The organism is Pseudomonas sp. G3-39, assembly GCF_054790485.1.
This window is the reverse complement of record NZ_CP186497.1, coordinates 3,157,512-3,269,030: the sequence shown is the minus strand read 5'-3', so window position 1 is coordinate 3,269,030 and position 111,519 is coordinate 3,157,512. Positions and strand designations below refer to the sequence as shown.

Annotated in this window: 108 protein-coding genes, 3 tRNA genes, 3 pseudogenes and 1 riboswitch (1 of these 115 cut by a window edge); of the genes and pseudogenes, 49 read left to right on the top strand and 65 right to left on the bottom strand. The window is 59.4% G+C overall.

Going from position 1 to position 111,519, the window contains the following annotated elements; translation table 11 throughout:
* Positions 1 to 102 precede the first annotated feature (102 nt).
* Positions 103 to 315: riboswitch (cobalamin riboswitch) on the top strand.
* Positions 316 to 413: 98 nt separating this feature from the next.
* From cobW to ACOYXG_RS14435, 6 genes are all read left to right on the top strand, one after another.
* Positions 414 to 1,484: a cobalamin biosynthesis protein CobW gene (gene cobW, locus ACOYXG_RS14460; RefSeq protein ID WP_460352404.1), complete on the top strand. Its 1,071-nt coding sequence runs from the start codon at positions 414 to 416 to the stop codon at positions 1,482 to 1,484.
* A gap of 3 nt (positions 1,485 to 1,487) precedes the next feature.
* Positions 1,488 to 5,336 (top strand): cobaltochelatase subunit CobN, encoded by a 3,849-nt coding sequence (gene cobN / locus ACOYXG_RS14455; RefSeq protein WP_460352402.1) that lies wholly within the window; start codon positions 1,488 to 1,490, stop codon positions 5,334 to 5,336.
* A gap of 164 nt (positions 5,337 to 5,500) precedes the next feature.
* On the top strand, positions 5,501 to 6,499 hold the full coding sequence (locus tag ACOYXG_RS14450; RefSeq protein ID WP_460358464.1) for an ATP-binding protein: 999 nt from the start codon (positions 5,501 to 5,503) through the stop codon (positions 6,497 to 6,499).
* 104 nt (positions 6,500 to 6,603) lie between these two features.
* Positions 6,604 to 7,158 (top strand): vWA domain-containing protein, encoded by a 555-nt coding sequence (locus ACOYXG_RS14445; RefSeq protein WP_460352400.1) that lies wholly within the window; start codon positions 6,604 to 6,606, stop codon positions 7,156 to 7,158.
* 172 nt (positions 7,159 to 7,330) lie between these two features.
* Positions 7,331 to 8,977, top strand: coding sequence for a phospholipase D-like domain-containing protein (locus ACOYXG_RS14440; RefSeq protein ID WP_460352398.1), 1,647 nt, complete (start codon positions 7,331 to 7,333; stop codon positions 8,975 to 8,977).
* 415 nt (positions 8,978 to 9,392) lie between these two features.
* Positions 9,393 to 10,952: a TerC family protein gene (locus tag ACOYXG_RS14435; protein WP_115989670.1), complete on the top strand. Its 1,560-nt coding sequence runs from the start codon at positions 9,393 to 9,395 to the stop codon at positions 10,950 to 10,952.
* Positions 10,953 to 11,118: 166 nt separating this feature from the next.
* Here the strand turns inward: ACOYXG_RS14435 and ACOYXG_RS14430 are convergent, their stop codons facing one another.
* A complete protein-coding gene (locus ACOYXG_RS14430) occupies positions 11,119 to 11,547 on the bottom strand; it encodes a thioredoxin family protein (protein ID WP_027612652.1) in 429 nt (142 codons plus the stop codon).
* A gap of 276 nt (positions 11,548 to 11,823) precedes the next feature.
* Here ACOYXG_RS14430 and ACOYXG_RS14425 point away from each other — a divergent pair, with 276 nt between their 5' ends.
* From ACOYXG_RS14425 to ACOYXG_RS14380, 10 genes and pseudogenes are all read left to right on the top strand, one after another.
* Positions 11,824 to 12,072: a type II toxin-antitoxin system Phd/YefM family antitoxin gene (locus ACOYXG_RS14425; protein WP_003225462.1), complete on the top strand. Its 249-nt coding sequence runs from the start codon at positions 11,824 to 11,826 to the stop codon at positions 12,070 to 12,072.
* Positions 12,062 to 12,342 (top strand): annotated as a pseudogene (locus ACOYXG_RS14420) (type II toxin-antitoxin system RelE family toxin). Before ACOYXG_RS14425 ends, ACOYXG_RS14420 begins: the two are co-directional and overlap by 11 nt.
* 285 nt (positions 12,343 to 12,627) lie before the next feature.
* On the top strand, positions 12,628 to 13,476 hold the full coding sequence (locus ACOYXG_RS14415) for a transporter substrate-binding domain-containing protein (RefSeq protein WP_047294802.1): 849 nt from the start codon (positions 12,628 to 12,630) through the stop codon (positions 13,474 to 13,476).
* A 51-nt stretch (positions 13,477 to 13,527) separates the two neighbouring features.
* A complete protein-coding gene (locus tag ACOYXG_RS14410; protein ID WP_003225455.1) occupies positions 13,528 to 14,190 on the top strand; it encodes an amino acid ABC transporter permease in 663 nt (220 codons plus the stop codon).
* 9 nt (positions 14,191 to 14,199) lie between these two features.
* Positions 14,200 to 14,862 (top strand): amino acid ABC transporter permease, encoded by a 663-nt coding sequence (locus ACOYXG_RS14405; RefSeq protein ID WP_007965124.1) that lies wholly within the window; start codon positions 14,200 to 14,202, stop codon positions 14,860 to 14,862.
* Positions 14,859 to 15,656 (top strand): amino acid ABC transporter ATP-binding protein, encoded by a 798-nt coding sequence (locus ACOYXG_RS14400; RefSeq protein ID WP_007965123.1) that lies wholly within the window; start codon positions 14,859 to 14,861, stop codon positions 15,654 to 15,656. The genes ACOYXG_RS14405 and ACOYXG_RS14400 overlap by 4 nt, the downstream gene beginning before the upstream one ends.
* 29 nt (positions 15,657 to 15,685) lie before the next feature.
* Positions 15,686 to 16,075: a RidA family protein gene (locus ACOYXG_RS14395; protein ID WP_003225452.1), complete on the top strand. Its 390-nt coding sequence runs from the start codon at positions 15,686 to 15,688 to the stop codon at positions 16,073 to 16,075.
* A gap of 146 nt (positions 16,076 to 16,221) precedes the next feature.
* Positions 16,222 to 16,986 (top strand): IclR family transcriptional regulator, encoded by a 765-nt coding sequence (locus tag ACOYXG_RS14390; protein WP_027612656.1) that lies wholly within the window; start codon positions 16,222 to 16,224, stop codon positions 16,984 to 16,986.
* 43 nt (positions 16,987 to 17,029) lie between these two features.
* Complete coding sequence (locus tag ACOYXG_RS14385) at positions 17,030 to 18,244, top strand: amino acid deaminase (RefSeq protein WP_460352392.1); 1,215 nt, start codon at positions 17,030 to 17,032, stop codon at positions 18,242 to 18,244.
* 130 nt (positions 18,245 to 18,374) lie between these two features.
* Positions 18,375 to 19,307 carry a sugar kinase gene (locus ACOYXG_RS14380; protein ID WP_210557287.1) on the top strand — a complete coding sequence of 311 codons (933 nt, stop codon included), beginning with the start codon at positions 18,375 to 18,377 and terminating at the stop codon, positions 19,305 to 19,307.
* Between the two features lie 116 nt (positions 19,308 to 19,423).
* Here ACOYXG_RS14380 and ACOYXG_RS14375 read toward each other — a convergent pair whose 3' ends face one another.
* Positions 19,424 to 19,699: a peptidylprolyl isomerase gene (locus ACOYXG_RS14375; protein WP_003225447.1), complete on the bottom strand. Its 276-nt coding sequence runs from the start codon at positions 19,697 to 19,699 to the stop codon at positions 19,424 to 19,426.
* Between the two features lie 39 nt (positions 19,700 to 19,738).
* Positions 19,739 to 22,288: a PAS domain-containing hybrid sensor histidine kinase/response regulator gene (locus ACOYXG_RS14370; RefSeq protein WP_460352389.1), complete on the bottom strand. Its 2,550-nt coding sequence runs from the start codon at positions 22,286 to 22,288 to the stop codon at positions 19,739 to 19,741.
* Between the two features lie 133 nt (positions 22,289 to 22,421).
* Here ACOYXG_RS14370 and ACOYXG_RS14365 point away from each other — a divergent pair, with 133 nt between their 5' ends.
* The gene (locus ACOYXG_RS14365; RefSeq protein ID WP_460352387.1) at positions 22,422 to 23,534 is read left to right on the top strand and encodes a PilT/PilU family type 4a pilus ATPase; all 1,113 of its coding nucleotides are present in this window, start codon (positions 22,422 to 22,424) and stop codon (positions 23,532 to 23,534) included.
* A 111-nt stretch (positions 23,535 to 23,645) separates the two neighbouring features.
* Here ACOYXG_RS14365 and ACOYXG_RS14360 read toward each other — a convergent pair whose 3' ends face one another.
* From ACOYXG_RS14360 to ACOYXG_RS14315, 10 genes are all read right to left on the bottom strand, one after another.
* Positions 23,646 to 25,601, bottom strand: coding sequence for an acetoacetate--CoA ligase (locus tag ACOYXG_RS14360; protein WP_460352385.1), 1,956 nt, complete (start codon positions 25,599 to 25,601; stop codon positions 23,646 to 23,648).
* Positions 25,602 to 25,740: 139 nt separating this feature from the next.
* Positions 25,741 to 26,514: a 3-hydroxybutyrate dehydrogenase gene (hbdH, locus tag ACOYXG_RS14355; RefSeq protein ID WP_047294787.1), complete on the bottom strand. Its 774-nt coding sequence runs from the start codon at positions 26,512 to 26,514 to the stop codon at positions 25,741 to 25,743.
* 7 nt (positions 26,515 to 26,521) lie between these two features.
* Positions 26,522 to 27,913, bottom strand: a complete 1,392-nt coding sequence (locus tag ACOYXG_RS14350) for a GntP family permease (protein WP_095136155.1) — start codon at positions 27,911 to 27,913, stop codon at positions 26,522 to 26,524.
* A gap of 277 nt (positions 27,914 to 28,190) precedes the next feature.
* The gene (locus ACOYXG_RS14345; protein WP_460352382.1) at positions 28,191 to 29,606 is read right to left on the bottom strand and encodes a sigma-54 interaction domain-containing protein; all 1,416 of its coding nucleotides are present in this window, start codon (positions 29,604 to 29,606) and stop codon (positions 28,191 to 28,193) included.
* Positions 29,607 to 29,746: 140 nt separating this feature from the next.
* Positions 29,747 to 31,321: an ABC transporter ATP-binding protein gene (locus ACOYXG_RS14340; RefSeq protein ID WP_460352380.1), complete on the bottom strand. Its 1,575-nt coding sequence runs from the start codon at positions 31,319 to 31,321 to the stop codon at positions 29,747 to 29,749.
* Positions 31,322 to 31,330: 9 nt separating this feature from the next.
* Positions 31,331 to 32,353: an ABC transporter permease gene (locus ACOYXG_RS14335; RefSeq protein ID WP_027612666.1), complete on the bottom strand. Its 1,023-nt coding sequence runs from the start codon at positions 32,351 to 32,353 to the stop codon at positions 31,331 to 31,333.
* The gene (locus tag ACOYXG_RS14330; RefSeq protein ID WP_027612667.1) at positions 32,353 to 33,414 is read right to left on the bottom strand and encodes a microcin C ABC transporter permease YejB; all 1,062 of its coding nucleotides are present in this window, start codon (positions 33,412 to 33,414) and stop codon (positions 32,353 to 32,355) included. The genes ACOYXG_RS14335 and ACOYXG_RS14330 overlap by 1 nt, the downstream gene beginning before the upstream one ends.
* Positions 33,414 to 35,282, bottom strand: coding sequence for an extracellular solute-binding protein (locus ACOYXG_RS14325; protein ID WP_460352377.1), 1,869 nt, complete (start codon positions 35,280 to 35,282; stop codon positions 33,414 to 33,416). The genes ACOYXG_RS14330 and ACOYXG_RS14325 overlap by 1 nt, the downstream gene beginning before the upstream one ends.
* A 135-nt stretch (positions 35,283 to 35,417) precedes the next feature.
* Positions 35,418 to 35,699 carry a peptidylprolyl isomerase gene (locus tag ACOYXG_RS14320; protein WP_039758565.1) on the bottom strand — a complete coding sequence of 94 codons (282 nt, stop codon included), beginning with the start codon at positions 35,697 to 35,699 and terminating at the stop codon, positions 35,418 to 35,420.
* Positions 35,700 to 35,795: 96 nt separating this feature from the next.
* Positions 35,796 to 36,665: an esterase/lipase family protein gene (locus ACOYXG_RS14315; RefSeq protein ID WP_103366953.1), complete on the bottom strand. Its 870-nt coding sequence runs from the start codon at positions 36,663 to 36,665 to the stop codon at positions 35,796 to 35,798.
* A 337-nt stretch (positions 36,666 to 37,002) separates the two neighbouring features.
* Between ACOYXG_RS14315 and ACOYXG_RS14310 the strand changes: the two genes are divergently transcribed.
* Positions 37,003 to 38,181: a hypothetical protein gene (locus ACOYXG_RS14310; RefSeq protein WP_460352374.1), complete on the top strand. Its 1,179-nt coding sequence runs from the start codon at positions 37,003 to 37,005 to the stop codon at positions 38,179 to 38,181.
* Positions 38,182 to 38,254: 73 nt separating this feature from the next.
* On the opposite strand, the gene ACOYXG_RS14305 is transcribed toward ACOYXG_RS14310, so the two are convergent.
* Positions 38,255 to 39,319 carry a 3-deoxy-7-phosphoheptulonate synthase gene (locus ACOYXG_RS14305; protein ID WP_103366955.1) on the bottom strand — a complete coding sequence of 355 codons (1,065 nt, stop codon included), beginning with the start codon at positions 39,317 to 39,319 and terminating at the stop codon, positions 38,255 to 38,257.
* A 615-nt stretch (positions 39,320 to 39,934) separates the two neighbouring features.
* On the opposite strand from ACOYXG_RS14305, the gene ACOYXG_RS14300 reads away from it, so the two are divergent.
* The 9 genes from ACOYXG_RS14300 (at position 39,935) to ACOYXG_RS14260 (ending at position 45,633) form a co-directional block, all read left to right on the top strand.
* Positions 39,935 to 40,696 carry a carbon-nitrogen hydrolase family protein gene (locus tag ACOYXG_RS14300; protein ID WP_460352372.1) on the top strand — a complete coding sequence of 254 codons (762 nt, stop codon included), beginning with the start codon at positions 39,935 to 39,937 and terminating at the stop codon, positions 40,694 to 40,696.
* Positions 40,693 to 41,136: a GNAT family N-acetyltransferase gene (locus ACOYXG_RS14295; RefSeq protein WP_027612673.1), complete on the top strand. Its 444-nt coding sequence runs from the start codon at positions 40,693 to 40,695 to the stop codon at positions 41,134 to 41,136. The genes ACOYXG_RS14300 and ACOYXG_RS14295 overlap by 4 nt, the downstream gene beginning before the upstream one ends.
* Positions 41,137 to 41,263: 127 nt before the next feature.
* Positions 41,264 to 41,905 (top strand): response regulator transcription factor GacA, encoded by a 642-nt coding sequence (gene gacA / locus ACOYXG_RS14290; protein WP_024012761.1) that lies wholly within the window; start codon positions 41,264 to 41,266, stop codon positions 41,903 to 41,905.
* A 2-nt stretch (positions 41,906 to 41,907) separates the two neighbouring features.
* Complete coding sequence (uvrC, locus tag ACOYXG_RS14285; protein WP_027612674.1) at positions 41,908 to 43,731, top strand: excinuclease ABC subunit UvrC; 1,824 nt, start codon at positions 41,908 to 41,910, stop codon at positions 43,729 to 43,731.
* 32 nt (positions 43,732 to 43,763) lie between these two features.
* Entirely contained in the window at positions 43,764 to 44,324 is a 561-nt protein-coding gene (pgsA, locus tag ACOYXG_RS14280) for a CDP-diacylglycerol--glycerol-3-phosphate 3-phosphatidyltransferase (RefSeq protein WP_003225417.1), read from the top strand.
* Between the two features lie 60 nt (positions 44,325 to 44,384).
* Positions 44,385 to 44,460, top strand: a tRNA-Gly gene (locus tag ACOYXG_RS14275).
* Positions 44,461 to 44,506: 46 nt separating this feature from the next.
* A tRNA-Cys gene (locus ACOYXG_RS14270) sits at positions 44,507 to 44,580 on the top strand.
* A gap of 194 nt (positions 44,581 to 44,774) precedes the next feature.
* Positions 44,775 to 44,861: transfer RNA gene (locus tag ACOYXG_RS14265), tRNA-Leu, on the top strand.
* 331 nt (positions 44,862 to 45,192) lie between these two features.
* A complete protein-coding gene (locus ACOYXG_RS14260; protein WP_460352369.1) occupies positions 45,193 to 45,633 on the top strand; it encodes a hypothetical protein in 441 nt (146 codons plus the stop codon).
* Between the two features lie 153 nt (positions 45,634 to 45,786).
* Here the strand turns inward: ACOYXG_RS14260 and ACOYXG_RS14255 are convergent, their stop codons facing one another.
* The 12 genes from ACOYXG_RS14255 to ACOYXG_RS14200 all read right to left on the bottom strand — a co-directional run bounded on the left by ACOYXG_RS14255 (position 45,787) and on the right by ACOYXG_RS14200 (position 57,107).
* Positions 45,787 to 45,948, bottom strand: coding sequence for a hypothetical protein (locus ACOYXG_RS14255; protein ID WP_166495875.1), 162 nt, complete (start codon positions 45,946 to 45,948; stop codon positions 45,787 to 45,789).
* A 201-nt stretch (positions 45,949 to 46,149) separates the two neighbouring features.
* Complete coding sequence (gene msrA, locus ACOYXG_RS14250; RefSeq protein ID WP_460352367.1) at positions 46,150 to 46,656, bottom strand: peptide-methionine (S)-S-oxide reductase MsrA; 507 nt, start codon at positions 46,654 to 46,656, stop codon at positions 46,150 to 46,152.
* A gap of 207 nt (positions 46,657 to 46,863) precedes the next feature.
* Positions 46,864 to 47,148 carry a hypothetical protein gene (locus tag ACOYXG_RS14245; RefSeq protein WP_047598549.1) on the bottom strand — a complete coding sequence of 95 codons (285 nt, stop codon included), beginning with the start codon at positions 47,146 to 47,148 and terminating at the stop codon, positions 46,864 to 46,866.
* Between the two features lie 107 nt (positions 47,149 to 47,255).
* Positions 47,256 to 47,486, bottom strand: a complete 231-nt coding sequence (locus ACOYXG_RS14240; RefSeq protein WP_007964939.1) for a hypothetical protein — start codon at positions 47,484 to 47,486, stop codon at positions 47,256 to 47,258.
* Positions 47,487 to 47,608: 122 nt separating this feature from the next.
* The gene (locus ACOYXG_RS14235; protein ID WP_115989687.1) at positions 47,609 to 47,839 is read right to left on the bottom strand and encodes a hypothetical protein; all 231 of its coding nucleotides are present in this window, start codon (positions 47,837 to 47,839) and stop codon (positions 47,609 to 47,611) included.
* Positions 47,840 to 47,909: 70 nt separating this feature from the next.
* Entirely contained in the window at positions 47,910 to 49,535 is a 1,626-nt protein-coding gene (locus tag ACOYXG_RS14230) for an ABC-F family ATP-binding cassette domain-containing protein (protein WP_460352364.1), read from the bottom strand.
* A gap of 145 nt (positions 49,536 to 49,680) precedes the next feature.
* Positions 49,681 to 50,709 carry a DNA topoisomerase IB gene (locus ACOYXG_RS14225; protein WP_460352362.1) on the bottom strand — a complete coding sequence of 343 codons (1,029 nt, stop codon included), beginning with the start codon at positions 50,707 to 50,709 and terminating at the stop codon, positions 49,681 to 49,683.
* Between the two features lie 69 nt (positions 50,710 to 50,778).
* A complete protein-coding gene (gene modC / locus ACOYXG_RS14220) occupies positions 50,779 to 51,858 on the bottom strand; it encodes a molybdenum ABC transporter ATP-binding protein (protein WP_097087327.1) in 1,080 nt (359 codons plus the stop codon).
* Positions 51,859 to 51,861: 3 nt separating this feature from the next.
* Entirely contained in the window at positions 51,862 to 52,542 is a 681-nt protein-coding gene (gene modB / locus ACOYXG_RS14215) for a molybdate ABC transporter permease subunit (protein WP_003225407.1), read from the bottom strand.
* Entirely contained in the window at positions 52,543 to 53,310 is a 768-nt protein-coding gene (gene modA / locus ACOYXG_RS14210) for a molybdate ABC transporter substrate-binding protein (protein WP_460352359.1), read from the bottom strand.
* 168 nt (positions 53,311 to 53,478) lie between these two features.
* Positions 53,479 to 54,543 (bottom strand): NAD(P)H-dependent flavin oxidoreductase, encoded by a 1,065-nt coding sequence (locus ACOYXG_RS14205; RefSeq protein ID WP_460352357.1) that lies wholly within the window; start codon positions 54,541 to 54,543, stop codon positions 53,479 to 53,481.
* 101 nt (positions 54,544 to 54,644) lie between these two features.
* Positions 54,645 to 57,107 (bottom strand): autotransporter, encoded by a 2,463-nt coding sequence (locus tag ACOYXG_RS14200; RefSeq protein WP_460352355.1) that lies wholly within the window; start codon positions 57,105 to 57,107, stop codon positions 54,645 to 54,647.
* Positions 57,108 to 57,295: 188 nt separating this feature from the next.
* Here ACOYXG_RS14200 and acuI point away from each other — a divergent pair, with 188 nt between their 5' ends.
* Positions 57,296 to 58,279 (top strand): acrylyl-CoA reductase (NADPH), encoded by a 984-nt coding sequence (gene acuI / locus ACOYXG_RS14195; protein WP_460352353.1) that lies wholly within the window; start codon positions 57,296 to 57,298, stop codon positions 58,277 to 58,279.
* A gap of 61 nt (positions 58,280 to 58,340) precedes the next feature.
* A complete protein-coding gene (locus ACOYXG_RS14190; RefSeq protein WP_103366992.1) occupies positions 58,341 to 58,799 on the top strand; it encodes a GyrI-like domain-containing protein in 459 nt (152 codons plus the stop codon).
* Here ACOYXG_RS14190 and ada read toward each other — a convergent pair.
* The 5 genes from ada to ACOYXG_RS14165 form a co-directional block, all read right to left on the bottom strand.
* Positions 58,796 to 59,863, bottom strand: a complete 1,068-nt coding sequence (ada, locus tag ACOYXG_RS14185) for a bifunctional DNA-binding transcriptional regulator/O6-methylguanine-DNA methyltransferase Ada (protein ID WP_103366993.1) — start codon at positions 59,861 to 59,863, stop codon at positions 58,796 to 58,798. The two genes, ACOYXG_RS14190 and ada, sit on opposite strands and share 4 nt — an antisense overlap.
* An 86-nt stretch (positions 59,864 to 59,949) precedes the next feature.
* The gene (gene alkB, locus ACOYXG_RS14180; RefSeq protein WP_460358461.1) at positions 59,950 to 60,615 is read right to left on the bottom strand and encodes a DNA oxidative demethylase AlkB; all 666 of its coding nucleotides are present in this window, start codon (positions 60,613 to 60,615) and stop codon (positions 59,950 to 59,952) included.
* 5 nt (positions 60,616 to 60,620) lie between these two features.
* On the bottom strand, positions 60,621 to 61,331 hold the full coding sequence (locus tag ACOYXG_RS14175) for a 2OG-Fe(II) oxygenase (protein WP_103366994.1): 711 nt from the start codon (positions 61,329 to 61,331) through the stop codon (positions 60,621 to 60,623).
* Between the two features lie 94 nt (positions 61,332 to 61,425).
* Positions 61,426 to 61,596, bottom strand: coding sequence for a hypothetical protein (locus ACOYXG_RS14170; protein WP_096796544.1), 171 nt, complete (start codon positions 61,594 to 61,596; stop codon positions 61,426 to 61,428).
* 30 nt (positions 61,597 to 61,626) lie between these two features.
* Complete coding sequence (locus tag ACOYXG_RS14165; protein WP_024164475.1) at positions 61,627 to 61,929, bottom strand: DUF1883 domain-containing protein; 303 nt, start codon at positions 61,927 to 61,929, stop codon at positions 61,627 to 61,629.
* Between the two features lie 212 nt (positions 61,930 to 62,141).
* Here ACOYXG_RS14165 and ACOYXG_RS14160 point away from each other — a divergent pair, with 212 nt between their 5' ends.
* Together ACOYXG_RS14160 and ACOYXG_RS14155 are read left to right on the top strand one after the other, a co-directional pair.
* Positions 62,142 to 62,498 carry a hypothetical protein gene (locus tag ACOYXG_RS14160; RefSeq protein WP_460352349.1) on the top strand — a complete coding sequence of 119 codons (357 nt, stop codon included), beginning with the start codon at positions 62,142 to 62,144 and terminating at the stop codon, positions 62,496 to 62,498.
* Positions 62,499 to 62,570: 72 nt separating this feature from the next.
* Complete coding sequence (locus ACOYXG_RS14155; protein WP_027612691.1) at positions 62,571 to 62,801, top strand: hypothetical protein; 231 nt, start codon at positions 62,571 to 62,573, stop codon at positions 62,799 to 62,801.
* Positions 62,802 to 62,804: 3 nt separating this feature from the next.
* On the opposite strand, the gene ACOYXG_RS14150 is transcribed toward ACOYXG_RS14155, so the two are convergent.
* Entirely contained in the window at positions 62,805 to 63,092 is a 288-nt protein-coding gene (locus ACOYXG_RS14150) for a hypothetical protein (RefSeq protein WP_007964655.1), read from the bottom strand.
* A 151-nt stretch (positions 63,093 to 63,243) separates the two neighbouring features.
* On the bottom strand, positions 63,244 to 63,429 hold the full coding sequence (locus tag ACOYXG_RS14145; RefSeq protein WP_007964653.1) for a hypothetical protein: 186 nt from the start codon (positions 63,427 to 63,429) through the stop codon (positions 63,244 to 63,246).
* A gap of 258 nt (positions 63,430 to 63,687) precedes the next feature.
* On the opposite strand from ACOYXG_RS14145, the gene galU reads away from it, so the two are divergent.
* Positions 63,688 to 64,527: a UTP--glucose-1-phosphate uridylyltransferase GalU gene (gene galU / locus ACOYXG_RS14140; protein ID WP_007912230.1), complete on the top strand. Its 840-nt coding sequence runs from the start codon at positions 63,688 to 63,690 to the stop codon at positions 64,525 to 64,527.
* A 341-nt stretch (positions 64,528 to 64,868) separates the two neighbouring features.
* Here the strand turns inward: galU and ACOYXG_RS14135 are convergent, their stop codons facing one another.
* Together ACOYXG_RS14135 and ACOYXG_RS14130 are read right to left on the bottom strand one after the other, a co-directional pair.
* Positions 64,869 to 66,617, bottom strand: coding sequence for a phosphoethanolamine transferase CptA (locus ACOYXG_RS14135; protein WP_285374333.1), 1,749 nt, complete (start codon positions 66,615 to 66,617; stop codon positions 64,869 to 64,871).
* Between the two features lie 199 nt (positions 66,618 to 66,816).
* Positions 66,817 to 66,999: a DUF6026 family protein gene (locus tag ACOYXG_RS14130; protein WP_007964649.1), complete on the bottom strand. Its 183-nt coding sequence runs from the start codon at positions 66,997 to 66,999 to the stop codon at positions 66,817 to 66,819.
* A gap of 274 nt (positions 67,000 to 67,273) precedes the next feature.
* Between ACOYXG_RS14130 and gnd the strand changes: the two genes are divergently transcribed.
* From gnd to ACOYXG_RS14115, 3 genes are read left to right on the top strand one after another with little or no spacing between them, the layout of a single operon-like run.
* Positions 67,274 to 68,254: a phosphogluconate dehydrogenase (NAD(+)-dependent, decarboxylating) gene (gnd, locus tag ACOYXG_RS14125; RefSeq protein WP_460352345.1), complete on the top strand. Its 981-nt coding sequence runs from the start codon at positions 67,274 to 67,276 to the stop codon at positions 68,252 to 68,254.
* The gene (gene zwf, locus ACOYXG_RS14120; RefSeq protein WP_047598529.1) at positions 68,251 to 69,774 is read left to right on the top strand and encodes a glucose-6-phosphate dehydrogenase; all 1,524 of its coding nucleotides are present in this window, start codon (positions 68,251 to 68,253) and stop codon (positions 69,772 to 69,774) included. The genes gnd and zwf overlap by 4 nt, the downstream gene beginning before the upstream one ends.
* Complete coding sequence (locus ACOYXG_RS14115; RefSeq protein ID WP_096796547.1) at positions 69,771 to 70,580, top strand: HAD family hydrolase; 810 nt, start codon at positions 69,771 to 69,773, stop codon at positions 70,578 to 70,580. Before zwf ends, ACOYXG_RS14115 begins: the two co-directional genes overlap by 4 nt.
* A gap of 122 nt (positions 70,581 to 70,702) precedes the next feature.
* On the opposite strand, the gene nhaB is transcribed toward ACOYXG_RS14115, so the two are convergent.
* The 3 genes from nhaB to ACOYXG_RS14100 form a co-directional block, all read right to left on the bottom strand.
* Entirely contained in the window at positions 70,703 to 72,205 is a 1,503-nt protein-coding gene (gene nhaB, locus ACOYXG_RS14110; RefSeq protein WP_460352342.1) for a sodium/proton antiporter NhaB, read from the bottom strand.
* 67 nt (positions 72,206 to 72,272) lie between these two features.
* Positions 72,273 to 73,562: a hypothetical protein gene (locus ACOYXG_RS14105; protein ID WP_460352340.1), complete on the bottom strand. Its 1,290-nt coding sequence runs from the start codon at positions 73,560 to 73,562 to the stop codon at positions 72,273 to 72,275.
* A gap of 278 nt (positions 73,563 to 73,840) precedes the next feature.
* Positions 73,841 to 74,107: a hypothetical protein gene (locus ACOYXG_RS14100; RefSeq protein WP_003225374.1), complete on the bottom strand. Its 267-nt coding sequence runs from the start codon at positions 74,105 to 74,107 to the stop codon at positions 73,841 to 73,843.
* A gap of 346 nt (positions 74,108 to 74,453) precedes the next feature.
* On the opposite strand from ACOYXG_RS14100, the gene ACOYXG_RS14095 reads away from it, so the two are divergent.
* On the top strand, positions 74,454 to 75,779 hold the full coding sequence (locus ACOYXG_RS14095) for a sigma-54 dependent transcriptional regulator (protein WP_027612698.1): 1,326 nt from the start codon (positions 74,454 to 74,456) through the stop codon (positions 75,777 to 75,779).
* 86 nt (positions 75,780 to 75,865) lie between these two features.
* On the opposite strand, the gene ACOYXG_RS14090 is transcribed toward ACOYXG_RS14095, so the two are convergent.
* From ACOYXG_RS14090 to ACOYXG_RS14050, 9 genes are all read right to left on the bottom strand, one after another.
* Positions 75,866 to 77,188: a transporter gene (locus ACOYXG_RS14090; protein ID WP_096796550.1), complete on the bottom strand. Its 1,323-nt coding sequence runs from the start codon at positions 77,186 to 77,188 to the stop codon at positions 75,866 to 75,868.
* Positions 77,189 to 77,233: 45 nt separating this feature from the next.
* Complete coding sequence (locus tag ACOYXG_RS14085) at positions 77,234 to 77,980, bottom strand: hypothetical protein (RefSeq protein WP_027612700.1); 747 nt, start codon at positions 77,978 to 77,980, stop codon at positions 77,234 to 77,236.
* A gap of 44 nt (positions 77,981 to 78,024) precedes the next feature.
* Entirely contained in the window at positions 78,025 to 78,705 is a 681-nt protein-coding gene (locus tag ACOYXG_RS14080; protein ID WP_027612701.1) for a C39 family peptidase, read from the bottom strand.
* Positions 78,706 to 78,768: 63 nt separating this feature from the next.
* Positions 78,769 to 79,770: a hypothetical protein gene (locus ACOYXG_RS14075; RefSeq protein WP_007964628.1), complete on the bottom strand. Its 1,002-nt coding sequence runs from the start codon at positions 79,768 to 79,770 to the stop codon at positions 78,769 to 78,771.
* 73 nt (positions 79,771 to 79,843) lie between these two features.
* On the bottom strand, positions 79,844 to 80,416 hold the full coding sequence (locus ACOYXG_RS14070) for an adhesin (RefSeq protein WP_336836490.1): 573 nt from the start codon (positions 80,414 to 80,416) through the stop codon (positions 79,844 to 79,846).
* 1 nt (position 80,417) lies between these two features.
* The gene (locus tag ACOYXG_RS14065; protein WP_027612703.1) at positions 80,418 to 80,867 is read right to left on the bottom strand and encodes a hypothetical protein; all 450 of its coding nucleotides are present in this window, start codon (positions 80,865 to 80,867) and stop codon (positions 80,418 to 80,420) included.
* Between the two features lie 335 nt (positions 80,868 to 81,202).
* On the bottom strand, positions 81,203 to 81,727 hold the full coding sequence (locus ACOYXG_RS14060; RefSeq protein ID WP_460352335.1) for an AAA family ATPase: 525 nt from the start codon (positions 81,725 to 81,727) through the stop codon (positions 81,203 to 81,205).
* Positions 81,724 to 82,287, bottom strand: coding sequence for a nicotinamide riboside transporter PnuC (gene pnuC, locus ACOYXG_RS14055; protein ID WP_258679683.1), 564 nt, complete (start codon positions 82,285 to 82,287; stop codon positions 81,724 to 81,726). The genes ACOYXG_RS14060 and pnuC overlap by 4 nt, the downstream gene beginning before the upstream one ends.
* A gap of 168 nt (positions 82,288 to 82,455) precedes the next feature.
* Positions 82,456 to 84,090, bottom strand: coding sequence for a methyl-accepting chemotaxis protein (locus tag ACOYXG_RS14050; RefSeq protein ID WP_414889070.1), 1,635 nt, complete (start codon positions 84,088 to 84,090; stop codon positions 82,456 to 82,458).
* A gap of 304 nt (positions 84,091 to 84,394) precedes the next feature.
* Here ACOYXG_RS14050 and ACOYXG_RS14045 point away from each other — a divergent pair, with 304 nt between their 5' ends.
* Together ACOYXG_RS14045 and ACOYXG_RS14040 are read left to right on the top strand one after the other, a co-directional pair.
* Positions 84,395 to 85,225, top strand: coding sequence for an undecaprenyl-diphosphate phosphatase (locus ACOYXG_RS14045; RefSeq protein ID WP_027612707.1), 831 nt, complete (start codon positions 84,395 to 84,397; stop codon positions 85,223 to 85,225).
* Positions 85,222 to 85,650 (top strand): DUF1294 domain-containing protein, encoded by a 429-nt coding sequence (locus ACOYXG_RS14040; protein ID WP_041064418.1) that lies wholly within the window; start codon positions 85,222 to 85,224, stop codon positions 85,648 to 85,650. Before ACOYXG_RS14045 ends, ACOYXG_RS14040 begins: the two co-directional genes overlap by 4 nt.
* Positions 85,651 to 85,765: 115 nt before the next feature.
* On the opposite strand, the gene ACOYXG_RS14035 is transcribed toward ACOYXG_RS14040, so the two are convergent.
* Complete coding sequence (locus tag ACOYXG_RS14035) at positions 85,766 to 86,125, bottom strand: MmcQ/YjbR family DNA-binding protein (protein WP_460352331.1); 360 nt, start codon at positions 86,123 to 86,125, stop codon at positions 85,766 to 85,768.
* A complete protein-coding gene (locus ACOYXG_RS14030) occupies positions 86,122 to 87,030 on the bottom strand; it encodes a LysR substrate-binding domain-containing protein (protein WP_007964611.1) in 909 nt (302 codons plus the stop codon). Before ACOYXG_RS14030 ends, ACOYXG_RS14035 begins: the two co-directional genes overlap by 4 nt.
* A 125-nt stretch (positions 87,031 to 87,155) precedes the next feature.
* On the opposite strand from ACOYXG_RS14030, the gene ACOYXG_RS14025 reads away from it, so the two are divergent.
* Both ACOYXG_RS14025 and ACOYXG_RS14020 read left to right on the top strand, forming a co-directional pair.
* Entirely contained in the window at positions 87,156 to 87,767 is a 612-nt protein-coding gene (locus ACOYXG_RS14025) for an FMN-dependent NADH-azoreductase (protein WP_027612710.1), read from the top strand.
* A 238-nt stretch (positions 87,768 to 88,005) separates the two neighbouring features.
* The gene (locus tag ACOYXG_RS14020; RefSeq protein ID WP_027612711.1) at positions 88,006 to 89,043 is read left to right on the top strand and encodes an alpha/beta hydrolase family protein; all 1,038 of its coding nucleotides are present in this window, start codon (positions 88,006 to 88,008) and stop codon (positions 89,041 to 89,043) included.
* Positions 89,044 to 89,167: 124 nt separating this feature from the next.
* On the opposite strand, the gene ACOYXG_RS14015 is transcribed toward ACOYXG_RS14020, so the two are convergent.
* The 3 genes and pseudogenes from ACOYXG_RS14015 to ACOYXG_RS14005 form a co-directional block, all read right to left on the bottom strand.
* On the bottom strand, positions 89,168 to 90,355 hold the full coding sequence (locus tag ACOYXG_RS14015; protein WP_460352328.1) for an MFS transporter: 1,188 nt from the start codon (positions 90,353 to 90,355) through the stop codon (positions 89,168 to 89,170).
* Between the two features lie 215 nt (positions 90,356 to 90,570).
* Entirely contained in the window at positions 90,571 to 92,157 is a 1,587-nt protein-coding gene (locus ACOYXG_RS14010; protein ID WP_027612713.1) for an ABC-F family ATPase, read from the bottom strand.
* Positions 92,158 to 92,169: 12 nt separating this feature from the next.
* Positions 92,170 to 92,397: pseudogene (locus ACOYXG_RS14005) on the bottom strand (site-specific integrase); the annotation flags it as partial.
* A 156-nt stretch (positions 92,398 to 92,553) separates the two neighbouring features.
* Between ACOYXG_RS14005 and ACOYXG_RS14000 the strand changes: the two are divergent.
* Both ACOYXG_RS14000 and lpxO read left to right on the top strand, forming a co-directional pair.
* Positions 92,554 to 93,021 (top strand): anti-virulence regulator CigR family protein, encoded by a 468-nt coding sequence (locus ACOYXG_RS14000; RefSeq protein WP_460352326.1) that lies wholly within the window; start codon positions 92,554 to 92,556, stop codon positions 93,019 to 93,021.
* Between the two features lie 447 nt (positions 93,022 to 93,468).
* Positions 93,469 to 94,368 (top strand): lipid A hydroxylase LpxO, encoded by a 900-nt coding sequence (gene lpxO, locus ACOYXG_RS13995; protein WP_027612715.1) that lies wholly within the window; start codon positions 93,469 to 93,471, stop codon positions 94,366 to 94,368.
* A 145-nt stretch (positions 94,369 to 94,513) separates the two neighbouring features.
* Here lpxO and ku read toward each other — a convergent pair whose 3' ends face one another.
* On the bottom strand, positions 94,514 to 95,386 hold the full coding sequence (gene ku / locus ACOYXG_RS13990; protein WP_027612716.1) for a non-homologous end joining protein Ku: 873 nt from the start codon (positions 95,384 to 95,386) through the stop codon (positions 94,514 to 94,516).
* Between the two features lie 189 nt (positions 95,387 to 95,575).
* On the opposite strand from ku, the gene ACOYXG_RS13985 reads away from it, so the two are divergent.
* Together ACOYXG_RS13985 and ACOYXG_RS13980 are read left to right on the top strand one after the other, a co-directional pair.
* Positions 95,576 to 95,917, top strand: coding sequence for a hypothetical protein (locus ACOYXG_RS13985; RefSeq protein ID WP_346650300.1), 342 nt, complete (start codon positions 95,576 to 95,578; stop codon positions 95,915 to 95,917).
* 52 nt (positions 95,918 to 95,969) lie between these two features.
* Positions 95,970 to 97,115: a PQQ-dependent sugar dehydrogenase gene (locus ACOYXG_RS13980; RefSeq protein WP_097087366.1), complete on the top strand. Its 1,146-nt coding sequence runs from the start codon at positions 95,970 to 95,972 to the stop codon at positions 97,113 to 97,115.
* Positions 97,116 to 97,259: 144 nt separating this feature from the next.
* On the opposite strand, the gene rimI is transcribed toward ACOYXG_RS13980, so the two are convergent.
* Positions 97,260 to 98,369, bottom strand: coding sequence for a ribosomal protein S18-alanine N-acetyltransferase (rimI, locus tag ACOYXG_RS13975; protein WP_414889075.1), 1,110 nt, complete (start codon positions 98,367 to 98,369; stop codon positions 97,260 to 97,262).
* 92 nt (positions 98,370 to 98,461) lie between these two features.
* On the opposite strand from rimI, the gene ACOYXG_RS13970 reads away from it, so the two are divergent.
* Complete coding sequence (locus ACOYXG_RS13970) at positions 98,462 to 100,036, top strand: RimK family protein (protein ID WP_460352322.1); 1,575 nt, start codon at positions 98,462 to 98,464, stop codon at positions 100,034 to 100,036.
* A gap of 7 nt (positions 100,037 to 100,043) precedes the next feature.
* Positions 100,044 to 100,967, top strand: coding sequence for a magnesium transporter CorA family protein (locus ACOYXG_RS13965; protein WP_047597123.1), 924 nt, complete (start codon positions 100,044 to 100,046; stop codon positions 100,965 to 100,967).
* 145 nt (positions 100,968 to 101,112) lie between these two features.
* Here ACOYXG_RS13965 and ACOYXG_RS13960 read toward each other — a convergent pair whose 3' ends face one another.
* A complete protein-coding gene (locus ACOYXG_RS13960; protein ID WP_414889077.1) occupies positions 101,113 to 101,448 on the bottom strand; it encodes a DUF2834 domain-containing protein in 336 nt (111 codons plus the stop codon).
* Between the two features lie 252 nt (positions 101,449 to 101,700).
* Between ACOYXG_RS13960 and ilvA the strand changes: the two are divergent.
* Positions 101,701 to 102,690: pseudogene (gene ilvA, locus ACOYXG_RS13955) on the top strand (threonine ammonia-lyase, biosynthetic); the annotation flags it as partial.
* Between the two features lie 30 nt (positions 102,691 to 102,720).
* Here the strand turns inward: ilvA and ACOYXG_RS13950 are convergent.
* Positions 102,721 to 103,026, bottom strand: coding sequence for an NIPSNAP family protein (locus ACOYXG_RS13950; RefSeq protein WP_003225174.1), 306 nt, complete (start codon positions 103,024 to 103,026; stop codon positions 102,721 to 102,723).
* Positions 103,027 to 103,047: 21 nt separating this feature from the next.
* A complete protein-coding gene (gene eco / locus ACOYXG_RS13945) occupies positions 103,048 to 103,533 on the bottom strand; it encodes a serine protease inhibitor ecotin (protein ID WP_096796565.1) in 486 nt (161 codons plus the stop codon).
* A 370-nt stretch (positions 103,534 to 103,903) separates the two neighbouring features.
* On the opposite strand from eco, the gene ACOYXG_RS13940 reads away from it, so the two are divergent.
* Positions 103,904 to 104,173 carry a DUF1652 domain-containing protein gene (locus tag ACOYXG_RS13940; RefSeq protein ID WP_047597127.1) on the top strand — a complete coding sequence of 90 codons (270 nt, stop codon included), beginning with the start codon at positions 103,904 to 103,906 and terminating at the stop codon, positions 104,171 to 104,173.
* On the opposite strand, the gene ACOYXG_RS13935 is transcribed toward ACOYXG_RS13940, so the two are convergent.
* Positions 104,170 to 104,568 (bottom strand): hypothetical protein, encoded by a 399-nt coding sequence (locus tag ACOYXG_RS13935; RefSeq protein ID WP_414889078.1) that lies wholly within the window; start codon positions 104,566 to 104,568, stop codon positions 104,170 to 104,172. The genes ACOYXG_RS13940 and ACOYXG_RS13935 overlap by 4 nt on opposite strands.
* Before the next feature lie 90 nt (positions 104,569 to 104,658).
* Positions 104,659 to 104,928, bottom strand: a complete 270-nt coding sequence (locus ACOYXG_RS13930) for a DUF2790 domain-containing protein (RefSeq protein ID WP_460352318.1) — start codon at positions 104,926 to 104,928, stop codon at positions 104,659 to 104,661.
* Between the two features lie 489 nt (positions 104,929 to 105,417).
* Here ACOYXG_RS13930 and ACOYXG_RS13925 point away from each other — a divergent pair, with 489 nt between their 5' ends.
* Positions 105,418 to 105,714 (top strand): hypothetical protein, encoded by a 297-nt coding sequence (locus ACOYXG_RS13925; protein WP_097087376.1) that lies wholly within the window; start codon positions 105,418 to 105,420, stop codon positions 105,712 to 105,714.
* Between the two features lie 97 nt (positions 105,715 to 105,811).
* Here ACOYXG_RS13925 and ACOYXG_RS13920 read toward each other — a convergent pair whose 3' ends face one another.
* From ACOYXG_RS13920 to ACOYXG_RS13895, 6 genes are all read right to left on the bottom strand, one after another.
* Positions 105,812 to 106,825, bottom strand: coding sequence for a tetratricopeptide repeat protein (locus tag ACOYXG_RS13920; RefSeq protein WP_460352316.1), 1,014 nt, complete (start codon positions 106,823 to 106,825; stop codon positions 105,812 to 105,814).
* Complete coding sequence (locus tag ACOYXG_RS13915; RefSeq protein WP_460352314.1) at positions 106,825 to 107,400, bottom strand: hypothetical protein; 576 nt, start codon at positions 107,398 to 107,400, stop codon at positions 106,825 to 106,827. Before ACOYXG_RS13915 ends, ACOYXG_RS13920 begins: the two co-directional genes overlap by 1 nt.
* Positions 107,401 to 107,455: 55 nt before the next feature.
* Positions 107,456 to 107,683, bottom strand: a complete 228-nt coding sequence (locus ACOYXG_RS13910; RefSeq protein WP_460352312.1) for a hypothetical protein — start codon at positions 107,681 to 107,683, stop codon at positions 107,456 to 107,458.
* An 11-nt stretch (positions 107,684 to 107,694) separates the two neighbouring features.
* A complete protein-coding gene (locus ACOYXG_RS13905) occupies positions 107,695 to 107,964 on the bottom strand; it encodes a hypothetical protein (RefSeq protein WP_460352310.1) in 270 nt (89 codons plus the stop codon).
* 248 nt (positions 107,965 to 108,212) lie between these two features.
* The gene (locus tag ACOYXG_RS13900; protein ID WP_027612729.1) at positions 108,213 to 109,187 is read right to left on the bottom strand and encodes a tetratricopeptide repeat protein; all 975 of its coding nucleotides are present in this window, start codon (positions 109,185 to 109,187) and stop codon (positions 108,213 to 108,215) included.
* Positions 109,188 to 109,195: 8 nt separating this feature from the next.
* Positions 109,196 to 111,519: the 3' portion of a hypothetical protein gene (locus tag ACOYXG_RS13895; protein ID WP_460352308.1), read on the bottom strand. Its footprint extends 967 nt past the window's final position; the window shows 2,324 of its 3,291 coding nt (coding positions 968-3,291); the start codon falls outside the window, past its right edge — the gene reads right to left on this strand; the stop codon is at positions 109,196 to 109,198.

The window sequence follows — 111,519 nt, the reverse complement described above, 5'->3', positions numbered from 1 at the left end:
TCTGGCAAAAGTGACCCGCCGCAACGGCGAAACCGTAATCAGCAACCCCCGCAGCAACGGATAAGCCCCCAATCCAACCATTGACCGGTCACCACCCGATGCGTAGCCTTGCGCTTTCGAGGTTCTTCGGCCCACGCCGAAGCTAAGAAGGGAACGCGGTCAAAGCCGCGGCTGCCCCCGCAACTGTGAACGGTGAAGTTCGTTGCCACGCCACTGCCAGCTCAATCCACTGAGCCCGCGGGAAGGCGCAGCGAACGCCGGGCCCAAGGCCCGAACACCGTCAGCCAGGAGACCTGCCTCGTCACAGATTTCTCACTACAACCGGGCGGGGTGATCCGGTGGCGAATTCTTCCGCGCGCACGCTCGCAGCGGATCTCGTCCCGTATGCCCGCCACCTTGCCAAAGGGCATCCGATGAAAACACTGGCCAAACTCCCCGTCACCATCGTCACCGGTTTCCTCGGCTCGGGCAAAACCACCTTGCTGCGACACATGCTCGACAACGCTCAGGGCCGTCGCATCGCGGTGATTGTCAACGAGTTCGGCGAGTTGGGCATCGACGGCGAGATCCTCAAGCAATGCACCATCGGCTGCACCGAAGAAGAAGCCACTGGCCGCGTCTACGAACTGGCCAACGGTTGCCTGTGCTGCACGGTGCAGGAAGAGTTCTTCCCGGTGATGCGTGAACTGGTCGCCCGGCGCGGTGACCTCGATCACATCCTGATCGAGACGTCCGGTCTGGCCCTGCCAAAACCGCTGGTACAAGCCTTCCAGTGGCCGGAAATCCGCAGCGCCTGCACCGTGGACGCGGTGATCACCGTGGTCGACAGCCCGGCCGTGGCCGCTGGCACGTTTGCCGCGTTCCCGGATCAGGTCGATGCCCAGCGCAAACTCGACCCGAACCTCGATCACGAATCGCCGCTGCACGAGCTGTTCGCCGACCAACTGGCCAGCGCCGATCTGGTGATCCTCAACAAGGCCGACCAGACCAGCGCCGAAGATCTGGCTCGCGTTCGCGCCGAGGTCGCTGAAGAACTGCCGCCAGCGGTAAAAATCATCGAAGCCAGCAACGGTCGTCTGCCGCTGGACGTGCTGATCGGCCTCGGTGCCGGATCCGAAGAACATATCGACAGCCGCCACAGCCATCACGATCACCACCACGACGGTGATGACGACCACGATGACCACGATCACGACGCCTTCGATTCAATCTCTATCGAACTGCCGCAAGCCGACGAAAGCCTGCTGCTCGACGCGCTGACGCAACTGGTTGTGCAGCACGGCATTCTGCGCGTGAAGGGCTTCGCGGCGATTCCGAACAAGCCGATGCGCCTGTTGATTCAGGGCGTGGGCACGCGTTTCGACAAGCATTTCGACCGCCAGTGGGTCGCTGACGAAGCGCGCGTCACCCGTTTGGTGCTGATCGGTCAGGCACTCGACGCCGCGCAACTCGAAGCGCAACTGCGCGCCGCGCTCAGCGTTTAAGCCATGCACCTGCTCAGGACCCAGCCCGGCAGTTTCGTGTCGGATGACAACATTGCCGACCTTGGACAAACCCCCGCCGAGCTGGTGATCCTGTGCAGCGGCGATTCCAGCCTGGCGCTGCTCGCCGAAGCCGCGCAGCAATTGCCCGAGGATTACCCGAGCCTGCGCCTGGCCAATCCGATGCAGGTGCAGAATCACGCCTCGGTCGATCTGTATGTCGATGAAGTGCTGCGTCACGCCAAGGTCATTCTGATTTCGCTGCACGGCGGCATCGCTTATTGGCGTTATGGCGTCGAGCGACTGGTGGAGTTGTCTGAGCGCGGGGTGCAGGTGATTCTGGTGCCCGGTGATGATCGTCCCGACCCGGAACTCAGCGACCTGAGCACGGTGCCCGCCGAAGATCGCGACCGCCTCTGGCAGTTCTTGCGTCAGGGTGGCATGGGCAATGCGCTGGACTTCTTCCATTGCCTGGCCAACCGCTGGCTGGCGCGTGACTACGCCTGGGGCGAGCCGCAGGCGTTGCCGCGTACAGCGATTTACCAGCCACAGAAAAACACCGCCGCGCTGAGCGACTGGCAAGCCGAATGGCTGCCCGGTCAACCGGTCGCGGCGGTGTTGTTTTATCGCTCGCATTTGCAAGCGGCGAACACCGCGTTCATCGATGTGTTCTGCCAGCGCTTGCAGGCGGCGGGGCTCAATCCGTTGCCGATCGCCGTCGCCAGCCTGAAAGAACCCGGCTGTCTGAGCGTGGTCGAGGACTGGCTGGATGAGGTTGAGGCGGCGGTGATTCTCAACACCACCGGGTTCGCGCAGTCCAGCCCGGAAGCGCCGCATCTGCGCCCGTTCCGGCGCAATATTCCGGTGATTCAGGCGATCTGCGCCCAGGACAACGAGCCCGGTTGGCGCGACAGCGAGCAGGGCCTGGGGCCAAGGGACCTGGCGATGCACATTGCCTTGCCGGAACTCGACGGGCGCATCATCAGCCGGCCGATCAGCTTCAAGGATCTGGCCTGGCGCAGCGAGCGCAGCCAGTCCGACGTGGTCTGCTACCGGGCGCAACCCGAACGCATGGATTTCGTCGCTGAACTGGCGCGGCGCTGGAGCGATCTGGCGCGGCTGCCGAACGCTGAAAAACGTATTGCGCTGATCCTCGCCAACTACCCGACCCGCGATGGTCGAGTCGGCAATGGCGTCGGTCTGGACACGCCGGCGGCGGCATTGAATATCCTGCGCGCGTTGCAGGCGGAAGGCTTCCCGCTGACGGCGAAGTTGCCGGACAGCGGCACCGAACTGATCCAGCAATTGCTCGGCGGCGTCAGCAACGACCTCGACAGCATCGACCTGCGTCCGTGCCAGCAAAGCCTGGCGATGGACGCCTATCTGGCGATGTTCAATACGTTGCCGGAAGCCAATCGCGCGGCAGTGCTGGAACGCTGGGGCGCGCCGCAAAACGATCCGATGTGCCGTGACGGACGGATGATGATCGCCGGTCTGCGTTTTGGCCTGACCTTCGTCGGCATTCAACCGGCGCGCGGTTATCAGGTCGATTCGAGTGCGGTGTACCACGACCCGGATCTGGTGCCGCCGCACGGCTATCTGGCGTTCTATTTCTGGCTGCGCAACACCTACGGTGCCCACGCGGTGATTCACGTCGGCAAGCACGGCAACCTCGAATGGTTGCCGGGCAAGGGCGTGGGGCTTTCGGAGAATTGCTGGCCGGACGCATTGCTCGGGCCGCTGCCGAACATCTATCCGTTTATCGTCAACGACCCGGGCGAGGGCGCCCAGGCCAAACGGCGCACGCAAGCGGTGATCATCGACCACCTGATGCCGCCGCTGACCCGCGCCGAAACCTACGGCCCGCTGCGCAATCTGGAACTGTTGGCCGACGAATATTACGAGGCGCAACTGCTCGATCCGCGTCGCGCCCGCGAGCTGCAGCGCGACATTCTGCAACTGGTGCGCGAGACGCAGATCGACCGCGAACTGCAACTCGACGCCGGTCTGGACAGCGACGCCGACGCAGCGATCTGGCTGCCGCGTCTGGACACCTATCTGTGTGACCTGAAGGAATCGCAGATCCGCGATGGCCTGCACATCTTTGGCGAATCGCCGACCGGGCGTTTGCGCATCGACACGCTGCTGGCGCTGCTGCGCATTCCGCGTGGCGACGGCAAGGGTGCGCAGTCGAGTCTGCTGCGGGCGTTGGCCAAGGCGTTTGAGCTGGGGTTTGATCCGCTGGATTGCGCACTTGCCGAACCGTGGAACGGCCCGCGCCCGGCGGAGCTGCAAAGCGTCAGCGACGAAACCTGGCGCACCGCCGGTGACACCCGCGAACGCCTCGAACTGTTCGCCACCCAACTGATCTCCCAAGCACTACAAGTCCCCTGTGGGAGCGGGCTTGCTCGCGAAAGCGTCGTGTCAGTCGATATAAATTTATCTGACCCACCGCTTTCGCGAGCAAGCCCGCTCCCACAGGGACCGGAATGGTCTGATGTAACGTCGATCCTGAACAGCCTGCGCGAAGTCGTCGCCCCACGCCTAGACGCCTGCGGCCCCGCCGAAATGCGCGGTCTACTCGACGCCCTGAACGGCCGCTTTGTCCCCGCCGGCCCAAGCGGCGCGCCCAGCCGTGGTCGTCTCGACGTGCTGCCCACCGGGCGCAATTTCTACTCGGTGGACGTGCGTAACCTGCCGACCACCACCGCGTGGCGCATCGGTTTCCAGTCCGCCACGCTGATTCTTGAGCGGCATTTGCAGGATCACGGCGATCACCTGCGCCAGCTCGGTTTATCGGTGTGGGGAACGGCGACCATGCGCACCGGCGGTGACGACATCGCCCAGGCCATGGCGCTGATGGGCGTGCGTCCGGTCTGGGCCACCGGCAGTCAGCGCGTCGATGATTTCGAGATTCTGCCGCTGAGTCTGCTCGATCGGCCACGAGTCGATGTCACGCTGCGGGTCTCGGGCTTCTTCCGCGATGCCTTTGCCAACCTGATTCGCCTGTTCGACGCGGCCGTGCAAGCGGTGGCAGCGCTGGACGAACCGGATGACCTCAATCCGCTGGCCGCGAAGGTGCGCGCTGAACGTGAGGCGCTGCTGCAATCGGGGCTGGATGCCGAAGCGGCGCGACGCCAGGCCGGCTGGCGGATTTTCGGTGCCAAACCCGGAGCCTATGGCGCGGGCGTACAGGGCGCCATCGATGGGCGTCTGTGGCAGAGCCGCGAAGATCTGGCCGAGGTCTACCTGAACTGGGGCGCCTACGCGTACGGCGGGGCGGACGAGGGCACCGCCGCCCGCGAGCAGTTCGTCCAGCGCCTGAGCCAAGTGCAGGCGGTGTTGCAGAATCAGGACAACCGCGAGCACGATTTGCTCGATTCCAACGACTATTACCAGTTTCAGGGCGGCATGCTCGCGGCGGTGGAAACCCTGCGCGGGGAAGCGGCGGCGAGTTATCACGGCGATCACAGCCAGCCGGATCTACCGAAAATCCGCACCCTGAAAGAAGAGCTCAATCGGGTGATCCGCTCGCGGGCAGCCAATCCGAAGTGGATCGACGGGGTCAAACGTCACGGCTATAAAGGTGCGTTTGAACTGGCGGCGACGGTCGATAACCTGTTCGCCTTCGACGCCACCACGCAACTGATCGATGATCATCAGTATGCGTTGCTGGCCGATGCCTATTTGCTCGACCCGACGACGCGGGATTTTGTTCGTGAACACAATCCGCATGCGCTGCGCGACATGACCGAGCGCATGCTCGAAGCGCAGCAGCGCGGGATGTGGCAGGAACCCGGGGCCTATAAAGAAGCCCTGGAAAACCTGCTGCTGGATATAGAAGAAGACACCTGACATACCGCCTCACTCTGTGGGAGCGAGCCTGCTCGCGAAGGCGTCGTGTCAGACAGTATTTTTGTAGCTGGCACACCGCTTTCGCGAGCAGGCTCGCTCCCACAGGGATCAAAGTGGCTCCCAACGATTTTCGACAGATCACCGACCATGACCGAGTATTGATGATGACCGACACCCCGCATTTCCCGCTCTCCGCCGTGGTCGGCGCCGATGACCTGAAACTCGCGCTGTGCCTCACCGCCATCGACCCGAAAATCGGTGGCGTGCTGATCGAAGGCCCGCGCGGCATGGCCAAGTCGACCCTGGCCCGTGGCTTGGCCGATCTGCTCGCCAGCGGTCAATTCGTCACGCTGCCGCTGGGCGCCACCGAAGAGCGTCTGGTCGGCACCCTCGATCTCGACGCCGCGCTGAGTGACGGGCGTGCGCAGTTTTCTCCCGGGGTTTTGGCCAAGGCTGACGGCGGTGTGCTGTACGTCGATGAGGTGAACCTGCTGCCCGATCATCTGGTGGATCTGCTGCTCGATGTGGCAGCCAGTGGCACCAACCTGATCGAGCGCGACGGCATTTCCCATCGGCATTCGGCGCGATTTGTATTGATCGGCACGATGAACCCGGAAGAGGGCGAATTGCGGCCACAGCTGCTTGACCGTTTCGGCCTGAACGTCGCCCTCAGCGGCCACACCGCGCCGACCGAACGCGGGCAGATCATCCGCCGCCGACTGGATTTCGACAGCGATCCACAGGCGTTCTGCGTGCAGTGGGAAGCCCAGCAGCAAGCGCTGCGTGAGCGCTGCGAACAGGCGCGCATCGCCTTGGCGAACATCCCGCTGGATGACGACGCGTTGGCGAGCATCACCCAGCGTTGCTTCGCTGCTGGCGTCGATGGCTTGCGTGCTGATCTGGTCTGGCTGCGTGCGGCCCGTGCGCATGCGGCATGGCGCGGCGCCGAAGCGATTGCCGAGCAGGACATCGACGCCGTGGCGGAATTTGCCCTGCGGCATCGGCGTCGCGAACCTTCTTCGTCGAGTCCGCAACCGCCCGCGCAGAGCCCGGCCAAATCCCAGGCTGAACCAAGCGAAGGGCAAGGGCAGTGGGGCGATATGCCCGCCCCGGCACTGGCCACGGGTGCTCGCCGTGAAGTGCCGAGCTGGCCAAAAAAGTAACCGGCATTCGTCCCCGATCCGACGCGGGGGCGAATGCCAGACCCCGCGCCGGACGCCTCGACCATGGACGCCAGGGCCAGCGCCACGCAGCGCGCAGCGGCCTGGTGAACTGGCCGGGCACGCTGCTCAATGGTCGGCCGCAGACTCGTGAAGATCTGCAGTTCCAGTTGCGTACTCGAACTCCCCATGAGCTGTGGCTGGTGATCGTTGATGCCTCGGCTTCAACGCGTCGGCATCAGGCGCTGAGCGATGCCAAGGGCCTGCTCGCGCAATTGTTCGATGATGCTTATCGGCAGCGCGCGCGACTGGCCTTGCTGACCGCCAGCGGCAGCGCGCCGAAATGGCAGGTGCAGGGGTTGAAGGCGTCGAGTGGCTTGCGCACCTGGCTGGAGGCACTAGGGGCGGGCGGTGGAACGCCGCTAGTGGCAGCTTTGACGCAGGCACAGCAATGGCTGACCCAACGACAAAAGCGCTTCCCGGCCGAGCAGCAGCGCGTGCTGGTGGTGACGGATGGGCGTTTGAAAGCCTTGCCGTCGATACCGCCGCTGGAGTGTCCGGGATTGTTGATCGACATTGAGCGCGGGCCGATCCGCCTGGCACGGGCGCGGGAATTAGCGACGGCGCTGAATGCGGAATATCGGCATATCGATGATGTGTGAAGTCTGAGCGGGCCTCTTCGCCAGCAGGCTGGCTCTCACAAGGAATGTGAACGCTGCTTTACCTGTGGGAGCGGGCTTGCTCGCGAAGAGGTCACCTCGGTTCAAACGGATATCATCCAAACTTGCAGCGCTGCTCTATGCTCCACCCCAGCCCAATCACAAGGAGTGAACCATGCGGGTATTGGTCGCCAATCCTCAGGACGATTTCCGCGTCAAAGCCTACGCCGGCACCAATGGCGTGCTGCTGGCCATGGATCTGGCTGAGCCGCGGCGTAAAGGCTTGCTCGGGTTTGCCATCGAAAAGCAGCAGGGCGACAAACCGTGGTTGTTTCTGTTCAACAGCCTGACGTTTCCCGGCAAGGCACACACGTTCCTCCAGTATCACGCCACGCCCAGCGATAAAGCGCCGCTGCAGAAATTTCGCTGGGCCGATTACGCGGTCAATCCGGGCACGACGATGCACTATCGCGTGCATCTGGCCTACGGCACGGCAGACGCGCCACAACTTGGCGAATCACTGGAGCTGAGCATCACCAGTGACGACGGTCATCCGGCCAACCAGAGCGTGATCTTCAACCGTGCCGTGGCCGCCAGTCAGGCCTTCCAGCGCAAATTTCCCGACCTCGACGCGCAGATCAGCGCCAACAAAAATCTGCCCATCGAAGCCTGGCCCGACGCGGCGCGCCTGTGGCTGGAGAACGGACTGCTGGAGCGATTGCTGGGTTTTATCGAACGTGCGGTGGACGCGCAGTGGGCGCTGGACATTGCGATCTACGAGTATCAGTTGCAGGCGATTGTCGATGCAGTGAACGCTGCGTTCGCCCGTGGGGTTCAGGTGCGCGTGCTGTATCACGCCCAGCCTGATGACCCTGGTACAACCTTCAACGAAGCGAACCTTGCCAGGTTGCCTGAGGCGAACAAACGTGGCCGGGTCACTCACAATATTTTCCACAACAAATTCATCGTCCTCAGCCGTGTCGATGGCGCGGGTCAGCGTCAACCGCAGGCCGTGCTGTGCGGCAGCACCAATTTCACCGCCAATGGTGTTTATCGCCAGGCCAATGTGGTGCATACGCTCGACGATGAGACGATTGCCATGCGGTATTTGCAAACGTTCGAAGAGGTTTGGGCCAATCCCGCCGACGTCGGCGCGACGCGCAACTGGATCACCGAGCACAATCCGATGGACTCCGCGCAGCCGCTGTTCGCCGGGTTCTCGCCACGTCGCGGCGGGGCTGATTTGCGCGAGTTCGTCGAGATCATCGAGGCGGCGAAAAAGGACGTGTTGTTCGTCACCGCGTTCAGCCTGCCGGATGCGATTCTCAACGCGCTGCTCGGCAAACCGCATGACGATATCCTGCGTTACGGTCTGCAAAACACCGCGAGCCGTATAACCGGATTTCACGCCGATCGCTCCGCCGAATTCGCCGCTACGGCATTGCTGAACACCGGTCTGGAAGGTTGGCTCAAGGAAAACATGAAAGGCCAGAAGGGTAACCTGCTGGTGCACACCAAAGCTGTGGTCAGCGATTTCACCAGCGATACCCCGACGATTATCAGCGGCAGCCACAACTTCAGCACCTCGGCCAGTAACGGCAATGACGAGAACTTCCTGATCATTCGTGGCGACACCGATCTGGCTGATCGTTATGGCCTGGAATTGTTGCGGTTTTATGAGCATTACCGCTTTCGCTATTTCGCGAAGAAGCTGGCGCTGAAGCAGGTGAGTCCGTTGGCGGAGGATGACAGCTGGACTTATGATTATTACGTAGAGGGGGATCTGCGGCAGTTGTCGCGCTTGCGTTTTGCCGGACGATGATGTGGTGTGTTTGATGACCCCTTCGCGAGCAAGCCCGCTCCCACATTGGACCTTCTTTGAAGTCAGAACCTGCGTCCGACGAATAGCCCCTGTGGGAGCGGGCTTGCTCGCGAAAGGGCCTGCAGGAAAATCACATTTCCTGTGCTCTTACAGATTTTGAAATGATTTGCCGCTGTAGAAAATGTGCCTTGAGCCTGTACGCTCCAAGGCCATTTTTCATTCAGGATTTGCATGAACACCCTCTTGGAGCCTCCCAGTCGTACCTTCTCCACGCGCCATGGCGCGGTCTTGACGCACTCGCAGCTTCCGGTTTTCCGACACCCGTCTATCGTTGACAACGCGGCTTCAGAGCCTTCGCGTTGCACTTTGCCGTGCCCGGCAGCCTGAATTCACTGAAGAGAGATCGAGACATTTTATGGAATGGTTAGCGGATCCCACGGCCTGGTTAGGCTTGTTGACTCTGATCGTGCTGGAACTGGTGCTGGGTATCGACAACCTGGTGTTCATCGCGATCCTGGCGGACAAACTGCCGCCGCATCAGCGCGACCGTGCGCGAATCATCGGCCTGTCGCTGGCGTTGATCATGCGCCTGGGCCTGTTGGCGAGTATTTCCTGGCTGGTCACTCTTACGCAGCCATTGTTCGAGGTATTCGACAAGAGCTTCTCCGGCCGTGACCTGATCATGCTGTTCGGTGGTGTGTTCCTGTTGTTCAAGGCCACCATGGAGCTGCACGAACGACTCGAAGGCCACGTCGGCCAGCGCTCGACCAACGCCGCTTACGCGCTGTTCTGGCCAATCGTCGCGCAGATCGTGGTGCTTGACGCGGTGTTCTCGCTGGACGCGGTAATCACCGCCGTCGGCATGGTCGATGAACTGGCGGTGATGATGATCGCGGTGATCATTTCCATCGGCCTGATGATCGTCGCCAGCAAGCCGCTGACCCGCTTCGTCAATGCGCACCCGACGGTGATCATGCTGTGTCTGGGCTTCCTGATGATGATCGGTTTCGCCCTGACGGCCGAAGGCCTGGGTTTCCACATCCCGAAAGGCTATCTGTATGCGGCGATTGGTTTCTCGATCCTGATCGAGGTGTTCAACCAGATCGCTCGGGCCCGACGCAAGCGTTCGATGCAAGGCTTGCGCCCCATACGTGAGCGCACGGCCCACGCGGTAATGCGTCTGCTGGGCGGGCGCAAGCTGGAGGCGGAGGAGGTCGGCGAGGAAATTTCCGATCTGCTGGATGACGGCGAAGCCCCGAGTGCGGAGCTGTTCGACCGCCGCGAGCGAGTGATGATCAGTGGCGTGCTGCAACTGGCCGAGCGGCCGATTCGGAACCTGATGACCGTACGTGCGGATGTCGACACCATCGATCTGGCCGACGACGCCGAGACGATTCGCACAAAATTGATGCACTCGTCGTATTCACGTCTGCCGCTGATTCGCCACGGCGCGGTGGATGAACCGTTGGGCTTCGTGCACAAAAAGGAACTGCTCAAGGAATACCTGGCCGGTGCCGAGCCGAACCTGGAGCACCTGGCGCGCAAGACCATCAACCTGCTCGACAGCTATTCGATCCTCAATGCGCTGGAGCAGATGCGCGCGGCGTCGACCCACATCGCCTTCGTGGTCAACGAATTCGGTGACTTCGTCGGTGTGTTGACCATGACCGACATCCTCGAATCGATTGCCGGCGAGTTGCCCGATGCCAGCGAAATCGAAGGTCCGGACGTGATCGAGGGGCAGGGCGGGTTCATCGTCAACGGCGCGTTGAACCTGACGCGTGTTCGCCAGCGCACCGGGTTTGGCGCCGAACCGACCGAGGACTATCAGACCCTGGCCGGACTGGTGATGAGCCTGCTGGATCGCTTGCCGATGATCGGCGATCGGCTGCAGTACGCAGGCTGGCAAATGACCGTCAAAGCCGTTGAGGAACGACGGGTGACGCAGGTGTTGCTGGTGCGCGATTCTGCGTAAGGCAGCAGCCTTGCGCTGACGGTGCCGGCCCCTTCGCGGGCAAGCCCGCTCCCACAGTGCACGCGTCGTACACGAAATGTGTGAACAACGTTGACCCCTGTGGGAGCGGGCTTGCCCGCGAAAGCGATGTGTCAGACGCCGCAACGATTACGGGAAATGCACTGCCTCAAATCACCCGCCGATGCGCACGCGTGATTGTGCAGAGCCTGCTCAATGTGCGGCGCAACCACGGCAGGTCATGTCGTGGTTTCTGCTGCACCACCGGTGCCCTGGTCCTGCCAATATGCCGGGCAAAGTCCGCCGCCAGTGTTTCCTCTGTGCCGATGCCTTTGAGTTTTTTCACCAGCCTGCCGTTCTTGTAGAACAGCACCGTCGGCGTGCCGGTGACCAACGGATGGCGCGGCGACTCTCGGGTGTTAAGCATGTAGATATTGGCGCGATGCCGGTACGGCTCGGCAATCTGACGAAAAATCGGCCCGGCCCATTCGCAGGCGGGGCAGTGTTCATTGGCGAAATACAGGATCACCGGGCGCCAGGTTTTCAGGGCTTTGCGGTAAACCGGGGCCAGATTGGAAATGGTATTGGCAGCGCTCATTGAGAACTCCTTTTCAACGACCTCGAAGGTTCGATGACGTTAAAGAAGGGTGAAGAACAGGTCTACTGTCAGAAATTACAGGTGGCCTGTGGATTCGCGAGATTTTTCCCACTTTTATGAAGGACCGGCCCGACACGAAGCCCGGAAATGTGGAATGTCGGGACGTGATACCTTTTTTCACTCAATAAAAGAGAAGGCGGTAATAAGCGATAGGCGTCGAAGCCGTCTTGGAGTGCTATTTTAAGCACCATTAACAGCACTCCAGGGAGCACCATCATGACTCACGTAGTCCTTTCTAATATCGTTGCGAGTATTTCTGAATTGAAAAGAAACCCCATGGGTACCGTGGCCGCCGGTGGCGGCCAATCTGTTGCAATCCTCAATCGAAATGAGCCAGCGTTTTATTGTGTTCCCGCAAAGGAGTATGAGGCGATGATGAATCGCCTTGAGGATCTGGAACTGATCGCACTGTGCAAGGAGCGAGAAAACGATCCCACCATCAAGGTCTCTATAGATGACCTATGAGTTGGAGTTTTCCGAGAAGGCCTGGAGGGAATGGAAAAAGCTTGATTCAGCACTTCAGATCAGTTCAAGAAAAAGCTCTCTACACGTCTGGTCAATCCTCACGTTCCTGCCGATCGACTCCGAGGGCTGGGAAACGCCTACAAAATCAAGCTTCGCAGTGCTGGATACAGGCTGGTCTATCGCGTAAAGAACGAGGTTTTGGTTGTTACCGTGATTGCGGTAGGGAGAAGAGAGCGGGGAGAGGTCTACGACAAAGCCGCTTGCCGATAGATATGGAGAGCTGGCCCCTTCAATCGCTAACCACATTGCACCGAAGTAGCCCTTCGTGCTCCATCTGGGAACCTGCTACTCGTTATTTGTAGCCTAAGGTAGCGCAGCCCATCAGTACCCGCACCTGACTCCATTTTTCGCATTTCCTGCATCCCGTTGATTCCAAAAACATTTAACCCCTCTACAGATTCCCTGTGATTCCTGTGGCACACTTTCTGCTGTTTATTCCGTAGTAACAAACCTTGTTCCGGTATAGCGGAATAAACATCATCTGGAGTGCTTGCCATGCATCGCCGTCCTTCGTTGTTCAAAGCGTGTGTTTTCGTTCTTGCGGCTTCGTCCGCTGTGATGGGCATGGCCCAGGCAGCCGATAGCAAGCTCGACAGTGTTCTGGCCCGGGGCAAGCTGATTGTCGGCACCGGCAGCACCAATGCGCCGTGGCACTTTCAGGGGGCGGACGGCAAGTTGCAGGGCTTTGATATCGACATCGCCAGGATGGTGGCCAAAGGGCTGTTCAATGACCCGAACAAGGTCGAGTTCGTCGTGCAGTCGTCCGATGCGCGGATTCCCAATCTGCTGACCGACAAGGTCGACATGAGTTGCCAGTTCATCACCGTTACCGCCAGCCGTGCGCAACAAGTGGCGTTCACCCTGCCGTACTACCGCGAAGGTGTCGGCCTGCTGCTGCCAGCCAACAGCAAGTACAAGGAAATCGAGGACCTGCAGGCGGCCGGTGACAGCGTTACTGTGGCCGTGCTGCAAAACGTCTATGCCGAAGAGTTGGTGCATCAGGCGCTGCCCAAGGCCAAAGTCGATCAGTACGACAGTGTCGATCTGATGTATCAGGCGGTGAACTCCGGTCGCGCCGATGCCGCTGCTACCGATCAGTCGTCGGTCAAGTACCTGATGGTGCAGAACCCCGGCCGCTACCGCAGCCCGACCTACGCGTGGAGCCCACAGACCTACGCCTGCGCAGTCAAACGCGGCGATCAGGACTGGCTGAACTTCGTCAACACCACTCTGCATGAAGCCATGACCGGCGTTGAGTTTCCGACTTACGCAGCATCTTTCAAGCAGTGGTTCGGGGTTGACCTGCCGTCGCCGGCGATCGGTTTCCCTGTCGAATTCAAATGATCCCGTGAGAGTGGGGCGCCTGCACGCGCCCCGCTCAAGGTACTGCTGACCATGAACTATCAGTTGAACTTTGCTGCCGTGTGGCGCGATTTCGACACCTTGCTGGCGGGGCTCGGTCTGGGTCTTGAACTGGCGCTGGTGTCGATCGCCATCGGCTGCGTGATCGGCCTGCTGATGGCGTTTGCCTTGCTCTCGAAGCATCGCGCCTTGCGGGTGCTGGCCTCGGTGTACGTCACGGTGGTGCGTAACACGCCGATTCTGGTGTTGATTCTGTTGATCTACTTTGCCTTGCCGAGCCTGGGCATTCGTCTGGACAAGATCCCCTCGTTCATCATCACGCTGTCGCTGTATGCCGGTGCCTATCTGACCGAAGTGTTCCGTGGCGGCTTGCTGAGCATTCCCAAAGGCCAGCGTGAAGCCGGGCTGGCGATCGGTCTCGGTGAGTGGCAGGTCAAGGCCTATGTCACCGTGCCGGTGATGCTGCGCAACGTGTTGCCGGCGCTGTCGAACAACTTCATCTCGCTGTTCAAGGACACTTCGCTGGCCGCCGCGATTGCGGTGCCGGAGCTGACCTATTACGCGCGCAAGATCAACGTCGAGAGCTACCGGGTGATCGAAACCTGGCTGGTGACCACGGCGTTGTATGTCGCGGCCTGTTACCTCATTGCCATGCTGCTGCGTTACCTCGAGCAGCGTCTGGCGATCCGCCGATAGGAGGCTGCGATGTACGAATCTCCCAGTTGGTTGCATGAATTGTGGGTGGCACGCGAGACGTTGCTGCAAGGCTTCCTGACCAGTGTGCAGGTGTCGGCATTGGCGATTCTGTTCGGCACGCTGCTCGGGGTTGTCACCGGTCTGGTGCTGACTTACGGCAAGTTCTGGATGCGCGCGCCGTTCCGCTTTTATGTCGACATTATTCGCGGCACGCCGGTGTTTGTATTGGTGCTGGCCTGCTTCTACATGGCGCCGGCGCTGGGCTGGCAGATCAGCGCGTTTCAGGCCGGTGCGCTGGGCCTGACGCTGTTTTGCGGCTCGCACGTTGCCGAGATTGTGCGCGGTGCCTTGCAGGCATTGCCGCGTGGACAGATGGAAGCGAGCAAGGCGATCGGCCTGACGTTTTATCAGTCTCTCGGTTACGTGCTGTTGCCCCAGGCGTTGCGGCAGATCCTGCCGACCTGGGTCAACTCGTCCACCGAAATCGTCAAGGCCTCGACCTTGCTCTCGGTGATCGGTGTCGCCGAATTGCTGCTCAGCACCCAACAGATCATCGCCCGGACCTTCATGACTCTGGAGTTCTACCTGTTCGCCGGTTTTCTGTTCTTCGTCATCAACTACGGCATCGAATTACTCGGCCGGCATATTGAAAAGCGGGTGGCCCTGCCATGACTCAAGCTCAAGTTTCCAACGTTCAGAACGGTCAGCCGCTGCTGGACATCCGTGGCCTGCACAAGCAGTACGGCGCAGTCGAAGTGCTCAAGGGCGTCGACTTGAGCATGCAGCGCGGCAACGTCGTGACGCTGATCGGCTCCAGCGGTTCGGGTAAGACCACCTTGCTGCGCTGCGTGAACATGCTTGAAGAGTTCCAGGGCGGGCAGATCCTGCTCGACGGCGAGTCCATCGGCTATGACGAGGTCGGCGGTAAACGTGTGCGTCATGCGGAAAAAGTCATCGCCCGCCATCGCGCCATGACCGGCATGGCCTTCCAGCAATTCAACCTGTTTCCGCACCTGACAGCCTTGCAGAACGTCACCCTCGGTCTGCTCAAGGTTAAGAAAATGCACAAGGACCAAGCCGTGGTGCTGGCCGAAAAATGGCTGGAGCGGGTCGGCCTGCTGGAGCGGCGCAATCACTTTCCCGGGCAGTTGTCCGGTGGTCAGCAACAGCGTGTGGCGATTGCCCGGGCGATTGCGATGAACCCCAGCCTGATGCTGTTCGACGAAGTCACCTCGGCCCTCGACCCGGAGCTGGTCGGTGAAGTGCTGAACGTGATCAAGGGCCTGGCTGAAGACGGCATGACCATGTTGCTGGTGACCCACGAGATGCGTTTCGCCTTCGAGGTCTCGGACAAGATCGTGTTCATGAATCAGGGGCGAATCGAAGAGCAGGGGCCGCCCAAGGAACTGTTCGAACGCCCGCAATCGCCGCGTCTGGCTGAGTTTCTCAAGAGCACGCGGTTCTAATTTTTGCTTTGTAATCAGGAGAAGTACCCATGAGCATTACTCGATACGGCACCGGCAGCACCGCCGCTGGCGGTCAGCCACGCCCCTTTGCGCGCGCGGTTGAAGCGGATGGCTGGCTGCACGTGTCCGGCCAGGTGCCGGCGGTGGATGGCGAGATCATCGTTGGTGGTATCGTCGAGCAGACCCACCAGACCATGAAAAACCTGATCGCGATTCTCGAAGAGGCCGGTTATGGCCTGGAAGATGTGGTGCGGGCCGGCGTATGGCTGGACGATCCACGGGATTTCAGCAGTTTCAATAAGGTTTTCGGGGAGTACTTCAAACCTGAACACGCCCCGGCACGGGCCTGTGTGCAGGCGAGCATGATGGTCGATTGCAAGGTCGAGATCGATTGCATCGCGTACAAGAAGAAACCCTGAAATCTGTGCTGACTTCTTCGCGAGCAGGCTCGCTCCCACATTTGAAATGCAATCCCCTGTGGGAGCGAGCCTGCTCGCGAAAGCGGCCTACCAAGCGCCGCAGTAGTCTCGGTAAACTCCCGGCACTTTCATTGGGAACTGAAAACATGACCGAAGACACCATCAAACGCCGGGCCCGTGGTCTGGATCGGGCGTTCGATATCCTCGACTTCCTCAAGGAGATCGGCCAGCCGCTGCGTCCGAACGACATCGCCAACGGTATCGGCAGCCCGAAATCCACGGTCTACGAACTGGTGGCGTCGCTGCTGGAACGACGGATTCTGGAGCCGGTGGGCAAGGACGGTCACGTCTATCTCGGACGTCAGTTGTATTTCCTCGGGCAGGCGCATCTGCGCCATTTTGACCTCAGCCGCGAGGCCGATCACGCCTTGCAGGAAATCGTCAGCCAGACCCGGGAAACTGCGCAAATGTGCCTGCTCAACGGGCGCAAATACACGGTGGCGCTGATGAAGGAGGGCGAGCGGCATTTCCGCATTTCGTCCGACATCGGCGAAAACGCGCCGATCCCGTGGACTGCGTCCGGGCGCTTGCTGCTGGCGCATTTGAGCGACCAGCAGATCATCGACCTGATCGACGAGGACGACTACATCCTGCCCGACGGCGAGCGCCTGCCGCTGGAACGCTTTCTGGCGGAGATCCGCCAGGCCGGCATCGACGGATTCTTCTCGTTCGACAGCGTGGCCGACACCTTCACCCATTGCTTCGCCGCGCCGGTCAAAGACCCCAGCGGCGTGGCCATTTGCACCCTGTGCATCGTCGCCCCACGGGCCGATGCGAAGAACAATTACGACGACTATCGCCGGGTGCTGATCGAGAGCGCCAACAGCCTCGCCCGGCGCATCAACGAATAACCGCGGCTGTTTGCGGCCGCGACTGAATGCGAGGAGTTTGACCATGACGACTGCCATCAATACCGCTGTGGAAAAGGGCGACGCTGCCGTTGGCGCGCACCTTGTGCGCGACGTCAGCCTGCCGGCGCTGGTGTTGCACCGCGAGGCGCTGGAGCACAACATTCGCTGGATGCAGAAGTTCGTCAGCGACAGCGGCGCCGAGCTCGCGCCCCACGGCAAGACCAGCATGACCCCGGCGCTGTTCCAGCGTCAGCTCGACGCCGGCGCGTGGGGCATCACCCTCGCCAGCGCCACCCAGACCCGCGCCGCATACGCCCACGGCGTGCGCCGGGTGTTGATGGCCAACCAACTGGTCGGCACGCCGAACATGGCACTGATTGCCGATCTGCTGGCCGATGCCGATTTCGATTTCTACTGCATGGTCGATCACCCGGACAACGTCGCCGATCTCGGCGCCTACTTCGCCTCGCGCGGAGTGAAGTTGAATGTGATGATCGAGTACGGCGTGGTCGGTGGCCGCTGCGGTTGCCGCAGCGAGCAGGAAGTCATCGCGCTGGCCCAGGCGATCAACGCGCAACCGGCGCTGGCTCTGACCGGCATCGAGGGTTACGAAGGGGTGATCCATGGCGATCACGCGGTTAGCGGCATTCGTGAATTCGCCGCGTCGCTTGTGCGCCTGGCGGTGCAGTTGCAGGACAGCGGCGCGTTTGCCATTGCCAAGCCGATCATCACCGCCTCGGGTTCGGCGTGGTACGACCTGATCGCCGAGTCGTTCGAAGCGCAGAACGCCAGCGGACGCTTCCTCAGCGTGCTGCGCCCGGGCAGTTATGTCGCCCACGATCATGGCATCTACAAGGAAGCGCAGTGTTGCGTGCTGGATCGTCGTAGCGATCTGCACGAAGGATTGCGCCCGGCGCTAGAGGTTTGGGCCCACGTGCAATCGCTGCCGGAGCCGGGTTTTGCGGTGATCGCTCTCGGCAAGCGCGACGTGGCGTTCGATGCCGGACTGCCGGTGCCGTTGTTGCGGTACAAGGCCGGTGTGGTGCCGGCGGTCGGCGATGACGTTGGCGCGTGCAAGGTGACGGCGGTGATGGACCAGCATGCGTTCATGAGCGTGGCGCCGGGGGTTGAGTTGCGGGTGGGCGACATCATTTCCTTCGGCACCTCGCACCCGTGCCTGACGTTCGACAAGTGGCGGGTGGGGTTGCTGGTGGATGAGCAGTTGGCGGTGGTCGAGAGCATGGAGACCTGCTTCTAAGGTTTCAGACCGAGTCGCGCCCATCGCGAGCAGGCTCACTCCTACAGGGGAACGCATTCCAATTGTAGGAGTGAGCCTGCTCGCGATGAGGGCCGCCCAAACACCGATGATTATCCAGAGACACCTCCCAATGACCAGCCTCAGCCCCCTGGGCCCGAACACCCCGCGCATCGCCCTGATCGGCGAGTGCATGATCGAACTCCAGCACCGCGCCGACGGCAGCCTGCAGCAAAGCTTCGGCGGCGATACCTTGAACACCGCGGTGTACCTGTCCCGCGCCCTCGGCGACAAAGCCCAGGTCGATTACGTCACCGCGCTCGGCGACGACAGCTTCAGCGATGCCATGTGCCAGAGTTGGGCCGATGAAGGCATTGGCCTGGATCTCGTGCAGCGTCTGCCCGGTCGCTTGCCCGGCCTGTACTGCATCCAGACCGACGCCAACGGCGAGCGGCGTTTCCTCTACTGGCGCAATGAAGCGGCGGTGCGCGATTGCTTCACCACCCCGGCGGCGGAGCCGATTCTGGCGGCGCTGCCGGACTACGATGTGCTGTATTTCAGCGGCATCACCCTCGCAGTGTTAGGTGCGAAGGGGCGCGAGCGCTTGATCCAGACCCTGATCGAAGCCCGCCAGCGCGATGCGCGGATCGTCTTCGACAACAATTATCGGCCACGCTTGTGGGCGTCACAGGAAGAGGCGCGGGCGGCCTATCGCAGCGTGTTGCCGCATGTCGATCTGGCGTTGTTGACCGTGGATGACGAACAGGCGCTGTTCCATTTTGCCGATTGCGACGCGGTGTTCGAGGCGTACGCGCAGATCGGCACGCCGGAAGTGGTGCTCAAGCGTGGCGCCGAGGCGTGTCTGATTCGCTGCGATGATGAGGCGTTCGAAGTGCCGGCGCAGCAGGTCGAGAAGGTGGTGGATACGACGGCAGCGGGGGATTCGTTCAGTGCGGCGTATCTGGCCAGGCGTTTGCTGGGTGGCAGTCCGGTCGAGGCGGCGCAGGCGGGGCATTGGCTGGCGAGTCGGGTGATTCAGGTGCCGGGGGCGTTGATTCCCAGGTAAGCGGTGGATGGCCGCTTGCTGCGCAATCGGTTCGCGGGCAAGCCCGCTCCCACAGGGGACCGCATTCCAGACTGTGGGAGCGAGCTTGCTCGCGAAGAGGCCCGAAAGCAAAGCACTTAATCGCGGAAAAACACCTGCACCAGGTGATAGCCGAACTTGCTCTTGATCGGCCCATGCACCGTGCGCAGCGGCTTCTTGAAAATCACCGCATCGATCGCGCCGACCATCTGCCCCGGCCGCACTTCACCCAGATCACCGCCGCGTTTGCCGGACGGGCAGGTCGAGTATTTCTTCGCCAGCACATCGAACGCTTCGCCCTTGGCAATGCGTTGCTTGAGTTGTTCGGCCTCTTCGGCGGTTTTCACCAGAATGTGGCGGGCTTGGGCTTTCATCGTGCGATACCTGTAACGGGGTGACGGCGGGGCGCGGGATTATGCCTCAAGTGACGGCGTTTGGTTGATCATCTCGCGGATCTTGTTGGCCAGCACTTCAATCGAAAACGGCTTGGCCACCATGTCCATGCCATCCTCGAGAAAGCCCTGACGCTCGGCGGCTTTCTGCGCGTAACCGGTCATGAACAGCACCTTCAGCCCCGGACGATGCTGGCGGGCGATTTCCGCCAGTTGCCGGCCATTCATCCCCGGTAGACCAACGTCGGTCACCAGCAGATCCACACGCAGCTCCGATTCCAGCAGCGGCAGGGCGGCGCTGGCGTCGGCGGCTTCGTGGGCGAGGTAACCCAGCTCCTTGAGCAGATCGAGCACCAGCATGCGCACCGCCGGGTCATCCTCAACCACCACCACGGTTTCCCCGCAAGTGGCCGTCGGCGCTGCACCGAGGGTTTCCACAACTGGCCGTTCCGGCTCCAGCAGGTTCAGGCGCGGCAAGTACAAGCGCACACAGGTGCCCTGATTCGGCAGACTGTCGAGGCTGACATGCCCGCCCGACTGCTGGGCGAAGCCATAAATCATCGACAGTCCGAGCCCGGTGCCCTGGCCGATCGGTTTGGTGGTGAAGAACGGATCGAACGCCTTGGCGCGCACCGACGGCGTCATGCCGGTGCCGTTGTCGCTGACCGCCAGCATCAGGTAGTCGCCGGCCTTGACCGGTTCGAGGGTGGTGATGTCGTTGCCGTCGAGGTAGACATTAGCGGTTTCGATCAGCAACTCGCCGCCATCGGGCATGGCGTCGCGGGCGTTGATCACCAGGTTGAGCAAAGCATTTTCCAGTTGGCTGACGTCGGTGCTGATCGGCCAGACATCGTCGGCCAGGCGCAGCGTGAGTTCGATCGGGTCGCCCTTGGTGCGGCGGATCAAATCCTCCAGCGAATGAATCAGTTCGTTGACGTTGAGAGTCTTGCGGTCCAGCGACTGCCGACGCGAGAACGCCAGCAGCCGATGGGTCAGCGCCGCCGCTCGGTTTGCCGACGACACCGCCGCTTCGGTGAAACGGCCGATTTCATCGGCGCGGCCGTCGGCGATGTAGCGCTGCATCAGGTCGAGGCTGCCGATGATTCCAGTGAGCATGTTGTTGAAGTCGTGGGCGATACCGCCGGTGAGCTGGCCGACCGCTTCCATTTTCTGCGCATGGCGCAACGCATCTTCGGCGCGCTCACGTTCGAACATCTCGTTCTGCAGACGCTGATTGGCCTGAGCCAGTTGTTCGGTGCGGGCGCTGACCCGCTCTTCGAGGGTTTCATTGAGATTGCGCAGGGCTTCTTCGGTCTTCTTCCGTTCGGATTCGTCGATCACGAAAATATAAAAACCGTTGACTGAGCCGTCGGCGCCGTGGCGCGGGAGGTAATTCATCAGCGCATGGCGGTTGCTGCCGTCGCGATGCGGGGTATACAGGCTGAACGAGCAGGGCCGCCCGGCCAGGGCCTCGGCAATATAGGGCGCGCGCAGGAAGTAGGCTTCTTCGCCGATCACTTCGCGAATGGTGCGGCCATACAGTTCCTGCGGCGTGAGGCCGTACCAGTCCAGATACGCCGCGTTGTTCAGGCGAAAGCGCTCTTCGTGGTCGACATAGCTGATGAGGATCGGCATTGCATTGATGATCAGCTGCAATTCCGTCTGGCTCTGGCGCAGCGCCTGCTCGGTGTGCTTGCGTTCGGTCAGATCCAGCGCGGCGCCGAGGAAACGCACCGGTCGCCCGTGGTGATCCTTGTAACAGCGGCCCCGGGCAAACACCCAGCGCAGCTCGCCGTCGGCTTTCAGCAGGCGATATTCCTCGGCGTACTCGGTGCCGTGGGTGATGCAATGCTTGATGCTGCGGGCGATCAGCGCGCGGTCTTCGGGGTGCACGCCTTGCAGGTAGTCACTGATCGGTAGCTGGCTGGCGTGGGCCGGATCGATGCCGTGCAACTGGGCGAAATGGGCGTCGGCAATGAAACGGTCTTCGCCGATGTCCCAATCCCAGGTGCCAACCGCATCGGTGGCGGCCAGCGCCAGTTGCAGGCGTTCTTCAGTGTCGCGCTGAGCCTTGAGACTTTCTTCGGAGCGGCGTTGCAGTTCGAGGGCGATGCGCCGGCGTTCGTTGGTTTCAATGGCCGTCACCAGGATCCCGGCCACTTGCGTGTTTTCATCGCGGATGGGGCTGTAGGTCAGGTCCAGCCAGAAGTCGGACTCTATGCCTCCGCGTTGCAGGGTAAATCGCCGCTCGCTGTAGGTGCGCACCTGGCCTTGTAGGACGGCTCGATAAATCGGGTCGGTAAAGTCCTGAAGTTCCGGCCATATAAGGTGCGCCGGCTGTCCGAAAGCGTGTGGATGCTTGCTGCCGGCGAGCATCGCAAAGCCATTGTTGTAGATCTGCGTGAGCTGCGGCCCCCACAACAGCAGCATCGGCATCGGCGAGTGAATCACGATGTCCACCGCGGTGCGCAGGCTTTGCGGCCAGGTGCCAGAAGCGCCCAACGGCGTGCGGCTCCAGTCGGTACGGGCGATCAGGGCTTGGGCGTCATCGGGGGAGGGTGCTGCGTTCATTACATCTATCCTGAGCGTCGGTCAGTGCGTTGGCATCTACTATTCTTGCACTTGCGGTAGACGCTGTATGACCCGTGACGTCACGACAGCGGGTCATTTCTGTTCATTGAATGCTTCGCGGGTGCTTATTGCCATGGAAATCGATGCACTGTTGCTCCGTCTGTCGAGCCAGCACGGCTCTGACCTGTTCCTGTCCACGGGAGCGCCACCCAGTGCGCGCATCGATGGCGTGCTGACGCCGTTCAGCGAGCGGCCGTTCAAGCCCGGCGAGGTCGAGACCATCGCCAACTCCCTGATGGACGCCGAGCAACGGCGCGAGTTCGATCGGGATCTGGAAATGAACCTGGCGATTTCCCGTACGGGCATCGGGCGTTTTCGGGTGAACGTCTTCAAGCAACGCAATGATGTGTCAATCGTGATCCGCAACGTCAAACTCGATATCCCGCGCTTCGAAGACCTGAAACTGCCGCCGGTATTGCTGGAAACGGTGATGCTCAAACAGGGGCTGATCCTGTTCGTTGGCGCCACCGACTCCGGTAAATCCACTTCGCTGGCCGCGCTGATCGATCACCGCAACCGCCACAGCAGCGGGCATATCATCACCATCGAAGACCCGGTGGAGTATATCCATCGACACCAGCGCTCGATCATCAATCAACGCGAAGTCGGCGTCGATACCCGCAGTTTCCATGCGGCGCTGAAAAACACCCTGCGCCAGGCCCCGGATGTGGTGCTGATCGGTGAGATCCGCGACCGCGAAACCATGGAGCATGCGCTGACGTTCGCCGACACCGGGCATCTGGTGCTGTCGACGTTGCATGCGCACAACGCCAATCAGGCGCTGGACCGTATCGTCAATCTGTTCCCCGAAGAGCGCCGCCTGCAGTTGCTGCATGCACTGGGCAACAATCTCAAGGCGTTCGTCTCGCAACGGCTGGTGCGCACTGTGGACGGTCAGCGGCGGGCGGCGGTCGAAGTGATGCTCGGCACCCCGACCATCGCCGACCTGATCCGCCGCAACGAGTTGGGCGAACTCAAAGGCATCATGGAGAAGTCCGGCGAGGCCGGCATGCAGACGTTCGACGCGGCGCTGTACGGGCTGGTGGTGGAGGGCGTGATCAGTGAGGACGAAGCGCTCAAGCATGCCGATTCGCAGAACAATCTGCGCCTGCGTTTGAAACTGCACACCGAGGCGGGCCCGGCGCCCGCACCCACAACATCAGGCGATTGGGGCCTGATGGATTAACACCCCACCCCTGTGGGAGCGGGCTTGCTCGCGAAAGCGGTGTATCAGTCACATTGTTATCGACTGACAGATTGCCTTCGCGAGCAAGCTCGCTCCCACAAGGGATTGGGATCAGTCCGACAATTCCGGGCGATTGCGGAACTGCTCCAAGGCCTCGGGATTGGCCAACGCATCGGTATTTTTCACCGGCTCGCCATGCACCACATTGCGCACCGCGAGTTCCACCACCTTGCCGCTGATGGTGCGCGGAATATCGGTCACCGCGACGATCTTCGCCGGCACATGGCGCGGCGTGGTGTTGGCGCGGATCACCTGGCGGATCTGCTGTTGCAGGTGGTCATCCAGCGTCACGCCATCCTGCAGACGGACAAACAGCACTACGCGCACATCGTCTTGCCATTGCTGTCCGATCGCCACGCTGTCCAGCACCTGCGGGACCTTCTCGACCTGACGATAGATTTCCGCCGTGCCGATGCGCACGCCGCCGGGGTTGAGCACGGCGTCGGAGCGGCCATGGATCAGCATCCCGCCGTGGGGCAGTTGCTCGGCGTAGTCGCCCTGGGCCCAGATACCGGGGAACAGGCTGAAATAGGATTTGCGCAGCTTTTCGCCGTCAGGGTCATGCCACAGCCCGACGGGCATCGCCGGGAAGTGTCGGGTGCAGACCAGTTCGCCTTTTTCGCCGATCACGGCAACGCCGGCGTCGTTCCACACTTCAACCGCCATGCCCAGGCTCTTGCCCATGATTTCGCCGCGGCGCACCGCCGACAGCGGATTACCGTTGACGAAGCACGACACCACATCGGTGCCGCCGGACATCGACGCCAGGCACACATCGCGCTTGAAGTCGCGGTAGACGAAGTCATAACTCTGCGGCGACAGCGCGGAGCCGGTGCAGAGCAGGGTCTTCAGGCTACTCAGATCATGGCTGTGCGCAGGCTTCAAACCGCTGCTTTCCAGTGTCGCGAGAAACTTGGGGCTAGTGCCGAACACACTGATGCGCTCGTCGTCGATCAGGTCGAGCAAGCGCTCATGGCCCGGGTGAAACGGCGAGCCGTCATACAGCACCACCGCGCTGCCGACCGCGAGGGCCGAGACCAGCCAGTTCCACATCATCCAGCCGCAAGTGGTGTAGTAGAACAACCGGTCACCGGGGCCAAGATCGACGTGCAGCCCATGCTCCTTGGCATGCTGCAGCAGCACGCCGCCGGTGCTGTGCACGATGCATTTCGGCACGCCGGTGGTGCCGCTGGAATACAACACGTACAACGGGTGATTGAACGGCACCGGAACAAAACGCGGTTCGCCGCCGGGTTGGTAGAACTCGTCCCACAACGTCACGTTGGCGTGGGTTTGGTAATCCTCGGTACGGGCCTGCGCGCGAGCGTAGGGCACGATGATCAACTGCTGCAGCGATGGCAGTTGCGCGAGGATTTCGTTGATCTTGGTGGTCTGGTCGATGTCTTTGCCGGCGTAACGGTAGCCGGCGCAGGTGATCAACACTTTGGGTTCGATCTGGCCGAAACGGTCGATCACGCCGTGGGTGCCGAAGTCCGGCGACGAGCACGACCAGATCGCCCCGAGGCTGGTGGTCGCGAGCATCGCCACCAGAGTCTGCCAGGTGTTGGGCATGCACGCGGCCACGCGGTCGCCGAGGCCGACACCGGCGGCTTGCAGGCTGGCCTGAAAACCGGCGACGTGCTCGGCCAGTTCGGCCCAGGTCAGCTGTTCGCGCTGACCGTTTTCCGCCACGGCGATCACTGCAACGGCATGGTCACGACGGCGCAGCAGGTGTTCTGCAAAGTTCAGGGTCGCGCCGGGAAACCATTCGGCACTGGGCATCTGCGCGCCTTCACGCAGGACGGCGTCGGGCTGGGTGTGAAAGCGGATGTCGAAGAAATCGACGATCGCCTGCCAGAACGCTTCGCGCTGTTCCACGCTCCAGCGGTGCAGGTCGGTGTAGCTGCTCAGCGCCAGGCCATGGCGCTGATTGATGTCGCGGCGGAACTGATCCATGCGCGATTGGGCGATACGCTCGGCGTCGGGTTGCCAGAGGAGGTCGGACATTGGTTTGCCTCTTGTTGTGTTGTTCATGACACATCACTTGTAGGAGTGAGCCTGCTCGCGATAGCGGAATTACATTCAACATTGATGTTGGCTGATACACCGCTTTCGCGAGCAGGCTCGCTCCCACAGGGGCGCAGCATTACTGCGCCAACCAGCCTCCATCAATATTCCACGCAGCTCCCCGCACCTGGCTGCCAGCCTCGCTGCACAGAAACAACACCAATTCCCCAAGATGCTGCGGTGTGACGAACTCCAGCGACGGCTGCTTCTCCGCCAGTAAATCATGCTGCGCCTGCTGCGGATCAACGCCTTTGGCGGCACGATCATCGATCTGTTTCTGCACCAGCGGCGTCAGCACCCAGCCCGGGCAGATCGCGTTGCAGGTCACATTACTGGTAGCCGTTTCGAGCCCGACCACTTTGGTCAAACCGATCACTCCATGCTTGGCCGCGACATACGCGGCTTTACCGGTCGAACCCACCTGACCATGCACCGAGGCAATATTGACGATTCGTCCCCAACCCTTGGCGCGCATGCCCGGCAGGCTCAGGCGGGTGCTGTGGAACACCGATGACAGGTTGATCGCGATGATCGAGTCCCAGCGCTCTACCGGGAACTCCTCCACGGCCGCCACGTGCTGAATCCCGGCGTTGTTGACCAGAATATCGACGCCGCCGAATTCGCGTTCGGCGTAAGCGATCATGTCGGCAATCTGCGCCGGGTCGCTGACGTCCGCCGGATGATGACCGACCTTGCCGCCAAACTGGCCGACTTCGGCGATCACGCTCGAGGCATCACCGAAACCGTTGAGAATCAGGTTGGCGCCGGCCTTGGCCAGGCTCAGGGCGATGCCCAGACCGATGCCGCTGGTGGAACCGGTAACCAGTGCGGTCTTGCCCGAAAGAGTCGTCATGAATACCTCACACAATGCCAGTGGCGTAGAAAGTGCCGATCACTACGAAGACCGCCAGGGTCTTGATCAGCGTAATACAGAAAATGTCTTTATAGGCTTCGCGGTGGGTCAGGCCAGTGACCGCCAGCAGGGTGATCACCGCGCCGTTGTGCGGCAGGGTGTCCATGCCGCCGCTGGCCATCGCAGCCACGCGGTGCAGCACTTCCAGCGGAATGTTCGCGGCGTTTGCCGCCGCGATGAACTGCTCGGACATCGCCGCCAGCGCGATGCTCATGCCGCCCGATGCCGAGCCGGTGATACCCGCCAGCAGGGTCACGGTGATCGCTTCGTTGACCAGCGGATTGGGGATTTGCTTGAGCCAGTCGGCCAGTACCAGAAAGCCCGGCAACGAAGCGATTACCGCACCGAAACCGTATTCCGAGGCAGTGTTCATCGCCGCCAGCAGTGCGCCGCTGACCGCGCTTTTGCTGCCTTCGGCGAGTTTGCTGCGGATCGCCTTGAAGCCGAACACCAACACCATCAGGATGCCGATCAGCAATGCCGCCTGCACCGCCCAGATTGCGGTGAGCTTGGCGATTTCCGTGGTCACCGGCGTGGCCATCCCCGGCAACGCGAGGCTGTGGGTCTTGCCGTACCACTGCGGAATCCACTGGGTGAACAGCAGGTTCATGATGCCCACCGCCAGCAGCGGCGACAGGGCGATCCATGGGTTCGGCAGTTTCAGGTCTTCGGCGGTTTCCGGCTCGTTACGCAGCTCGGTGCCATAACCTTCGCCAGCACGCTGGGCCTTGTTGCGTTGGCGCTGCAGGAACAGCATGCCGGCGCAGAACACGAAGATTGTGCCGATCACCCCCAGCCACGGCGCGGCCCACGCGGTGGTGTTGAAAAAAGTGCTGGGGATGATGTTCTGAATCTGCGGCGTGCCGGGCAGGGCATCCATGGTGAACGAGAATGCGCCGAGGGCAATGGTTGCCGGGATCAGGCGCTTGGGAATGTTGCTCTGGCGGAACATTTCCGCGGCAAATGGATACACCGCAAACACCACCACGAACAACGACACGCCGCCGTAAGTGAGCAAGGCGCAGACCAGCACGATCACCAGCATCGCCTGTCGGGTGCCGAGCAAGCGAATCGCTGCGGCCACGATCGAACGGGAGAACCCCGACAATTCGATCAACTTGCCAAACACGGCACCGAGCAGGAACACCGGGAAATACAGTTTGATGAAACCGACCATTTTCTCCATGAACACCCCGGTGAAGGCAGGCGCGACGGCGGAAGGGTCAGTGAGCAGGACAGCGCCGAGGGCGGCAATCGGGGCGAAGAGGATGACGCTGTAGCCACGGTAGGCGGCGAGCATCAGCAGCGCGAGGGCTGCCAAGGCAATGATCACACTCATGGAGTGTCTCCAGGGATTGTTATTTTTGTGGGTGAAGCGGGTGCTGGAGAGGCTTTAGCGAGATCTGTGCCAGATATTCAAATCATTGAAATGTAAGAGTTTTATAGGTTTAAGCGTGTTGAGAGTTGAAGGGTTGTCTCTCTTTGGAGATTTTTGTCGAGAGGGCTGACGCCTTCGCGAGCAAGCCCACTCCCACATTTGGGATGCGTATTCCCTGTGGGAGCGGGCTTGCTCGCGAAGCTTTTGCTGTTGTCTTTTATTAGAGACTTGGGTCTCTTTATTGAGACTCGGCGATACCCAAGGCCAGCATCTTCTTATACAACGTCGAGCGCCCCAACCCCAGCCGAGCCGCCGCCTCCGGCACTTTTCCCGCACATTGTGCGAGGGCAGACTGGATCAGTTGCCGGTCAAACCGCTGCCGTGCCTGGGCAAAAGTCTCTTCCGCCAACGGTTCCAGCGTCGACACCGACGGACGCTCAACTGGGGTAAAGGTGCCGATGGCCGCGCGAATATCCTCTTCGGTGAGGATCAGGTCATCGCTGAGCAGCGCCGCGCGCTCCAGCACGTTGCGCAATTCGCGGATGTTGCCCGGCCACGCATGTTGCCCGAGCAGATCCAGCGCTGCGCGACTCAGCTCATGCTGACTGCGCAGTTCTTCAAGAATCGCCTCGCTGAGCGCCGGCAAATCGTCGAGACGCTCGCGCAGCGGCGGAACCTGGATCGGCAGCACGTTAAGTCGGTAATACAGGTCGGCGCGGAATTCACCGCGTTTGATCGCGGCTTGCAGATCGGTCGAAGTCGCCGCGATCACCCGTACATCGCTCTGGATCACGTCGTTGGAGCCAACCGGCTCGAACTCCTTTTCCTGCAGCACCCGCAGCAGTTTGCTTTGCAGCGGCAACGGCATGTCGCCGATCTCATCGAGAAACAGCGTCCCACCCTGAGCAATCTGCAACTTGCCGGTACGACCCTTGCGGTCAGCGCCGGTAAACGCACCGGGCGCGGTGCCGAAGAATTCGGCTTCGAGCAACGCCTCCGGGATTGCCGCGCTGTTGATGCTGACGAAGGCTTTGTGCGCCCGGGGCGAAGCGCTGTGAATCGCCTGAGCCAGCAACTCCTTGCCGGTGCCGGTTTCGCCGAGCAGCAACACCGGGGATTCGGCGCTGGCACTGCGCCGGGCGCGGCGTTTGACCTCGAGGCTGGCGCTGCTGGTGCCGATGAAATGGGCAAAGTTGTATTTGGTCTGCCGGGCCCGCAGCAGCGAGCGGGTCGAGGCCAGTTCTTCCTGCATGCTCAGGTAGCGCTTGAGCATCGGTGACAGGCTGCGCAATTCGTCGAACAGAGCAAACCCGATGGCGCCGATCACTGCGCCGGCATCGTCGTGGATCGGCAGGCGCATCACCACCAGCGGCTCTTTCGGTGTGTCCTGCATGTCCAGCAGGATCGGCCGGCCGGTGCGCACCACTTCACGCAGCAGGCTGCCGGGGATCACGCTTTCGCAGGGTTGGCCGATGGCTTTTTTCGCCGACTCAAGACCAAAACGCCGCGCATAGCGCTCGTTCATCCAGACGATGTTCGCATCACGATCGACAATCACCGTGCCTTCGCTGGACTGCTCGATGATCTCGAACAGCGAGCGGATCGCCAGCGTGCGAACGCGTTGGTAGTCCTTGAGGCTTTCGGTGGTGTTCATCTGACAGATCCTGAATGTCTTTCGGCTTTGGCGACGCCATCGCGAGCAGGCTCACTCCTACAATGGAACGCATTTCAAATGTAGGAGTGAGCCTGCTCGCGATAGATGCTACTCGGTATCAAGGCAAGCGCCGATTATGCCTACCCCGGATGCGCCGCTGCCAACAGCTCCTTGGTGTAAGGATGCTGCGGCGAGTCGAACACCTCGTGGCTGGCACCGCGCTCAACCACTTTGCCGTCCTTGATCACGATCATGTCATGCGCCAGCGCCCGCACCACCGCCAGGTCGTGGCTGATGAACAGGTAGGTCAGGCCGTGTTTTTCCTGAAGATAGCGGAGCAGGGCGACCACTTGTTTCTGCACGGTACGATCGAGGGCCGAGGTCGGTTCGTCGAGCAGGATCAGTGCCGGTTTCAGCACCAGCGCCCGGGCGATGGCGATACGCTGGCGCTGACCGCCGGAAAATTCGTGCGGGTAGCGATGACGGCTTTCCGGATCCAGGCCGACTTCCTTGAGCACACGGATCACCTGTGCATCGCACTCATCGGCGCTGGACTGACAGTGTACCTCCAGCCCTTCGCTGATGATTTGCGCCACCGACATCCGTGGACTGAGGCTGCCGAACGGATCCTGAAACACCACCTGCATCTGCCGACGCCATGGTCGCAATTGCTTCTGATCGAGGCCGTCGAGGGCGGTGCCCTGAAAACGGATACTGCCCTCGGAATCGAGCAACCGCAGAATCGCCTGACCCAGGGTCGACTTGCCCGAACCGGACTCACCGACAATGCCCAGGGTTTTGCCGCGCTGGATATTCAGGCTGATGCCGTCCACCGCGCGCAAATATTGTTTGCGCTGGAACAGCCCGCCACCGACGACAAACTCGACCCGCAGATCATCCACTTCCAGCACGTTCTCGCGTTCGTCCCGGGGCAGGGCTTCGCCTTCCGGCTCGGCGTTGAGCAGCACGCAGCTGTAAGGATGTTTCGGTTCGGTAAACAGGGTTTCGCACGGGGCTTGCTCGACGATTTCGCCAGCCTTCATCACGCACACCCGTTGCGCAATGCTGCGCACCAGATTGAGGTCGTGACTGATCAACAGCAGCGACATGCCCAGGCGTTGTTGCAGGGATTTGAGCAGCAGCAGGATCTTGCGTTGCACTGTCACATCAAGCGCCGTGGTCGGCTCGTCAGCGATCAGCAGTTCCGGCTCGCAAGCCAGGGCCATGGCAATCATTACTCGTTGCCGCTGGCCGCCGGACAGTTGATGCGGATAGGCCTTGAGGCGCTCTTTGGGTTTCTGAATACCCACCAGCTCCAGCAGTTCAAGGATGCGTTGTTGCGCCGCTTTACCGCCCAGGCCGCGATGCACCAGCAGCGTCTCACCGATCTGCTTTTCGATGGTGTGCAGCGGATTGAGCGAGGTCATCGGCTCCTGGAAGATCATTGCGATCCGGTTGCCGCGTAGCTCACGCAAGACCTTTGGATCGGCACCGAGCAGTTCCTGACCGCGATAGCGAATGCTGCCGCTGGTTTGCGCATCGCCTTCGGGGAGCAGTTGCAGGATCGAATGCGCGGTTACCGATTTGCCCGAGCCCGACTCGCCGACCAGCGCCAGGCACTCGCCGGGGCGGATGTCCAGGCACAGGTCGCGCACCGCCGGCTGGCCATGGAAGGCGACGTTCAGGTCACGGATTTCGATCAGGTTATCAGTCATGGTCACACTTCAGGATCGAGGGTCGAACGCGTCACGTAACGCTTCGCCGATGAACACCAGTAAAGAAAGAATCAGCGCCAGGGTGAAGAACGCTGTCAGCCCGAGCCACGGCGCTTGCAGGTTCTGTTTGCCCTGGCCGATCAGTTCGCCCAGCGAAGCGCTGCCGGCGGGCATGCCGAAACCGAGGAAGTCGAGGGCGGTGAGGGTAGAAATCGCTCCGGTCAGAATGAACGGCAGGTAACTCAGCGTCGCGTTCATCGCATTCGGCAGGATGTGCCGGAAAATCACCTTGCGGTCGCTCAGGCCCAACGCGCGCGCCGCTTTGACGTATTCCAGATTACGCCCGCGCAGGAACTCGGCGCGCACCACATCCACCAGTGCCAGCCAGGAAAACAGCGCCATGATCCCCAGCAGCCACCAGAAATTCGGCTCGACAAAGCCGGACAAAATGATCAGCAGGTACAGCACCGGCAATCCGCTCCAGACCTCCAGCAAACGCTGCCCGAGCAGATCGACCCAACCGCCGTAATAGCCTTGCAGGGCGCCGGCAGCAATGCCGATCAGCGCGCTGACGGCGGTCAGCATCAGGGCAAACAGGATCGATACCCGTGCACCGAAAATCACCCGCGCCAACACATCGCGCGCCTGATCGTCGGTGCCGAGCCAGTTGACCTTCGAGGGCGGGCTCGGCGCAGGTTGATTGAGGTCGTAGTTGGGCGTGTCGTCGCTGAACGGGATTGGCGGGAACAGCAGCCAGCCACCGCCCTTGCGGATCAGGTTCTGCACATAGTCACTGCGATAATCGGCCTGGAACGGCAATTGCCCGCCAAACTCCTGTTCGGTGTAGCGCTTGAAGACCGGGAAGTAGAGCTGGTTCTGATAGCTGACCACCAGTGGTTTGTCATTGGCGATCAGTTCACCGCCCAGCGTCACCACGAACAGTCCGATAAACAGCCACAACGACCACCAGCCACGGCGGTTTTTCTTGAATCGCGCGAAACGGCGACGGCCCAGAGGCGAGAGCTTGAACATCAGGCGTTCCTCGCGGCGAAGTCGATACGTGGGTCGACCAGGGTGTAGCACAAGTCGCCGATCAGTTTTATCAGGAGGCCGAACAGGGTGAAGATGAACAGCGAGCCGAACACCACCGGATAGTCGCGAGAAACCGCCGCTTCGTAACTCATGCGGCCGAGGCCGTCGAGAGAGAAGATCACCTCGATCAACAGCGAACCGGCAAAGAACACACTGATGAACGCCTGCGGAATCCCCGAGACCACCAGCAGCATCGCATTGCGGAACACATGGCCGTAAAGCACGCGGCGCTCGCTCAAGCCTTTGGCGCGGGCGGTGACTACGTACTGGCGGGTGATTTCATTGAGGAACGAATTCTTGGTGAGGATCGTCAGCGTGGCGAAGCCGCCAATCACCAGCGCCGTCACCGGCAACACCAGGTGCCAGAAGTAATCGGCAATCTTGCCCAGGGTCGACAGCGATTCGAAGTTGTCCGAGACCAGACCGCGCACTGGAAACCAGTTCAATGACGTGCCACCGGCAAACACCACGATCAGAAACATTGCGAACAGAAACGCCGGCATCGCGTAGCCGATGATGATCGCGGTGCTGCTCCAGATGTCGAAATGGCTGCCGTGATGCACCGCTTTGCGGATGCCCAGCGGGATCGACACCAGATAGGTGATCAGCGTCGCCCACAAGCCGAGGGAAATGGTCACCGGCATTTTTTCCAGAATCAGATCGGTGACCGTCGCACCGCGGAAAAAGCTTTTGCCGAAGTCCAGCTGCGCGTAGTTCTTGAGCATCAGCCACAGCCGCTCATGCGCCGGTTTGTCAAAACCGTACTGCTTTTCGATGTCCTTGATCAGTTGCGGATCGAGGCCACGGCTGGCGCGCGAAGTGTTGCTCATGGTTTCGCTGGAACTGCCGCCGACACTCGCACCGCCGATGCCTTGCAGATGGGCGATGGCCTGTTCGACCGGGCCGCCGGGTGCCGCCTGAATGATCACGAAATTGACCAGCAGGATGATCACCAGCGTCGGAATGATCAGCAGCAGGCGCCGCAGAATGTATGCCCACATCAGTGCGGTCCTCCGGGTCTGCCACGCCCGATTTTTTCGGCGGTCATCTGTTGGTTGGTCAACGGCGTGCTGCTGATTTCCCACCAGCTCTCGATGGCTTCGTCATTGCTGGCCTGGATCGCCGGCATGCCGAAGCGGTTCCACCAGACGGTGGAGGTGCCCGGCGGGTAATAGTTGGGAATCCAGTAGTAGTTCCATTGCAGCACCCGGTCCAGAGCGTGGGCGTAGTGCAACATGTCGCTTTGGGTCGAGGCGCGGATCAGGCCGTTGATCAGGGTGTCGACCGCCGGATTCTTCAGCACCATGTAATTGTTGGCGCCGGGGTCGTTGGCCGATATCGAACCGAAGTAGTTGAGCAGCTCGCCCCCCGGAGACGTGCTGACCGGGTAGCCGGTGACGATCATGTCGTAATCACGGCTCATCAGGCGATTGACGTATTGCGAGGAGTCGATGCGGCGGATATTCAGCTCTATGCCGATCTGTTTCAGCGTGCGCTTGTAAGGCAGAAGCAGGCGATCCATACCGTTCTGGCTGACCAGAAAGGTGAAACTCAAAGGTTCGCCTTCGGCGTTGACCAGTTGGTCGCCCTCGGGTTTCCAGCCAGCCTGTTCGAGCAGTTCCAGGGCTTGCAGTTGCTTGTCGCGGATCAGCCCGCTGCCATCGGTTTTCGGCGCCTCGAAGACCTGGGTGAACACTTCGTCGGGAACCTGCCCGCGCAACGGCTCAAGGATTTTCAGTTCGGCGGCGTCCGGCAGCTCGCGGGCTGCCAGTGCGGTATTGGAGAAATAGCTCTGCTGGCGGATGTACATGTTGCGCATCATCTGCCGGTTGCTCCACTCGAAATCCCAGAGCATCGCCAGCGCCTGGCGCACCCGACGATCCTGGAACATCGGTTTCTGCAGGTTGAACACGAACCCCTGCGCCGATTGCGGGGCCTCGGTGGCCAGGTGGGCTTTCTGCAAACGTCCGTCACTCAGCGCAGGACTGTCGTAACCGATCGAATAGCCGGTGGCGGAAAACTCGCGGTTGTAGTCATAGGCACCGCCGCGCAATACCTGACGGGCAACATCGGTGTCGCCGAAATATTCGATGCTGAAGTGATCGAAGTTATACAGGCCGCGACTGACCGGCAGGTCCTTGCCCCACCAGTCGGGGTTGCGTTCAAAGGTGATGCTGCGCCCGGAGTCGACCTTGCCGACCCGATACGGGCCGCTGCCCAGTGGTGGTTCATAGCCACCGCCACCGGCGAAGTCGCGGGTTTTCCACCAGTGCTCGGGAAACACCGGCAGGGTGGCAATGTCCAGCGGCAGGGTGCGGTTCTCGTTGCTCTTGAAATCGAAGCGCACGGTCAGCGGCGCTTCCACTTCCACGCCTTTGACGTCGGCGAACTGCGTGCGATAGCGCAGGCTGCCCTGGGTCATCAACAGGTCATAGGTGTAGCGCACGTCTTCGGCAGTGATCGGCTTGCCGTCGGCAAAACGCGCCTTGGGATCGATGAAGAAGCGCAGCGACAGACCATCCTGCGAGCGCTCCATCTTTTGCGCCACCAGGCCATAGACCGTGTAGGGCTCGTCCATCGAGCGCTGGGCCAGCGGCGAATAGAGCATGCCGTCGATCTGGGTGACGCCGATGCCTTTATCTATATAAGGCAGGATGTGATCGAAATGCCCGATCTCTATCGCCGAGCGGCGCATGGTGCCGCCCTTGGGCGACCGCGGATTGGTGTAGTCGAAATGGCTGAAACCGGCCGGGTATTTGGCAGGTTCGCCATAGACGGTCAACGCATGTTGCGGGGTGGCGTTCACACCGGCGGCGCCCAATAGCAGGGCCACGGCAGTGAACAGTAAAGTCGGGAAAGCCAGTCGCATTGTCAGCCTTAAAGCCGGGTGATCGATAAGCGCAATTTGTACGCGAGCGGCGCGTCAGTCGCCAGCCGTATCCTGTAACCAAAACACAACGGCCCACCAAAAGGCGGGCCGTTGGGACAGCAATCAGGCGACGGATCAGTCCTGACGGCTGGTGACTTCGAGCAGGTGATAACCGAACTGGGTCTTCACCGGGCCTTGCACGACGTTGATTGGCGCGCTGAAGACTACGGTGTCGAATTCCTTGACCATCTGGCCAGGACCGAATGAACCCAGATCGCCGCCCTGACGGCTGGACGGGCAGCTGGAGTTGGCCTTGGCGACCTCGGCGAAATCAGCACCGCCTTCGATCTGGGCCTTGAGTTCGTTGCACTTGTCTTCGCTGGAAACCAGGATGTGGCGGGCAGTGGCTTTAGCCATGGGGAAATTCTCCAATCTATTTCAGTAAAGTGTGGAGCCTACCGGATTCAGTAAGCGATTTCTCTGCAAAGTTCCACTCGGTACATTGACGTACATCTACAGTTGCGCGGCTTTCAGGCGCATCGCGTGTTCGACATAGAGGTCGACGGGATACGCGCCGGGTATTCGCAACCCGCCCGGATGGCGCAAGCTGCCAAGGTGATTGAGGGGATAGTCGGAGCGGATGACCCGGCCCAGGTGAGAACTGTAACGGCCCACGAAACCATCGTTCTGTCCGGCCTCCGTGACGAAATGGCTGGATAATGCGTGGCAGACGGAATGCACTGGATCCAGAGCCTGCAACAAATTGTCCTGCAGCGTGCCGCTCCAGGAGTAGTAGTGGACGTCATTGACCCGTTCCGCCCCCTGGCCGCCCCACGTCGAAGGCAGGCCTTGAGGGTATTTTTTGTTGAATTGCCCGACGTCCGCAGTCGTCAGGGCATTGAGTGCGGCTACGGCGGCCTGCGGCAGACCCGGTTGACCGCTGAGTAGCGAGAGGAATCGCGCAAACTGTGTCGCAGCGTGCTCCGCCACCTGCTCCGGCAGGCCTCCCGGAACCAGCGCCAGGCGTAAGGCGTCAGCCAGTTCCGAGCCGTGATTGGGGCCGCTGACCGATGTCACCGAGGCGACTTTCTCCGGCGCGAGCGCAGCGGCATAACGGCATGCCAGCGCGCCCTGGCTATGTCCGATCAGGTTGACTTTACCGGCGCCGGTGCCTCGCAGAACGCGCTCGATCTGGAACATCAATTGCTGGCCGCGAACTTCGTTGTCATGGGTTGCGGACAGCTGCGGCACAAACACTTGCCCGCCTGCCTCCCTCAGCGCTTGCTTGACATCATGAAAAAGCTCGAAATGGCCGATACGGTCAAACCCGAACAGGCCATGGACCAAAAGGATGGGGTAGCGGGTTGTCGCATTCCGTTGCATGTTCCTGCCTCTTTTGCAGATGCTTGTCAGTGGTTGGTGCGTGCCACTGTAAAACAGGCCTGCGGGTCGGCGATGTCTGAAAAATCCTCTGTACTGAAAGGAAATTGGACTAAAAGCGGTACGAATTTTCGCTTCTGCTTGAGAGGGTAGTCGGAACATTTGGCAATCTTTTGCCCGGTATCGCTGGATTCTGCTTCGTAAGCCTACGTCATGCGGTGTATTTACCCTGCCGACGGAAGGCGTTGTGCTGACTTCCGCCGGTCGCTGGATGGTGTTCAATGGATTTCGTTCGACGCGGCCTTCACGGCGGCGTTTTATCCAAGGAATGGAGCTACGAATGTCTATATACGAAGCCACCGGCGATTCTTCTGTGGTACCAGCGTCAAATATGTCCCCTGTAGCGGATGAATCCGGTGAACACCGTCTTCTGAGTTTGAAGGTGGACGGCGACCACTTCGAATTCTGCTATCGACACGCGTCTGCGGCGGCAGACTCTCCAGACTCGTGGCTGCCTGCACCGATGCTTGAGGTTATGGAGGGCGGAATGCTTGATCCTTCACTGGACCATGCATTCGTCAGGGTGGCGCCTTACCCGAACATGTTGTGCGGCGACAAACTTGTGCTGAGCTGGCAAGGGCTGGATGACGAAGGATTGCCCTATATTCACGAAACCACTCGTGCGGTCAGTGAAAACCAGGTGGGTCAGGAACTCGTCTTTGTCATAAAGGGTTTGCACATCGCAGCGCTGGAGCGCGGCTCGCTGGAGGTTTACTGGACGCTGTACAGCGTTGCGCTTCAGAAGCCCGTGTCATCCAGGCGTTTGCAGCTGAATGTGGGTGATCCGGAACCCGATTTGCTGGCTCCGATCCTTGAAGAAACGGTGGGCGGGACGCTCGATCCGGCCCGTGTTCCGCAGGGCACTAGCGTTATCGTGCGACCATACGCCCGCATGGCTGTCGGGGACCGGGTCACCCTGTCGTGGCAAGGTGTCGAAGCACTGCCGGTGATCAGTGATGTGTTGCTCGTGGAGCCGTTTGCTGTCGGCGAAGCGCTGTCTTTCTGGATACCCGCAGATCGCATCGCCCCTCATCGTATGCAGGAGGTGAGCGTCAGCTACCGGGTGGAGTCAGGGGCGGAGCAGGTGAGGAACTCTGCAACCTCGCGAATTCTGATCGCGCCATTGATGCGAGGCGAGCTCGCAGCTCCGCAGGTACTGGAAGCGCAAGATGGCGAACTGGAGGCAGCAGATGCCGAGGATGGCATTACCGTGGTGATCGGCAATGCCCAGGCCGAGGAGGGGGAGCTGGTTTACTTGAAATGCGATGGTGAGTATTTCAGTCACCGCGATGATCGGGACATCACCCGGGAAACTGCAGGCGAGCCTTTGGTATTCATCGTGCCTTATCGTTTCTGGCGAGAGCATCGGGAAACTGTGGTGCAGGTGTCGTATTCAGTGGAGCGGCTGGATGATGTCAGCCAGGCTTCCGAGATAACACGCATCCGGGTGCGGGCATAACCCGGTGGTGAAGTCTGAGCGATGACTCAGCCTTTGCGGGATTTTGATAAGCCCGCAAAGGCTGCTCGGATCATCAGTCTCGAAGACGTTCGGCAGCGCTCGACAGCAACTGTTCCGTCGCACTGAACCCAAGGCAACCATCGGTAACCGACACCCCGTAACGCAGTGTGGGGCTCAAGGGCTGGCAGCCTTCGAACAGGTGGGATTCAATCATCATGCCGATCAAGGCGCGATCACCTTGCAGGCGTTGTTCGAGCACCTCGTTGAACACGTCGGGCTGGCGCAATGGGTCCTTGCCGCTGTTGGCGTGGCTACAGTCGACCATGATCCGGCTCGGAATTTTCAGTCGGCTCAGGTCGGCATGTACCCGGGCGACGCTTTCGCGATCGTAGTTAGGACCGTGATGACCGCCGCGCAGCACTATATGAGTGTCGGGGTTGCCCGGGGTCTGGATGATCGCCGGGTGCCCTTGGCTGTCGACACCGAAGTGTCGGTGCGGATGTGCTGCTGAGCGCATGGCGTCGACGGCTACACCTACGCCACCGTCGGTGCCGTTCTTGAAACCAACGGGCATGTTCAAGCCGCTGGCCATTTCCCGGTGAATCTGCGATTCGGTGGTGCGTGCACCGATAGCAACCCAACTGAGCAGGTCGTCGAAGTAGCCGGCCGCCATTGGTTGCAGCAACTCGGTAGCGATGGGCAGCCCCAGGCGGATCATCTCAAGCATCAATTCACGCGACAGGGTCAGGCCGCCAGCCATGTCGTCGCTGCCATCCAGGTGCGGGTCGTAAGCCAGACCTTTCCAACCGACGGTGGTGCGGGGTTTTTCGATGTAGGCGCGCATCACCAGCAGCATCTCGTCGCTGACTTCATGGGCCAGGCGGGAAAGTTTTTCGGCGTATTCGAGTGCGGAGCGCGGGTCATGAATCGAGCAAGGGCCGACGACGACCAGCAGGCGATGGTCTTCGCCATTGAGGATCGCGCGGACCGCCTGGCGGTGGGCTGCGACTTGCTGGGCGAGGGCATTGCTCAGGGGCAATTGCTGTTTGAGCTGCAATGCGCTGGGCAGACGCAGGGTCAGTGCTTCGTTGGCAGAGTCAAGGGTGGTCAGTGGCAGAGCAGAAACAGACGAGTTCATATTCGGGATTCCTGGGCTGGCGGCGGGTGTTTCCCGCTCACTCGGCCCTACTGGGGTGTTCGACAATTGGCCGGATTGGCTGCGTGTGTGTGCTTGCCACCTGTGGGTGACCGATCGGAGGCGGCAGGCTGTCCCGAGCGGAGGTTGCTAAATCGCCAGGCGGTAAAAGTGTCGTAACGGTAATAAGTGGCGTAGTTCATGTCGTGATTCCTCAAAGTTCTGGTGTGTTGCTGAAAAATTTGGGGCCTGAAAAAACAAAACCCCCGGTCGGGAGGCCGACCGGGGGTTGAGAATTCTCTGGTAGGCGACCCGTTTTTATGGGCGCCGGTGGGTATCAGGCGCGCCAGTGGCTAAACCAATACCCAAAATAAAAGCTGACAGGAGCGCAAACGTCATTCGCCCGGGCAGCCGCAACCGAGCGCAGGGCGCTGGCGGAACGAAGCTGTGAGAGGGCGTTGAACATGGTTTGTCTCCGATGAATGCGCCGAGCTTACTAGAGGCCCGTACGGCTGAGCAATCAGAAATTGCTATCGCCATTGCGGAGGTTACCTATCGCTTGAGTGCTGCAGGCGTTGTGACACACTGGTTGCTTTGCACAAACACCAAGGATGATTCATGTCGATGTTCACGGTCGCTGCAGCTCAGTCGCTCTCCATTGCCGGTGATCTGGCGGCGAACCTCGCCCGTCATTTGCGCTTCATGGCCGTGGCGGCTGAGCAGGGCGTCGAGCTGCTGGTGTTCCCGGAGCTGTCGCTGACAGGCTACGAAGGCCAGATGGCCGCAGACCTGGCAATCGATCCGCAGGATGCTGTGCTGCAACCCTTGCGCGATTGCGCTCGCGAGCTGGGCCTCACCGCTGTCGTCGGTATGCCGATTCGCGATAGGGACAGTTCGAAGGTATTGATCGGCGCGCTGACATTAGGAGGGGATGGTTCTCTTGAGGTTTACAGCAAACAACATCTGCACAGTGGCGAAGAGCTTTTCTATGCCCCAGGTGCTGGTGGTTCGTCCTTGAGCATAGGCGGCGATACCGTAGCGCTGGCGGTCTGCGCTGACTTTTCCCACGCCAGTCACGCGGCAGCGGCCGCCAATCTTGGTGCCGACCTGTACGCAGCAGGCGTGCTGATCGGGGAAAAAGGCTACGGCGTGGATAGCGCGCTGCTGCAGGGCTATGCCCAAAACCACTCAATGGCGGTGCTGATGGCCAATCACGCCGGGCTCACGGGTGGATGGCAATCGGCGGGTCGCAGCGCGTTCTGGTCTGAAAGCGGGACGCTGGTGGTGGCGGCGCGAGGGCCGGGTGAAGTGTTGGTTATTGTCCGGCGTGATGCCGGCGCATGGCAGGGGCGGGTAGTACCCGTGGCGGTAGACCTGTGACCTGGGCATTGCGTCGTGCCGAATCGGCAGATCGGGCGTTTGCCCGAGAGCTGACGTGCCAGAATATGCTGCGTTATTACATTGACCACGATCTGCTGTGGCAGGACGAAGCGTTCGACGTTGCCTGGGATGGGCGGGACAACTGGCTGGTCCTTCTTGGTGAAGTTCCTGTGGGATTTTTCAGTCTCAGTCATGATCGCCGGGCCTTGTACATCCGCGAGCTGCAAATAGCCGAGGTCTCTCGCAGGCAAGGTGCAGGATCCTGGGCGATTGATCAGGTTGTCGCTTTGGCTCGCGGTGAAAAACTGTCAGCACTGCGTTTGACAGTATTCAAAAATAATCCGGCGCAAAGTCTGTATAAGAGAAAAGGCTTCAAGGTGTGCGGTGAGGACGAGTGTTTCCTGAGGATGGAGCTCGATTTCGGTACACTTGTGCTCTGAAACCCACGGCCGGCAAGCCTTCGATGATGAATTGAAACTTTTTAAATGATGCTTGCCGCTAGGTCTGTCTGGCACTTTTTGCTAAGGTGTCCGGCATCCCAATAAGACCATATCGCGAGGTGTCTGCTTGATTAGGGTGCTAGTGGTCGACGACCATGATCTCGTTCGTACAGGCATTACACGTATGCTGGCCGATATCGATGGCTTGCAGGTGGTTGGACAGGCCGAGTCCGGGGAAGAATCCCTGATCAAGGCCCGTGAGTTGAAACCCGATGTGGTCCTGATGGACGTAAAGATGCCCGGTATTGGTGGCCTCGAGGCCACGCGCAAGCTGTTGCGCAGCCACCCGGACATCAAGGTCGTCGCGGTGACCGTGTGCGAGGAAGATCCATTTCCTACGCGCCTGTTACAGGCTGGTGCCGCCGGCTACCTGACCAAGGGCGCTGGTTTGCCGGAAATGGTTCAGGCGATCCGTCTGGTGTTTGCCGGGCAGCGATACATCAGCCCGCAGATTGCCCAGCAACTGGCGATCAAATCGTTCCAGCCAACCAACGATTCCCCTTTCGACGCCTTGTCCGAGCGGGAAATCCAGATCGCGTTGATGATTGTCGGCTGCCAGAAGGTGCAGATCATCTCCGACAAACTCTGCTTGTCGCCGAAAACAGTGAACACATATCGCTACCGGATTTTCGAAAAGCTGTCGATCAGCAGTGACGTCGAGCTTACGTTGCTGGCTGTGCGCCACGGCATGGTGGATGCCAGCGCCTGATCATGACTGAAGTATTCGATTCCGGCGCCTTCCTGGCGACTGTCAGTGGGCGCCCCGGCGTCTATCGCATGTTCGACAGCGATGCGCGCCTGCTGTATGTCGGCAAGGCCAAGAACCTCAAGAAGCGCCTTGCCAGCTATTTTCGCAAGACCGGGCTGGCGCCAAAAACCGCTGCGCTGGTCGGGCGTATCGCGCAGGTCGAAACGACCATTACCGCCAACGAAACCGAGGCGTTGCTGCTTGAGCAGACGCTGATCAAAGAGTGGCGGCCGCCGTACAACATTCTGCTGCGCGACGATAAGTCCTATCCCTATGTCTTTCTGTCTGACGGCCAATTCCCACGTCTGAGCATCCACCGTGGCGCGAAGAAGGCCAAGGGCAAGTATTTCGGCCCGTACCCGAGCGCCGGGGCCATTCGCGAAAGTCTCAGCCTCTTGCAAAAGACCTTTTTCGTCCGTCAGTGCGAAGACAGCTATTACAAAAATCGCACGCGCCCGTGTCTTCAATATCAGATCAAGCGTTGCAAGGCGCCTTGTGTCGGTCTGGTCGAACCTGAGGTCTACGCCGAGGATGTACGCCATTCGGTGATGTTTCTCGAGGGGCGCAGTCATGCCCTGACCAATGAGCTGTCCACGGCAATGGAAGAGGCGGCAATCAATCTCGAATTCGAGCGCGCCGCCGAGTTGCGTGACCAGATTGCCTTGCTGCGCCGTGTTCAGGATCAGCAAAGCATGGAAGGTGGAACGGGCGACATCGATGTTATCGCAGCTTTCGTCAACCCGGGCGGCGCTTGCGTTCACTTGATCAGTGTGCGCGGCGGTCGGGTGTTGGGCAGCAAGAACTTCTTTCCGCAGGTGGGTATCGAGGAGGAGGTCGCTGAAGTCATGGCGGCGTTCCTCGGTCAGTACTACATCAGCAGTCCGGAGCGCGACCTGCCAGGCGAACTGATCGTCAACGTGGTTCCCGAAGACGCCACGGCTCTGATCGACGCCATCCACGAGCTGCGCGGTCGGGAGCTGAGCATCAGCCACCGGGTACGCGGCACGCGGGCTCGATGGCAGCAGTTGGCGGTCACCAATGCCGAGCAAGCGCTGGGTGCACGCCTGGCCAACCGGCAACACACGGCTGCGCGCTTCGATGCGCTGGCAGAAGTGCTGAACCTGGATGAGCCGCCGCAGCGTCTTGAGTGCTATGACATCAGTCACTCCAGTGGTGAGGCCACCGTCGCTTCCTGTGTCGTGTTCGGCCCGGAAGGCGCGATCAAATCCGACTATCGTCGTTACAACATTGAAGGGGTCACGGCGGGTGATGACTATGCAGCCATGCACCAGGCGTTGACTCGGCGCTTCAGCAAACTGAAGGACGGGGAGGGCAAGCTGCCGGACATTCTGTTGGTGGACGGCGGCAAAGGTCAGTTGTCGATGGCCCGCGACGTACTCAACGAGCTGGCGGTGCCGGATCTCATTCTTCTGGGTGTGGCCAAGGGTGCAACACGCAAGGCAGGCTTCGAAACTTTGTATCTCAATGATGCCGCGCATGAGTTCACGCTGCGTGGCGATTCCCCGGCGTTGCACCTGATCCAGCAGATTCGTGACGAGGCGCACCGCTTCGCAATCACCGGCCACCGTGCGCGGCGCGGCAAGACCCGCCGCACCTCGACGCTGGAAGGCGTTGCGGGTGTCGGGCCGACCCGACGTCGGGACTTGTTGAAACATTTTGGTGGATTGCAGGAGCTGTCTCGTGCAAGCATCGAAGAGATCGCCAAAGCACCGGGGATCAGTAAAAAGCTCGCAGAGTCGATTTATGCAAACCTGCATAGCGAGTAGAATGCCAACTCACCTCGTAGCCAGTTGTGCCGATGAATATCCCTAATCTGATTACCGTTCTCCGCGTCCTGCTCATCCCGATCTTCATTTTGCTGTTTTACCTGCCTTACCAGTGGAGCTATATGGCCTCCGCCTCGGTATTTGCCTTTGCGGCGGCAACTGATTGGCTGGATGGCTATCTGGCCCGCCGCCTTGAACAAAGCACGCCGTTCGGCGCGTTTCTCGATCCGGTTGCCGACAAGCTGATGGTGGCAGTCGCTTTGGTACTGCTGGTTCAGGAACACGGCAATTTGTGGCTGACACTTCCCGCAGCCGTCATCATCGGCCGCGAGATTGTCGTATCGGCCTTGCGTGAATGGATGGCCGAACTCGGTGCCCGCGCTCATGTAGCAGTGTCCAATCTCGGCAAGTGGAAAACCGCGGCGCAGATGCTGGCGCTGGTGATCCTGCTGGCCAATCCCCGCGATTTCAGCTTCTGGGTGCTGCTGGGTTACGCCTTGCTGATGATCTCGGCGGGCCTGACGTTGTGGTCGATGGTTCAATACCTGCGGGCCGCCTGGCCGCATCTGAAAACCGACGTTGAAAAGAAATAAAACTTTTTTGAATCAAAGGGTTGACGGGGCATCTGAAATCTATAGAATGCGCCACACCAAGCGGGAATAGCTCAGTTGGTAGAGCACGACCTTGCCAAGGTCGGGGTCGCGAGTTCGAGTCTCGTTTCCCGCTCCAAGTTTGTACGCGGTTGTTGTTGTGCTACTAAACAGCGATCGTTTGAGGCCGAGTAGCAAAATGGTTATGCAGCGGATTGCAAATCCGCCTACGCCGGTTCGATTCCGACCTCGGCCTCCACTATAAACAAGCTCCGTAGATCCATGATTTACGGAGCTTTTTTATTTTCAGTGCGCTGCAAGATTAAGTCTTGAAATCAGCCACTGTGAACTTGCTTCACCGGGACGTGATGTATATATTTCCCGCTCTGCTTCAAAGGCTCAACACAGACAGATTCTCTGGTCGACTGATTTGAGCACTACAACAGCGCTACCGCCCGAATGGCGAAACTGGTAGACGCATGGGACTTAAAATCCCCCGCTCGTAAGGGCGTGCCGGTTCGATTCCGGCTTCGGGCACCATCTAAAATCAAGGGTTTGCGGGCGAAAGCTGAGACAAACCCTTGTTTGTTTCCGGATTGCCATTTTTAACTGGCTCCTCATCAATTCCTTGCGTTTCTGCGCGCAGAGACCGTTGGTCACTTCTCGATGCAACCAATCCTGCAAGCGTCTACGTTTGTGGCTTGGTCGAAGATATCAAAAGTCATTGAGTGAACATTTTAGCTTGACCCGGTGGCGTTGATATCAGGATGGATCTTGATCATGGCGCGGTACATCGCTCAGGCGATGGGCATTCAGACGGCCTGTCTGTTACGCCAGCCCCGCCATTTTTGACGTGTTAAGGAGAACACCGATGGCAATCAATCAAGTGCACGCAGCAACCGATAAAACCGCTCTCGTCGAAGCCGAGGTATACCGTTGGTACAATCTCTTCTTTCCGTGGTCGCGCGGTATGTCTTCCCGGTCGGAGGGCGCCATCAAGCCCCTGTACGATGCGTTGGCGAATGACTTCCGTGTGGTACTCACCGATGGACAGATCATGAGCCGGACGGACTATTGGGAGCGACTTTGGGGCTTGTATGGCAAGCGTGCTGGAAGCCCTGAATCACACATCACCAACCTCTCGATCACAGCGCTTCCCGGGGACTGCTTCCTGGCCGTCTTCGACCTTGTCAAAGACGGCATTACCAAGAAGAAAGTCGATTCGGCGCTGATGCGCGTCGATCAGGCCTCGCCATCTGGAATTTCATGGGTTTATGTCCATGAAAGCGAGCACGAGAGGAGCCTGGCGTAAGTCACTTGGGTTGCACTCTCGTGGCTAAAAAGCCTGGATGTTTTTAACGGTGACGAAAAATCAGGCCCAGCCCCGCGCTGGGCTTTTTTGTATCTGCTGTTCGGCCAGAAAACAAAAAGCCCAGGCATGCCCGGGCTTGTCAGGGAAAAACACTCAGCGCGAATCAACCTCTTTTGCAGCCTGGGCGTTTGATCGTTCCTTGCGCCTGCGCAGCCAGCTGAAGAATGCATGTACCGGGTGCAAAAACGCAGCCAGTACGCACAGTAGCATGATGGTGAAAATGGCAATCAGCGGGAGGCTTTCGTGCGAGAACATGGTGGGGTACTCCTGTAGGCACTATGTTGGAACCTGCAGGCTAGACGCATTGAGCCATGCTTGCGATGAACGTATGTTCATCCTCGGGCGCTTGAACTGTGCTACGGAGGGCTCACCAAAATGATCGATTCCAGAGGTGCGCAAGTGCCGGCCTTCAGTAAAGGCCAGCGCTGGGCGTGGAGTGATTACGCAGGTGTGTTTTCAGCTGCGTTTCGGCAGCTTCCAGTTTGGGCGGATGAAATGGCAGGTGTAACCGTTCGGGATCCGCTCCAGGTAGTCCTGGTGCTCAGGTTCAGCTTCCCAGAAGGGACCCGCCGGTGCGATTTCGGTGACCACGCGTCCCGGCCACAGCCCGGAAGCGTCGACATCCGCAGCAGTGTCTTCGGCGATGTCGCGTTGCTCTTCGCTGAGATAATAGATCGCCGAACGATAGCTGGGGCCGAGATCGTTGCCTTGACGGTTGGGTGTACTCGGATCGTGGATCTGGAAGAAGAACTCGAGGATCTGCCGGTAGCTGATCACCGCCGGGTCGAAGATGATTTCGATGGCTTCAGCGTGGTTGCCGTGGTTGCGGTAGGTGGCGTTCGGTACATCGCCGCCGCTGTAGCCGACTCGCGTCTGCAACACGCCGGGATAACGCCGCAGCAGGTCCTGCATGCCCCAGAAGCAGCCCCCGGCGAGAATCGCGGTTTCGGTTTGTCCGGTCATGATTTTTTGCCTCTAGGTGACGGTGGATACGGTTCTGGTTATGAGGGCGCGTTGGCTATTTGCAAGCCTGATTCAGGGCTACGGGCTGCTCGAACCGGTGTTTTCAACAAAAAGCCCTGACGATAAGGCCAGGGCATTGATGGGTTCGAGCGGTGAATTCGGGACAATTCACGTCGAGTGATGGACTTTACACACGACATCAATCGGTTATACGAACGCTTGCCCGAAAAAGCCCCTTGGCAGGCGCTGCGGCCCGGCCAGCGCGGTCAGGCGTTCGATCCACTCCGAACGCCAGTTCGACGCACCATGATCAGCTTTGGTGTGGCGCGCTGCGCGGCGTGCGGCATTGCGCTGGGTCTTGCGTGCTTCTTTGTAGGCGTCTGTGTTGCGGCAGCTGCGGCATTTGACGCGATTGAGTTCCAGGCTTGAGGCAAGGTTGTTGCCCTTGTGACCACAAGCCAGATGTCCGTCTGTTTTGAAATGGATAACCATGAACCGTCTCCTGGGTGACGTGTACAGGTTTTGACCGCCCACACCTCGGGGCGTTCGGTACATCGGCCAGACGGTACGCCGGTTAGCTGTCGTTTATCGCGGTGCAGTCATCTGAAACGCGGCAGTGGCCGTTCGACAGGCTGTAGCGAAGACAGGGTGCTGCGGATCAACGGTGTGTCTTTTTCGATGTCGTTCAGTCGATCGCGGATGCGCAGGGCGGTCGGATGGCCGCCTTGATGGTCGACCCAGTCGGCGATTTCCTTGCAGGCCGCGGCAAGTCGCGCCTGACGCGAGTCGAGCAGGGTGAGGAGGGTGGTGATGGACTCTTTTTCGGACATGGAACACCTCCGTTCAGACAAACCGTTGAGAGGCAGCAAAAAGCCCGCGGGCTGCGAGCTCTCGACCGTTGGGGCGCTGGTCCGTCAGCTGCTTTGAGTATAGACCCCGCCTGTCAATTGCATCAGCCGGCCGATTGTCGCGCCGGCAGCGGCGAGCTGGCCGCATTGAGCCGTTGGCATTCGCGTCGGGCATCTTGCTCAAGATCGTAGCCGTCGCCGATGAAGCCGCCGGTGCGGGTGTCGTTGATCCGAAACCAACTGCTGGCCTCAGCGGGTTCATGCTTACTTTCCCCGGCGCGGCGGCCGTGAATGATGATCTTGTTGCAGCGCTTCACGACAAATATGTCTTCCATGGCGTCACCACAGCAAATAGGTGTCAGATCAACTATAGAAGCCTTGGCCAATCGTGCAAAAAATAGCCAGTCAGTTCGTCGGTTGCAGCCGCCACTCTGTGGCATGCCAATCCAGATGGTGCGTCGGTTTCAACGCCTGTAGAAACTCAGTGTCGTGGGAAACCGCAACAATTGCGCCGGGAAACGTCTGCAATGCCTGCTCGAAAGCCTGAACCGATGCCAGATCCAGATGATTGCTCGGCTCATCGAGCAGCAACAGTTGCGCAGGCGTCTTGCCCCACAAGGCCACCGCCAGCGCGGCTTTCAAACGTTCTCCACCGCTCAGTGAAGCGCTCGCTCGAGTGACCCGTTGCGCGTCCAGTTGCAGATGCGCCAGATGGCTGCGCAATTCGCTCTCACTCAACGGACTCTGCAGCGCGAGCAGTTGCTCGATGACGCTGAGACGGTCATCCAGCAGCTTCAGATGCTGGTCCAGATAAGCCGCAGGAACATGGGTGATGCATTCGCCGCTGGCGGGATGCAGTTGACCTGCGAGCACTCTGAGCAACGTCGATTTGCCGCAGCCATTCGGACCAATGACGGCGACGCGCACAGGACCGCTCAGCGTGAGATTGAACGGTTGCGCCGGCAGCCATGGCAGGCACGTATCAATCAACGAGCAGACTCTGCGCGCAGCAGGCACTGCGCTGCCGGGCAGGTTCATCAGCACCGCATCATCCGCGAGCACTTTGGCATAGGCATCGCGCACCCGTGCATCAAGCTCCGATTTGCGCTGCTGATGACCATGACGCACCTGGCCCATGATCTGCCTCGCCGCACCTTTGAGGCCGGCGCGTTCGAAGCCCGAGACGTTGGCGGTTTTGGCATTGCGCAGTGAGCGGGCGGCATGCCGCTGGATGGTGTCGTGCTCGTTTTGCAAGCGCTGCTGCTCGCGCCGGCGCTCTGTTCGGCTTTGATCCAGCGTCGCTTGCGCCGCCGCCTGATGGATCTGTCGTTGCTGCTGGTAAGCGGAAAAATTGCCGCCGTACACCGTGACACCCAGCGGCGTCAGCTCGACGATACGCTGCATGCGCTCAAGCAATTGCCGGTCGTGACTGACGACGATCAATCCGCCGCGCCAGCGTTCCAGTTCGCTCATCAACCAGTCGCGGCCGGGGCCGTCGAGATGGTTGGTCGGTTCATCCAGCACCAACAGATGCGCCGGATTCAGAAGCGCCCCGATCAACGCCAGCCGCGCTTGCTGGCCGCCGCTCAGCGGTTGGGTCAGATCGGTGGGAGCAATGTCCGGCAGACCGGCGTTATCCAGCGATTGGCGCAGACGTTCGGGCAGATCCCAGCGCTCGCCGAGGATGTCAAAATCTTCTGCTGCCGCCTCGCCAGACTGCAGCCGTTGCAATGCGCGAAGGGCGGCGGCGGTGCCGGTGGCATCGGCCACGGTCTGCGCCGCATCGGCGGTGAATGTTTGCGCCACATAAGCCAATGGCACCGAGCAGGTGACGCTACCGGCAGTTGGTTGCAAGTGCCCGGCGATCAGCTTGGCCAGCACACTTTTACCGACGCCGTTGCGCCCGACGATGGCTGTGTGGATGTGATCGAATTGCAGATTCAGGTCGTTGAAAATCGTCTCGCCATTAGCGAACTGAAAACTGGTTTGATTCAGGGAGACGAGGGCAGGCGTACGCGAGACGTGAGTCATCGGCACCTCCGAAAAATGTCGTGAAGACTGACAGGCGCTATTCAGCGCTTATCGCGATTACATTTTCAGAAGGCTTGATTGTTCACTGTCTGCGGTCGTCCCGAAGGGGGAAAGGTGGCTAGCCTAGATCACCCATCCGCCGCGATCAAGACGTGTCCATCATTTGCTCGAGAAACATCGCCAGCGCCACTTCCTCGGAGCGCAAGCCCTTGCGCACTCTCGGGCGTGGCAGTTCGGCCAGCGCACCGAGCAGGAAGCGCTCGACCACGGCTGGATGGATGTAGCACTTGCGGCACACCGCCGGGGTGTTGCCCAGCTGTTTGGACACGCTCTTGACCATCTCCACCACATGCCGTTTCGCCTCGGCTTCCGACTCCCATTGCAGTTCGCGTAATACCGCCAAAGCCAGTGCGCTGCCGGCCCAGGTGCGGTAATCCTTGGCGGTGAAGTCAGCGCCGGTGAGGGTTTGCAGGTAGCTGTTGACGTCATGGGAACTGACGGTGTGCCGCTCGCCGTTTTCGTCCAGATACTGAAACAGATTCTGTCCGGGGATTTCCAGGCAGCGCTTGATGATGCGCGCCAGGCGACGATCCTTGACGGTGATCTGGTGTTCGATACCGCTTTTGCCGCGAAACTGGAACAGGATCGCGCTGCCGTTGACCTCGACATGCCGGCTGCGCAGGGTGGTCAGGCCATAGGAGCGGTTGTCCCGCGCGTATTGGGTATTGCCGACACGAATCAATGTGGCGTCGAGCAGCGTGATGACCGTGGCCATGACTTTGTCGCGGCTGAAGCCGGGGGCGTCCAGCAAGCTTTCGAGCTGTTTGCGTAACTTCGGCAGCGCCAGGCCGAACTCACGCAAGCGCGAGTACTTGTCGGCATCACGCACCTCGCGCCAGCGCGGGTGATAGCGATACTGCTTGCGGCCCCGGGCATCGCGTCCGGTGGCCTGCAAATGGCCACGCGGATCGGCGCAGATCCAGACATCGGTGTAGGCCGGCGGCACTGCCAGCGAATTGATCCGTTTGATCTCATCAGGGTCGGTAATGCGCTGCCCGGCCGGATCGAAATAGGCGAACTTGCCACGCAGCTTTTTACGGGTGAGGCCGGGTTGGGTATCGTCGACGTAATGCAGGTCGGGCGGCAAGACGTCGGCTAGTGCGGTGTCGGGCATGGCGGTGTCCTTGGCGAATCGCTCTGTTACAGCGATTGACCGCGCGCCGTGGCCGTCGTGCCAACCAATTCAGGCCAGCACGGCGACGGCCTTGATCTGCGCCCATAAATGCTGGCCCGGGTGGATGCCGAGCTGATCCCGGGAAAACCGCGTGATCCGCGCCAGCAGCGGTGTGCCGCCGGCATCCAGACGAATCAGCACATGCGCGGCATTGTCCGCCGCCAGCTCGCTGACCACGGTCACCGGCAAGCGATTGAGGATGCTGCTGGCCTCGCTGTTGTGCAGGGCCAGACTGATATCGCGGGCGTGCACCTTGCAGCGCAGGGCCTGACCGACCGCCATCGGCGCGTGAGTCACCCGGATGTTCATGGCAGTCGCCGGCAATTGCAGACTCAGCAACTGGTACTCGGCATCATAGGCGCTGACCTGGCCTTCGATGATCACTCCGGCGTCATCGCCCAACGCCATTGGCAGGTCAAGGCGCGCGAGGGTTTCGCCAATCGGGCCGCTGGCCAGGGCCTTGCCGTCGCTGAGCAGCACCAGATGATCGGCCAGGCGGGCGACCTCATCCTGCGCATGGCTGACGTAAAGCACCGGGATGTCCAGCTCGTCGTGCAGACGTTGCAGGTACGGCAGGATTTCGTTTTTGCGCTGGCTGTCGAGAGCGGCCAATGGCTCATCCATCAGCAACAGTTTCGGGCTGGTCAACAGCGCGCGGGCGATGCCGACACGTTGGCGTTCGCCGCCGGACAGATGCTGCGGATGACGCTCCAGCAAATGACCGATGCCCAGCAGTTCGGTGGCTTGCGCCATGTCGACCCGGCGCTGGGCCTTGGCAATGCGTTTAAGGCCAAATTGCAAGTTGGCCAGCACTGACAGGTGCGGAAACAGACTGGCTTCCTGGAACACGTAACCGATTGCACGTTTGTGCGGCGGGACAAAAATCCGCCGTTCGCTGTCCTGCCAGACTTCGTCGTTGATCTGGATGAAACCCTGCTCGGCTCGCTCAAGCCCGGCGATACAGCGCAGGCAAGTGGTTTTGCCCGATCCGGAATGGCCATACAGCGCAGTCACGCCACGCCCCGGCAAGTGCAGATCGACATCCAGGTTGAAACCCGGATAAGTGATTTTCAGACGTGCATCAATCATCGATCAGCTCCAACCCGCGCGGGTCTTGCGGCTGGAGTAGAGCGCCAGCAACACCAGAAACGAAAACACCAGCATCGCCCCGGCCAGCCAATGGGCCTGAGCATATTCCATCGCCTCGACATGGTCGTAGATCTGCACCGAGACCACGCGGGTCTTGTCGGGAATGTTGCCGCCGATCATCAGCACCACGCCGAATTCACCAACGGTATGCGCGAAACCGAGGATCGCCGCCGTCACGAAACCGGGGCGGGCCAACGGCAGGATCACGCTGAAAAAAGTGTCCCAGGGATTGGCGCGCAGGGTCGCGGCCACCTCCAGTGGGCGGGTGCCGATGGCCGAGAACGCGTTCTGCAACGGTTGCACCACAAACGGCATGGAATAAATCACCGAGCCGATCACCAGCCCGGTAAAACTGAAGGTCAGAGTGCCCAGACCCAGCCATTGCGTGAAGTGGCCGAGAAAGCCATTGGGCCCCATCGCCAGCAGCAGATAAAAGCCGATCACGGTCGGCGGCAGTACGAGGGGTAGGGCGACGATTGCGCCGATGGGGCCACGCAGCCAGGAACGGCTGCGCGACAACCACAGGGCAATCGGCGTGCCGACGACCAGCAGGATAGCGGTGGTCAGGGACGCCAGTTTCAGGGTCAGCCAGATCGCCGCGAAGTCGGCACTCGTCAGCGACATTTAGAGCTGGTAACCGTAGGACTTGATCACCGCAGCGGCTTTCGGACCCTTGAGGTATTCAACCAGCGCTTTGGCGGCGGCGCTGTCCTTGCCTTTGTTGAGAATCACCGCGTCCTGTTTGATCGGGTCGTGCATGCTCGCTGGAACGATCCACGCCGAACCGCTGGTGACCTTGCCGTCCTTGTAGATCTGCGACAGTGCGACAAAACCCAGTTCGGCGTTGCCGGTGGACACGAACTGGAAGGCCTGGGTGATGTTCTGGCCTTCGACGATCTTCGCCTTGGTCGCCTCAGTCAGATTGAGTTTTTCCAGCACCTGAGTAGCGGCCAGACCGTATGGCGCGGCTTTCGGATTGGCGATGGACAGGTGCTGGTATTCATTCTTCTTCAGGACTTCACCTTTGGCGTCGACATAACCATCTTTCGCCGACCACAGCGCCAGGGTGCCGATGGCGTAGGTGAAGCGCGAACCCTTGACGGTGTCGCCTTCTTTTTCCAGTTTTTCCGGCGTGGTGTCGTCCGCCGAGAGGAACACTTCGAACGGCGCGCCGTTTTTGATCTGGGTATAGAACTGGCCAGTGGCACCGTAGGCGGCGACCAGTTTGTGCCCGGTGTCTTTTTCGAAGTCGGCAGCAATGGCCTGGATCGGCGCGGTGAAGTTGGCGGCAACGGCCACCTGCACTTCATCAGCCTGAGCGGTACCGAAGGCGAATACCGCAAGCAGGGTGGCCAGGCAGGTTGGGGCAAAACGTGGGGCACGAATGGTCATGTAACAGCTCCGTTATGGGCGAGTGCAGAGGGCAGTTATTGTTGGAGGTGGACTGCACCGATGCGAAGGGTGGAACGCTATATAGCGAAATATATAGCGAAATGCCGCTAAACAGGAAGTGCTGGTGAACACAGGGTGAGGTGGTGCCATGTCTCACCCTGCGCCGGATCAGCGGCGGAGCAGTTTTGCCAGAGCGCCATCCGCCAGTTGCCGGGTCAGATCAGCGCTGTTCAGCTCTTCGCCCAATGGGAACGCCTGACCGGCCCAGAGGTTGCTGAACTGCGCTTCACTTTTGGCACGCAACGGCATCAGCGCCCCGCCGGCCAGCGGGAAGGCCGGGGCTTTCGGTGACATCGGGCCGATTTCGCGCATCACCCGATTGAGAATGCTGCGAGCCGGGCGGCCGGTGAACAGGTTGGTAATCGCGGTTTCGCTTTCCTTGGCGCTGCGCAGCGCCTGGTGATGCGAGGCGCTGACTTTCGCTTCCGGGGTGAACAAATACGCGGTGCCGACCTGCACCGCTGACGCACCGAGTACCAATGCTGCGGCCACACCGCGCGCATCGGCAATGGCGCCGGCAGCGATCACCGGCACCTTGACCGCATCGACGATCTGCGGCACCAGCGCAAAGGTGCCGACCTGACTGCTCAAATCATCGCTGAGAAACATCCCGCGATGCCCGCCAGCCTCGTAACCCATGGCGATGATAGCGTCGCAACCGTTTTGCTCAAGCCACAGCGCTTCATCGACAGTGGTGGCGGACGAGAGGATTTTCGCGCCAGTGGCCTTGACCCGATCCAGCAGAGATTTTTCCGGCAGACCAAAGTGAAAGCTCACCACCTCAGGACGAAACTCTTCGAGCACGGCGCACGCTGCCGCATCGAATGGCGCGCGGTTGGAAACCGGTGTCGGTGCGTCGAAATCCACGCCCAATTCGCGGTAGTAAGGCTCCAGCAGGTTTTTCCAGTCTTGCGCGCGCTGTTCATCGGCGGCCGGTGGCTGGTGGCAGAAGAAATTGACGTTGAACGGTTTGCGGGTGTGCTCGCGAATGGTCTTCAGCTCTTCGCGCAACTGCTCGATGCTCAGCATTGCGGCAGGCATCGAACCCAAGCCGCCGGCGTTGCACACGGCGATCACCATTGCCGAAGTCGTGGCGCCGGCCATCGGGGCCTGAATGATCGGCAGCTCGATGCCGAGCAGGTCAAGAATGCGAGTGTCAGGCCATTGGCTCATGAAAGCGGTTCTCCGAACGATGAAACGGGGCAGGGACGGCAGAGCCGGTTTTTTAACAGCAAAACCGGGCTCGGGGCCAGTCTGAATTTTCAATGCAGCCATCAGCGGCGATGAAAACCGCCGCCCCCGCCGCCCCCAAATGAGCGGTTCATGACTTGCGAGGAGTTGTGAAAGTTGTTGGTGCGCTGGTTGCCGAAGTTGCGCGCAGCAGACTCGCGATTGAGGTTCTGCAGTTGCGCATTGTTGTTGACCGGCGCCGTGCGGGCCGGGCTGCCCTTGACCATCGATTGCCAGCCGTTGTCGGTTTTCTTGTAGACGTTGCCGTCGCGCCCGGCATAGACGTTGTCGCCCACCCGTGCGGTGCCGCCGTTGCGGCCTTTCACGCCGGCATACTGCGTGGTCTTGTCGGTGTTAGGGTTGTACACCGCGCCACGATTGGCGGTGACCTGGGTGCCGGTGCGAGCATTACCTGCGGTGACCCGGCCACCGGCGATGGCGCCACCATTCGGCCCGACCACTTCACCGCTGCGTCCAGCCGCGTAGTTGCCGGTGTAGGCGTTGTGCACCGCGCCGCGTTGGCCTGCCGCCGCAATGCCGGTGCGCGAGTTATAGGACGAGCCAACCTGACCGGCCCAGCGATTGCCGGTCCAGGCGTTGTATCCGGCGCCATAGCGACTCACCGTCGCGCGATCCCCCCACTGACGATAAATGTTGCCGGTGGTGCCTGCCCAGCCACCGGGCCCCCAGGCCACAGCACCGCCACGATAGCCATAAGCGGCGCCGCCCCAGGCCAGTGGCGCGGGGTACAGGCGCGGCCCCCAGGCGTAACCCCAGCCATAATTGCCCCACCATGGATAAGCGCCCCAGCCCCAACCCATCGCTACGGTGTTACCGCCCCAGCTCCATCCGAAGCCGAAACCGAAGGTCCAGCCAGTCCACGGCGTGTAGCGCATGGCGACGCCGAAACCGTAGGTCACCGGCGGCCCGTACCAGACGCTGCCGACCCACGGCGTGTACGGATAACCGGTGCCGTAGACCACCACACCGGTGGCCGGATCCAGATTTGACCCTTGATAGCCCGGGGTGTAGCCGACCACCACGGTGTCGCCGCTGGACTCATAGACTTTGACGTAGGTGAGGTAATGCATCGGTGAACTCGGCGGGATCGAATAGATCACCGCCGGCACCGAACTGGCGACGCTCCATGGTCCGTTCACCGAGGTGGCGCTGAACCAGATACCGTTTTCCACCGCATACCAGTTGTCGTTGTCGACACGAATAATCGGCGTCGCGCTGTTGACCACGTACTGCAGGGATGTGCTGTTGATTGCCTTCAACTGTGGCTCGCCATCGAACTGCGGTGCGGTCATTTTCACTGCGCTTTTCTTGAACGACGAGGTTTGCGGGATGGTCGCCGCGATCGCGGCTTCCTTGGCCTGCGGTGTGCCGGCGACCGAGGCCTTGACGTTCTCTTTCGGGCTGTCGTCCGGGATGTTGGCGAAATCTGCCGGCAGTTTGTCCGCCGGGGTAAACGTCCATGGGCCGCGCATGTCGGCAGCGCGAAACCAGCGCCCGGAGATCAGCACGTAACTGTTCTGGTCACCGATTTCCTTGAAGATGTGCCCGGTGGTGTTGCTCACGTAGAGCAGGCTGGTGCCCTGAATCGGTAGCCACTGCGCTGCGCCGTCGGTGACGATCAGCTCAGTGGGCGTGGTGGCGATGAAGATTTTCGGCTGCGGCGGTCTGGCCAGATTTGGCACCTTGTCTTTCGGATCACTCTGCCCGGTCAGCAGATCGACCTGACGGCTCTGGATCGCCGCCTGTTTGGCCTTCTCCAGATCGGCCGGTGGTGTGGTCAGACGGGTGTATTCGCCGCTGAGGCTGTCAGCGACCATCCAGCCATCGAACACGTGCAGGTAGTGCTTGCCCTCGGCGTCCTTGAGCAATAGCGGGCGGGTGTTGATCACCCGTTGCAGCGCGGTGCCATCGACCGCCCGGTACACGGCGTCGCCATCGATGTAGACGAGCAGCGCCGGGACGTCTGAACTGATGATCGTCGGCGGGGTGTTTTCCAGCGGCGCGCTGTCGGCTTTCTGCTCGGCCGACAGCACGCCGACGGCGGCTTCAAGTTGATCGAGGGAGATGGTTTTCTTGCGACTTTCGGCATCTTTCTGCAGCGCGCCGAGCCAGACGTCGGCCTGACTGGCGTCGGCAGGGAAGTCGGCCTTGATGATCTTGTACTGATCCAGTGCGACCCAGCGCGTGGCCTTGTCGACCAGCGTGTGCGCGCTGAACTGGACGATGCCGAAGGTGGGTTTGCCGTCGGCGCCGGTGGCTTCGACGGCAGCCCGGGCATTGAGGGTGTAGCCATCCCAGCTGTCGAGTTGCGGCTGGTACACGGTCAGTTTGGCCTTGTCGCTGGTGATCACTTGCGGCCACGTCGGCGCGCTCGGGGCAGCGTCGGCAGCAGCAGGTTTGCTGGCGGTAGCCGGGGCAGCCCAAGTGTTGCCAACCGTCAGCAGGCACAGCATCAGTATCGCAAGCAACGAGCGCGGGTAAGACATTGTCAGCTCCATCGACAGGGCCGCTTTCAGCAGGATGGCAGCGAAAGCACGGCCGTCGAAAAAGCATAGTCGCCCGCTCTGGAATTACTGGGCGGATTTGCGAATTGGCGCAAAGTCGGGTGGGGCAATGTGTTGCTTTGTGTTATTCCAGGGCACGAGTATTTGAATCCATTGATTGAGAGGCAGCCATGTTCAACGGCATTTTGATCGACAAAGACGACAGCGGATATCGCGCCAGCCTGCAGCAGATCAACGAAGCGCAGTTGCCTGAAGGCGACGTGACGGTGAAGGTCGCCTACAGCACGCTGAACTTCAAGGACGGACTGGCGATTACCGGCAGCAGCCCGGTGGTGCGCAAGTTTCCGATGGTGCCGGGGATCGATCTGGCAGGCACGGTCGAGGTCAGTTCGCATCCCGATTACCAGGTCGGTGATCAGGTGCTGCTCAACGGCTGGGGCGTGGGCGAGAGTCACTGGGGCGGATTGGCGCAGAAGGCGCGGCTCAATGGCGACTGGCTGATTCCGTTGCCCAAAGCCTTTACCGCCGCGCAAGCCATGGCCATCGGTACCGCCGGCTACACGGCGATGCTGTGCATTCTGGCGCTGGAGCGTAACGGCGTGACCCCGGATCAGGGCGAAGTGCTGGTGACCGGCGCCAATGGCGGAGTGGGCAGTTTCGCCATCGCCTTGCTCAACAAACTCGGTTATCGCGTGGTGGCGTCCACGGGCCGGGTGTCCGAGCATGAGTACCTGAAACAACTGGGCGCCAGTGAGATCATCGACCGCGCAACCTTGTCCGAGCCGGGCAGACCGTTGGCCAAGGAACGTTGGGCCGGGGTGATCGATTCGGTCGGCAGTCACACCCTGGCCAACGCTTGCGCCAGTACCCGCGCCGAGGGCACCGTCGCTGCCTGCGGTCTGGCTCAGGGCATGGATTTTCCGGCGTCGGTGGCGCCGTTCATTCTGCGCGGTGTGACCCTGGCCGGAATCAACAGCGTGACCCAGCCCAAGGCACGGCGGATCGAGGCCTGGGCGCGTCTGGCCAAGGATCTGGACTTCGCCCTGTTGCCAGTGATCAGTCACGAAATCGCCCTGAGCGAGGCCATCGATGCGGCACCTGAGCTGCTTGCCGGACAGCTTCGCGGCAGGGTTGTGGTCGACGTCAATCGCTGACAGAGTAGGCGTCATTGCGGCCCTGTGTGGCCGCACTTCTATACAGGGAGCCGCAATTTCGATGGATTTGAAACGACAGCAAATCGACGCCTTCACCGTTGCTGGCCTGCGGGTGCGCACCACCAACGCCGCAGAGCACCAACCCGAAACCGCGAAAATCGGCCCGATGTGGGGCCGGTTTTTCGGCGAGGAGTTGGCCGAATCCATTCCCGGCAAGTCAGCCCATTCGCCGATTTATGGCGTGTATTCGGCTTACGAGTCGGATGCTTCGGGTGCGTTTGACGTTACCGCTGGCGTTGCCGTGAATGCTTCAGTCAAAGACTTTGAGTCCGTGCGGATCGAAGCGGGCGAGTATCTGGTGTTCGAAGCGCAGGGGCCGTTGCCAGACGCGGTCATCTCGACCTGGGGAAAGATCTGGGACTTCTTTGCAGCCAATCCGCAGATTCAGCGCCGTTACGCTACCGACTTCGAGGCCTATACCGGCCCCGAGTCCGTGTCGGTCTACATCGGCGTGCGCTAAGACTGGGTTTCGCGTTCCAGCAACTGGCGCTTACGCTCTACGCCCCAGCGATACCCCGACAGATTGCCATCGCTGCGCACCACGCGATGGCAGGGGATTGCTACGGCCAGACGGTTGGCGCCGCAGGCTTGCGCCACGGCGCGCATGGAGGTCGGCGCGCCAATGCGCTGAGCGATTTCGGCGTAACTGGCGGTGCGACCCACTGGAATCTCCCGCAACGCCTGCCACACCCGCTCCTGGAACGCTGTGCCACGCACATCCAGTGGCAAGTCGAGGCCTAGCGCTGGCGCTTCGATGAAACCCACCACTTTGGCGATCAATTGCTCGAATCCGGCGTCGGCGCCAATCAGGTTTGCGTTGCGGAACTGATCCTGCAGATCGCACACCAGTTGATGCGGATCGTCGCCCAACAGAATCGCGCACACGCCGCGCTCACTCTGCGCCACCAGAATCGCCCCGAGCGAACATTGGCCAACGGCAAAATGAATGTCGTTGTTGCGACCGGCAGCGCGATAGTCACCGGGTTTCATGCCCAGTACCTTGTCGGCTGCCTCATAAAAGCGGCTGTTGGAATTGAATCCCGCGTCGTACAGCGCATCGGTCACCGTGCCGCCATCCGCGAGCCGTTCACGCACCCGGCGCGAACGATGCGCCGCCGCGTAACCCTTTGGTGTCAGGCCGGTTGCGGCCTTGAACACCCGATGAAAATGGAAAGGGCTGAGGCCGGCGGTTTCGGCGAGTTCATTGAGTGCGGGCACTGTTTCACTCGACTCGATCTGCCGACAGGCCATCGCCACGGTCGCGGCGTGCTGGCTGGCGACGTCAGTCTGATCTTTGCTTGTGCGTTTGCTTGGGCGGTAGCCCGCCGCTTCGGCAGCTTCGGCGCTGTCGAAAAATTCGACATTTTGCGGTTTGGGCAAACGTGAAAGGCTGCTGGGGCGGCAGTAGATGCCGGTGGTTTTCACCGCATAGACAAACTGCCCGTCGGCCCGCGGGTCCCGTGCAACGACGGCGGCCCAGCGTGGATCGGTTTCAACGTTGATGAGGGGCGAAAGCTTTTTCATGGCGAGTAGTCCGTTGACCTGTTTGATTCAGGTTAACCAGCGGCAATGTTGGTAACACTCCGGGCCTTGCGGTCAAACTTTTCAGATCACCCGGCGACACGCAAGGTCAGGTTGATCCGGCGTTCGCCCAACTGCGGATGCCGCCCGGGTTTGATCGGCAGCACGCCGTGAAAGCGCAAGCGATCAACCCCGCCCCAGATCACCATGTCGCCATGCAGCAGAGGAATGCGCTGGCTCTTGTCGCTGCGCAAAAAACCACCGAACAGGAACATCGCCGGCAACCCCAATGACAGCGACACGATCGGTGCCGCGTAGGCATTTTCGTCTTTGTCCTGATGCAAAGACATTTTCGCGCCGGGGACATATTGGTTGATCAGGCAGGAGTCTGGATGAAAGTCGGCAAATTCAGCGCGCTGTGCTGCTTTGCGCGCCAGTTCCGACAACACTTCTGGCATCGCCGGCCAGGGCTGGCCACTCAGCGGGTCGACGGTGCTGTAGCGATAACCGCTACGGTCGGTGATCCAGCCCAGGGTTCCGCAACTGCTGGTGCCCACCGACATGCTGAAACCGCCCGGGGTCATCATGTGGCGCAACGGTGCTACGGCGAGAATGGCTTCCAGCGCTGGCAACAGTTGATCGATCACCGGCAAAGCGAAGCCGCGCAACACCCACGATTGTTCGCCGATCTGCTCGGCGCGGGGTTGTTGCTCGGGTTCGTGGTCGGCGAACAGGTCGAAGGTGGTCGGGTGCATGGCGTTCATGATGCGTCGTGGAAGATGATGCCCAGAGTATGCCGATTTCCGCTGTGCAGGCGACTGACGCCGTGACGCATGGTCACTCGATAATCGCCGCGTGTGCCGCTGACCGGGCGCTGGTTGACCGCGAAAATAACCGCGTCACCCTTGTGCAGATCCACGACGTGCGGGCGCGACTGCATGCGTGGACGCTGCTCGGTCAGGACGAACTCGCCACCGGTAAAATCCTCTCCGGGCTGCGACAGAAGAATCGCCACTTGCAGTGGGAAAACCAGTTCTCCGTACAGATCCTGATGCAGGCAGTTGTAGTCCTGCGGGCCGTATTGCAACAGCAAGGGTGTCGGCCGCAGTTGGCCGGCAGCCTGACAGCGCTGCACAAACTCGGAATGGGTTGCGGGAAAGCGTACAGGCACATTCATGCGTTCGTACCAGCGGTTGGCCAGTGGCACCAGGCGCGGGTAAAACGCAGTGCGCAGACGTTCGATGGCTGTCGGCAGGGGATAGCTGAAGTACTTGTATTCCCCGCGACCGAAACCGTGGCGGGCCATGATGACCTGCGAACGAAACGGTTCGGTCTGCGAATACAGGGCGCTCAAGCGTTCACAGGTTTGCGCCGACAGCAACGAGCGGACGATGGCATAGCCATATTGATCCAGATGCTGTTCGAGGCTTGCCCAATCGAGCGCATCCAGCCGAGACGGGGACATTGACATGCTGACTACTGAACCCTTTGGTCGAGGCTGTCAGTCTGGGCAAATACCGGCGGCAGAACACTCCGCCGCTTGCGGTCGAATCCCGAGTGTTGCGTTACAGGGCTTTGCTCACGGCGATGTCGCTGATCACGTCTTCGGTGGTGCCATGGATGGCGTCCAGTGCGGCCTTGGCCTCTTCGACGGTGCCGTTTTCCAGTTGCGCGAACTCGAAACGGCGTTCACCGTTGAGCTTGTATTTGATGACGTATTTGGTCGTTTGGGCCACGGTCGTGCTTACCTTTGCGTTAGGGGCGACTCAGCTCAGTTTGGAGCTGGAGCGGCGGATGATCTTGATCGAGTGGGTCAGGGTCGGCTTGCGCGTGACGCTGATGGCGCGACGGTTGACGGTGTCGATGGTGATGTTCCAGAAACCGGTGCTCGGCGCGGTGATGCGTGCAGGAAACGTGTCGAAAGCGCCGCCGTGGTAGGTGTGGCGGCCGCCGTTCTTGAACGCGCGGAAGTTGGCGTCGTTCATCAAGCGGATGTTGCAGGTTTGCGAGCATTGGATGACGACGATGTCGTCTTCGTTGAGGTGCTCGCGCTGGTGAATGAATTTCATGGGCGCCTCCAGAAGGGCTTTTTCTACTAAATCAAAACGATAGCATGTGCGATTGGCGCAGTTTATCAGCCCGAACGGGTTATTATCCCGCCGTCGAGCGCTGCTTTGACAATTAAAAACAGTTATTCGCGATTCCATGCGGGTTTAATGGAGTAAGCCTCGGAGAAAAATGGCATTACTGCTGTCCGAGGGTCTTTATGGGAGGTATTTGTATGAAGTGGGGTGTGGTGTGTCTGCCGTTGATGTTGGTCGTGGGTGGTTGCGCGAGTGTTTCCGAAATCAACGAAACCTTGCCCACCATGAGCGTGATTTCCGGCAAGAAACCCCATGAGTATGCTCAGTGCCTGGCCGACAAGCTTGCCAGCAGCCGCGGCGCGCTGCAGATGCAGCCGCACAAGGATGGCGTGCGAGTGATTGTTCCCGGGAAATTTTCCACCGGCGCGGCTGCGGTGTTTGATATCGAAGACCGTTCCGGCGGCAGCAGCATCAAGCTGCATGAGCGGATGTCCAATGTGCCGGTTCGTCCCCGTGACGTGCAAAACGCCGCCAATGCCTGTATTTCCGGCTGATAGAATAGCGTCCATCAGCACCGATGCCGTCACAGTCTTGCTGTGGCGGCATTTTCATTTCTGGAGTCGCGCATGAAGCGAGAGCAAGTACGGGAACGGCATGCAGAGGGCCTTATCTCTGCCACGCATGTGATTCAAAATCCGGCGAACTCGGGCGAGTGGATCGTGTTTTTCAAGAAGAGCGCCGGTCGCAGCTATTTTCTGGTGGACGATAACGACGAAGTCGAATCCTTCGCCCGGCTCGACGACCTGATCGAGATCGTGCGCGGGCTCGGGATCAAGTTCGCCGAGATCCACATGTAGGGTCTATTTGCAGACCACCACCACACTGCGGTTCTTGTAGTTGCCGACGTCGACCCCCAGGGTCTTGTCGCTTTCCTTGGGCGCCGGCGTGCCATCGGTACCGACGATGCGATAACCGGTGCCGGCGCAGGAGGCGTCAGCCTTTTCGTAGCAGGTGGCCCAGGAGTTGGCTTCCCCGGAGCAGTCGATGCTCAAGCCCTGTTCGCCGTTGTTCAGGTAGGTGGTTTCCGAGGTGGCACAGCCACCGAGGGCCAATACCGCGATCAGCGGCAGCATTCTGTTCATGTTCATAAGTGTGTCGTCTTCAGCGAGGGAGGGGCTAAACGCTCTGACAGCGCCAGCATGAAAAGGTTATAGCGATTGGCCACTTGTTTTCATCATGCTGCGAGCGGCCACAAAAAAGCCCTGCACAAGGGCAGGGCTCGGCGCGTGTCGCAACAGATCAGTCCTGATCTTTGCCACGGCGTTTGGACGACGCAGGGGTGTCGGTGAATACCGACGCTACATCAGTCGCCAGTTGCTCGCTGTCGAAAGGACCGGCGATGTGTTCGCCATTGGTAGTGGTCAGGTTCCACTTGCCGTCTTTCTTGTCGATCACATACCCGTTGATGATTTTTACCGCGGCCATCTATCTGTCTCGTTCGCTGGTTCAAAGGCGCCATGATACCGACAAATCCTCACATTGGGGGATGATGAGCGTATGGTGATGCAGCGCATTTGCGTGTTTGAGCTACTCTGTTTTCGCGGGTCGAAGTCGCCAACGGAACTATCGGCGAGAATATTTCTCTATGTTGGCATCGGTTAGCCAGTGCGGGGCATTGTAAGGTGCACGCCGCCTGATTAGACTGCGCCGAAACTCGTACACACAGCCCTTTCAAGGACTTATATGATCAAGAAATGCTTGTTCCCAGCAGCCGGTTACGGTACTCGCTTCCTGCCAGCGACTAAAGCCATGCCCAAAGAAATGCTGCCGGTGGTAAACAAGCCACTGATCCAGTACGGCGTTGAAGAAGCTCTGGACGCTGGCCTGACTGAAATCTCGATCGTGACCGGTCGTGGCAAGCGCGCTCTGGAAGACCACTTCGACATCAGCTATGAGCTGGAAAACCAGATCAAAGGCACCGACAAGGAGAAATACCTGGTCGGCATCCGCAAGCTGCTCGACGAGTGCTCGTTCTCCTACACCCGTCAGACCGAAATGAAAGGTCTGGGCCACGCGATCCTCACCGGTCGCCCGCTGATCGGTGACGAACCGTTCGCCGTGGTGCTGGCGGACGACTTGTGCGTCAACCTCGAAGGCGACGGCGTACTGACCCAGATGGTCAAGCTGTACAAGCAATTCCGCTGCTCGATCATCGCCATTCAGGAAGTCGATCCGCAGGAAACCAGCAAGTACGGCGTGATCGCCGGCGAGATGATCCGCGACGACATCTACCGCGTACACAGCATGGTCGAGAAGCCAAAGCCGGAAGACGCGCCATCGAACCTGGCGATCATTGGTCGTTACATCCTGACCCCGGACATCTTCGATCTGATCGAGCAGACCGAGCCAGGCAAGGGTGGTGAAATCCAGATCACCGACGCCCTGATGAAGCAGGCCCAGAACGGCTGCGTCATGGCCTACAAGTTCAAGGGCAAGCGTTTTGACTGCGGTGGCGCTGAAGGCTACATCGAAGCCACCAACTTCTGCTTCGAGAACTTCTACAAGACCGGCAAGGCTTACTGATAGCGCCGGACCTGCATCGCGAAGGGTGTGAGAGCACCCAAGTGAACGCACCCACAAACGCCCCGACTTGTTCGGGGCGTTTGTTTTTGTGCTGGAATAATCCTTGATCCTGGTGGTGCAATTTACTGGCGCCCTCTGAGCGCGCTGGCTGCTCTTTCAGGGAGGAGGGTACGTGCGAGCATGCTGGCTGCTCCGATTTCCCTCAGGCGGTACAGTAGAGCCCCATAAAGCGGGCTACCTGACCGCCCAAAGCGAAAAAAGCTCCGTATCTTGCGATACGGAGCTTTTTCTTTATGCGTTACACCGGTTGCGATCTCTCGAAACCGATGCCTTCCGAGCGGTTACTGCTGCACGACATTCGCTGCGGCAGGGTCGACCTTTTTCGGCTTCATCAGGCTGAAGTCGATCAAGGCGCGCTGCTCGCGTTCGTACGGGTTGCCGATCATCAGCGGACGCGGTTTGAAGCTGTCGCTGACCAGACTCTTGCTGCGGTCCAGTTCATCGAAACTCAAACCGGCCATGTCCGCCCAGGTGTGGATCAGGTGCGAGCTGCTGTACGGTCGGCCGAGGTCGGCGGCGAAGTTCCAGTCGTGGTTCTCGCGCCATTTCGGCGACGCCCAGGCCATGAACGGAATGGTGTACATCGGCGCGGTCGGTTTGTTCTCGTTACGGCCGAGGGTGTTGTGGCCGGCGGAGTCGAACACGTCTTCACCGTGGTCGGAGAGGTACAGCAAGAAACCGTTCGGATCGGACTTGGCGTAGTCCTTGATCAGGCTCGACACCACGAAATCGTTGTACAGCACGGCGTTGTCGTAGCTGTTGTAGGTCGGCACCTGATCGTCACGCACACCGGCCGGCACGCCGGTACGGTCCTGGAACTTGTCGAAGGTCGGCGGATAACGGTACTGGTAGCTCATGTGAGTGCCGAGCAAGTGCACGACGATCAGCTTACGCTGCGCCGGGTCGGTCAGCGCTTTGTTGAACGGCTCGATCACGTCACCGTCGTACTGCGCGGCGTTCTGGTTGCGGTTGTTGTTCAGGTACACCTGCTCGTCGGCCTGCTCGGAGAAGGTCGTGAGCATAGTGTTGCGCTTGGTCATGGTCTGCTGGTTGGTGATCCAGAAGGTCTTGTAACCGGCCTGTTTCATCATGCTGACCAGCGACGGCGTGGACAGGTACAGATCAGGATTCTCTTCGTCGGCGAAGGTCAGCACCTGCTGCAGCGCTTCAATGGTGTAAGGGCGCGGGGTGATGACGTTGTCGAACACCGCGAGCTGATCCTTGAGCTTGTCCAGTTCCGGGGTGGTGTTGCGTCCATAACCGTACAGGCTCATGCGCTGACGGTTAGTCGACTCGCCGATCACCAGCACCAGGGTCGACGGTTTATCGGCGTCGGCAACTTTCAGGTTATGCAGCGGCGGAACCTTGCTCGCGCTGTGCAGCATGTCTTGCATGCCGGCCAGGGTGTCGAGGTAACGGTGGTAAGCCACCGCCATCTGCCAAGGCACGGCTGGCTCGATGCGGTCTTCGAACTTCTCGAAACCGCCGGCGAAACTGCCGGTACGCTGGGTCTGTTTGATCAGCGGGTAGCCGACTACGGCGAAGACGATCGCGATCGCGGCCACGAACGCGCGGCCTCGGGGCATGTACACCGGGCGCAGGCGGGTCCACAGGAAATAGGCGAAAGCGGTATGGGCGAGGAACGCCGGGATCATCCACCAGGCGAAGTACTGGGTCATGTATTCGCCGGCTTCAGAGATGTTCGACTCGAACATGATGAAGATGACGCTTTGCGAGAATTCCTGCTGATAGATGAAGAAATAACCCAGGCTGGCCATCGAGCAGGCCCACAGGACGATACCGATCAGCGCGGCCAGCAGTTTGGTGCGTTTGGGAAACGCCAGCATCGGGGCGAGCCACAGCGCGCTCATCACGAAGGCCTGACGGAAACCGCTGAAGCCGGAGGTGCCGGTCAGCTGAATCAACAGTTGGGTGATGCCCGAGAAATACCAGAAGAAAGCGAACAGCCAGAGAACCCCGGCCCAGTCGAAACCTGTCGCAGTCGTTTTGCTGCGTTTGAACAATGCCATTCAGCACTCCAGCTCATCGTCACTAACCACCGTCGGAGCGCTACATCAAACCGACGAACGGAAGCCGCGCGCAAACGCACGGCCAGAATGCGCCGGAGTATCACCAAGGCAGTGTGAAAACTTCGTTAGTTGCTGATCAGGGGCAGGGGAGCATCATGTCGGGAACGACAGGCGCCGTTCCCGAAGCTGGCGGGGCAGGTCAGGCGTGCGGATGGCGCTGGACCACCGGCAGAGGTTTGGGCTGAGCGCCCTGGGTCAGCGAGCGCAGCTGCGCCAGCTCCTGCTTCAACTGGTCGCGCTCGTCTTTCAACTGACGCAATTCATCGCGACGGATCGTGACGTACAGGGTTTGTGGCGGCATTGCTGTGTGTACTGTGCCCATTGCTCACCTCGCAAATGGCGTGTCTCAACTGCAAATCGTCCCCGCGTCGGGGCTACTGACTTGCTATCGGCGCCAATTTTGATTTCTTTTGCCCGTGAATGGAACTTTTTTATTTTTCATGGTCGGTGTGTCTTCGGCAGGATTCGGGGCGTTATCAGTCTGGATCGGGCACAATGCCCGGAAACTTCATCGCAACGCTCTGGACTAACCTCCATCAGTCGCGTTGGGCTATAACCAATGACACACATTTATTTGTAGTAAGGAGCATCAGCACATGCAACTCGGGATTATTGGACTGGGCCGCATGGGCGGCAATATTGCGCGACGTCTGATGCTCAACGGTCACACCACCGTTGTTTACGACCGCAATACCGCTTTCATCGATAACCTGGTCGCCGAGGGCTCCACCGGCGTTGCCGACCTGCCCGCTCTGGTGGCAGGCCTGGCCAAGCCACGTGCCGTATGGGTCATGTTGCCGGCCGGCGCGCCGACCGAAGACACCATCAACACTCTGAGCGACTTGCTGGAAGCCGGTGACACCATCATCGACGGCGGCAACACCAACTATAAGGATGACATTCGCCGGGCGAAAACCTTGGCCGAGAAGGGCCTGCACTACATCGACGTCGGTACCTCCGGCGGCGTCTGGGGCCTGGAGCGCGGCTACTGCATGATGATCGGCGGCGACGCCGAAACCGTGCAGCGCCTTGACCCGCTGTTCGCTGCGCTGGCGCCGGGCATGGGCAACATTCCGCGCACCAGGGATCGCAAGTCCGAGGATCACCGCGCCGAGTACGGCTACATTCACGCCGGTCCTGCCGGTGCCGGGCACTTCGTGAAGATGATTCACAACGGCATCGAGTACGGCATGATGGCCGCGTTCGCCGAAGGCTTCGACATCCTCAAGACCAAGTCCAGCGAGCGTCTGCCGGAAGATCAGCGTTTCGACCTGAACGTGGCCGACATCGCCGAAGTCTGGCGCCGTGGCAGCGTGGTCTCGTCCTGGCTGCTCGACCTGACCGCCGACGCACTGGCCAGCGATCCGAAACTCGACGGCTTCTCCGGTTCGGTGGCTGACAGCGGCGAAGGTCAATGGACCATCGAAGCGGCCATGGAGCAGGCGGTGCCGGTTCCGGTGCTGTCCAACTCGCTGTTCTCGCGCTACCGCTCGCGCGGTCAGGGCACCTTTGGCGACAAGATTCTTTCGGCCCAGCGCTTCGGCTTCGGCGGCCACGTGGAGACACCGAAGAAATGACCCATACGATCCGCAGAAAGTCCAAGGCAGAACCCGCACCACCGACCACGCTGTTTTTGTTCGGTGCCCACGGCGACCTGGTCAAGCGCTTGCTGATGCCGGCGCTGTACAACCTCAGTCGCGACGGCTTGCTGGACGAAAACCTGCGGATCGTCGGCGTTGATCACAACGCCATTACCGATGAAGCCTTCGCGCAAAAACTCGAAGACTTCATCCGTACCGAAGTGGCGGCGAAAGTCGGCAAGGGCGATCAGATGCTTGATCCGGCCTTGTGGGCCAAACTCGCCAAAGGCATCAGCTACGTCCAGGGCGACTTCCTGGACGACAGCACTTATTCCGCGCTGGCGGCAAAAATTGCCGACAGCGGCACTGGCAATGCGGTGTTCTACCTGGCCACCGCGCCACGTTTTTTCAGTGAAGTGGTACGCCGTCTCGGCGCCGCCAAGTTGTTGGAGGAAACCCCGGAAGCATTCAGAAGGGTGGTCATCGAGAAGCCGTTCGGCTCCGATCTGCAAACTGCCGAAGCGTTGAACGCCTGTCTGCTCAAGGTCATGTCCGAAAAACAGATCTATCGGATCGACCATTACCTGGGCAAGGAAACCGTGCAGAACATTCTGGTCAGCCGGTTCTCCAACAGCCTGTTCGAGGCCTTCTGGAACAACCATTACATCGACCACGTGCAAATCACCGCGGCAGAAACCGTCGGCGTCGAAACCCGTGGCAGTTTTTACGAGCACACCGGTGCGCTGCGTGACATGGTGCCCAATCACCTGTTCCAGTTGCTGGCGATGGTCGCCATGGAACCGCCGGCCGCGTTCGGCGCTGACGCCGTGCGCGGCGAGAAGGCCAAAGTGGTCGGCGCGATCCGTCCATGGAGCGTTGAGGAGGCGCGAGCCAACTCGGTACGCGGTCAGTACCGCGCCGGCGAGGTCGATGGCAAAGCGTTGAATGGCTATCGCCAGGAAGCCAACGTGGCGCCTGACAGCAACACCGAAACCTACGTCGCGCTGAAAGTCATGATCGACAACTGGCGCTGGGTCGGCGTGCCGTTCTACCTGCGTACCGGCAAGCGCATGAGCGTGCGCGACACCGAAATCGTCATCTGCTTCAAACCGGCGCCCTATGCGCAGTTCCGGGATACCGAGGTCGACGAGTTGCAGCCGACCTATCTGCGTATTCAGATCCAGCCTAACGAAGGCATGTGGTTCGACCTGCTGGCCAAACGGCCGGGGCCGGCGTTGAACATGGCCAACATCGAGCTGGGTTTTGCCTACAAGGATTTCTTCGAAATGCAGCCGTCCACTGGCTACGAAACGCTGATCTACGACTGCCTGACCGGCGACCAGACGCTGTTCCAGCGCGCCGACAACATCGAGAACGGCTGGCGCGCGGTGCAGCCCTTCCTCGATGCCTGGCAACAGGATGCGAGTGTGCAGACTTACGCTGCCGGGGAAGACGGCCCGCAAGCCGCCAATGATCTGCTGACTCGCGACGGTCGCGTCTGGCATGGTCTGGGATGAGTGAATCGATCCGCTTTTTATTGAGTGACATGGACGGCACGCTGCTGCTGCCCGACCACAGCCTGAGCCAGCGCACCATTGATGCCGTTCGTTCGCTGCGTGAGGCCGGCGTGTTGTTCAGCCTGGCCACCGGGCGCCCACCCAAAGCCATGCTGCAGCAGATCGAAGCCTTGGGTGTCGATCTGCCGACCGCCGCCTTCAATGGCGGCACCATCGTCAATCCGGATGGCAGTCTGTTGGTGGCGCATTACCTGCCGGTGCCGACCGCACTGATTGCTCTGGCGTTGTTCGCTGACCAACCGGATGTGGAGATCTGGGTGTTCAGCGGTGGCGACTGGTTGCTCAAGGATCCGCACGGGCCGATGGTGCCGCGCGAGCAGCACGGCCTCGGTTATCCGCCGGTGGTGGTCGAGAGTTTCGAGCCGTACCTGGAGCGCATCGACAAGATCGTCGCCACCAGTAACAACACCGATCTGCTGATCGAGCTTGAGGCGCGCCTGTTAGCCAAGGTCAGCGGCATGGCTCAGGTTTCGCGTTCGCAACCGGTGTACCTGGACGTGACGGCGCTGGAGGCCAACAAGGGCACCGCACTGGCAACCATTGCCGCGCACCTCGATATCCCGCTGGCGCAGACCGCCGCGATTGGCGATGGCGGCAACGACCCGGCGATGTTCCATTGCGCGGGATTGTCGATTGCCATGGGGCAGGCGGAAGAGGCGGTGAAGCGCCAGGCTGACGTGGTCACCGCGCCAAACACCGACGACGGCGTGGCGCAGGCGATCGAGAAGTACATCCTCGGTCGCTGAACTCACCCCAAAAACAAATGTAGGAGTGAGCCTGTTCGCGATTGCAATGTATCAGTCACCATTTCTTGGGCTGACACACCGCTATCGCGAGCAGGCTCACTCCTACAGTTTATTCGGCGTAATTACAGCCAGTAGCTGACGGCGTACCAGCCCAGCAACCCCATCACTACGGTGTACGGCAACGCCATCCACACCATCCGCCCGTACGACAGGCGCACCAGCGGTGCAATCGCCGAGGTCAGCAGGAACAGGAATGCCGCCTGACCGTTCGGCGTCGCCACGCTTGGCAGGTTGGTGCCAGTGTTGATCGCGATCGCCAGGGTCTCGAAATGCTCGCGGCTCATGTGCCCGGACAGGAAAGCCTGTTTCACTTCGGTGATGTAGATCGTGGCGACGAACACGTTGTCGCTGATCGCCGAGAGCAGGCCATTGGCGATGAACAGCATGCCCGGCTGTTGCTCCGCCGGCAGCGCCAGCACCCACTGGATCAGCGGCGCGAACAGTTGCTGATCGTGAATCACCGCGACCACGGCAAAGAACACCACCAGCAATGCGGTGAACGGCATGGCGTCCTTGAACGCGCTGCCCAGACGATGCTCGTCGGTGATGCCGGTGAACGCGGTGATCAGCACGATCACCATCAGGCCGATCAGCCCGACCTCCGCGACGTGAAACGCCAGGCAACCAATCAGGATCAATGCGGCAGCGCCTTGCACCAGCAGGGCGGCACGCTGACGCGGGGTGCGTTCGGCGTTGTCTTCGGCGGCGTAATTGGCCAGCACGGCGCGGACGTTGTCCGGCAGCAGGGTGCCGTAGCCAAACCAGCGCAGTTTTTCCAGCAGCACGCAGGTCACCAGACCCGCCGCCAGCACCGGCAACGAAACCGGCGCGACTTTCTGGAAAAACTCTGCGAAGTGCCAGCCCATTTCATGACCGATCAGCAGATTCTGCGGCTCACCCACCAGGGTGCAGACCCCGCCGAGTGCGGTGCCGACCGCGCCGTGCATCAGCAGGCTGCGCAGGAATGCGCGGAATTGCTCCAGGTCTTCATGGTGCAGGGCCGGCAGATGGCGGTCGTCGCTGAATTCGCTGTCCTGACGCGGATCATTGCCCGAGGCCACGCGGTGGTAGACCGAATAGAAGCCGACCGCCGCGCTGATGATCACCGCGGTTACGGTCAAGGCGTCGAGAAACGCCGACAAAAAAGCTGAGAGAAAGCAGAACATCAGCGCCAGCAGCGCCTTGGAGCGCACGCCCAGCAGCAACCGTGAGAACAGAAACAGCAGCAGATCCTTCATGAAGTAGATGCCCGCGACCATGAACATCAGCAGCAGGATCACCGGGAAGTTGTGCACCAGTTCATCGTACAGGGCCTGTGGTGAGGCCATCTTCAGCAGCAGGGCTTCGATCAGCAACAAGCCACCGGGCATCAATGGATAGCACTTGAGCGCCATGGCCAGGGTGAAAATGAATTCGATCACCAGCAGCCAGCCGGCGGCGACCGGGCCGACAGTGAACAGCACCACGGCGTTGAGGATCAGGAACCCTACGATGCACGCCTTGTACCAGCGGGGCGAGTGCCCGAGAAAATTATGCGCGAACGCCTGGGCCAGTGAACCGGACATCGGTTGCTCCTTGTATTAAGAAGCGCGCAAGTTGCCGCATGTGTCTGGCAAGTTCAAGTCCGGGAAGTTATTGATTCAGATAGCGCGCGACCATGGCGCGGTAGTTGCCGTCGAGCGAGTAGCCGCCGACAAGAATTTTCCGGTCTGGCTGGATCGCGAGAGAATTGGCGGTATCCAGGCTGCGGCCCAGGCGCGTGCGCAACCAGCCGTGGCCGTTGCCGAAGCTCCGGTCGAGATGGCCATCAGCTTTATAGCGAGCAACGATGAAGTCGGCCTCGACGCCGCCGATCGTTGCACCCACCGCCATGATCCGACCATCCGCCATGCGTTGCGCGGCGCTCCACTGGCAACCACTGGGGCCGATTTCCAGCAGATGCGGGTGACCAGTGTCGTTGCGCCAGTCCGGGCGGCCGTTAGGGTGCAGGCTCAGCGCCAGGCAGCGGATCGGATCGCGACTGCTGCCAAAACAGTGCAGATGTTCCTTTGACTCGATGACCTGACAGACCATCGCACTTTTGCCGTTGGCTTTGAAAGCCAGGAAGCCATCCACCGCGAAGCGCTCATCAAGACGCCCGTCAGGCAGGTAGCGCGCCACCAGGCCCTCCTGGGGGAAATCAATTGAGCCGGCGACAAGGATCCGCCCGTCCTCCTGCAATACGAGGCTGCTGAGCCACGTGTTGAGCAGCAAATGTCGAATCATCACGAAACCGCGCCCATTGAAGCTTGCATCGAGCGTCCCGTCTGGCGTCAGGCGGATCAGCATTCCGGCATGGTCGGCGAGTTCGAAGTGGTGATTGGCGATCAGCAGAATATGCCCGTCGTCCTGCACGGCGATGTCACAGGCTTCAGCACCCGGTACGCCGGGAGGCAGCCAGCAATCGCGGGAACCGATGGACAGGTCGCCGGGCAGGCGCACTACTTTGCGGCCATTTTCACCAAAGCTCGGGTCGGGGATACCCTCGGTGCTGAACAGGGCAAGGGCGGGCAGGGTGCGATGGGCGTTTTGATAATGCAGCCCGGCCAGCAGGATTCGTCCGTCGGGCAATACCTGGACCTTGCCACCGGTGGCCTCAAAACCGCGTTCGAACTCGCCAATCACGCTGCCATGCTGGCCGAAAGCGAGGTCGGCCGAACCGTCCGCGAGTAGGCGTGCCAGACCGAAACGACTGCCTTGAGCAGTGCCGACCTTGGCGGCGACCAGCACGCGCCCCTGTCGATCCAGTGCGACACCCTGAGTCATGCTGGAAACACTGCCGGCGAAATACACTTGGGCAACGCCAGTGTTGGCAAATTGTTTGTCGAGTTGCCCGGAACTGTTGAGTAGTGCCGGGCGCGCAAAGGCGTTCTCGGGTGACATGCATGCCTCTCCTTGCAAGTTGACCAGGCCCGAATGGGCGGTAACTGCATGAGCGGAACATTCAATCCCTGAATACACGCAAGTTCAACTGACAGAACTAACAGGTGGAGGGTCGCACTGTGCCATAACAGTGTCTTTTTGAACCAAACGAAAGCCTGCCAAGCAGTGGCGCCTGGCAGCTTGAAGAAAGTTGTACAGAAGCATTGAAGATAAACAGCAGCGGATAACTAACAAAGAACAGAGCGGATGACGTGAAAGTCATCCGCATTAGCCTCTGATCAATGTGGCATCGACCACGATTGCAGCAGGTAACCTTCTTTGCTCAATTCGGCGCGGGCCTGTTGCAACAGCAGTTCCAGTTGCGCCGGATCGGAGTAGGCGCTGCTTGGAATCTGCTGGCGACCGATGTGCGAGTTGGTACGGTCGATGACGGTCAGGTTCAGTTCGCCATTGCCGTCTTGTGGGGCCCAGGCCACGCACTGAAAGGGTTTGAACGCGTGGTTGGCAATCAAAAGAGCTTCGTTGATACGGAGCGGGGCGGTCATTGGGGTCTTCTCTCTGTCGTGCCCAATCAAGTGATGTGCCGTCGGTTGGGCTTACCGTTCGGCTGGATACTTGTACTGATGCACGCAACCCCGTGGCAGGTCACACACGAAACAGAGAAATTTCAACTTAATTGCTCAGGCTCAACATTCCGAACGTTTTTGAAAGCCTGGTGAAAGATAGCAACTCGATAGCTGACTAATAAACTTGCTTCTTATAACTCGTTAGCTTGTACACCTATAAGCAATCGATACAAGGCCCTGTCAATTTCTTGCTAATGTTACAGTCGGGTCTGCCAAATGACTGTTTTTACAATAATTTCCTTAAATTTGGCGCCAAGGAACAGTCATGATCGAAGCGCCTGCGTTACGACGTTTATTGGTGGTCGACCCGTGCGACGACTGTCACCGGTTATTACCTGGTTTGCGCTCGGTGGGATGGGATGTCGACAGTTGTAGCCTGGAAAATGCCGCCGATCGGACATGCGATGTCGGGCTGCTGCGACTGCAACCTTTTCACCTTGAACGTCCCGAAGCGGTCAAGGAACTGATCAGCCGTAGCGGCACCGAGTGGATCGCGGTGTTGAACCAGGAAGTCCTGCGGTTGCAGAACGTCGGTGACTTCGTCTGCGAATGGTTTTTCGATTTCCACACCTTGCCGTTCGATGTCTCACGGGTTCAGGTGACCCTGGGCCGCGCGTTCGGCATGGCGCGTTTGCGCGGGCAAGGCACGATTCACGTCGACCAGCCTGAACACGAGTTACTCGGCGACAGCAAGCCGATCCGCGAACTGCGCAAGTTATTGAGCAAACTGGCGCCGACCGAATCCCCGGTACTGATCCGGGGCGAAAGCGGCACCGGTAAAGAACTGGTGGCACGCACGCTGCACCGCCAGTCCCAACGCCACAGCAAGCCATTCGTGGCGATCAATTGCGGGGCGATTCCCGAACATTTGATTCAGTCCGAACTGTTTGGCCACGAGAAAGGTGCGTTCACCGGTGCGCATCAGCGCAAGGTCGGGCGCATCGAGGCCGCGAATGGTGGCACGCTTTTTCTCGATGAAATCGGCGATCTGCCGCTGGAATTGCAGGCCAATCTGCTGCGTTTTCTGCAGGAGAAACACATCGAGCGCGTGGGTGGCAGCCAGCCGATCCCGGTGGATGTTCGCGTGCTGGCGGCCACCCACGTCGACCTCGAAGCGGCGATCGAGAAAAAGCGTTTTCGCGAAGACCTGTATTACCGCCTCAATGTGCTGCAAGTGGTGACCGCGCCATTGCGCGAGCGCCACGGTGATCTGTCGATGCTGGCCAACCATTTCTCGCACTTCTACAGCCACGAAACCGGGCGCCGCCCGCGCAGCTTCAGTGAGGATGCGTTGATTGCCATGGGCAAGCACGACTGGCCGGGCAATGTGCGGGAACTGGCCAACCGCGTGCGACGGGGCCTGGTGTTGGCAGAAGGCCGACAGATCGAAGCCCGGGATCTGGGATTACTCAGCCAGCACACGATTTCGACGCCGATGGGTACGCTGGAAGACTACAAGACCCGCGCCGAACGCCAGGCGCTGTGCGATGTATTGAACCGCCACAGCGACAACCTCAGTGTGGCGGCGAAGGTGCTGGGCGTGTCGCGGCCGACGTTTTATCGCCTGCTGCACAAGCATCAGATTCGCTAGAGAACAAAGCTCAAAAGATCGCAGCCTGCGGCAGCTTCTACAGGGATTACCTCTGTAGGAGCTGCCGCAGGCTGCGATCTTGTGCTTTAGAAGTAGTACGGGAATTTCAGGCTGAAGGAGAAGTCCGGGGCATCGTCGGTCATGCCGATCGACAGGTTGGGCACGATGGTCAGGTTATCCGTGGCGGCAATGGTCATGCCGACGTTGAAGTAACCGGCGTTGGCGTCACTGGACACCACCGATTGCCAATCACCGCCATCCTGTTTCAGCTTGCTCTTGCGTTGCACCAGGTCAGACACCGAGAACGACATACTCATCTTTTCGTTCAGAGCGAACGCAATACCGGCGCCGATCTGGAAGCTGTCGCCAATCTTTACCTTGCCCGGGTTTTTCTGGTTGACGGTCGAACTGATGTCGTCGAACGACTCCTCCAGGTTGTGGGTGTAGGACAAGCTGCCGAACAGCACTGCCGGGTCGAACGTCTTGACCAGCGAAACCCCGGGTGTGATCGACCAGACACCGTTACCGGTTGGCAGCGTGTCAGGCACGAACAGGTTGGAGTTGGCGTCGGTCTGGCGCAGTTTGATGCCGAACGGATCCTTGCCGGTTGGCGCCTTGACCCGCAGGGTGACCACGGCGTCCGGCGTGTTGACCGACTCGTCGAGGAACTTGTACGCGATGCCGAAGTTGACGTCGCCGAGGGTTGGATCACGCGAAACATCCTGTTCCGTCGTGACGTTGGATGCACCACCGTTGCCGCCGCCGGACTGGTAGGTCGATTCGCGGTAAACCACCGGCACGTTCACGTCGAACTGCCAACGGTTGTCGAAGTTGTAGCGCCCGGTCAGGTCCAGCGTCCAGGTGTCGGCCTTGATCCGGTCGAGGTTGATGTTGCCCAGAAAGATCGAGTCCAGCGCGAGGAAGCCGTTGAGGATCAGTTGCCGGGTGTCGTAACGCGAGTAGGTCACACCGGTTTCAAAGCTGAATTTACCGCCGCCGAAGAAGCCGCTGGCCTCGTCGTAGAGGTTGGACACGCTCTGTGCCGGTTGCGAATCATCGGCCAGCGACTGGCCGTAAGAAGCGCCACTGCCCCCGGCCGCGCCCCCCGACGCTGCTGCGGCACCGGTACCAGGCGCTCCGGTACTGGTAGCGACTTTTGGATTGCCTTTCATGTCAGACGGCGACTTGGCCAGGCGTTTGGGTTGCGGGGCCGCCGGTTGATCCTCAACCTGACGGACCCGTTGTTCGAGCACCGCCAGGGCCTTTTGTTGTACTTCGTATCGTTGCTTCAGCTCCAGAAGTTCCTGTTTCAGGGTCTCCACATCTGCGTCGGGTGCTGCTTGCAGCATCGCCGCAGGTAGAAGAGTACTCAGACATACAGCGGCACGCAGTGATACTGATCGATACATGAATAAGCCGTCCCTTTAAGCCCAATGATCGAGACTCAGCGTAGTTCAATATCCGATATTGCGTAGTGCCCTGAGTTGAGTCAGGTTGCAGTCCAGTGCGCCGGGGCTGATGCCGTTATTGTTAAGCACAACATTGAGTTGGGTCATGTTGTTGACCACGTTGGCGCTGCCGAGCAAGCGGGTGTTCTGCAGCAGGCCACCCTGGGCCACTTGTTGCAGGGCGGTGCCTTGATTGCCCGAGGCCTGAATGGCCATTTGCACGCCACTGTTGGTGGCCGAAACGGCGACACTGCCGGCGGCATTGCTGGCCCCGATGGTCTGCCCGGCCATCAGCGCCTGGCCTTGTGCGGGTGCCAGCGGAGGAGGGGTGTTGGCTTCTTTTACATTGATGGCCACATTGTTGCTGGCGGTGTTGCCGTCGCCAGCGGCGCGTACGCTTTGGGTCACGCCCTGGCTGCTGTTGAGTGCCGCGCCACCAATGACATTGCCAGTGCCCGGAGTCGGGGTGCTGCCGTTGCCCTGTTCCTTGATGGTCGAGACATAGAATTCCGGTTTGATCGTGGCGGCCTGGATTTGCATCGACGTCGCAGCGCCGATCAGATCACCGCTGGCGTTGCGCCAGGTACTGCTCATGACAATGCCGAAGCTGATGATCCGCCCCGGCATGACGTAACGACCACGAAGCTGGGACAGCTCCTGATCCTGAACTTCGATGGGTTTGAATCCTGCATTGGCATAGCCTGACGCGCTCGCTGCCAGGCAGGCGGCGGCCAGCCAGTATGAGGTTTTCATCTGCTGCTCCCGGGACATCCAGCCCCATTCTTTATAATCGGCGATTAAAAGAAGTCGCTCTGTATGAACCCGAAGTCCATCAATTCGGCATCTCTGACAGGGTTGAAGTTATCCAGCTTGTTCTTCGCGGTCAGCGGGGTCGGCGGCATGCGCAATGCATTGGTTTTGTCATAACCGGGGCCGACGATGGCGAAGACGATGCCGTTCCAACCTTTGACAAAGTCATCATGGGCGTAGCGTTTATGGCCTAAGACGGGATCTCCGATATAAACCCAATCCTTGTCCGAACGCTGCAGCACCACGAAATGCTTGTAGCCGCGAATTTCCATCAGTACCACCACCGGGATGGTTACGTCGTCGAGTTTATCCGGTGGAATCTTGTAGCCCCTGGCGCGCATGCCGATGCTTTCTATGTAGCGTTTCATGTCCAGCATGGAGAAACCTTGAGTACGCACAAGGTCCTGGTCAGCGTTGACCAGCATGCCTTTGATGATGTGCTCTTCATCGACGTCGAGCCAATAAGCCTGGCGCAGTACCGTGGCCAGCGCGGCGGCGCCGCAGCTGAAATCGGTTTTTTGTTCGACGATGTCGGCAAACTTGCGTTCACGAATGCTTTGCACGTTCTTGTAGACGAGTACGCCGCCGGGCAGGGCAGCGACGGGCATCTGGGCAGCCTGGGTCAGGCCGGACAGGCAAAGCAGGGCGATAAAGGCAGTCTTACGCATGATCGATACGCCTTTGCGGACTGAGGAAAAGCCCCGTTTCCGGGGCTTTCGTTTCGATCGCGATTACATGCAGGCTTTGCAACCTGCAGCGATGGACAGCGAGTTGCTTTGTTGGTTGCCAACACCGGCGGCGTTGTTGTAACCAGCGTTACCGGAGAAGTTGTTACCAACGTTCGAGATGTTCGCGTTGTTGGTCACAGGGTTTTTCCAGCCATCAGGGGTCAGCACTTGTTGAGTGGTGACGCCAGCCAGGCCGAAGACACCGACAGCTTCGAAGGTGGCTTTCTGATCTTTGCTGCCGCCGTTACCGCCATGGCCGCGATCGTTGTCGCCATAGCCGCCACCGCCGTGGCCTTTATCACCTTCGATGGTAGCCTTGCCAACGGCAGCGAACGCGCCGACGGCGGCCACGGTGCCGGTGAGGGTATCTTTTTTGTAGGTTTGAGTGCCGTTATTGGACACAGTCAGGCCAGTGGAGCTTTGGTTCGCAGCAGCAGCAGCGTTAGCTACACGACCACCCGATACAGCAATAGCCAGGTTGTTTTTCTGTTGGTTGAAGTTGCCGGCACTGTTGTTCACGCCAATGTTGCCGGAACCGCCGTTACCCACGTTGTTGAGGTTGGCGTTGTTGGTTGTCGAGTAGTTGGCAACCGCGTTGTTGTTGTTGACCTGAGTGGCGCTGGAGACAGATACCGCGCTGCCGAAGATAAAGCTTTCGTCGGCAGTCGCCAGTGCAGCAGCGTTGTCTTGCTGGTTGCCATCGCCGGCGGTGTTGTTCATGCCGACGTTGCCGTTGGTGCCATTGGCCGAGTTATTGACGTTGGCATCGTTTTTGGTGCCTTGGTTGCCCACCAGGTTGCCATCGCTGTTCTGCGTGTCGAGTACGGCAGCCCCGGCGCCGGCTCCGATTTGCAGAAGTTGTTCCAGGGTAGGGCCTTTGGGTTCATGGTTGCCATGGCCATTGCCGTGCCCGTTACCATGATCATTGCCGCCTGCCTGAGCCGCCATTGCCATTACTGCTGCAAGTGCGAAAACCAGTGGTTTGAGAGCCATTGTAGGTTTCATGGTGTTTCTCCATCGTGCTTATTAGTTGGTTAAGTGTTGGTACTTTCTAATTGCACTGCTTTTGTTGTTTGGGTCAGTCAGCGACCCGGATGCTCAGGGTGTTAGCCATACGGTTCCCCACCCCGGCACTCTGGTTCACCTGAATCACCCCTCGGCTGCCGGTGAAGGCCTGATCACTTGTCGTGACCTGGCGACTGCCGGGTGAGGTGCCAGTTGCTCCTGAGCTCGGTAAAAGCGCCACGTTCTGTTGCGACAGGGCGCTGTCGTCAACGCTTTGCGGGGCAGCACTGATGCTGACGCGCGTCACGTTGGCCATCTGGTTGTTGGCCCCGGCGCCCTGGTTCACGCCCAGGATTCCGTTGCCATTACTGAAAGAGTTGCCGCCAATGGTGGCGCTGGAGTTCGTTGAAGGGTTGGCCGGTGTATCGATGTGCTGCCGGACGTTGGTGGTAGCACTGGCCGAGGTGCCAATGGCGATGGCTTTGGTATTGGTTTGTTGCATCTGGTCGCCAGCAGCCTGGTTGACGTTGTAGTTGCCGCGGTACTGGACGCCGGTGTCCTGAATGTTCGCGTTATTGACCGAGTCGGGGGCGGCCAGCGCCTGGACGCAGCCGAAAAGGGCAAGTAAAAGAAGGGAACGATTCATCTCATTGCCCTCCGGCCATGCGGGTCAGCGGAGCAAGACCGGAACTCATCGCACGGTTGACGGTGTTGGAAATCGAGCCGCCCGCGCCACCGCCGTGACCGCCGCCCATGCCGGGCAGGCCGTTGGGATTGGTCAGGGTGTTCATGCCAGGCATGTTGGCGGTGGGCGTGGTGATATTGCCGCGAATCGAAGCGCCACTGGCTACACTGGCAAATTCACCGTCATTGAGCTCGGTGCTGGTCATCGCCTGATTGATGCGAGCCGAAGGGTTGGCATTGACCGTGGTTGGGTAGGGGTCCTTGCCACCGCTGCGCCCGATAGGAATGGGCTGAACGTCGCGGTTGAGAACGATCACGCCATTGCCTTCGGCCTGAACGTTGAAACTGATGAATGTGCTGGCGGCTGATCCAATCAGCAGAAGGCAGGTCAGGCCTTTATTGATATTCCCCACGGCGGCAATTCCTTCTTCAGTGGGCTGGCTCTTGTCAGCGTTGGGAAGGAGAGAGCGAAAGCTGTGCCGCTTTTGAGTTGTCTATTGTTTTCAACGGGTTGGCGCTGCGGCACGCAATCTTGATACATAACCTGTTTCAGCGCTGAAACAGTCACGCCGACAGCGGCGGGGGCAGGGGCGGTGCAAAGCTCTGGAACAAGGGTTTGCCGGGGACTGTTTCACCGGCGTAACAGATACCCTTTCAGAATGATGAAGGCCATTTAAACGGCTGCTTTGCGCGGGGTCGGGTGTTTCAAGAATGGACACTTGGGCTCCGAAAGGAGCTGTTTGCCAAGTCAATCAGCCATTAAACGCGCCACTGCTTCGAAAGCCTGAGACCGCCGCTCATCCCAATCGCCCTGAATGATCTGCAGCGGTTGCCGTTGTTGTTCCAGCCAGTCGCGGGTGGCCTGAAAGAACGCCATGCGTTGGCTGAGTTGCGGCTGGCAGCGTTGGCCGTCGTCGGTCCAGTCGATCTGCTCCGGCGACAACAGCAGATGCAGGTCGTAATGCCGGGCCAGCAGCTCGGGTTCCAGCCACGCCGGGCAGTCGCCAAACAGGGTCTGGCTCCAGAGGATGTTGCTCAGCAAATGGGTATCGAGAATCAGCAATTGCGGTTGCTGCGCCCGCGCCTGATCTTCCCATTGCAGCTGCCCACGCGCGATGTTGGGGATGTCGTTGAGGCAGGTATCGCGTGGATTCTGCTCGATGAACCAGCGCACGTATTCGTCCACCCGCAGGCCGCCGAAGCGCGCCTGAAGGCCAGCGGCCAGCCAGCTCTTGCCCGTGGATTCCGGGCCGGTGAGGACAACTACCTTCATCGCTGCAACGCCGGATCGGCGCGCCATTCGCGCCAGCCTTGCACAGCAATCAGGGTGAACAGGGCATACAGCGCGGCGGTGAGGTACAGACCCTTGTACAGGAACAGACCAACGAAAATCACATCCAGCACGAACCACAGCGCCCAGCATTGCAGGCGTTTCTGCGCCATCCACAATTGCGCAACCAGACTGAACGCCGTCAGCGCGGCATCGAGCCACGGCTGCGCCGCGTCGGTCCAGTGCGCCATGGCCGCACCCAGCAGCAGACTGCCGAGGGCGCCTACGCTCAGACCGAGCAGGATCGAGCGCCGATCCAGACGCGTGACTTCACGGCCGTCATGCATCGTCCCGGCGCGGGTCCACTGCCACCAGCCGTAGACTTGCAGCGCGGCGTAAATCACTTGCAGCAACATGTCCGAGTACAGCTTCACGTCGTAGAAGATCCAGCTGTACAGCAACACCATGACCAGGCCGATCGGCCAGCACCACGGATTCTGTTTGACCGTCAGCCAGACGGCGATCACACCGAGGGCGGCGGCAAACAGTTCAAGCCCGGACATGGGGGTTCCTTGGGGGAGTGCAAGAAGGGGCGCAATTGTACCCAAAAACCTTGAATGACGAATAACCCTGTGGGAGCGAGCCTGCTCGCGAAAGCGGTATGTCAGCAACGCAGATGTTGACTGACATTAAGCCTTCGCGAGCAGGCTCGCTCCCACAAGGGTGAGGGGTCAGACGCGGAACTGGCGCAGAAGCTGGTTCAGCTGTTCACTCAACTGCCCAAGCTTTATGCTCGCCACACTCGACTGCTCCGCCGCCAGCGCCGTGCTGTGAGACAGGCCGGCCGCCTGCGTGACGTTCTGGTTGATGTCCTCGACCACATGCGCCTGTTGCAGTGTGGCGCTGGCAATCGAGGCATTCAGGCCGTTGAGATTGCGCAGGGCCTGGCCGATGGCATTCAGGCTCGCGCCGGCCAATCCCGCCTGTTCGATGGTCAGTTGCGAGGCCTTGCTGCTGTCGCCAATGACTTTCACCGCCGCTTCGGAATGATTCTGCAGGCGTTCGATCATGCTCTGGATTTCCGCCGTCGACTTTTGCGTGCGCTGCGCCAGCAACCGTACTTCATCAGCCACCACCGCAAAGCCCCGGCCCTGTTCCCCGGCGCGGGCCGCTTCGATGGCCGCGTTGAGCGCCAGCAGGTTGGTCTGCTCGGCAATCGAGCGGATCACCTCCAGCACACTGCCGATCTGCGTACTTTCGGCCGCCAGGGTGCGAATCACTTCGACCGCTTGGTCAATGGTTCCGGACAACTTGTCGATCTGTTGCAGACTGCCGTCGATGTTGATCTGGCCCTGCTGCGCCTGAGCTTCGGCATCGCGCATTTCAGCGGCAGCATGTTCGGCATTCTTCGCTACGTCCTGTACGCCGTAGGTGACTTCGTTGATTGCGGTTGCGACCAGTTCCATCTGCTGCGATTGCTGTTGGCTGCGCTGCTGGGCCTGAGTCGCATCGTTGCCCAGTTCACTGGACGACTGACCCAGCGCACTGGCCGAAACCTGCAGGTCACCGATGACCCGGCGCAACTTGGCGGTGAAGGCGTTGAAGTGATGCGCCAGTTGCGTGACTTCGTCCTGACCGTGGGTGTCGAGGCTGCGGGTCAGGTCGCTCTCGCCGCTGGCGATGTTGGCCATGGCGTTCACGGTTTCCTGCAACGGACGGACGATGCTGCGGGCAATCAAAATCACCAGCAAGGCCATGATCACGGCAATCACCAAACCAATCACCGAAGCCTTGATTAACTGCCCCCGGAACTCGCTCTGCACATCATCGACGTAAACGCCCGAACCGAGCACCCAGCCCCACGGCTCGAACAATTTTACATAGGAGGTTTTCGCCACCGGTTCGCTGGCACCGGGCTTGGGCCAGCGGTAATCGACCATGCCCGCGCCTTTGCTTTTGGCGATCGCGACCATCTCGTTGAACACCGCGAAACCGTCTGGGTCGCGGATCGCCGAGAGGTTCTGGCCTTCGAGTTTGGGGTTGGTCGGGTGCATGACCATCACGGGGGTGAGGTCGTTGATCCAAAAGTAATCGCTCTGGTCGTAGCGTAGGCCACGAATGGCGGTCAACGCCTGTTTCTGCGCGGCGTCGCGGGTCAGGGTGCCGGCGGTTTCCAGGTCGTGGTAGTAACTCAGCAGGCCGCTGGCGGTCTGCACCACATGCTGGGTTTTCTGCGCCTTGGCGTGGTACAGGTCATCGTGGATCTGCTTGAGCATCAACACGCCCAAGGTCAACAACATGACCACGGCCACAATCAAAATGAGCCACAAGCGTCGGCTGATCGACACACTGCGCAAGCTGTTCATAACGCTGTCACTCCGATTTCTTTTTCTTGTAATAAATCAACGCCAGCATCCAACCACGTTTGGGTGGTCAGGCATACGCGACCCAAGTCGAATAACGCCGCAGCACTATTAAGGCTTGTCTGTTAGGATTTCGGCCCCGCGCGTGAAAACCTGAATCCAAATTGATATTTCACGGAATTTTGACCGTTTCGTGTGGATGCTGTGTGCGCGGAATCGGTACAGCTACAAACAGCTACGCTGATCGCAGTGAACGTAAAAAAATACTATCGGGGCATGCCTTTGTGCATCGCTCTTTGGGGGACTGATGGATCTTTGGACCGCCTTGCAGGCACTGATTCTTGGAGTTGTAGAGGGGCTGACGGAGTTTTTGCCCATTTCCAGTACCGGACACCAGATCATTGTTGCCGACTTGCTCGACTTCGGCGGCGAACGGGCCATGGCGTTCAACATCATTATTCAGCTCGGCGCGATCCTCGCGGTGGTCTGGGAGTTTCGTCGCAAGATTCTCGACGTGGTGATCGGCTTGCCGACCCAGCCGAGTGCGCGGCGTTTTACCGCCAACCTGCTGATCGCGTTTCTGCCGGCGGTGGTGCTGGGGGTGATTTTTGCCGACCTGATTCACCAATACCTGTTCAATCCGATCACTGTCGCGACCGCGCTGGTGGTGGGCGGTGTGATCATGCTGTGGGCCGAGCGTCGGCAACATGAAGTGCACGCCGAAACCGTGGACGAGATCACCTGGAAGGACGCGCTGAAAGTCGGTTTCGCCCAGTGTCTGGCGATGATCCCCGGTACCTCGCGTTCGGGCTCGACGATCATCGGCGGCCTGCTGTTTGGCCTGTCGCGCAAGACTGCGACCGAGTTCTCGTTCTTCCTGGCGATGCCAACCATGGTCGGTGCGGCGGTGTACTCCGGTTACAAGTATCGCCATCTGTTTGTGCCGGCGGACTTCCCGGTGTTCGCCATCGGTTTCATCACCGCGTTCATCTTCGCCATGATCGCCGTGCGCGGTCTGCTCAAGTTCATCGCCAGCCACAGCTATGCGGCATTCGCCTGGTACCGGATTGTTTTCGGTCTGGTGATTCTGGCGACCTGGCAGTTCGGCTGGGTCGACTGGTCGGCGGCCAAGCCATGAGTGATTCCCGCGCGCGCCGCCCGGACGGACGCCCGTCCGGTGGCGGCATTCAGCATCTGAAACTGAAACTGGCGGTGCTGCTGATCGTGTGCGCGCTGCCGCTGTTCGGCTCGCTGTCGATGTGGCTGCGCGGCATCTCGCTGGTGCCGTTGACCGCTTATGGCGTGGTCAGCGTACTGGCGTTTTTCATGTACTGGGCAGACAAGCGCAAGGCCCGCGCCGATGCGTGGCGCACACCGGAGAACATCCTGCATGCGCTGGAACTGGCCGGCGGCTGGCCCGGCGCGCTGATCGCCCAACAGGTATTCCGGCACAAGACGCGCAAGGTGTCGTTTCAGATTCTGTTCTGGGTGATTGTGGCGCTGCATCAGGTGTTCTGGATCGATCAGTTGTTTCTCGGTTCGAACCTGCTGTCACTGTTCTGAATCACCACAAATCCTCCTGTAGGAGTGAGCCTGCTCGCGATGGCGTCGCATCAGTCAAGGAGATGTCGACTGACACACAACTATCGCGAGCAGGCTCACTCCTACAGGATCGGGTTTACAGCAGTAATCCGATTTGGGTTTTCTTGGGCAATTTGCCTACCACCAATTGATGCGAACGCGTCAGTAATCCCTGCAGCTCCTCGGCACCCAGCGGGTAGGGCGGGTGCATGATGATCCACTGCGCCCGCGCCAGATAAGGCGCAGGGTGAATACCCGGGCGGTCGCAATGGCCGAGAAACAGGTCCTTGTCGACCTTGAACGCCAATGAATCCCCGCGCAGCCCTTGCAGGGCAAACATCTTGTTGCCGGCAATCGAGAACACCCGCACGCCGCCCCATTTGTAATCCTCCTGCGCACCCGGCAAGGCCAGGCAGAAGGCGGCGACATCCGCTTCGTTCATCTTTCCCTGTTTCATAACAACCGCTCCCCACACGCATTGAACGATTCGACCAAGTGATCGATCCACGCCCGCACCGCCGGCATCACCCCGCGTCGATGCGGATACACCGCCTGCAACCAGCCGCCGGGCAACGACCACTCGGGCAGCAATTGCACCAGCGCGCCGCTCTCAAGGTCGGCTTCGCAATACATCATCGGCAGCAGGGTAAAACCCTGGCCAGCCAGCACACAGGCCTTGCGCACGATGAAGTCATCGATGCCCAACCGCGCCTCCATGTTCAGTTCGACGCTGTTGCCTTGCTCATCCAGCAAGCGCACATGCACCATGCGATCGGCCTCCAGCGCGCCGAGCACCGGCAGGTTCTTCAAGTCCTGCGGATGAGTGATGGTTTTGCCCTCGACAAAGGCCGGGCTGGCCACCACGACCATTTGCGCCTGGCGCAGACGCCGGGTGACCAGCAACGGATCTTCATCACCGAGTTCGCGCACACGCAACGCAACGTCGAAACCTTCGGCCACCAGATCCACCCGGCGATTGAGCAGCACGACCTCCAGTTGCACCTGAGGGAATTTGCCGAGGAATTCGCTGATCACCCACGGCAACATTTCCCGCGCTAGACCGGTCGGGCACGACACCCGCAAGCGGCCGCGTGGCTCGCTGGACATGCTGGCGACCGCTTCGTCGGCCATCTCCGCTTCCAGCAACATCGCCTGACAGTGGCGCAAGTAGCGTTCGCCAACAGCGGTCAGGTTCAACTGGCGCGTGGTGCGTTGCAGCAGACGGGCGCCGAGGCGCTCTTCGAGTTCGGCAATGCGTCGTGACAGTCGAGACTTGGGAATGCCCAGCAAACGCCCGGCTGCGGCGAAGCCACCGGCCTCGACCACCTTGGCGAAATAGTAGAGATCATTGAGATCCTGCATGAAAAGTCCACCGTTCTATCAGTGGGACGAACTATCGCATTGTCGGCGGCTAATCAGCTATTGGTTTCTTCCGTAGGATTGTCTCCATTCCGTCGCCGCCGGCGATTCTTTACAGGAGATTCCACATGAAACTGCTGCACATCGATTCGAGCATTCTGGGCGACAACTCCGCTTCCCGTCAGTTGAGCAGCCAAGTCGTCAAAGCCTGGCAAGCCGCCGAGCCAACCGCCGTGGTCACCTACCGTGACCTGGCCGCCGACGCCATCAGTCACTTCTCGTCGACCACCCTGGTGGCTGCCGGTACCACCGCTGAACTGCGCGACGCCGCACAACAGCACGAAGCTGAACTGAGCGCCTCGACCCTGGCCGAATTCATCGCTGCCGACGCCATCGTCATCGCCGCGCCGATGTACAACTTCACCGTGCCGACCCAGCTCAAGGCCTGGATCGACCGCGTCGCCGTTGCCGGCCAGACTTTCCGCTACACCGAAGCCGGCCCTGAAGGCCTGTGCGGTGGCAAGAAAGTGGTGATCGTCTCCACCTCCGGCGGCATCCATGCCGGTCAGGCGAGCGGCATCGCTCACGAGGAATATCTGAAGCTGGTATTGGGCTTCCTCGGCATCACCGACATCGAAATCGTCCGTGCCGAAGGTCTGGCCTACGGTGATGAAGTGCGCAACAACGCGATGAGCGCTGCTCAGGCGAAGATCAGCGAGCAGTTGTTCGCCGCCGCGTAAGCATTGCGTAAAGACCAGCTGCCGTTCAGGTAGCCCCTCAAAAAACTCTGTATTCTGGTTCTGCAAGGGCCAGATGCGGAGTTTTTTGTTTCTGACTGTTGCATAATCTGGCCCGGGTTATGCAGTCAAACGATCAACGTCTGAGTGCACCGTTGCGCCGGATCTCCGAACCTCAGGGTTTGGGGCGTGTCGGAACACAAAGGATCTTTCGATTGAGTAACACAGGGTGGGCCATCCCATGATGCGTCTTTGTGCAACGTTACTGATTTGCCTGCTCGGCAGCCTCGGTTCAGTGCATGCCGCGCCCGGGCGACACCCTGTCTGGAGTGTCGGTTACCACGAAATGACATTCCTTGATCCGCTGGATCTGCAACCGATGCGCGCCATCGCCTTCTATCCTTCCAGCGACCGCGAACATAGCAGCCTGCTTGAGGGTTACACCGTCGAGGCCGGCGCTGACACCAAGGTGGCCATCGGTCGTTTTCCGATGCTGATGCTGTCTCACGGCAACACCGGAACGCCGCTGGCGCTGCATGACCTCGCCACCTCGCTGGCACGCAAGGGCTTTGTGGTGGTCGCGGTGATTCATCCCGGCGACAACTCCAAAGACCACAGCCGCCTCGGCACCCTGAGCAATCTGTATGGGCGGCCGATCCAGATTTCCGAAGCGATCACCGCAACCCTCGGCGACCCGATGCTCTCGCCGTTCGTCAACGCCGATCAGGTCGGGGTCATTGGTTATTCGGCCGGTGGCGAAACCGCGTTGATTCTCTCCGGCGCGCAGCCGGATCTGGATCGCCTGCGCCGCTACTGCCAGGAACGCCCGGACGACCATGATGCCTGCAACACCCAGGGTGAACTGATCGTCGACCGCGACGATTTGCAGCCAGTGGCCGATTCGCGCGTGCATGCCTTGCTGCTGATGGCGCCGCTGAGCCTGAAATTCGGCCGTAGCACCCTGGCGGATGTGCATGTGCCGGTGCTGCTGTACAGCGGCGATGGCGACAAACTGGTGGCCTTCGACAAAAACGCCGCGGCTCTGGCGCGCAAACTGCCGACCGCGCCGGACTTCAAGTTATTGGCCGGGGCAGGGCACTTCGTATTCATGGCGCCGTGCAACGAAGAGCAGATCCGCGCCATGCCGGCGTTGTGCACCGACGCCGACGGTGTGGATCGCGAAGACATTCACCGCAACCTGATCTCCGAGGCCGGGCAGTTCTTCTCGCGCACGCTGGGCAAGCCGAGCCGGGCGGGGATGCAGACCGCGGATCAATAAACGACTCAATCCCCCCCTGTGGGAGCGGGCTTGCTCGCGAATGCGATAGATCAGTCACTCTATATTTTGACTGACCCACCGCCTTCGCGAGCAAGCCCGCTCCCACAGTGATTTGTACGAAATTTCAGGATGTCGAGTGGCGCTTGAGTAGCAAGGTCAACCCCAGCCCGATCACCGACAACAGCGCCGCACTGAAGAAAATCCACGCATACCCCAGATTCAACGCCACCGCGCCCATCAACGGCCCGGCAATCGCCAGCGCCAGATCAAAGAACACCGCATAAGCCCCCAACCCCGAGCCACGGCTGGAACTGGGCACCTGCTTGATCGCCTCGACCCCCAGCGCCGGATACACCAGCGACAAGCCAAACCCGGCCAGTCCCGCGCCAATCAGGGCGAATGCGGTAGAGGGCGCGAGCCACAGCAACACCAGGCCGACGGTCTCGATGGTCATGCAGGCGATCGCCGAATTGAAACCGCCAAAGCGGCTGATCGCCGAAATGAACAGCAGCCGCGACAGGATGAAACATACGCCGAACACCGTCAGGCAATACGCCGCGCCGCTCCAGCCACGGTTGAGGTAATAAAGGGTGATGAAGGTGGTCAGCGTGCCGTAACCGATCGACGCCAGAGTCAAACTGGCCCCATACGGTGCAATCCGCCCGAACACCGCCCAAAAAGGCAGCCGTTCACCGCGTACCACCGGCACCGAGGGTTTATTGCGGATCAACACCAGGGCGCCCGCGGCCAATATCGACAAGGCGATACCCAGGCTGGCAAAGCCGTAGTCGGCGACCATCACCACGCCCAGCGGTGCGCCAATCGCTATTGCGCCATAGGAGGCAATGCCGTTCCAGCCGATCGACCTCGCCGTGTGTTCGACGCCGACCTGGCCCATGCACCAACTGATGGTACCGACCCCGATCAAGCCCTGTGCCACGCCGAGCAGCAGGCGCCCGACGATCAGAATGATCAGGCTCGGCATCGGGAAGTCCTGCAACAGCGTTGAGATCAGCGTCAGCAGCCCGCTGAGCACAATCCCCGACAAGCCAAAAACAATCGCCCGTTTGGTACCCAGCGTATCCGACATGCGTCCGGCCATCGGCCGACTGAGCAGGGTGGCCAGATACTGCGAGCCGATGACCAGCCCCGCAATAATGGCGCTGAAACCCAGCTGCTCATGCACATAACCGGGCAGTACCGCGATCGGCAGGCCGATGCACAGGAAGGCGACAAAGGTGTAAAACACGATGGAGACGATCTGCAGGGTGATCGCCAGGGAGCTTTGCGGAGGCGGTTGCTGCGCAGACATGTGGACTCGTTCGCGGGCGGCGGTGGGAGAGTGGGCATCATGGCTGGGCGCTGGAATAAAAGGAAGCAGGCTAACTATTTTTCCTGGAGGCGGTGGTGTTTTCGAGGGCCTCTTCGCGAGCAGCACAAAATCACTATCCCTTGAAATGCAAAAAGCCCCGTCACAAGGACGGGGCTTTTATCTTGCAGCTAGCAGCTCAATACTCGAAGCTGCTCTTAGAACACCACACCCTGACTACGCAGGTAGTCATCGTAAGTGCCGCTGAAGTCAGTCACGCCGTTGGCGCTCAGCTCGATGATGCGCGTAGCCAGGGACGATACGAACTCACGGTCGTGGCTGACGAAGATCAGCGTGCCCGGGTAGTTTTCCAGCGCCAGGTTCAGCGCCTCGATCGATTCCATGTCCAGGTGGTTGGTCGGTTCGTCCATGATCAGCACGTTCGGCTTTTGCAGGATCAGCTTGCCGAACAGCATGCGACCTTGCTCACCACCGGAAATCACTTTGACCGACTTGAGGATCTCGTCGTTGGAGAACAGCATGCGGCCCAGAGTGCCGCGAATCATCTGCTCGCCCTGAGTCCACTGACCCATCCAGTCGAACAGCGTCACGTCGTCTTCGAAGTCGTGCGCATGGTCCTGAGCGTAGTAGCCCAGTTCCGCGGCGTCGGTCCACTTGACGCTACCGGCATCCGGGGTCAGTTCGTTGACCAGGGTACGCAGCAGGGTGGTTTTGCCGATACCGTTCGGGCCGATGATCGCTACGCGCTCGCCCGCTTCAACCTGGAAGCTGAAGTCTTTGAACAGTGGCTTGCCGTCGAAGCCTTTGGCCATTTTTTCGACCATGACCGCCTGACGGTGCAGCTTTTTGTTCTGCTCGAAGCGGATGAACGGGCTGACGCGGCTGGACGGCTTGACCTCGGCCAGCTGGATCTTGTCGATCGCCTTGGCGCGGGAAGTGGCCTGTTTGGCTTTCGAGGCGTTGGCCGAGAAGCGGCTGACGAACGATTGCAGCTCGGAAATCTGCGCTTTCTTCTTGGCGTTGTCCGACAGCAGTTGTTCGCGGGACTGGGTCGCCACGGTCATGTACTCGTCGTAGTTGCCCGGGAACAGGCGCAGCTCGCCGTAATCCAGGTCAGCCATGTGCGTGCACACGCTGTTCAGGAAGTGACGGTCGTGAGAGATGATGATCATCAGGCTGTTACGCTGGGTCAGAACGTTTTCCAGCCAGCGAATGGTGTTGATGTCCAGGTGGTTGGTCGGTTCGTCGAGCAACAGCACTTCCGGATCGGAGAACAGCGCCTGCGCCAGCAATACGCGCAGTTTCCAGCCTGGCGAGACTTCGCTCATCGGGCCGAAATGCTGTTCCAGCGGAATACCCAGACCCAGCAGCAGTTCACCGGCGCGGGATTCTGCGGTGTAGCCGTCCATCTCGGCGAACTCGGTTTCCAGCTCGGCCACGGCCATGCCGTCTTCTTCGCTCATTTCCGCCAGCGAGTAGATGCGATCGCGCTCGGCCTTGACCTTCCACAGCTCTTCGTGACCCATGATCACAGTATCGATCACGGTGAATTCTTCGTAGGCGAACTGGTCCTGGCGCAATTTACCCAGACGCACGTTCGGCTCAAGCATGACCTGACCGCCGGATGGATCGAGGTCGCCGCCGAGGATTTTCATGAAGGTCGACTTGCCGCAACCGTTGGCGCCGATCAGGCCGTAGCGGTTACCCGCGCCGAATTTGACCGAAACGTTTTCGAAGAGCGGCTTGGCGCCGAACTGCATCGTGATGTTAGCTGTGGAGATCAATTGCTTTACCTATCAATGGGTTGCGAGCCGCACATTTGGCGCTTGGGCCATTTCTGGGGCATTTTGGAGCGTTTTCTTCCCGACCCGATCAGTGCTGGCGGTAAGCCGGCAGGCGTGGGGCGAGAGCAGCATCTGGACGCGGTGTCCAAGCTGTTGGGCAATAAAGGCGGGATTCATGCCAGACATTGCGCGCATTGTCGCATAAGTCATGCGGCAGTTGTATGGCGGACGCTGACGAACCGGCAGGCTGCCTGCATCGGGGAACGCAAAATGCGCGTTCACGTAGCGGTTTATCGAATTCATGAGTGTCGATGCGGACTTCCAACAATCATGGGAGGGACTAAAACTCCCGATATCGTCTACATTTCATCAAGGAATTCCGATGAGAGGACGGTCATGTTTAAAAAACGCTTACTTGTTGCGTCTGTTGCTTGTCTGGCCTTGGCGGTGAGTTCAGTAACCGCACTGGCCGATCCGGGAAATGGTAATGGTAATGGCAAAGGGAACGGCAAGGGCGGCTCCCAGAACAGTCAGGGTCACGGCAATCAGGGTGGCAAAAACAAAGGATCCAACTCGGGCAACCGGGACTATGCACCGGTGATCGATCGAAGCGGTGTGCTGGGCGTGCTCAACGGCTACAGAGACTACTGGAGCCCCGGTCCGGCACTGCCTCCCGGCATTCAGAAGAATCTGGCGCGCGGCAAGCCGTTGCCGCCGGGTATCGCCAAAAAACTGGATGGGAGACTGGCGGGGCGCCTGCCTCATTACGACGGATATGAGTGGCAGCAGGCGGGCACCGATTTGATCCTGGTGGCGATTGCGAGCGGGCTTATTTACGAAGTGCTGAATGGCGCTTTCGATTAATCGGTTGCCGGTTCTAAGGCAGCATCTCCAGCAAAGGCCGCGCCGAAGGTCAGGTAACGGATCATGACGGCGGGGCCCTTAGGCAGCATGGCGTCCATGGTCAACCTATCGGACTCGACCACAATATCGTCCGTGGGCACGGCATAGCGACCTCGGTCGAAGCGTATTCCAACCTTTGTTTTTGTTCTGCGTCAGCACTCCTGCACCTGCACGAGCGTATTGTCGCGCCTGCCGTTTGGCAGATTCTGCGGACAGTTTTTAACAGATCAGGTTCACCATTGGTTACAAAGTATGGCTAAAATGCCATCCGATTACCCAATAGCCGCTAACGGCATGGGCTCAAGGAAGTGCCACCGGGATAGTATCTGTATTCATGCCACTGCATAGACCCTGGGCCTCCGGCCGGCAGGCGCGCAGTTTGTTCACTTTTGACGTGTGACGATTTCCGTGAAACTCATCATTGCCGCTATTTATGTCATTTCGATTGCATACGTTCACCTTCGTGGCCGTGTGCGTCACAAACTGGGCCGTCAATTGAGCGATCACTCGACGTTTCTGGCCCCGATCAACTGCTTCCTTTACCTGTTTTCGAAGAAGCCGAACAAACCGTATCTCGATCCGTCCGAGTTTCCGGACCTGAGCCCGTTGCAGGCGCATTGGGAAGAAATTCGCCAGGAAGGGCAGGATCTGCTGCGTGCCGGTGAGATCAAGCGCTCGAATCAGTACGATGACGTCGGTTTCAATTCGTTCTTCAAAAGTGGATGGAAGCGTTTCTACTTGAAATGGTACGGCGAGAGCCATCCGTCGGCGATGAAGCTGTGCCCGCGCACCACTGAGCTGGTGCAGAGCATTGGTTCGATCAAGGCCGCAATGTTCGCCGAGCTGCCACCGGGGTCGAAACTGGTTCGCCACCGTGACCCGTATGCCGGTTCGTACCGCTACCACCTGGGTCTCGACACGCCGAACGACGCCGGTTGCTACATCAATGTCGACGGCGAGAGCTACCACTGGCGCGATGGTGAAGCGGTGATGTTTGATGAGACTTACATCCACTACGCCGAAAACACCACCGACAAGAACCGCATCATCCTGTTCTGCGACATCGAGCGCCCGATGAAATATCGCTGGGCGGCGGCGTTCAACAGCTGGTTCAGCCGTACCGTGATGTCCGCGGCCGGTGCGCCGAATGACGCTGGTGACCGCACTGGCGGGATCAACCGCCTGTTTACCAAAATCTACAAGGTTCGCCTGCGCGGTAAAGAGCTGAAAAAGCGTAATCGTGCGCGTTACTACATGGAAAAGTGGGCGATATTTGGCGGTTTGCTGGCGATCTTCATTTTGATCTGATTGCTGTACCGCGCCTGTTTATGTCATCGCCAGCAGGCCAGCTCCTACAGTGGAATGTGAGTTCAGGAACGATCGCATTTCAACTGTGGGAGCGATGAGTCTCTCAAAGCCAACCTGTCAGCTTCCTGACAGGAACCGCATCTGATTACTCCCCCGAGGCCTTTTTGGTCTTTCTCGCCGGGGCTGCCTTACTGGCAGGCTTTTCTTTTGCCTTCGCTTTGGCCGGCGCTTTACCGCCCAGGCTGCGTTTAAGCAACTCGGTCAAGTCGATAACATCCGCAGACTTGCGCTCCTCCTCGCCACCCACGGTCTCGACATCCTCGATCTTGCCTTCGTGGGCCTTTTTCTCGACCAGGGCCATGATCTTGTCTTCAAACTCATCCTTGTAGTCCTCCGGGCTCCAGTCCCCGCTCATGTCCTGCACCAGACGTTTAGCCATGTCCAACTCGCCCTTGGCCAGTTGCGGTTTGGTCACTTCGCTGCCCAGCTCCAGCTCATCAAGGCCGCGGACTTCCTGCGGCCAGCGCAGTTTGACCAGCACCAATGCTGATTCCAGTGGCATCAGTGCCGCCAGATATTGCCGAGTGTGCAGGACGACGCGGGCGAGGGCGACCTTGTTGGTTTTGCTCAATGTTTCACGCAGCAAGGCGTAGACCTTGCCGCCGCGTTTGTCCGGGGCCAGGTAATAAGGCGTATCGATGTTCTGCAGCGGGATCTGCTCGGCATCGACGAAGGAGAAAATGTCGATGGTCTGAGTCGACACCGGGTGCGCCGAGCGGATCTCTTCCTCGCTGAGCACTACGTAGCGACCTTTTTCATAGGCCACACCTTTGACGATGTGCTCCTTGGTGACTTCCTTGCCGGTGACCTTGTTTACCCGTTTATAACCCACCGGATCCATGCTGCGGCTGTCGAGCCAGTCAAAGTCCACGCCGTGCGAAGAGGTTGCCGACACCAGCGCGACAGGGATGTGTACCAGTCCGAAACTGATCGCGCCTTTCCAGATTGCCCGAGCCATGGTGAGTTCTCCAAGTGATGATCAGGTGACCTGTGGCGCAGTGCGAAAGTTTCCGGCATTTGCGTGGCGCGCGGCGTTGCCGGTCAAGCCGTGTTACATCTTGTTTAAGGGCTACGGGTTAACAAATCCGAACCCGGGGCGTAGCGTGGACTCGAAGGCTCTATCACCTGTGCATCGAGAGGCCACCCCATGAAACGACTACTGCCAGGCATTATCGCTCTGCTCCTTGGGGCAGGTCTGGCGCATGCCGGCGTCGCGGCACCGTCCGCGCCGCTGGTGCTGGCGCAAAGCCCAACCGGTACCAACAACAATCCCTACAACAGCCCGATCCGCCGGGCCAATCCCAACAGCATGCAGGGCACGCAGCCCAGCGCGCCGGCGATTCGCGGGCCGAATACCGTGCCGGCGCCCAGTACGCCCACCGTTGGTAACGGCGGGATTGGCAATGGTCAGCAGCAACGCTCGGTGCCGAGTACGCCGCCCAAATTCATCCCCAACCCACCGCCACGCGATGGAGACAGCAACCGTTGAACGGCGGGACTGCGTCCCTGTCAGCCTTTGAAATGAACAAAAGGAATCGTGCATGTTGCGTAAAACCCTTCTAGCCACGCTGTGCGCCGGCGCGCTGATCAGCGCTCCAGCTTTCGCCGCTGCTCCACAAGAGTTGCAAAGCGAGCAGGGCACCCTTGAAGTCACCACGATTACTCAAGGCCTCCAGCACCCTTGGGCGCTGGCGTTTCTGCCGGATCGTCAGGGCATGCTGGTGACCGAGCGCCCGGGAGCCCTGCGGCTGATTACAGCCGACGGCAAGCGTTCCGAGCCCATCAGTGGCGTGCCGAAGGTCTGGGCCAAGGGCCAGGGCGGTTTGCTCGACGTGGTGCTGTCGCCGGACTTCAAACAGGATCGTCTGGTCTATCTGTCCTACGCCGAGGGCGGTGGTGCCGGGGACAAGGCCGGTACGGCGGTGGGGCGTGGGCGGCTGTCGGATGACCTGAAGACGATCAGCGATTTCAAGGTGATCTTCCGTCAGGAGCCGAAACTCTCGACCGGCAACCACTTCGGCTCACGACTGGTGTTCGACCGCGACGGTTATCTGTTCATCACCCTGGGCGAAAACAACGACCGACCGACCGCGCAGGATCTCGACAAGCTGCAGGGCAAGGTCGTGCGGATCTTCCCCGACGGCAAGGTGCCGGATGACAACCCGTTCGTGGGCCAGTCCGGCGTGCGTCCGGAAATCTGGTCGTACGGCCAGCGCAATCCGCAGGGCGCGGCGCTCAATCCGTGGAATGGAACTATCTGGGAAAACGAACACGGCCCCCGTGGCGGCGATGAGGTGAACATCATTGAGCGCGGCAAGAACTACGGTTGGCCGCTGGCGACCCACGGCATCAACTACTCGCTGCAACCGATCCCGGAAGCCAAGGGCAAGAGCGTCGAGGGCGCGGTTGACCCACACCATGTCTGGGAAAAATCACCCGGTGTCAGCGGAATGGCGTTCTATGACGCTGACCGCTTCAAGCCTTGGCAGCAGAACCTGTTTATCGGCGCGCTGGTTAGTCAGGAGCTCATTCGTTTGCAGTTTGACGGGGACAAGGTGGTGCACGAGGAGCGTTTGCTGGGCGACTTGAAACAACGAATTCGCGATGTACGGCAGGGGCCGGACGGGTATCTGTATGTGCTGACGGATGAGCAGGATGGTTCGTTGTACAAAATCGGTCTGAAATAACTTCACTTCAGACACTGAGTTTCAACTGTAGTGAGGGGATTTATCCCCGATGGCCTGTGCAGCAGGCCCTTAAAAATTCAGGAGGGCCCGCTTCGCGCCATCGGGGCGGTGCGACGTTTCGCTAAATCCCATCACTACAACGGGTCAGCCAGAGATTTCATTCCGGGCATACAAAACCACCGCCGCGCGCAATTTCCCACGCCCAAACCGGCTCATCTTCTCAAACTCGCCATGGCTGACCGGCACATGCTGGCAGTCCATCGGCTGACGATGCTGGCTGTGATCGACATCCGGATCGTGCAGATACACAAAGTCTTCATCGCAATCGGTGACCACCACCCAGTGCGGTGACTTGGAACGGGTCAGGCGATAGCTGCTGATCAGCACCAGAGGCTGTCCGCCAGCCTGTAACAACTTCGGCAAATCCAGGTGGGTGCCAATCTGCCGATCGATGTCGGTTTCGTGCATTTGCGCAGTGAACTCCTCGTGCACCAGGCGCATGACGTCTTTTTTATGCTCATCGCGCACGCCATCGAGGAACAATGGTCCGGCCATACTCAGCTGCAAACGCACCTTAAAACCCCGTCGCCAGGCCGCCAGTGCCAAGCCCTGGGGGCTGCAGCCACCATGGCCGGAGGTCATGAACACCGTGGTCGCTTCACGCCAGATCTGCAATTCCTCACGCCGCTCCAGCAAGCGCTCAGGTTGCAGCGCGCCCATGGCCATCAGCAGGCAAGCCGGGCCACAGGTAAATTCAGTGGTTTGCGGGTAATAGGGCACCTTGATGTTGCGCGAGTCACGGTGCTGAACAATGCGCTTTTCCAGACGCAACGCATCGGCGTGGTCTTCGTAGTAATCGTGAATCAACGCAAAGCGTCGGTAGCCGTTGCGCTCGTAAAGCGCGATGGCGGTGGGGTTGTCGATACGCACTTCAAGGCGCAGGTATGCGCAGTCATGCTCGACGGCGCAGGCCTCGATACGTTGTAGCAACTGTTTGCCCAAACCGCTGCCGCGAGCCTCGCCAGCAATGGCGATCGAGTACAGGCGCGCCAGCGAGGTGCCGCGATGAAACAGCACCAGTGCGTAGCCGAGCAATCGACCGTCAAGCTCGGCCACCAGCAATTGCGCGTGGGCGCGAGTGATCATCCATTGAAAGCTGCGGCTGGTGAGCCGGTCGGTGGTGAAACATTGCATTTCCAGGGCCAGCAGCGCTGGCAGATCTTCAACTACCGCCAAACGAAAAACAGCATTCATATGACCACCGTAAAAGTTGCGTAACGAAACGGGACTTTCGAAAAACTTCGTGCTTAATAGAAATGGTCTTGTTCTCCAACGGATCAATCTCTATGTCAGCGGTACAGGGTCATTGGCGCGAAGTATCCGAGCAAAGTTTGCCGGCGGCAACTTTTTTAAATCCAGCCATCAGAACTTCCAGTCAAGTGTTGATTATCGTCGAACGCAAGGAAGACTGGGCCTCGTACTTTCCCAGTGAGGACATCGTCACGGCTCAGGAATACCTCGAGCAAACCCGTGATAGCGAGCCGGGCAAGCGCGTGCAGGTGATCAACCTGTGCCGCAGCTACAAATACCTCGGGCACGGTTACTACTGCTCGCTGCTGGCTGAAGCCCGCGGCCACAAAGTGATTCCATCGGTGCGCACCATCAGCGAGCTGACAAAAAAATCGCTTTACGGTCTGGCACTGGACGATCTCGATAAAACCCTGGAAAAGGCCCTCAGTCATCATCTCTACAGCGATACCGAAGGTTTTACTCTGACACTTTACTTCGGCAAGACTCATATCGAGCCGCTGCAGGATCTGGCTCGACAGTTGTTTGAAGTGTTTCCTTGTCCAATCCTGTTAGTTGAGTTTCGGCGAACTAACGGTTGGCACATCGTAGGCATAAAGTCCGGCGCGCTGCACAAGTTGCGTGACGATCAGGAAGACCAGTTCGCCAATGCGCTGGACGGCTTCAGCCGTAAAGTCTGGCGGGCGCCACGCTCGCCACAAGTGGCGCGTTACGACCTCGCGATCCTGCACGATCCGCAGGAAGCCTTGCCGCCATCCAACGCCAAGGCGCTGGAAAACTTCGTGCGGGTCGGCAAACGCATGGGCATCGACGTCGAACTGATCGAGCGCAGGGATTATGCGCGGATCGCCGAGTACGACGGCTTGCTGATCCGCGAGACCACCAGCGTCGACAACCACACCTATCGCTTTGCAAAAAAAGCCGAAAGCGAAGGGCTGGTGGTCATGGATGATCCGACGTCGATCCTGCGCTGCACCAACAAGGTGTATCTGACCGACCTGCTCAACAGCCACCAACTGGGCATGCCCGCCACCGAAATTCTCTACAAGGAACGACCGGAAGACTTCGAGCGGGTCGGCGAACGCCTCGGTTTTCCGCTGGTGCTGAAGATCCCCGATGGCTGTTTTTCTCGCGGAGTGATCAAGGTCGAAAGCCAGCAGGCATTGCTCGAAGCCACCGCCGAACTGTTCGAGCACTCGGTGTTGCTGCTGGCTCAGGAGTTTTTCTACACCGAGTACGACTGGCGCATCGGCGTGCTCAACCGCAAACCGATCTTCGCCTGCCAATACTTCATGTCCAAGGGACACTGGCAAATCTACAACCACAAAGCCAAGGGCCAGGACATCAACGGCGAGTGTCGCACCCTGGCCGTGCACGAGGCGCCGCGAGCGGTGGTGGAACTGGCGGTCAAGACCGCCAACCTGATCGGCGATGGCCTCTACGGCGTGGACCTGAAACAGGCCGGCGACAAAGTGGTAGTAATCGAGGTCAACGACAACCCCAACCTCGATGCCGGTATCGAAGACGCCTACTTGCAGGACGATCTGTATTCACTGGTGCTGGAGGAGTTCGTGCGACGGCTGGAGCTCAAGCGTCGCGGCCAGGCCTGGTGACGCGCCGATGATCAGCAGTTTCGCATTGAGTCATGGCGCGTTGCAGCGGGTCGAGCGGCTGGATGCCGAGGTGATGCTGTTCAGCAATCCCGATGCGGCCGAACGCGATTTGCTGCACAGCCACTACAAGGTCGACGAACACGCGTTGGCCTCGGCGCTGGACCCGGACGAGGTGTCGCGAATCGAGTTTCACCCTGATCATTTATTCCTGATCTGGAAACGTCCGGAAAACTATTCCGGCGGTGGCAGCCTGGCGTTTGAGGTGTCGTCCTGCGGCCTGCTGTTCGCTCCCGGGCAACTGCTGGTGATCGCCACCGACGACACGCCGTTGCACGGCATCGGCACGCGCCAGCCGCTCAACGCGCCGCTGGATGTGTTGCTCGATTTGCTGTTCAACAACATCCATCACTACCTCGGCCATCTGAAGGTGATCAAACTGGTTGCCCGCGAGCTGCAACAGAAATTCAACGCCTCGATGCAGAACCAGCATCTAGTGCAGATGTTTAATCTCAGCGAAAGCCTGATCTATTACATCAATGCCCTGCACAGCAACGGCGCGGTGCTGACGCGGCTGCGCAATCATGCGGAAAAACAGCATTTCGGCAGCGAGGCGATCGGGCTGATCGACGACCTGATCATCGAGAATAACCAGTGCTACAAGCAGGCGGAGATCTACTCCACGGTGTTCTCGGGGCTGATCGATGCGCGCGGCAATCTGATGAACAACAGCATGAACAACCTGCTGCGCAAGTTGACGTTGATCAACGTGGTGTTTCTGCCGTTGAACCTGATTGCGAGCATTGGCGGGATGTCGGAATTCAGCATGATGACGGCGGGCACGCCGTGGTGGATTTCATACCCGGTGTTTCTGCTGGTGATGTTGTTGGGGGCGGGGGGGATGTTGTTTGGGTTGCGGCGGTTGGCCAAGTGATCTGTGGTGGCTTGCCGACGCCTTCGCTGGCAAGCCAGCCCCCACAGTGGATCGCGGGCTGGCACGGGATCTGTGCCTGACACAAATCCCTTGTGGGAGCGGGCTTGCTCGCGAAAGCAATTTCAGCAGCACCGGAGGCTCAGGATCAGCTCGCCGGATCTGCCACAGTCACGTTCCTGCGCTCCCGAACCCCACGCACCACCAGATACAACAACGGCCCAATCGACACAAACACCGCCGTCAGCAACAGATACGGCACCACCGACCAGACCGACATCCCTCGCGAGCGGGCGTCCTTGACCATCCATACCCCGGCCAGCGTCGCCAGCAGATACAGATCAATCACCACCTGCGCTGTGTCCGGACGCGACATCAGGCTGATACCGAAGTCGATCAACGACTGTTCGGCCTGGAGCATCACCGACACGGTGTAGCCAGTAAACGCAATCAACGCCGTGAGGGGCAGGGCGACAGGCATCATGTATTCCTTCCTTGGGGTGATGAGCAGAATCGCCAGCCTACCTTGGCGTCCGCAAATAAGCCATTGACTCGCCGGCCGCCGCCGGGCTAATTTCAGGCCTATGACTTCCACCGTATTGCGCTGCCAGCCAAGCATTATTACCGCCATTCCTCATTTGGCGGGCTAGCTCACGACTGCAGCACCCAACCCGCCCTAGAGGCGGGTTTTTATTTTCTGTCTCCGGGGTTCTGATCAAAACGTCAGGAGACGACCATGCCGCACAGCCCCGACCAACAAACCCTGCTTGAGCAGTACGTGAAAAGGATCCTCGCCGCGCCGGTCTACGACATTGCTGTGCGCACGCCGTTGCAAGCTGCGCCGGCGCTGTCCGAGGCGCTGGGCAACCGGGTCCTGCTCAAGCGCGAAGACCTGCAACCGACGTTCTCCTTCAAGATCCGTGGCGCCTACAACAAGCTGGTGCAATTGAGCGATGCGCAGAAAGCACGCGGGGTGATCACCGCTTCGGCGGGCAATCATGCCCAAGGCGTGGCGCTGGCAGCGCGGGAGCTGGGGATCGCGGCGACCATCGTCATGCCCTCGACCACGCCCGAACTCAAGGTGTTTGGGGTGCGAAGTCGGGGCGCCGAGGCGCTGCTGCACGGCGAGAGTTTTCCGTTTGCCCTGGCCCATGCGCTGCAACTGGCCGAGCAAACCGGGCGCACCTTTGTCTCTCCATTCGACGACCCGGATGTGATCGCCGGCCAAGGTACGGTGGCCATGGAAATCCTCCGTCAGCATCAGGGCTCGCTGGATGCGATCTTCGTTCCGGTCGGTGGGGGCGGGCTGATCGCCGGCATCGCGGCGTACGTCAAATACCTGCGACCGGAGGTACGGATCATCGGTGTCGAATCGGAGCATTCGGCCTGCCTGAAGGCGGCGCTGCAGGCGGATGCGCGCGTTGTGTTGCCCAGTGTCGGAACGTTCGCCGATGGCGTGGCGGTGGCGCAGATCGGCGCTTATGGTTTTGAGGTGTGCCGGTTCTGCGTGGACGAGGTGGTCACCGTCAGCAATGACGAGTTGTGCGCGGCGATCAAGAATATCTACGACGATACCCGCTCGATCACCGAGCCTTCCGGGGCATTGGCGGTGGCCGGCATCAAGCAATACGTGGCGCGCAGCGGTGTTCGCGGGCAGACCTTCGTCGCGATCGACTCCGGCGCGAATATCAACTTCGACAGCCTGCGCCATGTCGCCGAGCGCGCCGCGGTGTGCGGCGTCCCGGCGTGATAACACTCAGGGCAGCAGTGGGCGCAGGAAACTGCGCTCGTAGCTGACGATGAATTTCTTCTGCACCAGTGATTCCACCAGCGCCGTGCTTTCCGGGTCGGTCAGCGCGATGTGCCGGTAGCTTTCGTAATCGGCCAGCGAAGGAAAGCTGAACAGGCAATAAGCGATGTTGCTCGCGCCCTCGGAGGGCAGGAAATAGCCGTGATGCGTGCCGCCCAAGCGCTCGACGATGCCCAGCCAGGCCTTGGCGTAGGCCTCGAATTCGGTCAGTTGGTACGGATCGATCACGTATCGCACATGGCAGGTAATCACGTTTGGCGCTCCCTGTTCAGGTCATTCCGCAATAGCAGTGCCGACCTTGTCCGAAGCCGACCAGATGCGATAGCGCACCTCGACATCTTTCGGGGCGTAGATCACCAGTGGCAGCTTGCTGTTGTAGCGCAGCATGAAGCCGTCACCGACAACCGGGACAAAGGCGCGTTTCTTCGCGGTGCCGGGTGGGCAGGCCATCAGCGTGCTCATCGGGCCAATGACTTTTTCCAGGCGGTAGAACGGATAGCCCCAGCCTTCGAGGTTTTTCTCGTCCAGAGCGCCGCCCAGGCGCTGGCGATTGCAGTCGACTTCCAGGGTTTTGCCGGCGAGCACTTCAACCTGAAAGTTCTCTTCCTGATCCTGTTTGGGCAGGTAGATGACTTGGCGGGTGAAGCCGTTTTCCGCCTTGGGATACGGCGCAACGTCTTCGAGTTTGGCCGCGTGGGCGAGGGTGGACAGGCCGGCAACGAGCAGACCGATTGTCGCGCGAGCGCGTAAAGAACCCATGAAAGCCTCCTGGCGGGTGTAGGGTGGATGTCGGGCATTCTCACTGTCATCAGCGATGAATGCAAACCGGTGTCGACTTGCAAATTGCAGTGCTCAGGAGGGTCGATCTTGCATTTTGCAACTGGCCAACTGCTGGCCACCGCGCCAAGTGCTTGATTTCATGAGGGTCGAAATGACCCGATGAAAGGCACGTTTTATGCGTCGCTTTGGTGCAGCGCACCGGCTTCGGGCGCCTACACTCCAATGGGCATTTCGCAGTACAACCGTTTGCCGCACCAGGGAATCAGCGGGGACACACCCGTGCAGGGGCAGCAAAAGCGGTCAACGTGAAGAGTTGATTGGCAGTTTCATCAATAAGGAGAGGTTCACCATGTTTCTGTCTGCCTTGGAACTACGCAATATCATTGAAAGCAGTTTTCTGCCTAAACGCTGCCAGTGCACGCTGTCGCCAGACCTGTCGATGACCGTCAAGGTCTTCGGCGACCACCAGACTGACCAGGTTGATCTGCACGTCAGCGGTATCGACGCGAGCCATCTCAATGGCTGTCGCGAGATCAACGATCTGATTGCCGGCCTGCGCTCGGATCTGGCGCAACAAACCACACCACAGCATTACAGTCCTCGCTCCAGAGCGCTTTAACTCACCGTTTCACCCAGTTCGACCGTCACGCGCCGGGCCTGCACAAAGCCTAGGCCCAGCGCGAACTCGACCAGCACCGCGAGCAGAATCCCGGGGCCGGCGTGGCCGTTCAGCCATTCGCCAAAACCCAGTACCGCCAGACCAAAACAACCGACGATAAACCCGTTACTCAGGGCATTGCGCCCCAGCGACGGCGGCGCGCTGCGCACCAGATAAAACATCACCCCCAACGCTGCAAACAGCACCGCACTGCGTCGCGCTACAAAACCGGCAGCGCTCGAATACTCAATGCTCCAGATCGCCAGAAACACCTGCGGGAAAAAGCCCCAAGCCAGCGCCAGCACGAAACACAACAAAGATGTGATGATCGACAGCGTGCGAAACGACAACTGCATGGCGAGTCCTTGCGGCAGTGAGAAGTGACCCCGAGCATAACCCGCGAGCCCCTCACCGCCTACCGCAAAGCCGCAAATCAGAGCCTTCTGTCAGTTCTGGAAGCTGCAGGCGTCAGACATTTTCCGGTAGGTGATTTCCGCCGGCTTGCCTGCATTGTCGATGTACTTCATGTCAGCGGTGATGACCTTGCACTGCTGAGTCTGTGGCTCGGTCAGCGAGATCACTTTGTTCACATGCAACGGCATGCCGTACTGGTAAGGAACGGGCTGGGTAGCAGCGTTGGTGTCATTGGCCTGAGCCAGCCCGGCGAATGCGCAGCAGGCTAGGGCGGAGGTGAGCAATAGCGTGCGAATGTTCATGAATCGGACTCCCGTACGACGGAATGAGCGTTCGGCGCCATACGGCCGAACCTGCCGCACTCGGCGTCAGCCAGGAGCTGAGGTGTGCGGTTCAGTACAGTCTTGGACTGCGGCGTTAAGCGATGGTTAACCGGGCTGAACGCCGGCTGTCTGGCACAGGGATGATTTCTCGGGGATGCGGTGCCGATTCCTACAAGGGGTGATGCCTTGTCTGCTTTCGGCGGCGGGAGCGGGGCGGTTATGGTTTGGCGTCGCTGCAAAATCAGCGATTCGGGTTTGGTCACCTGAGAATAATCGATTGCATATGTGCCATCATTTGCACCGCGGAGTTCTTTGACCGTGTAGTGCATTGCTGTGGTGGCCGTGTGCAGGACGCCTTCGGGCGAGCTGAGTTGATTGTTCTCGGTTGACCAAGCCTGTACACGGTCCGCCTCCCATCGTTTGGTCACGGTGCTGGCGGGTTACTTTCGAAACAATCGAGTAATCAATATGCTTACACCAAATCCGCTCCCTAGCCGCTATCACCCGCTCAACAGCGGCGTCACCGACAGCGCGCCAATGGTCATCGACACCCTAGCCAACCCCCAAGACATCCTCGAGTCCGCCGTCCAGCGCATCCGCGCCTGCAGCGACTTGCTCGAAACCCTGCACTGCATGTGCTTCCGGCATGGCGATGTTCAGGACATTCCACACATTACCCATGCGCTGTACCTGCTGGCGCAGGACGGCAATGATTTGCTGCAGGTGGCACAGCAGCAGATGCTGGATTGGAAGGCGCCGGTTTGATGTTGTAGCAAGAAGGGAATGAGTGAGGTTGAAGTAGAGTTCATACAACTCACTCTTTCCGTTATTTACGGCATTTCTTTCGCAGAAATAATTGTTTTTAACGTCCCAGTTTTTCGGGGAAAAAGGAGAGGGGCGGGTGACTGTCTTTCCATTTTTTAGCGACTGCTTTTGAGCTTTCAATCTGTTCGGAAGTCATCTTTGCCCCAATCTCTTCAAGAGTATCCTGAACGAAATCCTGAATGGCACCACCCCCATCCAGCTCTTTGAGCAGGCTAATCAGTGCATAGCCCTTAACCAAATCCAAAGGGTAACCAACCTGATCAGGCGCATGAGCAAGGTAAGAGCCATAGCTGCTGATTGCTTTTTGATCCCCTGTTTCAGCCGCTACTTGAAGCCAATGACGGACGCCCTCGAGATCGTTGTTTTTATAAAGGATCTCAATGTAATCCATCATTGCTTTTGGATTCCCTCCCTCAGAAGCCGCTTTCAACCACCGGCTTACTGATGCTTCCCGCTTCCCGGGAAGAAGGAAAAATCCCTCACCTTGCCGATCACCGACGGCCATCCAATACTGTGCGAGCGCGTAGCCTGAGCTAGCCGATTTTTCTAACCAGGTACGATCGAAAGTTATTTCATACATCAAATACAAAGACTCAGGATCGCCTTTGCTTGCTCCCTTCATAGCTTGATCTTTTGCCTGGCTCAACCATTCGGCGCTTGATTTTTCGCTAGGGGGGCAGTTGTTCATTTTTTTGCAAAGATCATTGTTTTGGCGACCTAATTGAATCATCGCAAATATAGATCCATTATTCGCAGCTTTTTCATACCATTGCTGTGCTTCGCTCGTCATGTAGCGATTCCGCTTTCGAAGAGCCTCTCCTAAGTAATATTGGGAATCTATATCGCCGGCCTTTGCGTCTTTTTCTAATTGTGGAATGGCAGCGTCGATTTTTAATTGGTTGTATAAGATGATTCCGCTAATTTTGTTGCGGTTATTCTGACTGTCTGGCGTGGAAGCAAATGCTGCAGTACTTACGCTCTGAGAGAAAATAACAGACCAGATGATTAGCGAGCGAAGCGCCTTATAAATACTCATATTTTCTGTGCTCATTAGAAATTTCTTAAAAAGGGTGACGCTCCACTACTAGAGTAGTTTGGACGAGGAACGAAATTTTTCTGGCAATACTCTGAAAGATTCGCGCCAAGCAGCTTTACGTGATTTTTGTAACGCTCTCTGGCACTGTTGCTTTGTTTGTCTAGTAGGTTTTGAACGCCTTCTGCCATGAAGCTATCTAGCGCAAATCGATTCTTGCAGTAATCTTGCTCTGAGTTAGCAGCTCTTACGCCGAATTCATTCATCGACATACACGCCATCTCAAACTGGCTTTGTGCTTTGTCAATAGTGTTGTTCTTCTGTGCGTTTTTAACAATCCAACCTAAAACTCGCTCGATTGCTTTCTGTTGAAGTGCATGAGCTTCCGATTGTGGATATGTTCGTTTTGAACCTTCGCTATTTACAGAGAGCGCCTCAGGCGGGCTACTTAATGTTCTAAGTAGCGGGCCCAATGCGCTAGGGATTGCATTAATACACCAGTCCTCTAGCTCGCTCTGATTGCCGTACTCAACAATCGCATCCGCAATTGGACCACCCTTGCCACTACGAGTCAGCGCCTCATATAGGCTCATCACAACATCACAACATCACAACATCACAACATCACAACATCACAACATCACAACATCACAACATCCCAACATCCCAACGCATCATGTACGCCATCGCCACGTTCAACCCGGCAGCACCCAATGCATTAAGCGCTGACGCATATTCACTCGCTTCAGGATCCATCCACTCGACCTTACGACCTTTAGTCTTGTGAAGTTCCTTACGGTACAAGTTGATGATATCAACCACCGCCTCATAACCAATCTCAAACTTAAAGCTGCCGTTAGCACCAGGGCCCAGCACTACCGCAGCCTTCAGATTGAGAATAAAGCGGCCTTATCCACAGAAATCTGCGCCGTTCCCTGGAATCCTGCGCCCAGCGCAACCCCCACAGACCCACTCAGCTTGGCAAGCGTCAACCATGGATTCGCTTTTTTCGCGTCTTTATCGCTGCCGATACCCATCGTTGGTGCGGTGCGCAGTGCGACCAGCTCTTTAGGTGGTGCCCAGTTCAGTGCGCCGGTGAGTTCGATGGCGGCTTGCAAGCCTCCGAAAACATTGAAAGTCGCTTTCGATTTGGACATTGGCGGCACGCCCGGTCAGCACTTGGTCTGTGCTTTTGGTGCTGGCAACGGTGCCGGATTTGGACTTGTGTTGTCATGATTGTGTTTTAGTCATTTATTCTTTGGGCCGTAATATGTCGCTCTTCCGCCAGAAAGGTATGTCCGGCCATAGTGCGTAAATCGTTGAAAAAAATCGTCTAGTCTCGCGCCAAGCTCCTCAACATGTTTTTTTGTATCTAGCCCTAATCTGGTCGTGGAAGTGCTTTGAATTAGCGTCCAAGTTTGTCGGGGAAAAAGGAGAGCGGCGGGTGAGTAGCTTTCCACTGTTGTGCAAATATTTTTGCTTCTGCTATTTGATTTTGCGTCATTTTTGCAGCGATTTTAGGAAGCTTATCATTGACGTTCGCATCCATGCCGCCTCCGCCATCAAGCTCTTTCAATAAATAAATTAAGGCATAGCCTTTGATGATGTCATAAGGGAAGCCATAAGTATCGGGCTCATGGGCAAGGTCTGACCCATATCCATATACTGTAGTAGCGAAGCCAACTGAAGCGGCTTGTTCATTCCAATATCGAAAACTCTCCACGTCACCCTTCTCGAAAAGAATGGCAGCGTACTCCATCATTCCCTTGGGATTACCTCCCATAGCAGATGCCTTTGCCCAACTCTCCACAGCTTCCGATCGTTTCCAAGGCAACAAAAAGGATCCATTACCTTCCTTATATCGAATGGCAAGCAGCCATTGACCTTGAGCAAAACCAGACTCTGCGGATTTTTTTAACCAGTCCAACTGGCCAGTCGCCAAATACATGATATAAGCGGACTCAGCGTCACCCTTTTCAGCTCTAGATGTTGCTAACTCTTTTACTTTATCCATCCACTCTGCCGAAGTTTTTTGCCCGGGAGGGCAGTTTTTCATTGTCGTACAGAGATCATCGTCCGAGCGGGCGAGCCTAAGCATGGCGTAAAGATCACCTTGTGCACTTGCCGCCTCTAACCATTTTTTTGCCTCAGTCGTAATGTATTGGCTTCTTTGTCGGAGCTCTTCAGCCAAGTAGAATTGTGATTCAGCGTCACCTGCTTCTGCAGCAATCCGAAGTTCCGTTTCAGCAGGTTTATATTGATTAAAAAGCGTAATTCCTTTTTCTTTAGCAGTTGCCTGAGCGCTTGTGAGTGCCATAGCGGAATTAGATACGAACACCAGGAGCACAAAAAAGATTTGGGATATTGATTTGTATTGCATGTTTTTAATCATTTTACACTGTCGTCCGGTCCGGTATAGGTTGCTTTTCCACTTGGCAAATATGTTCTTCCATAGTGTGTAATCCGAGCGCAATAGCCGTCTAGTCGCTCGCCAAGAGTTTTAACATGCGCTTTGTATCTAGCTCTGGTGTCGTCACTTGTTCGATCTTGAAGTCGCATAACTGCTTCCGACATGAAATTATCCATGTGCAGGCGGTTCTCGCAATATTTCTGGTTTTGGTTCTTCTCTTTTGTCCCAAACCTGTTCATGCACATGCAGGCTTCTTCAAATTGGCTTTGTGCTTTTAAAATAGTTCCGTCTTTTTCGGCGCGCTTTATTATCCAACCAAGAGTGCGCTCAATTGCTTTTTGCTGAAGAAGGTGAGCTTGGTCATGACTATACTCAGTAGCGAGGCTGCTGTCGGAAAGTTTTAGTGGGATTTTGAACGCTTCCGCTGCACTGGTAAGTGTCATTAGCATCGGACCCAACGCTCCTGGCGTAGCTGCTATGAACCACTCTTCAAGCTCTGCTTGGTTTCGATATGTCATGATTGTATGAGCGACAGTACCGCCTCGACCACCTCCTGTTAACGCCTCATACAAAGACATCACCATATCAACGCCCTGCATATAAGACATCGCCACTTCCATACCGGCAGCGCCAAGGAAATTGAGCTTGTCGATATAATCCGATGCTTCATCCGTAACAAAAATCAGCGATTTATCCTGGTTCTTGTGAATCTCGCGGCGTAGGAGGTTAATCAGGTCAGTAACCCCGTCATAACCGACTTCGAACTGGAACTCGCCGCCGGCTCCCGCTCCGACAATGACAGATGCCTTGAACCGCATAATGAAGCGGCCTTCGTGCAAGGAAATGCCAATGTCTGCATTCGTGCCAAGCCCGTATGCGGCAGTAAAACCAGCAGTAAGTCTGGCAAGACTGGACCATTGACTGGCTTTGGTGCTGTTGACGCTGTTACCCATTCCGGGCGTTGGCGCGGTGCGCAAGGCTGCTATGTCTTTTGGTGGTGCCCAGTTCAGAGCGCCGGTCAGTAGGATCCCTGCCTGCACTCCAGCAAAAAGGTTGAATTGAGCTTTGGCGCCGTCCTCTACTCGAACTTTGGCGGCATTGCCTTCCAGCACCGGTTCGCTTCTCACGGTTCCAGCGGTTGAATTTGTCGTTTCAGGACGTTTTGCGTCGGTGATTTCCGGAAGATTTAGGCCGCCTTGTACGTTTGCACGTCCCAACTGCACGCTGGAGGAAAGGAGGAGAGTGGCACCTGTGTATCCCCAGGCTCTGGCGCCCAGGTGGATGGAGAACCGACCGAGATTCAGGTTTTTGCGATTTTTGTCGTAGTCGAGGTAAGGAATCAGGATGTCTTTGGCCTGATCTCTGCCCGGAAGATCCATTTTCATCAGTTCGACTTCGCCACGTGCGAGGTCAATGCCCAGGCTTGCTTCAGCCTTGGCGGAAGCTTTGAAGTTATCCGCGACACTGAATGTCGGGCCGTTTATCTTAGCGCCAGTGTGGATTGATGACTGCGGCGGTGTGAGGCAACGCACGAGTTGCGCTTGGGGGCTATTGTCGAACAGGCGCAACGAGCTTCTGACTTCTTCTTTGAAGAGCAACTGACGAAGACGAAGTCCCCAGTCCTTGCGGGCTCCTGCATCCTCAAAGGTTTCGACCTTGTAGTTTTTCGACTTCAGGTAAGAATGGAACAGCTCTACATCAAACCAGCCTTTCTCATCAAACCAGTCACTCTGCTGATCTTTGATGGCTAGTGCACCTTCCGCTCGCAGCCACTCATGGAAAGGATTGTCGTCAGTGTCCGATGTTGCTTTTCCGTTGCTGTTTCCCGGAAGTTTCTTCAAATCCTTGCTTGCTTTGGCGCCGATTTCACTCGCGTCCTTTTTCAGTACCTTTGTGATGCCCTCCAGATTGAGCAGACTCAGGTGTTTAACGGGACTGTTGGGACTATTGAAAAGTGCAACTTCGCGCAAAGGAAATTCTGCTTTGACCAAGCGCTCTTCCGGTTTTGGTTGAAACTGCTCGGGTTCCCACAGGAGGTGTCGTAATGGCAGGGCTGCAGCAACCGCTGCTTCAGCGTCTTCGCGGAGTTTAAGGCGATCTTGTTGGATGCGCTGCCACTCTGCTTGCTCCGCTTCCACGATTCCTGTGGGGGGCGCGACGTTTTGGCCGCTGGCGTCAATCCAGGCTTTATATTTCGTGCGGATCTGCTCGGTGAGCTTGATCTGTTGCTGCTCCATCTCGAGATATGCTTTGAACTTCTCGACACCTGCGCTGATGTCACCCGTCTCAGGAATGAGCGCAA

Excerpts from the sequence above, each read along its gene's own strand:
- ACOYXG_RS13915 (WP_460352314.1), bottom strand. The coding sequence starts at position 107,400 with ATGAGCCTATATGAGGCGCTGACTCGTAGTGGCAAGGGTGGTCCAATT.
- ACOYXG_RS14035 (WP_460352331.1), bottom strand. The coding sequence starts at position 86,125 with ATGAAACAGGGAAAGATGAACGAAGCGGATGTCGCCGCCTTCTGCCTG.
- ACOYXG_RS14000 (WP_460352326.1), top strand. The coding sequence starts at position 92,554 with ATGTTTAAAAAACGCTTACTTGTTGCGTCTGTTGCTTGTCTGGCCTTG.
- ada (WP_103366993.1), bottom strand. The coding sequence starts at position 59,863 with ATGAAAAAGCTTTCGCCCCTCATCAACGTTGAAACCGATCCACGCTGG.
- ACOYXG_RS14060 (WP_460352335.1), bottom strand. The coding sequence starts at position 81,727 with ATGAAGGTAGTTGTCCTCACCGGCCCGGAATCCACGGGCAAGAGCTGG.
- modA (WP_460352359.1), bottom strand. The coding sequence starts at position 53,310 with ATGACCATTCGTGCCCCACGTTTTGCCCCAACCTGCCTGGCCACCCTG.
- ACOYXG_RS14080 (WP_027612701.1), bottom strand. The coding sequence starts at position 78,705 with ATGCGTAAGACTGCCTTTATCGCCCTGCTTTGCCTGTCCGGCCTGACC.
- ACOYXG_RS14045 (WP_027612707.1), top strand. The coding sequence starts at position 84,395 with ATGGATCTTTGGACCGCCTTGCAGGCACTGATTCTTGGAGTTGTAGAG.
- ACOYXG_RS14425 (WP_003225462.1), top strand. The coding sequence starts at position 11,824 with ATGACTCACGTAGTCCTTTCTAATATCGTTGCGAGTATTTCTGAATTG.
- pnuC (WP_258679683.1), bottom strand. The coding sequence starts at position 82,287 with ATGTCCGGGCTTGAACTGTTTGCCGCCGCCCTCGGTGTGATCGCCGTC.
- ACOYXG_RS14320 (WP_039758565.1), bottom strand. The coding sequence starts at position 35,699 with ATGGCTAAAGCCACTGCCCGCCACATCCTGGTTTCCAGCGAAGACAAG.
- ACOYXG_RS13980 (WP_097087366.1), top strand. The coding sequence starts at position 95,970 with ATGTTGCGTAAAACCCTTCTAGCCACGCTGTGCGCCGGCGCGCTGATC.
- ACOYXG_RS14340 (WP_460352380.1), bottom strand. The coding sequence starts at position 31,321 with ATGACTGATAACCTGATCGAAATCCGTGACCTGAACGTCGCCTTCCAT.
- ACOYXG_RS13970 (WP_460352322.1), top strand. The coding sequence starts at position 98,462 with ATGTCAGCGGTACAGGGTCATTGGCGCGAAGTATCCGAGCAAAGTTTG.
- ACOYXG_RS14190 (WP_103366992.1), top strand. The coding sequence starts at position 58,341 with ATGGATTTGAAACGACAGCAAATCGACGCCTTCACCGTTGCTGGCCTG.
- acuI (WP_460352353.1), top strand. The coding sequence starts at position 57,296 with ATGTTCAACGGCATTTTGATCGACAAAGACGACAGCGGATATCGCGCC.
- ACOYXG_RS13940 (WP_047597127.1), top strand. The coding sequence starts at position 103,904 with ATGTTTCTGTCTGCCTTGGAACTACGCAATATCATTGAAAGCAGTTTT.
- ACOYXG_RS14390 (WP_027612656.1), top strand. The coding sequence starts at position 16,222 with ATGACCGAAGACACCATCAAACGCCGGGCCCGTGGTCTGGATCGGGCG.
- ACOYXG_RS13965 (WP_047597123.1), top strand. The coding sequence starts at position 100,044 with ATGATCAGCAGTTTCGCATTGAGTCATGGCGCGTTGCAGCGGGTCGAG.
- ACOYXG_RS14305 (WP_103366955.1), bottom strand. The coding sequence starts at position 39,319 with ATGAACTCGTCTGTTTCTGCTCTGCCACTGACCACCCTTGACTCTGCC.
- cobW (WP_460352404.1), top strand. The coding sequence starts at position 414 with ATGAAAACACTGGCCAAACTCCCCGTCACCATCGTCACCGGTTTCCTC.
- ACOYXG_RS14165 (WP_024164475.1), bottom strand. The coding sequence starts at position 61,929 with ATGAAATTCATTCACCAGCGCGAGCACCTCAACGAAGACGACATCGTC.
- ACOYXG_RS14200 (WP_460352355.1), bottom strand. The coding sequence starts at position 57,107 with ATGTCTTACCCGCGCTCGTTGCTTGCGATACTGATGCTGTGCCTGCTG.
- ACOYXG_RS14225 (WP_460352362.1), bottom strand. The coding sequence starts at position 50,709 with ATGCCCGACACCGCACTAGCCGACGTCTTGCCGCCCGACCTGCATTAC.
- ACOYXG_RS14400 (WP_007965123.1), top strand. The coding sequence starts at position 14,859 with ATGACTCAAGCTCAAGTTTCCAACGTTCAGAACGGTCAGCCGCTGCTG.
- ACOYXG_RS13900 (WP_027612729.1), bottom strand. The coding sequence starts at position 109,187 with ATGCAATACAAATCAATATCCCAAATCTTTTTTGTGCTCCTGGTGTTC.
- ACOYXG_RS14260 (WP_460352369.1), top strand. The coding sequence starts at position 45,193 with ATGGCAATCAATCAAGTGCACGCAGCAACCGATAAAACCGCTCTCGTC.
- ACOYXG_RS14020 (WP_027612711.1), top strand. The coding sequence starts at position 88,006 with ATGATGCGTCTTTGTGCAACGTTACTGATTTGCCTGCTCGGCAGCCTC.
- nhaB (WP_460352342.1), bottom strand. The coding sequence starts at position 72,205 with ATGTCCGGTTCACTGGCCCAGGCGTTCGCGCATAATTTTCTCGGGCAC.
- ACOYXG_RS13925 (WP_097087376.1), top strand. The coding sequence starts at position 105,418 with ATGCTTACACCAAATCCGCTCCCTAGCCGCTATCACCCGCTCAACAGC.
- ACOYXG_RS14365 (WP_460352387.1), top strand. The coding sequence starts at position 22,422 with ATGGAAATCGATGCACTGTTGCTCCGTCTGTCGAGCCAGCACGGCTCT.
- ACOYXG_RS14415 (WP_047294802.1), top strand. The coding sequence starts at position 12,628 with ATGCATCGCCGTCCTTCGTTGTTCAAAGCGTGTGTTTTCGTTCTTGCG.
- rimI (WP_414889075.1), bottom strand. The coding sequence starts at position 98,369 with ATGAATGCTGTTTTTCGTTTGGCGGTAGTTGAAGATCTGCCAGCGCTG.
- ACOYXG_RS14070 (WP_336836490.1), bottom strand. The coding sequence starts at position 80,416 with ATGAATCGTTCCCTTCTTTTACTTGCCCTTTTCGGCTGCGTCCAGGCG.
- gnd (WP_460352345.1), top strand. The coding sequence starts at position 67,274 with ATGCAACTCGGGATTATTGGACTGGGCCGCATGGGCGGCAATATTGCG.
- ACOYXG_RS14135 (WP_285374333.1), bottom strand. The coding sequence starts at position 66,617 with ATGGCATTGTTCAAACGCAGCAAAACGACTGCGACAGGTTTCGACTGG.
- ACOYXG_RS14430 (WP_027612652.1), bottom strand. The coding sequence starts at position 11,547 with ATGAGCGCTGCCAATACCATTTCCAATCTGGCCCCGGTTTACCGCAAA.
- ACOYXG_RS14385 (WP_460352392.1), top strand. The coding sequence starts at position 17,030 with ATGACGACTGCCATCAATACCGCTGTGGAAAAGGGCGACGCTGCCGTT.
- ACOYXG_RS14240 (WP_007964939.1), bottom strand. The coding sequence starts at position 47,486 with ATGTCCGAAAAAGAGTCCATCACCACCCTCCTCACCCTGCTCGACTCG.
- alkB (WP_460358461.1), bottom strand. The coding sequence starts at position 60,615 with ATGCACCCGACCACCTTCGACCTGTTCGCCGACCACGAACCCGAGCAA.
- ACOYXG_RS14405 (WP_007965124.1), top strand. The coding sequence starts at position 14,200 with ATGTACGAATCTCCCAGTTGGTTGCATGAATTGTGGGTGGCACGCGAG.
- ACOYXG_RS14410 (WP_003225455.1), top strand. The coding sequence starts at position 13,528 with ATGAACTATCAGTTGAACTTTGCTGCCGTGTGGCGCGATTTCGACACC.
- ACOYXG_RS14300 (WP_460352372.1), top strand. The coding sequence starts at position 39,935 with ATGTCGATGTTCACGGTCGCTGCAGCTCAGTCGCTCTCCATTGCCGGT.
- ACOYXG_RS14360 (WP_460352385.1), bottom strand. The coding sequence starts at position 25,601 with ATGTCCGACCTCCTCTGGCAACCCGACGCCGAGCGTATCGCCCAATCG.
- eco (WP_096796565.1), bottom strand. The coding sequence starts at position 103,533 with ATGGGTTCTTTACGCGCTCGCGCGACAATCGGTCTGCTCGTTGCCGGC.
- ACOYXG_RS14050 (WP_414889070.1), bottom strand. The coding sequence starts at position 84,090 with ATGAACAGCTTGCGCAGTGTGTCGATCAGCCGACGCTTGTGGCTCATT.
- ACOYXG_RS14345 (WP_460352382.1), bottom strand. The coding sequence starts at position 29,606 with ATGAACACCACCGAAAGCCTCAAGGACTACCAACGCGTTCGCACGCTG.
- ACOYXG_RS14205 (WP_460352357.1), bottom strand. The coding sequence starts at position 54,543 with ATGAGCCAATGGCCTGACACTCGCATTCTTGACCTGCTCGGCATCGAG.
- pgsA (WP_003225417.1), top strand. The coding sequence starts at position 43,764 with ATGAATATCCCTAATCTGATTACCGTTCTCCGCGTCCTGCTCATCCCG.
- ACOYXG_RS14145 (WP_007964653.1), bottom strand. The coding sequence starts at position 63,429 with ATGGCCGCGGTAAAAATCATCAACGGGTATGTGATCGACAAGAAAGAC.
- ACOYXG_RS14040 (WP_041064418.1), top strand. The coding sequence starts at position 85,222 with ATGAGTGATTCCCGCGCGCGCCGCCCGGACGGACGCCCGTCCGGTGGC.
- galU (WP_007912230.1), top strand. The coding sequence starts at position 63,688 with ATGATCAAGAAATGCTTGTTCCCAGCAGCCGGTTACGGTACTCGCTTC.
- ACOYXG_RS14130 (WP_007964649.1), bottom strand. The coding sequence starts at position 66,999 with ATGGGCACAGTACACACAGCAATGCCGCCACAAACCCTGTACGTCACG.
- ACOYXG_RS14025 (WP_027612710.1), top strand. The coding sequence starts at position 87,156 with ATGAAACTGCTGCACATCGATTCGAGCATTCTGGGCGACAACTCCGCT.
- ACOYXG_RS14100 (WP_003225374.1), bottom strand. The coding sequence starts at position 74,107 with ATGACCGCCCCGCTCCGTATCAACGAAGCTCTTTTGATTGCCAACCAC.
- ACOYXG_RS14435 (WP_115989670.1), top strand. The coding sequence starts at position 9,393 with ATGGAATGGTTAGCGGATCCCACGGCCTGGTTAGGCTTGTTGACTCTG.
- ACOYXG_RS14015 (WP_460352328.1), bottom strand. The coding sequence starts at position 90,355 with ATGTCTGCGCAGCAACCGCCTCCGCAAAGCTCCCTGGCGATCACCCTG.
- ACOYXG_RS14245 (WP_047598549.1), bottom strand. The coding sequence starts at position 47,148 with ATGGTTATCCATTTCAAAACAGACGGACATCTGGCTTGTGGTCACAAG.
- ACOYXG_RS14255 (WP_166495875.1), bottom strand. The coding sequence starts at position 45,948 with ATGTTCTCGCACGAAAGCCTCCCGCTGATTGCCATTTTCACCATCATG.
- ACOYXG_RS14030 (WP_007964611.1), bottom strand. The coding sequence starts at position 87,030 with ATGCAGGATCTCAATGATCTCTACTATTTCGCCAAGGTGGTCGAGGCC.
- ACOYXG_RS14450 (WP_460358464.1), top strand. The coding sequence starts at position 5,501 with ATGACCGACACCCCGCATTTCCCGCTCTCCGCCGTGGTCGGCGCCGAT.
- ACOYXG_RS14335 (WP_027612666.1), bottom strand. The coding sequence starts at position 32,353 with ATGTTCAAGCTCTCGCCTCTGGGCCGTCGCCGTTTCGCGCGATTCAAG.
- uvrC (WP_027612674.1), top strand. The coding sequence starts at position 41,908 with ATGACTGAAGTATTCGATTCCGGCGCCTTCCTGGCGACTGTCAGTGGG.
- ACOYXG_RS14155 (WP_027612691.1), top strand. The coding sequence starts at position 62,571 with ATGAAGCGAGAGCAAGTACGGGAACGGCATGCAGAGGGCCTTATCTCT.
- hbdH (WP_047294787.1), bottom strand. The coding sequence starts at position 26,514 with ATGACGACTCTTTCGGGCAAGACCGCACTGGTTACCGGTTCCACCAGC.
- ACOYXG_RS13935 (WP_414889078.1), bottom strand. The coding sequence starts at position 104,568 with ATGCAGTTGTCGTTTCGCACGCTGTCGATCATCACATCTTTGTTGTGT.
- ku (WP_027612716.1), bottom strand. The coding sequence starts at position 95,386 with ATGGCTCGGGCAATCTGGAAAGGCGCGATCAGTTTCGGACTGGTACAC.
- ACOYXG_RS14115 (WP_096796547.1), top strand. The coding sequence starts at position 69,771 with ATGAGTGAATCGATCCGCTTTTTATTGAGTGACATGGACGGCACGCTG.
- zwf (WP_047598529.1), top strand. The coding sequence starts at position 68,251 with ATGACCCATACGATCCGCAGAAAGTCCAAGGCAGAACCCGCACCACCG.
- ACOYXG_RS14370 (WP_460352389.1), bottom strand. The coding sequence starts at position 22,288 with ATGAACGCAGCACCCTCCCCCGATGACGCCCAAGCCCTGATCGCCCGT.
- ACOYXG_RS14105 (WP_460352340.1), bottom strand. The coding sequence starts at position 73,562 with ATGTCACCCGAGAACGCCTTTGCGCGCCCGGCACTACTCAACAGTTCC.
- ACOYXG_RS14315 (WP_103366953.1), bottom strand. The coding sequence starts at position 36,665 with ATGCAACGGAATGCGACAACCCGCTACCCCATCCTTTTGGTCCATGGC.
- ACOYXG_RS14175 (WP_103366994.1), bottom strand. The coding sequence starts at position 61,331 with ATGTCAATGTCCCCGTCTCGGCTGGATGCGCTCGATTGGGCAAGCCTC.
- ACOYXG_RS14160 (WP_460352349.1), top strand. The coding sequence starts at position 62,142 with ATGAAGTGGGGTGTGGTGTGTCTGCCGTTGATGTTGGTCGTGGGTGGT.
- modC (WP_097087327.1), bottom strand. The coding sequence starts at position 51,858 with ATGATTGATGCACGTCTGAAAATCACTTATCCGGGTTTCAACCTGGAT.
- ACOYXG_RS14230 (WP_460352364.1), bottom strand. The coding sequence starts at position 49,535 with ATGACTCACGTCTCGCGTACGCCTGCCCTCGTCTCCCTGAATCAAACC.
- ACOYXG_RS13960 (WP_414889077.1), bottom strand. The coding sequence starts at position 101,448 with ATGATGCCTGTCGCCCTGCCCCTCACGGCGTTGATTGCGTTTACTGGC.
- ACOYXG_RS14350 (WP_095136155.1), bottom strand. The coding sequence starts at position 27,913 with ATGAGTGTGATCATTGCCTTGGCAGCCCTCGCGCTGCTGATGCTCGCC.
- msrA (WP_460352367.1), bottom strand. The coding sequence starts at position 46,656 with ATGACCGGACAAACCGAAACCGCGATTCTCGCCGGGGGCTGCTTCTGG.
- ACOYXG_RS14090 (WP_096796550.1), bottom strand. The coding sequence starts at position 77,188 with ATGTATCGATCAGTATCACTGCGTGCCGCTGTATGTCTGAGTACTCTT.
- ACOYXG_RS14330 (WP_027612667.1), bottom strand. The coding sequence starts at position 33,414 with ATGTGGGCATACATTCTGCGGCGCCTGCTGCTGATCATTCCGACGCTG.
- ACOYXG_RS13905 (WP_460352310.1), bottom strand. The coding sequence starts at position 107,964 with ATGTCCAAATCGAAAGCGACTTTCAATGTTTTCGGAGGCTTGCAAGCC.
- ACOYXG_RS14095 (WP_027612698.1), top strand. The coding sequence starts at position 74,454 with ATGATCGAAGCGCCTGCGTTACGACGTTTATTGGTGGTCGACCCGTGC.
- ACOYXG_RS14375 (WP_003225447.1), bottom strand. The coding sequence starts at position 19,699 with ATGAAAGCCCAAGCCCGCCACATTCTGGTGAAAACCGCCGAAGAGGCC.
- cobN (WP_460352402.1), top strand. The coding sequence starts at position 1,488 with ATGCACCTGCTCAGGACCCAGCCCGGCAGTTTCGTGTCGGATGACAAC.
- ACOYXG_RS14395 (WP_003225452.1), top strand. The coding sequence starts at position 15,686 with ATGAGCATTACTCGATACGGCACCGGCAGCACCGCCGCTGGCGGTCAG.
- ACOYXG_RS14380 (WP_210557287.1), top strand. The coding sequence starts at position 18,375 with ATGACCAGCCTCAGCCCCCTGGGCCCGAACACCCCGCGCATCGCCCTG.
- ACOYXG_RS14085 (WP_027612700.1), bottom strand. The coding sequence starts at position 77,980 with ATGAAAACCTCATACTGGCTGGCCGCCGCCTGCCTGGCAGCGAGCGCG.
- ACOYXG_RS14325 (WP_460352377.1), bottom strand. The coding sequence starts at position 35,282 with ATGCGACTGGCTTTCCCGACTTTACTGTTCACTGCCGTGGCCCTGCTA.
- ACOYXG_RS14150 (WP_007964655.1), bottom strand. The coding sequence starts at position 63,092 with ATGAACATGAACAGAATGCTGCCGCTGATCGCGGTATTGGCCCTCGGT.
- ACOYXG_RS14235 (WP_115989687.1), bottom strand. The coding sequence starts at position 47,839 with ATGGAAGACATATTTGTCGTGAAGCGCTGCAACAAGATCATCATTCAC.
- ACOYXG_RS14440 (WP_460352398.1), top strand. The coding sequence starts at position 7,331 with ATGCGGGTATTGGTCGCCAATCCTCAGGACGATTTCCGCGTCAAAGCC.
- ACOYXG_RS14075 (WP_007964628.1), bottom strand. The coding sequence starts at position 79,770 with ATGAAACCTACAATGGCTCTCAAACCACTGGTTTTCGCACTTGCAGCA.
- ACOYXG_RS13930 (WP_460352318.1), bottom strand. The coding sequence starts at position 104,928 with ATGAACATTCGCACGCTATTGCTCACCTCCGCCCTAGCCTGCTGCGCA.
- ACOYXG_RS13985 (WP_346650300.1), top strand. The coding sequence starts at position 95,576 with ATGAAACGACTACTGCCAGGCATTATCGCTCTGCTCCTTGGGGCAGGT.
- ACOYXG_RS13920 (WP_460352316.1), bottom strand. The coding sequence starts at position 106,825 with ATGAGCACAGAAAATATGAGTATTTATAAGGCGCTTCGCTCGCTAATC.
- modB (WP_003225407.1), bottom strand. The coding sequence starts at position 52,542 with ATGTCGCTGACGAGTGCCGACTTCGCGGCGATCTGGCTGACCCTGAAA.
- ACOYXG_RS14310 (WP_460352374.1), top strand. The coding sequence starts at position 37,003 with ATGTCTATATACGAAGCCACCGGCGATTCTTCTGTGGTACCAGCGTCA.